This window comes from Aquirufa ecclesiirivi (assembly GCF_011250515.1).
Classification (GTDB): Bacteria; Bacteroidota; Bacteroidia; order Cytophagales; family Spirosomataceae; genus Aquirufa; species Aquirufa ecclesiirivi.
Window position 1 is genome coordinate 1 of sequence record NZ_JAANOP010000006.1, and the last position, 115,343, is coordinate 115,343.

Annotated in this window: 94 protein-coding genes and 2 tRNA genes (1 of these 96 running past the window's edge); 44 read left to right on the forward strand and 52 right to left on the reverse strand. The window is 38.2% G+C overall.

Translation table 11 applies throughout. The features are described from left to right. The first annotated feature begins 116 nt into the window (after positions 1 to 116). Together G9H65_RS13510 and G9H65_RS09215 are read left to right on the forward strand one after the other, a co-directional pair. Complete coding sequence (locus G9H65_RS13510; protein ID WP_205753291.1) at positions 117 to 10,097, forward strand: invasin domain 3-containing protein; 9,981 nt, start codon at positions 117 to 119, stop codon at positions 10,095 to 10,097. Between the two features lie 286 nt (positions 10,098 to 10,383). Next, entirely contained in the window at positions 10,384 to 14,430 is a 4,047-nt protein-coding gene (locus G9H65_RS09215) for a T9SS type B sorting domain-containing protein (RefSeq protein WP_166375052.1), read from the forward strand. Positions 14,431 to 14,674: 244 nt separating this feature from the next. Here the strand turns inward: G9H65_RS09215 and G9H65_RS09220 are convergent, their stop codons facing one another. Together G9H65_RS09220 and G9H65_RS09225 are read right to left on the reverse strand one after the other, a co-directional pair. Next, a complete protein-coding gene (locus G9H65_RS09220) occupies positions 14,675 to 15,514 on the reverse strand; it encodes a metallophosphoesterase family protein (protein ID WP_166375053.1) in 840 nt (279 codons plus the stop codon). A 110-nt stretch (positions 15,515 to 15,624) separates the two neighbouring features. Further along, positions 15,625 to 17,262, reverse strand: coding sequence for a DUF5060 domain-containing protein (locus G9H65_RS09225; RefSeq protein WP_235927487.1), 1,638 nt, complete (start codon positions 17,260 to 17,262; stop codon positions 15,625 to 15,627). Positions 17,263 to 17,356: 94 nt separating this feature from the next. On the opposite strand from G9H65_RS09225, the gene G9H65_RS09230 reads away from it, so the two are divergent. Further along, a tRNA-Arg gene (locus G9H65_RS09230) sits at positions 17,357 to 17,428 on the forward strand. Between the two features lie 956 nt (positions 17,429 to 18,384). Further along, the gene (locus tag G9H65_RS09235) at positions 18,385 to 20,757 is read left to right on the forward strand and encodes a heavy metal translocating P-type ATPase (RefSeq protein ID WP_166375054.1); all 2,373 of its coding nucleotides are present in this window, start codon (positions 18,385 to 18,387) and stop codon (positions 20,755 to 20,757) included. 169 nt (positions 20,758 to 20,926) lie between these two features. On the opposite strand, the gene hflX is transcribed toward G9H65_RS09235, so the two are convergent. The 4 genes from hflX to atpA are packed head-to-tail and all read right to left on the reverse strand — an operon-like array spanning position 20,927 to position 25,565. After that, the gene (hflX, locus tag G9H65_RS09240) at positions 20,927 to 22,198 is read right to left on the reverse strand and encodes a GTPase HflX (RefSeq protein WP_166375055.1); all 1,272 of its coding nucleotides are present in this window, start codon (positions 22,196 to 22,198) and stop codon (positions 20,927 to 20,929) included. A 60-nt stretch (positions 22,199 to 22,258) separates the two neighbouring features. Beyond that, positions 22,259 to 23,083, reverse strand: a complete 825-nt coding sequence (locus tag G9H65_RS09245; protein WP_166375056.1) for a DUF2911 domain-containing protein — start codon at positions 23,081 to 23,083, stop codon at positions 22,259 to 22,261. A 5-nt stretch (positions 23,084 to 23,088) separates the two neighbouring features. Continuing rightward, the gene (gene atpG, locus G9H65_RS09250; RefSeq protein ID WP_166375057.1) at positions 23,089 to 23,970 is read right to left on the reverse strand and encodes an ATP synthase F1 subunit gamma; all 882 of its coding nucleotides are present in this window, start codon (positions 23,968 to 23,970) and stop codon (positions 23,089 to 23,091) included. A gap of 14 nt (positions 23,971 to 23,984) precedes the next feature. Next, positions 23,985 to 25,565 carry a F0F1 ATP synthase subunit alpha gene (gene atpA / locus G9H65_RS09255; RefSeq protein ID WP_109323374.1) on the reverse strand — a complete coding sequence of 527 codons (1,581 nt, stop codon included), beginning with the start codon at positions 25,563 to 25,565 and terminating at the stop codon, positions 23,985 to 23,987. Positions 25,566 to 25,805: 240 nt separating this feature from the next. On the opposite strand from atpA, the gene G9H65_RS09260 reads away from it, so the two are divergent. The 9 genes from G9H65_RS09260 (at position 25,806) to G9H65_RS09300 (ending at position 34,774) form a co-directional block, all read left to right on the forward strand. After that, the gene (locus G9H65_RS09260; protein WP_166375058.1) at positions 25,806 to 26,582 is read left to right on the forward strand and encodes an FKBP-type peptidyl-prolyl cis-trans isomerase; all 777 of its coding nucleotides are present in this window, start codon (positions 25,806 to 25,808) and stop codon (positions 26,580 to 26,582) included. An 18-nt stretch (positions 26,583 to 26,600) separates the two neighbouring features. Beyond that, complete coding sequence (locus G9H65_RS09265) at positions 26,601 to 28,730, forward strand: carboxy terminal-processing peptidase (RefSeq protein WP_166375059.1); 2,130 nt, start codon at positions 26,601 to 26,603, stop codon at positions 28,728 to 28,730. After that, on the forward strand, positions 28,730 to 29,530 hold the full coding sequence (locus tag G9H65_RS09270; RefSeq protein WP_166375060.1) for an inositol monophosphatase family protein: 801 nt from the start codon (positions 28,730 to 28,732) through the stop codon (positions 29,528 to 29,530). Before G9H65_RS09265 ends, G9H65_RS09270 begins: the two co-directional genes overlap by 1 nt. 7 nt (positions 29,531 to 29,537) lie before the next feature. Beyond that, a complete protein-coding gene (locus G9H65_RS09275; protein ID WP_166375061.1) occupies positions 29,538 to 29,690 on the forward strand; it encodes a FeoB-associated Cys-rich membrane protein in 153 nt (50 codons plus the stop codon). Between the two features lie 3 nt (positions 29,691 to 29,693). After that, the gene (locus G9H65_RS09280; RefSeq protein WP_166375062.1) at positions 29,694 to 31,451 is read left to right on the forward strand and encodes an ABC transporter ATP-binding protein; all 1,758 of its coding nucleotides are present in this window, start codon (positions 29,694 to 29,696) and stop codon (positions 31,449 to 31,451) included. A 39-nt stretch (positions 31,452 to 31,490) separates the two neighbouring features. Beyond that, on the forward strand, positions 31,491 to 32,381 hold the full coding sequence (locus tag G9H65_RS09285) for an outer membrane protein assembly factor BamD (protein WP_166375063.1): 891 nt from the start codon (positions 31,491 to 31,493) through the stop codon (positions 32,379 to 32,381). Between the two features lie 56 nt (positions 32,382 to 32,437). Beyond that, positions 32,438 to 32,755 (forward strand): DNA-directed RNA polymerase subunit omega, encoded by a 318-nt coding sequence (locus G9H65_RS09290; RefSeq protein WP_109325079.1) that lies wholly within the window; start codon positions 32,438 to 32,440, stop codon positions 32,753 to 32,755. Positions 32,756 to 32,779: 24 nt separating this feature from the next. Continuing rightward, the gene (gene porD, locus G9H65_RS09295; protein WP_166375064.1) at positions 32,780 to 33,688 is read left to right on the forward strand and encodes a type IX secretion system protein PorD; all 909 of its coding nucleotides are present in this window, start codon (positions 32,780 to 32,782) and stop codon (positions 33,686 to 33,688) included. 291 nt (positions 33,689 to 33,979) lie between these two features. After that, the gene (locus G9H65_RS09300; RefSeq protein ID WP_166375065.1) at positions 33,980 to 34,774 is read left to right on the forward strand and encodes a Fic family protein; all 795 of its coding nucleotides are present in this window, start codon (positions 33,980 to 33,982) and stop codon (positions 34,772 to 34,774) included. 711 nt (positions 34,775 to 35,485) lie between these two features. Here G9H65_RS09300 and tilS read toward each other — a convergent pair. Next, positions 35,486 to 36,832 (reverse strand): tRNA lysidine(34) synthetase TilS, encoded by a 1,347-nt coding sequence (tilS, locus tag G9H65_RS09305; protein ID WP_166375066.1) that lies wholly within the window; start codon positions 36,830 to 36,832, stop codon positions 35,486 to 35,488. 52 nt (positions 36,833 to 36,884) lie between these two features. Between tilS and G9H65_RS09310 the strand changes: the two genes are divergently transcribed. Both G9H65_RS09310 and G9H65_RS09315 read left to right on the forward strand, forming a co-directional pair. Next, entirely contained in the window at positions 36,885 to 38,429 is a 1,545-nt protein-coding gene (locus G9H65_RS09310) for an OstA-like protein (RefSeq protein ID WP_166375067.1), read from the forward strand. Between the two features lie 96 nt (positions 38,430 to 38,525). Continuing rightward, positions 38,526 to 39,131: a T9SS type A sorting domain-containing protein gene (locus tag G9H65_RS09315; protein WP_166375068.1), complete on the forward strand. Its 606-nt coding sequence runs from the start codon at positions 38,526 to 38,528 to the stop codon at positions 39,129 to 39,131. A gap of 74 nt (positions 39,132 to 39,205) precedes the next feature. Here the strand turns inward: G9H65_RS09315 and htpG are convergent, their stop codons facing one another. After that, on the reverse strand, positions 39,206 to 41,023 hold the full coding sequence (htpG, locus tag G9H65_RS09320; protein WP_166375200.1) for a molecular chaperone HtpG: 1,818 nt from the start codon (positions 41,021 to 41,023) through the stop codon (positions 39,206 to 39,208). A gap of 94 nt (positions 41,024 to 41,117) precedes the next feature. Here htpG and G9H65_RS09325 point away from each other — a divergent pair, with 94 nt between their 5' ends. The 5 genes from G9H65_RS09325 to lpdA all read left to right on the forward strand — a co-directional run bounded on the left by G9H65_RS09325 (position 41,118) and on the right by lpdA (position 49,021). Continuing rightward, complete coding sequence (locus tag G9H65_RS09325) at positions 41,118 to 42,062, forward strand: DUF3667 domain-containing protein (protein WP_166375069.1); 945 nt, start codon at positions 41,118 to 41,120, stop codon at positions 42,060 to 42,062. A gap of 9 nt (positions 42,063 to 42,071) precedes the next feature. Further along, on the forward strand, positions 42,072 to 43,007 hold the full coding sequence (locus tag G9H65_RS09330) for a type IX secretion system membrane protein PorP/SprF (RefSeq protein WP_166375070.1): 936 nt from the start codon (positions 42,072 to 42,074) through the stop codon (positions 43,005 to 43,007). A gap of 245 nt (positions 43,008 to 43,252) precedes the next feature. Continuing rightward, positions 43,253 to 45,982 (forward strand): 2-oxoglutarate dehydrogenase E1 component, encoded by a 2,730-nt coding sequence (locus tag G9H65_RS09335; protein ID WP_166375071.1) that lies wholly within the window; start codon positions 43,253 to 43,255, stop codon positions 45,980 to 45,982. 22 nt (positions 45,983 to 46,004) lie between these two features. Next, a complete protein-coding gene (gene odhB / locus G9H65_RS09340) occupies positions 46,005 to 47,567 on the forward strand; it encodes a 2-oxoglutarate dehydrogenase complex dihydrolipoyllysine-residue succinyltransferase (protein ID WP_166375072.1) in 1,563 nt (520 codons plus the stop codon). Positions 47,568 to 47,614: 47 nt separating this feature from the next. Then, a complete protein-coding gene (gene lpdA / locus G9H65_RS09345) occupies positions 47,615 to 49,021 on the forward strand; it encodes a dihydrolipoyl dehydrogenase (protein ID WP_166375073.1) in 1,407 nt (468 codons plus the stop codon). A gap of 1 nt (position 49,022) precedes the next feature. On the opposite strand, the gene mscL is transcribed toward lpdA, so the two are convergent. Beyond that, entirely contained in the window at positions 49,023 to 49,376 is a 354-nt protein-coding gene (gene mscL, locus G9H65_RS09350) for a large conductance mechanosensitive channel protein MscL (protein WP_166375074.1), read from the reverse strand. 222 nt (positions 49,377 to 49,598) lie between these two features. Between mscL and G9H65_RS09355 the strand changes: the two genes are divergently transcribed. Beyond that, positions 49,599 to 50,759, forward strand: a complete 1,161-nt coding sequence (locus tag G9H65_RS09355) for a sialidase family protein (protein WP_166375075.1) — start codon at positions 49,599 to 49,601, stop codon at positions 50,757 to 50,759. Positions 50,760 to 50,918: 159 nt separating this feature from the next. Here G9H65_RS09355 and G9H65_RS09360 read toward each other — a convergent pair whose 3' ends face one another. From G9H65_RS09360 to asnS, 5 genes are read right to left on the reverse strand one after another with little or no spacing between them, the layout of a single operon-like run. Then, complete coding sequence (locus tag G9H65_RS09360) at positions 50,919 to 52,289, reverse strand: MATE family efflux transporter (protein WP_166375076.1); 1,371 nt, start codon at positions 52,287 to 52,289, stop codon at positions 50,919 to 50,921. Between the two features lie 3 nt (positions 52,290 to 52,292). Then, entirely contained in the window at positions 52,293 to 53,600 is a 1,308-nt protein-coding gene (gene murA / locus G9H65_RS09365; RefSeq protein ID WP_166375077.1) for a UDP-N-acetylglucosamine 1-carboxyvinyltransferase, read from the reverse strand. Positions 53,601 to 53,609: 9 nt separating this feature from the next. Further along, the gene (locus G9H65_RS09370) at positions 53,610 to 54,266 is read right to left on the reverse strand and encodes a DUF4290 domain-containing protein (protein ID WP_166375078.1); all 657 of its coding nucleotides are present in this window, start codon (positions 54,264 to 54,266) and stop codon (positions 53,610 to 53,612) included. A gap of 15 nt (positions 54,267 to 54,281) precedes the next feature. Then, complete coding sequence (locus tag G9H65_RS09375; protein ID WP_166375079.1) at positions 54,282 to 54,659, reverse strand: diacylglycerol kinase family protein; 378 nt, start codon at positions 54,657 to 54,659, stop codon at positions 54,282 to 54,284. 1 nt (position 54,660) lies between these two features. Further along, positions 54,661 to 56,091: an asparagine--tRNA ligase gene (asnS, locus tag G9H65_RS09380; protein WP_166375080.1), complete on the reverse strand. Its 1,431-nt coding sequence runs from the start codon at positions 56,089 to 56,091 to the stop codon at positions 54,661 to 54,663. 150 nt (positions 56,092 to 56,241) lie between these two features. On the opposite strand from asnS, the gene rpoN reads away from it, so the two are divergent. The 4 genes from rpoN (at position 56,242) to G9H65_RS09400 (ending at position 59,207) form a co-directional block, all read left to right on the forward strand. Continuing rightward, complete coding sequence (rpoN, locus tag G9H65_RS09385; protein WP_166375081.1) at positions 56,242 to 57,681, forward strand: RNA polymerase factor sigma-54; 1,440 nt, start codon at positions 56,242 to 56,244, stop codon at positions 57,679 to 57,681. A gap of 142 nt (positions 57,682 to 57,823) precedes the next feature. Next, positions 57,824 to 58,189: a four helix bundle protein gene (locus G9H65_RS09390; protein WP_166375082.1), complete on the forward strand. Its 366-nt coding sequence runs from the start codon at positions 57,824 to 57,826 to the stop codon at positions 58,187 to 58,189. Positions 58,190 to 58,268: 79 nt separating this feature from the next. Further along, positions 58,269 to 59,048, forward strand: coding sequence for an enoyl-CoA hydratase/isomerase family protein (locus tag G9H65_RS09395; RefSeq protein WP_166375083.1), 780 nt, complete (start codon positions 58,269 to 58,271; stop codon positions 59,046 to 59,048). A gap of 85 nt (positions 59,049 to 59,133) precedes the next feature. Continuing rightward, positions 59,134 to 59,207: transfer RNA gene (locus G9H65_RS09400), tRNA-Arg, on the forward strand. Positions 59,208 to 59,314: 107 nt separating this feature from the next. Here G9H65_RS09400 and G9H65_RS09405 read toward each other — a convergent pair. Together G9H65_RS09405 and G9H65_RS09410 are read right to left on the reverse strand one after the other, a co-directional pair. Continuing rightward, entirely contained in the window at positions 59,315 to 60,508 is a 1,194-nt protein-coding gene (locus G9H65_RS09405; protein ID WP_166375084.1) for a nucleotidyltransferase family protein, read from the reverse strand. Next, positions 60,508 to 62,271 carry an ABC transporter ATP-binding protein gene (locus G9H65_RS09410; protein WP_166375085.1) on the reverse strand — a complete coding sequence of 588 codons (1,764 nt, stop codon included), beginning with the start codon at positions 62,269 to 62,271 and terminating at the stop codon, positions 60,508 to 60,510. Before G9H65_RS09410 ends, G9H65_RS09405 begins: the two co-directional genes overlap by 1 nt. 126 nt (positions 62,272 to 62,397) lie before the next feature. On the opposite strand from G9H65_RS09410, the gene G9H65_RS09415 reads away from it, so the two are divergent. The 4 genes from G9H65_RS09415 to G9H65_RS09430 are packed head-to-tail and all read left to right on the forward strand — an operon-like array spanning position 62,398 to position 64,861. Beyond that, complete coding sequence (locus G9H65_RS09415; protein WP_166375086.1) at positions 62,398 to 63,315, forward strand: hypothetical protein; 918 nt, start codon at positions 62,398 to 62,400, stop codon at positions 63,313 to 63,315. After that, positions 63,305 to 64,156, forward strand: coding sequence for a sulfotransferase domain-containing protein (locus G9H65_RS09420; protein ID WP_166375087.1), 852 nt, complete (start codon positions 63,305 to 63,307; stop codon positions 64,154 to 64,156). Before G9H65_RS09415 ends, G9H65_RS09420 begins: the two co-directional genes overlap by 11 nt. A gap of 14 nt (positions 64,157 to 64,170) precedes the next feature. Beyond that, entirely contained in the window at positions 64,171 to 64,443 is a 273-nt protein-coding gene (locus G9H65_RS09425; RefSeq protein WP_166375088.1) for a PqqD family protein, read from the forward strand. Further along, the gene (locus G9H65_RS09430) at positions 64,436 to 64,861 is read left to right on the forward strand and encodes a lasso peptide biosynthesis B2 protein (protein WP_262887531.1); all 426 of its coding nucleotides are present in this window, start codon (positions 64,436 to 64,438) and stop codon (positions 64,859 to 64,861) included. The genes G9H65_RS09425 and G9H65_RS09430 overlap by 8 nt, the downstream gene beginning before the upstream one ends. Before the next feature lie 51 nt (positions 64,862 to 64,912). Here the strand turns inward: G9H65_RS09430 and G9H65_RS09435 are convergent, their stop codons facing one another. The 19 genes from G9H65_RS09435 to cysC all read right to left on the reverse strand — a co-directional run bounded on the left by G9H65_RS09435 (position 64,913) and on the right by cysC (position 73,906). Then, positions 64,913 to 65,065: a hypothetical protein gene (locus G9H65_RS09435; protein WP_166375090.1), complete on the reverse strand. Its 153-nt coding sequence runs from the start codon at positions 65,063 to 65,065 to the stop codon at positions 64,913 to 64,915. Between the two features lie 67 nt (positions 65,066 to 65,132). Next, positions 65,133 to 65,597, reverse strand: coding sequence for an SET domain-containing protein (locus G9H65_RS13515; protein ID WP_166375091.1), 465 nt, complete (start codon positions 65,595 to 65,597; stop codon positions 65,133 to 65,135). Positions 65,598 to 65,666: 69 nt separating this feature from the next. After that, the gene (locus tag G9H65_RS09445; protein WP_166375092.1) at positions 65,667 to 67,550 is read right to left on the reverse strand and encodes an asparagine synthase-related protein; all 1,884 of its coding nucleotides are present in this window, start codon (positions 67,548 to 67,550) and stop codon (positions 65,667 to 65,669) included. Positions 67,551 to 67,764: 214 nt separating this feature from the next. Further along, entirely contained in the window at positions 67,765 to 67,929 is a 165-nt protein-coding gene (locus tag G9H65_RS09450) for a hypothetical protein (RefSeq protein WP_166375093.1), read from the reverse strand. A 274-nt stretch (positions 67,930 to 68,203) separates the two neighbouring features. Next, on the reverse strand, positions 68,204 to 68,380 hold the full coding sequence (locus G9H65_RS09455) for a hypothetical protein (protein WP_166375094.1): 177 nt from the start codon (positions 68,378 to 68,380) through the stop codon (positions 68,204 to 68,206). 150 nt (positions 68,381 to 68,530) lie between these two features. Next, the gene (locus G9H65_RS09460; protein WP_166375095.1) at positions 68,531 to 68,701 is read right to left on the reverse strand and encodes a hypothetical protein; all 171 of its coding nucleotides are present in this window, start codon (positions 68,699 to 68,701) and stop codon (positions 68,531 to 68,533) included. Between the two features lie 376 nt (positions 68,702 to 69,077). Then, on the reverse strand, positions 69,078 to 69,245 hold the full coding sequence (locus G9H65_RS09465) for a hypothetical protein (RefSeq protein WP_166375096.1): 168 nt from the start codon (positions 69,243 to 69,245) through the stop codon (positions 69,078 to 69,080). A 447-nt stretch (positions 69,246 to 69,692) separates the two neighbouring features. Beyond that, positions 69,693 to 69,845 (reverse strand): hypothetical protein, encoded by a 153-nt coding sequence (locus tag G9H65_RS09470; RefSeq protein ID WP_166375097.1) that lies wholly within the window; start codon positions 69,843 to 69,845, stop codon positions 69,693 to 69,695. A gap of 81 nt (positions 69,846 to 69,926) precedes the next feature. Then, positions 69,927 to 70,085 carry a hypothetical protein gene (locus G9H65_RS09475; protein WP_166375098.1) on the reverse strand — a complete coding sequence of 53 codons (159 nt, stop codon included), beginning with the start codon at positions 70,083 to 70,085 and terminating at the stop codon, positions 69,927 to 69,929. 99 nt (positions 70,086 to 70,184) lie between these two features. Further along, a complete protein-coding gene (locus tag G9H65_RS09480; RefSeq protein ID WP_166375099.1) occupies positions 70,185 to 70,340 on the reverse strand; it encodes a hypothetical protein in 156 nt (51 codons plus the stop codon). Positions 70,341 to 70,916: 576 nt separating this feature from the next. Next, positions 70,917 to 71,045 carry a hypothetical protein gene (locus G9H65_RS13470; RefSeq protein WP_262887532.1) on the reverse strand — a complete coding sequence of 43 codons (129 nt, stop codon included), beginning with the start codon at positions 71,043 to 71,045 and terminating at the stop codon, positions 70,917 to 70,919. 84 nt (positions 71,046 to 71,129) lie between these two features. After that, positions 71,130 to 71,282 carry a hypothetical protein gene (locus G9H65_RS09485; RefSeq protein WP_166375100.1) on the reverse strand — a complete coding sequence of 51 codons (153 nt, stop codon included), beginning with the start codon at positions 71,280 to 71,282 and terminating at the stop codon, positions 71,130 to 71,132. 79 nt (positions 71,283 to 71,361) lie between these two features. Further along, on the reverse strand, positions 71,362 to 71,514 hold the full coding sequence (locus G9H65_RS09490) for a hypothetical protein (protein WP_166375101.1): 153 nt from the start codon (positions 71,512 to 71,514) through the stop codon (positions 71,362 to 71,364). A gap of 84 nt (positions 71,515 to 71,598) precedes the next feature. Beyond that, positions 71,599 to 71,751 carry a hypothetical protein gene (locus G9H65_RS09495; protein ID WP_166375102.1) on the reverse strand — a complete coding sequence of 51 codons (153 nt, stop codon included), beginning with the start codon at positions 71,749 to 71,751 and terminating at the stop codon, positions 71,599 to 71,601. 85 nt (positions 71,752 to 71,836) lie between these two features. Next, positions 71,837 to 71,992 carry a hypothetical protein gene (locus tag G9H65_RS09500; protein WP_166375103.1) on the reverse strand — a complete coding sequence of 52 codons (156 nt, stop codon included), beginning with the start codon at positions 71,990 to 71,992 and terminating at the stop codon, positions 71,837 to 71,839. 435 nt (positions 71,993 to 72,427) lie between these two features. Further along, positions 72,428 to 72,604 (reverse strand): hypothetical protein, encoded by a 177-nt coding sequence (locus G9H65_RS09505; RefSeq protein WP_166375104.1) that lies wholly within the window; start codon positions 72,602 to 72,604, stop codon positions 72,428 to 72,430. 90 nt (positions 72,605 to 72,694) lie between these two features. Further along, positions 72,695 to 72,838 carry an adenylyl-sulfate kinase gene (locus tag G9H65_RS13550; RefSeq protein WP_166375105.1) on the reverse strand — a complete coding sequence of 48 codons (144 nt, stop codon included), beginning with the start codon at positions 72,836 to 72,838 and terminating at the stop codon, positions 72,695 to 72,697. Positions 72,839 to 73,115: 277 nt separating this feature from the next. Continuing rightward, a complete protein-coding gene (locus G9H65_RS09515; RefSeq protein WP_166375106.1) occupies positions 73,116 to 73,271 on the reverse strand; it encodes a hypothetical protein in 156 nt (51 codons plus the stop codon). Positions 73,272 to 73,333: 62 nt separating this feature from the next. Beyond that, positions 73,334 to 73,906, reverse strand: a complete 573-nt coding sequence (gene cysC / locus G9H65_RS09520; RefSeq protein WP_262887533.1) for an adenylyl-sulfate kinase — start codon at positions 73,904 to 73,906, stop codon at positions 73,334 to 73,336. Positions 73,907 to 74,076: 170 nt separating this feature from the next. Here cysC and G9H65_RS09525 point away from each other — a divergent pair, with 170 nt between their 5' ends. From G9H65_RS09525 to G9H65_RS09545, 5 genes are all read left to right on the forward strand, one after another. Beyond that, positions 74,077 to 74,940, forward strand: a complete 864-nt coding sequence (locus G9H65_RS09525) for a bestrophin family protein (protein WP_166375108.1) — start codon at positions 74,077 to 74,079, stop codon at positions 74,938 to 74,940. Between the two features lie 445 nt (positions 74,941 to 75,385). Continuing rightward, positions 75,386 to 76,582, forward strand: coding sequence for a helix-turn-helix domain-containing protein (locus tag G9H65_RS09530; RefSeq protein ID WP_166375109.1), 1,197 nt, complete (start codon positions 75,386 to 75,388; stop codon positions 76,580 to 76,582). Positions 76,583 to 77,103: 521 nt separating this feature from the next. Further along, on the forward strand, positions 77,104 to 77,286 hold the full coding sequence (locus tag G9H65_RS09535) for a hypothetical protein (protein WP_166375110.1): 183 nt from the start codon (positions 77,104 to 77,106) through the stop codon (positions 77,284 to 77,286). Positions 77,287 to 77,814: 528 nt separating this feature from the next. Continuing rightward, entirely contained in the window at positions 77,815 to 78,363 is a 549-nt protein-coding gene (locus tag G9H65_RS09540) for an outer membrane protein (protein WP_166375111.1), read from the forward strand. 136 nt (positions 78,364 to 78,499) lie between these two features. Continuing rightward, complete coding sequence (locus G9H65_RS09545; protein WP_166375112.1) at positions 78,500 to 81,718, forward strand: PAS domain S-box protein; 3,219 nt, start codon at positions 78,500 to 78,502, stop codon at positions 81,716 to 81,718. Positions 81,719 to 81,747: 29 nt separating this feature from the next. Here G9H65_RS09545 and G9H65_RS13385 read toward each other — a convergent pair whose 3' ends face one another. The 9 genes from G9H65_RS13385 to G9H65_RS09590 all read right to left on the reverse strand — a co-directional run bounded on the left by G9H65_RS13385 (position 81,748) and on the right by G9H65_RS09590 (position 89,366). Continuing rightward, on the reverse strand, positions 81,748 to 82,089 hold the full coding sequence (locus G9H65_RS13385; protein ID WP_205753292.1) for a DUF6370 family protein: 342 nt from the start codon (positions 82,087 to 82,089) through the stop codon (positions 81,748 to 81,750). A 10-nt stretch (positions 82,090 to 82,099) separates the two neighbouring features. Further along, entirely contained in the window at positions 82,100 to 82,534 is a 435-nt protein-coding gene (locus tag G9H65_RS09555) for a CopD family protein (RefSeq protein ID WP_166375113.1), read from the reverse strand. After that, the gene (locus G9H65_RS09560; protein WP_166375114.1) at positions 82,534 to 83,301 is read right to left on the reverse strand and encodes an ABC transporter permease subunit; all 768 of its coding nucleotides are present in this window, start codon (positions 83,299 to 83,301) and stop codon (positions 82,534 to 82,536) included. The genes G9H65_RS09555 and G9H65_RS09560 overlap by 1 nt, the downstream gene beginning before the upstream one ends. Before the next feature lie 6 nt (positions 83,302 to 83,307). Then, complete coding sequence (locus G9H65_RS09565; RefSeq protein ID WP_130923506.1) at positions 83,308 to 84,006, reverse strand: ABC transporter ATP-binding protein; 699 nt, start codon at positions 84,004 to 84,006, stop codon at positions 83,308 to 83,310. Then, positions 84,003 to 85,250, reverse strand: coding sequence for a nitrous oxide reductase family maturation protein NosD (locus G9H65_RS09570; protein WP_166375115.1), 1,248 nt, complete (start codon positions 85,248 to 85,250; stop codon positions 84,003 to 84,005). The genes G9H65_RS09565 and G9H65_RS09570 overlap by 4 nt, the downstream gene beginning before the upstream one ends. After that, on the reverse strand, positions 85,247 to 86,245 hold the full coding sequence (locus G9H65_RS09575) for a nitrous oxide reductase accessory protein NosL (protein ID WP_166375116.1): 999 nt from the start codon (positions 86,243 to 86,245) through the stop codon (positions 85,247 to 85,249). The genes G9H65_RS09570 and G9H65_RS09575 overlap by 4 nt, the downstream gene beginning before the upstream one ends. A gap of 16 nt (positions 86,246 to 86,261) precedes the next feature. Beyond that, the gene (locus G9H65_RS09580) at positions 86,262 to 86,822 is read right to left on the reverse strand and encodes a fasciclin domain-containing protein (protein ID WP_166375117.1); all 561 of its coding nucleotides are present in this window, start codon (positions 86,820 to 86,822) and stop codon (positions 86,262 to 86,264) included. A 61-nt stretch (positions 86,823 to 86,883) separates the two neighbouring features. Next, positions 86,884 to 88,863: a Sec-dependent nitrous-oxide reductase gene (nosZ, locus tag G9H65_RS09585; protein WP_166375118.1), complete on the reverse strand. Its 1,980-nt coding sequence runs from the start codon at positions 88,861 to 88,863 to the stop codon at positions 86,884 to 86,886. Between the two features lie 23 nt (positions 88,864 to 88,886). After that, positions 88,887 to 89,366 carry a c-type cytochrome gene (locus G9H65_RS09590; RefSeq protein ID WP_166375119.1) on the reverse strand — a complete coding sequence of 160 codons (480 nt, stop codon included), beginning with the start codon at positions 89,364 to 89,366 and terminating at the stop codon, positions 88,887 to 88,889. Between the two features lie 241 nt (positions 89,367 to 89,607). On the opposite strand from G9H65_RS09590, the gene G9H65_RS09595 reads away from it, so the two are divergent. From G9H65_RS09595 to G9H65_RS09615, 5 genes are all read left to right on the forward strand, one after another. Next, positions 89,608 to 90,207, forward strand: a complete 600-nt coding sequence (locus G9H65_RS09595) for a Crp/Fnr family transcriptional regulator (RefSeq protein ID WP_166375120.1) — start codon at positions 89,608 to 89,610, stop codon at positions 90,205 to 90,207. Between the two features lie 9 nt (positions 90,208 to 90,216). Then, positions 90,217 to 91,443: a hypothetical protein gene (locus G9H65_RS09600; RefSeq protein WP_166375121.1), complete on the forward strand. Its 1,227-nt coding sequence runs from the start codon at positions 90,217 to 90,219 to the stop codon at positions 91,441 to 91,443. A 48-nt stretch (positions 91,444 to 91,491) separates the two neighbouring features. After that, positions 91,492 to 91,869: a hypothetical protein gene (locus tag G9H65_RS09605; protein ID WP_166375122.1), complete on the forward strand. Its 378-nt coding sequence runs from the start codon at positions 91,492 to 91,494 to the stop codon at positions 91,867 to 91,869. Positions 91,870 to 91,932: 63 nt separating this feature from the next. Beyond that, complete coding sequence (locus G9H65_RS09610; RefSeq protein WP_166375123.1) at positions 91,933 to 94,305, forward strand: TonB-dependent receptor; 2,373 nt, start codon at positions 91,933 to 91,935, stop codon at positions 94,303 to 94,305. A gap of 2 nt (positions 94,306 to 94,307) precedes the next feature. Beyond that, positions 94,308 to 95,462: a hypothetical protein gene (locus tag G9H65_RS09615; protein ID WP_166375124.1), complete on the forward strand. Its 1,155-nt coding sequence runs from the start codon at positions 94,308 to 94,310 to the stop codon at positions 95,460 to 95,462. A 68-nt stretch (positions 95,463 to 95,530) separates the two neighbouring features. Here G9H65_RS09615 and G9H65_RS09620 read toward each other — a convergent pair whose 3' ends face one another. From G9H65_RS09620 to G9H65_RS09635, 4 genes are all read right to left on the reverse strand, one after another. Further along, positions 95,531 to 98,098 (reverse strand): TonB-dependent receptor, encoded by a 2,568-nt coding sequence (locus G9H65_RS09620; protein ID WP_166375125.1) that lies wholly within the window; start codon positions 98,096 to 98,098, stop codon positions 95,531 to 95,533. 277 nt (positions 98,099 to 98,375) lie between these two features. Continuing rightward, entirely contained in the window at positions 98,376 to 99,728 is a 1,353-nt protein-coding gene (locus G9H65_RS09625; RefSeq protein ID WP_166375126.1) for a neutral/alkaline non-lysosomal ceramidase N-terminal domain-containing protein, read from the reverse strand. Further along, a complete protein-coding gene (locus G9H65_RS09630; protein WP_166375127.1) occupies positions 99,725 to 101,020 on the reverse strand; it encodes a hypothetical protein in 1,296 nt (431 codons plus the stop codon). The genes G9H65_RS09625 and G9H65_RS09630 overlap by 4 nt, the downstream gene beginning before the upstream one ends. 11 nt (positions 101,021 to 101,031) lie before the next feature. After that, complete coding sequence (locus G9H65_RS09635; protein WP_166375128.1) at positions 101,032 to 102,405, reverse strand: DegT/DnrJ/EryC1/StrS family aminotransferase; 1,374 nt, start codon at positions 102,403 to 102,405, stop codon at positions 101,032 to 101,034. A gap of 367 nt (positions 102,406 to 102,772) precedes the next feature. Between G9H65_RS09635 and G9H65_RS09640 the strand changes: the two genes are divergently transcribed. From G9H65_RS09640 to G9H65_RS09650, 3 genes are read left to right on the forward strand one after another with little or no spacing between them, the layout of a single operon-like run. After that, complete coding sequence (locus G9H65_RS09640) at positions 102,773 to 104,077, forward strand: sugar MFS transporter (RefSeq protein WP_166375129.1); 1,305 nt, start codon at positions 102,773 to 102,775, stop codon at positions 104,075 to 104,077. A gap of 21 nt (positions 104,078 to 104,098) precedes the next feature. Beyond that, complete coding sequence (locus G9H65_RS09645) at positions 104,099 to 105,124, forward strand: Gfo/Idh/MocA family protein (protein ID WP_166375130.1); 1,026 nt, start codon at positions 104,099 to 104,101, stop codon at positions 105,122 to 105,124. Positions 105,125 to 105,137: 13 nt separating this feature from the next. Continuing rightward, positions 105,138 to 105,854 carry a 3-keto-disaccharide hydrolase gene (locus G9H65_RS09650; RefSeq protein ID WP_166375131.1) on the forward strand — a complete coding sequence of 239 codons (717 nt, stop codon included), beginning with the start codon at positions 105,138 to 105,140 and terminating at the stop codon, positions 105,852 to 105,854. Here the strand turns inward: G9H65_RS09650 and nagA are convergent. From nagA to G9H65_RS09670, 4 genes are read right to left on the reverse strand one after another with little or no spacing between them, the layout of a single operon-like run. Continuing rightward, complete coding sequence (nagA, locus tag G9H65_RS09655; protein ID WP_166375132.1) at positions 105,849 to 107,042, reverse strand: N-acetylglucosamine-6-phosphate deacetylase; 1,194 nt, start codon at positions 107,040 to 107,042, stop codon at positions 105,849 to 105,851. The genes G9H65_RS09650 and nagA overlap by 6 nt on opposite strands. Continuing rightward, positions 107,042 to 107,806 carry a glucosamine-6-phosphate deaminase gene (locus tag G9H65_RS09660; RefSeq protein WP_205753293.1) on the reverse strand — a complete coding sequence of 255 codons (765 nt, stop codon included), beginning with the start codon at positions 107,804 to 107,806 and terminating at the stop codon, positions 107,042 to 107,044. Before G9H65_RS09660 ends, nagA begins: the two co-directional genes overlap by 1 nt. An 11-nt stretch (positions 107,807 to 107,817) precedes the next feature. Next, positions 107,818 to 108,930, reverse strand: a complete 1,113-nt coding sequence (locus tag G9H65_RS09665) for an acyltransferase family protein (RefSeq protein WP_166375134.1) — start codon at positions 108,928 to 108,930, stop codon at positions 107,818 to 107,820. A 4-nt stretch (positions 108,931 to 108,934) separates the two neighbouring features. Then, positions 108,935 to 110,278, reverse strand: a complete 1,344-nt coding sequence (locus G9H65_RS09670; RefSeq protein ID WP_166375135.1) for a Gfo/Idh/MocA family protein — start codon at positions 110,276 to 110,278, stop codon at positions 108,935 to 108,937. A gap of 2,718 nt (positions 110,279 to 112,996) precedes the next feature. Between G9H65_RS09670 and G9H65_RS09675 the strand changes: the two genes are divergently transcribed. Beyond that, positions 112,997 to 114,448 carry a Gfo/Idh/MocA family protein gene (locus G9H65_RS09675; RefSeq protein ID WP_166375136.1) on the forward strand — a complete coding sequence of 484 codons (1,452 nt, stop codon included), beginning with the start codon at positions 112,997 to 112,999 and terminating at the stop codon, positions 114,446 to 114,448. Between the two features lie 103 nt (positions 114,449 to 114,551). After that, positions 114,552 to 115,343: the beginning of a PVC-type heme-binding CxxCH protein gene (locus G9H65_RS09680; RefSeq protein WP_166375137.1), read on the forward strand. It continues 2,367 nt past the right edge of the window; the window shows 792 of its 3,159 coding nt (coding positions 1-792); the start codon lies at positions 114,552 to 114,554; its stop codon lies off the right edge, out of view.

Below are 115,343 nucleotides of genomic sequence, written 5' to 3' on the forward strand. Positions count from 1 at the left end.
ACACAGCAACAGGCTATACCGGCATTAAGTCGATCACGTTCAGTGGAGCGAATGCTTCAAGTAGCCCAGCTACCAACCCAACCGTAGCAGGCACGAACTTTGGTACAGCAACGAGTGTGACCTTCAGCAATGGAGTAGCGACAGCAAGCTTGAGCTTGTACCATGTCGAATCAGCAGTGGTAGCAGCAAGCGATGGAAGCATCACAGCAGCAGGATCTGACCGCTTAACTGTAGCTGTTTCTACAGGTAGCTTCTCGACCTTTGTTGTTACTATTAGTAGTCCACAACAAAGTGGAACAGGATTTACTTTCGGAGGTACCAATACCTTAACAGCGAAAGATGCTTATGGTAATACGGTAACCAACTTTGATGCTTCAACCAATAATATTTCAGTAACTAGTAGCTTGCTTGGAACAATTACTGGATTATCTGGAGTAAATAAGTTGTCAGGATCCGGTGACTTTGTGAGCGGTATAGCCAACATAAGCAATTTAACGTATACAGGTGTTGCTGGTATTGGAACCTTTACCTTTACTCCAGCTACAGGTATAGCCGTAACCAGTTCGAATGTAACAATAAGTGCAGGTTCTGCCAGTAAGTTCATTATTACAGGAACAGGCACCCAAACAGCAGGAGCTAGTCAAAACATAACGATTACAGCCAAAGATGCGAGTGGTAACACAGCAACAGGCTATACCGGAGCTAAGTCGATCACGTTCAGTGGAGCGAATGCTTCAAGCAGCCCAGCTACCAACCCAACCGTAGCAGGCACGAACTTCGGTACAGCCACGAGTGTGACCTTCAGCAATGGAGTAGCCACAGTGAGCATGAGCTTATACAAAGTAGAGTCGGCAGTGGTAGTAGCCACAGATGGCTCCGTGACAACCAGTGGATCTGATCGCTTGAGCGTAACAGTAAGCCCAGCGGCATTTAGCAAATTAGCTTTAAGCTTAGCAGGACCACAGATTAATGCCGTAGCGTTTACAGGTACAAATACCTTGACGGCTTTGGATGCTTATGGCAATACGGTAACGGGCTTTGATGCGAGTGCGAATAACATCACGGTAACAACGACAGGCTTAACAGGTAGCATAACTGGATTATCTGGAACGGATAAATTGAATAGTGCTGTTGACTTTAGCAGTGGAGTAGCGAACTTGACAAGCTTAGGCTTGAAGTACACAGGAACAGTAGGTTCTGGAACCTTCACGTTTACTCCTGCCACAGGAACGGCAGTAACGAGTGGAAGCATTACCATGAACGCTGGTTCTGCCAACCGTTTGGTTATCACTGGAACAGGTACGCAAACGGCAGGTACTACACAAACAATTACGATCACCGCGAAAGATGCGCAAGGAAATACCATCACATCTTATACAGGTGATAAGTCATTGACCTTCTCAGGAGCACTTAGCTCATTGAGTCCAGTGACTACTCCTAAAGTGACAGATAAAAATTCAAATCAAGTTAGTTTAGGAACCGCTGCTACTATCACATTTACAAATGGGGTAGCAACGACCAACTTAGGCTTGTATTTGGCTGAATCAGTTACGATCGAAGTAAGTGATGGAACATTGTCAGCTACTGGAGCAGATCGTTTGGCAATTACAGTAGGTGTAGGTTCATTCTCTAAATTAGGATTAACCTTGGCTGCTTCTCAATCAAGTGGCACCGCCTTTACAGGTACTAATACCCTGACTGCTTTGGATGCCTATGGCAATACCGTAACAGGCTTCAATGCAGCTACGAATAATGTAACAGTTACATCTAGCTTAACAGGAAGCATCACAGGATTATCGGGTACTAATAAGTTAAGCGCTGCCGGTGACTTTGTCAATGGTGTAGCGAACTTAACTAGCTTAGGCTTAACCTTTACAGGAACTACGGGTACTGGTACATTTACCTTTAGTCCAGCTACAGGATTGGGAGTGACAAGCTCTAATGTGAGCATAAGTTCAGGTTCGGCAACACGTTTAGTCATTACGGGAACTTCTGCTACACAAACAGCAGGTGCAACTCAGTCGATTACCATAACGGCCAAAGATGCCAATGGAAATACAGTGACAAGTTTCACAGGAGACAAAACACTCATATTCTCTGGTGCAAGCAATTCACCTAATGGAAACTTTATAGCAAGTGCCAATAATAAAACGGCTGTTGCAACCAATTTTGGAAGCAATACTATCCTAACATTTACCAATGGTGTGGCTAGTTCTAGCTTGGTTCTATATGCAGTTGAAACAGCAAATATTGCTGTAAGTACTACTGGAATCACAGCCTCAAGCGGATCTGATCGATTAACAGTATCGGTGAATGCCTCGACGTTTAATCAATTGACTTTGAGTTTAGCTGCGACTCAGTCAAATGGCATTGCTTGGACTGGAACCAATACCTTGACGGCAAAAGATGCTTATGGTAATACAGTAACAGGATTTAGTGCTGCTTCCAATAATATTACGGTTAGCTCTAGCTTAACAGGAAATATAACAGGATTGTCAGGAACCAATAAATTGAATGCAGCGGGGGACTTTGTGAATGGTGTAGCGAATTTAACTAGCCTAGGAATAGTTTACTCAGGTTTAGCAGGTTCAGTTAATTTTACTTTCACACCATCAACTGGAATAGCGACAACAGGAGGTCCTGTTACCATTAATCCAGGGGCATTAAATAAATTGATTATCACAGGAGCAGGAACCCAAGTAGCAGGTACAGCTCAAACCATTACTTTGACAGCCAAAGATTCTGGTGGAAATACCATCACAAGCTATACTGGTACCAAGAGTTTAACATTCTCTGGAGCTACAGCTTCAACACTTCCGGTGACAAGCCCAATTGCTGCCAATACAGCCTTTGGTACTGCTACAAGTGTCGTATTTACCAACGGTGTCGCTACAGTTAGTTTGAACTTATTTAAAGTTGAAACTGCCGATATTTCAGTAACAGATGGTACAATTACTTCTACAGGTACTGATCGTTTATCGGTCAATGTCAATCCAGCTGTCTTTAGTAAATTACAAGTAGCTTTAGCCAGCACACAAGCAAATACGCTAGCATTTACAGGTACCAATACCTTGACTGCTTTGGATGCCTATGGTAACGTGGTGACCAACTTCGATGCTTCTGTGAATAACATTACTGTTAGTAGCAGTTTAACAGGTAGTATCTCTGGATTATCTGGAACAAACAAATTAAGTAACTCAGGTGACTTTATTAATGGTGTAGCTAACTTAACCACCCTTGGATTAACATTTACAGGAACGGCTGGAACGGGTACATTTACTTTCACTCCTGCAACAGGTACCGCGGTAACAAGTACGAACGTAAGTATCACAAGTGGTAGTGCTATTAAATTCATTTTGACTGGTACAACAAGTCAAACAGCAGGTATTGCGCAAACCATCACCATTACGGCTAAGGATGAAAGTGGTAACACGGTTCCTTCTTATACAGGTGCTAAATTATTGACTTTCTCTGGAGCAAATCCATCGACAAGTCCAATAACGAAAGCAACTGTCGCTGCTACTGATTTTGAAACAGAAACAACCATTACATTCACGAATGGTGTCGCCACGGCTAATATGATTTTATATCATGTAGAAAGTGCAGTGGTTGCGGTGACAGATGGAAGCATTTCAGCTAGTGGAACTGATCGCTTAACCGTGGCAGTAACAGCGGGAAGCTTTAATAAATTAGCTGTAAGCTTAACTAGTCCTCAAAACAATGCAGAGACGTTCAAAGGTATTAATACCTTAACAGCGAAAGATGCTTATGGTAACACAGTAACAGGCTTTAATGCAGCTACGAACAACATTAGCGTAAGCACTAGCTTAACAGGTGCTATTAGTGGTCTATCAGGAACAAATAAATTGAGTGCTGCTGGCGACTTTGTCAATGGTGTGGCTAATTTAACTAGCCTAGGCATGATTTATACTGGAAATCCAGGAACGGGCACATTTACCTTTACCCCAGCAACAGGTACAGCCATTACAAGTGGAAATATCTTAATCAACGGAGGCGAGGCAACCAAATTAGTAATTACTGCAGCTGCTTCAACAGCTACTGCAGGTGTACCTCAAAGTATTACCATTACGGCAAAAGATAGTAACGGAAATACATCGACAATTTATTCAGGTACGAAGTCATTGATTTTCTCTGGAGCGAGCAACTCTTTAAGTCCAGTAACCACGCCTTTGGCAGGAAGTACCAACTTTGGTTCTGCTACTTCCATTAATTTTGTCAATGGTGTAGCAACCTTGAATGTCACGCTTTACAAAGCTGAAACCGCATTAATCTCGGTTACCGATGGAACCATCGTCAGTGCAGGAGCTGAGCGCTTAAGTTTAACAGTGAGTCCAAGCACCTTCTCTAAAATGTCAGTGAGCTTGGCATCTCCTCAAAATAGTGCCGTAGCATTTACTGGAACAAATACATTGACGGCTCTAGATGCTTATGGTAACACAGTAACAGGCTTTAATGCAGCTACGAACAACATCAGCGTAAGCACTAGCTTAGCAGGAACGATTACTGGTTTATCGGGTGTTAACAAATTAACTAGCGCTACCGATTTTGTGGCTGGTATTGCTACATTGACTGGATTCACTTATTCTGGTATTACAGGCTCTGGCACGTTTACCTTTACCCCAGCTAGTGGTACTGCTGTGACAAGCACGACAATTGTAATTAATGCCAATGTAGCTAGCGGAGCTACTTCTACCTTGACTCCAATCAGTGCGAGTTTAGTAGCAGGTGCTACTCCACAGACATTAACTGTAACCGCAAAAGATGCCTCAGGTAATGCCTTAACCACTGGCGGTGCTACTGTAGTAATTTCCAAATTGTCTGGAGTAGGCACAATTTCTGCCGTGACAGATAATGCCAATGGTACATATACTGCCACTGTCAGCTCATTAGAAGCAGGAACAGGCGTATTTGTTGCCACCATCAATGCTAGTCCAGTATTGAGCGGTGCAGCTACCCAAACGCAAGCAAGTATCACCTTCACTGTAGGGGCAGCCAATGCTACTGCATCCACATTAACTCCAACGACCGCTAATCTATTAGCAGATGGAAGTACACAAACATTGACTGTGACGGTTAAAGACCAGAATGGTAATTTGATTACAACTGGTGGAGCTACTGTATTAATTACCAAATCATCGGGTGTAGGTACAGTTTCTGCTGTGACAGATAATGGCAATGGAACTTATACGGCTACCGTTAGTTCTACGACCCCAGGAACGGGTGTATTTGTAGCAAGCTTAAATGCTAACCCTGTCTTGAGTGGAACAAGTAGTCAAACAACTGCTAGTATTACTTTCAACGCCGGTGCTGCTACGAAATTGATAATTACAGGTTCTGGTACTCAAACAGCCGGTGGGCAACAAATTGTCACCATAACAGCTAAAGATGCTAGTGGTAACACGGCCTTAGGATATACAGGATCTAAATTAGTAACCTTCAGTGGTGCTACTAGTTCAGCAAGTCCAGTGACAGCCCCAAGTATTGATGGGACTAATTTTGGTACAGCGACCAACTTAAACTTCACATCAGGGGTAGCTACTGCGGTCATGAGATTGTATAAAGCTGAAACAGCTACAATCACAGCTTCAGAAGGCACCATGACAACGAGCGGTTCAGATCGCTTAACTGTAGCCGTGAATGCAGCGAGCATGTCTAAGTTTGAGCTGAACTTAACTAGTCCACAAGTAGCTGGCCAAGTCTTCGTAGGTGTAAATACCCTAACTGCTCAAGATGCGTTTGGAAATGTCATTACGAATTTCAATGCAAGCTCGAACAACGTGACGGTCACTTCTAACCTAGTAGGAACTATCTCTGGTTTGTCTGGAGTTAATAAATTGAGTGCAGCCACTGACTTTGTCAATGGAGTTGCCAACTTAACAAGTCTTGGTTTAATTTATACAGGAGAAATTGGTTCAGGTACTTTTACTTTCACCGCTTCTACTGGAGTAACCATCACTAGTCCAAGCATTACCTTAAGTTCTGGTGAAGCAGCTAAAATTAAGTTGAGCACCATTGCCAATCATATGGCAGGTCTATCACAAACAGTAACGGCCACTTTGGTTGACGTGACCAATAATCCAGTAAAAGCTACATCTAATGGAGTGATTACCTTGACCGTTAAAACAGGTACAGGAACCTTAATAGGAACCGTATCAGCCACCTTATTGGCTGGTTCGAGCTCCGTGGATATTAGCGGTTGGAATTATACGAAGAGTGAAACAGGTGTTGTGTTAGTAGCTACTGGAAGTGGGTTGTCGAGCAGCAATGTAACAGGCAAAACAGGGGAGTCGAATGCCTTCAATGTTACAGCCGGTGCTCCTGCGAAATTTATTATAACCTCGAGTCAATCAACTGTTCAAGCTGGTAGTACCATTACTGTTACCGTAAAGGCAGTTGACCTATTTGATAACATTGTGACAAATTTCACAGGAGATCAATTGTTACAGTTCTTGGGAGCTTCACAGTCCCCTAATAGTTTATTTAACCCTCAAGCAGGTGTTACTCAAACCGCTCCTGCCTCTATACCAAGTGATGCCAAAACGCAATCAAGAGTAGAGACAAGCAAGAAAACGACTAGCTCGACTGTTAATATTTTGAGTAGTGCTACGGGTGGAGCAAGTTTAGGAACTGTTAATACAGGAAAAGCCAATGCTACAGCAAACCAAACATTGAATGGTATGACACCATTTGGTGCAAGCTTTACCGTGAAATTTGTGAATGGTGTAGCCACAGTACAATTAGTATTATTTGCAGCCGAGGTGGCTAATTTAGAGGCTAAAACTTCAACAGGTTCAATTGTCACGAAGCCAGAAGATAAATTGCCTGTAACGGTCGTGCCATCTACCTTCTCAACCTTAGCCGTAGAATTGGATCAACAGCAAGAAGCTGGTAAACCTATCACAGGTTCAATGACGGCAATCGATGATTACGGTAATACGGTTACTTCGTTTAATGCGGCTGTCAATCCAGTTAAAATTGTAGTAACCAATATTTCAGGATCAACGACAACAGAACAAAATACCTACATTTTGTCTAAAGCAACGGACTTTGTTAGTGGTATCGCTGATTTCTCTGTCTTAGGAATTACCTATAAACAAGGTACTTCGGGCTCGAGTAAATTCACGATTACGCCAACAGAAGGAGCTGCGGTTCAAACACCGGAAATTGTGGTTGTCTCAGCAGATACTGATGGAGATAGTGTCTCTGATGAGCAAGAATTAATAGATAAAACGGACATGAACGATGGCTGTTCTTATTTGATGAGCTCGTTTGTGATGTCGAAAACATCCGCAGGCTGGAAAGCCATGGATTGCGACGGCGACGGTTCTCCAAACGGAACAGACATTGAACCATCCAACGCTTGTTCAGGTGGTGTGGCAGGTTATATTCCTCCAAAAGGAAGTATTGGATATGCCAAATATTTTGCGGGCGACTGCGATAGTGACGGTATTTCAAATGAAATGGAATGTAATGGTGGATACTTAGGAACAGGTACTTGCCAAGACTTTGATTCAGATGGTATTCCAAACTTCTTGGACCCAGATTCGGATAATGACGGTATCCTAGACATGATTGAGAAGAACATGGATAGCGATGGAGACGGTGATGCCAACTATTTGGATTTAGATTCTGATAACGACGGTATTTTAGATACTCAAGAAAGATCGTTCGATACAGATGGTGATGGTGTTATGAACTTCTTAGATATTGATTCAGATAATGACGGAATCTTGGATGCTTGGGAAGGAACAGATAATAAGCGTGGAACCATCGATGATAACTACGATGGCCGTGTGGATAAAAATGGTTCAAGTCCAGATGTCAACGGAAACGGATTAGCTGACTTCTTAGAAGGTAACCCAACGCCAGTGCCAGATACGGATAAGGATGGAACACCAGATTACATCGACTTAGACTCGGATGGTGATGGAATCGTAGATAAGATTGAATTAACCAATGATGCAGATAAAGACGGAAGACCAAACTACCGTGATAAAGATTCTGATGGGGATTGGTTAGGTGATAGCGATGAGCGTGATACAGATAATGACGGAGACCGTATTCCAAATTACTTAGATGATGATTCGGATGGCGACGGAATTCCAGATGCATGGGAAGGAAAAGATAAGTGTAGAGAATGTGATAATTCGAACGATGACAATGACAATGGATGGGATGATCGTGGAGAATACAAAGCGGTGATTGATTCGGACAAGGATGGTTCGCCAGACTTCTTAGACTTAGATTCAGATAATGACTGCATCCGTGACGGAGTGGAAGGTGGAGCAGATTGGGATCAAGATAAATTGGCCAACTTCCGAGATACAGATTCAGACGGAGATGGAATTTTAGATATTGTTGAAGTAGGAGATTGTACTAAACCATGGGATACAGATGGAGATGGCTTGAAAAACTTTGAAGATACCGATTCGGATGGTGACGGTATTCCAGATGCTATTGAGGCAGGAAAAGATCTTTCTAAACCAGTAGATACGGATGGCGATGGCATTCCAGATATGTTAGAATTGGATGCGGATAATGACAGCATTCCAGACAAAGTGGAAGTAGGCAGCGACGTATGGAAACCTTTGGATACGGATAAGGATGGAAAATACGACTTCCGTGATACGGATTCAGATAATGATACAGTTTCCGATAAAATGGAAGTTGGTCCAAATCCAAACATGCCTAGAGATTCAGATAATGATGGTTTAGCCGATTTCCGTGATGTGGATTCTGATAATGACACCATGCCAGATGGCGTAGAAGTAGGTATCATTAACGGTGCTCCAGTGGATACCGATAAAGATGGTCTTGCGGATATGTTGGATACCGATTCGGATAATGACACGATTCCAGATAGCATCGAAGCAGGAAAAGTACCATTGGTACCTTTGGATTCTGATGGAGATTTATTGCCAGATTACCGCGACATAGACTCGGATAATGATGGTATGCTAGATCGTTTGGAGGTAGGTGCAGATGTTAACAATCCTTTGAATACGGATGGAGATGTACTGGCAGATGGTACTCCTAAATACGATTACCGTGATACAGATTCAGATAATGACGGTATCCCAGATTTCATGGAAGCAGGCGCTGACCCATTGAAACCACAGGATTCTGACGGTGATTTGGTACCTGATTACCGTGAATTAGATGCAGACAATGACGGCATCCCAGATAGTGTAGAAGCTGGCAAAGATCCGATGATTCCTGTCGATACAGATAAAGACGGTAGAGCGAACTATACCGATACAGATTCTGATAATGATACCATCTCGGATAAAATAGAGGCAGGAGATAATCCTAAAGTGCCAGTGGATACTGATAAAGATGGCTTGCCAGATTACTTGGATCTAGATACCGATGGGGATACTATTCCAGATAAGGTAGAGGTTGGATCTGATCCAAACAGACCAGTAGACACGGATAAAGACGGTATTTATGATTTCCGCGATTTAGATTCTGATGCCGATGGTATTCCAGATAAGATGGAAGCAGGATTAAATCCAAATATCCCAGATGATACCGATGGAGATGGTTTAGCCGATTATCGCGACGTAGATTCGGACAATAATGGTATCTCGGATAAAGAAGAAGTGGGTCCAGATCCATTGCGTCCTATTGACACCGATGGAGATGGTGTACCAGACTACAAAGATCCAGATGATGATGGAGATAGTATTCCTGATAAGTTGGAAGATGATTTGAACTATGGTGCATTACCAGATTGCGATAAAGATGGTATACCAAATAGCAAGGATAAGGATATTTGCGAACCGTTTGTGACGCAAGGCTTCTCTCCAAATGGGGATGGTATCAATGATAAGTTTGTGATTCCTGGTATCATGAGTATGCCAAGCCACCACTTAAGCATCTTTAACCGTTGGGGTAATATAGTTTACGAAACCGACAATTATAAAAATGATTGGGGTGGGGAGATACCAAAAGGCATAGGTGTTGTTCAAGGAGAAGGTACAATTACGGATGGTGTTTATTTCTACATCATCGACTTCAAGGGAGCAAAACCAAATATTCAATCATTCATTTATGTGAATAGATTGGATAAATAAAGAGATTGAATGGATGCCCTATACATCCATTCAATAAGAGGGAAACCTCAAAAACATTAGAACACGGATTGCAGAAAGTCGGGACTTTTTAAGTTTCGACTTTTTTATTGGGCTAAAATTGACCCAAAAATTCCTATAAAAACGAGAACAAATTTTTAACCATTTAATAAGTATTATTCTATCAATCTTTAGATATTTGTGGAGCAATGAATAATTGCAAATTCTAACCACTAATAGCCAGACTAAACACCCAAGCATTTGGGTATTAAGTTTGTGCACATAAAAAATGTGTTCTAATCATCCTACCCATCAAAAAGCCATAGGCTTTTTAGGCCATTCGCCTAAGACAAATTTTTCATTCTTCTTTTGTGTATGTATTCCATTGATTTTCTTAAGCCTTGGGGCTAAAGCAAAAAGGATTCATGATAATGGATCACATGCTTTAATTCCGCCAAAGGAATGGAAACAGAAAGTGGAATCCCCTAGAAATAATCTAAACACTGGCTTGTCTGCTAAATATGTAAGTACGGCTACCCGCTTAAAAATAACAGGAGAAGCTCAGCAAATTGCTGGAACTAGTCAAGACATCACCATTACCGCACTAGATGATGATGGGAATGTGGATGTGAGCTATACAGGTACAAAAAACCTTTTTTTTTCTGGAGCAAGTACCGTTTTTGAGTTAGATTCCAGTGAATTAATAAGGCCAGGTGGAAAGGTTATAGTATTAGCGGATCTAAAACCAACAGTGAATGAAGTGAATTTTGAATCAACGCTATTTAGCGTCTTTTTTGCAAATGGGATGGCTACTTTGTCTTTAACCTTATATAAAGCTGAAAATGCCATAATAACTGTTACAGATACAAATTCGGGAATAGTATCTTCAGGATCCGATCAACTTCAAGTCAATGTATCCCCTGATAATTTTAATAATTTTCGACTATATATTAGCCAAGAACAGTTTAATCGAATTCCCTTTTTGGGGAGAAATTTAGTGAAGGCTGTGGATAGGTATTATAATACCATTGTAGATTTTGATGCTAGTTTGGAACCTGTATTCATAAGACTTTCCAATTTACCAGGAATTTTTGTAAGAGCCTCTGGTTCAAATTTATTGAACTTGAAATCAGATTTTGTCCAAGGAGTTGCTGATTTAACAGCAATAGGAATGGTTTATTCTGGTAAAGCCAACGTTATTGGAAATTTAATTGTTGGATTACACAATAATCAAAATGTAAACAATGCTATTCCCATGTATTATAGAGGAGGAGATGGGGCAAGTTTAAAAGTACTCAGTACTTCTGGAAATTCTAATTTAATTCGTAATGCTGGAAGAGATTTTGATATGATAATTAGAGCTTTTGATTTGGATGGGAATATCGCTGATTATTATAGAGGTAATAAATCCATCACTTTTTCTGCTAGTGCAAGTCTAGCCAATACAGGCCAAATCCCTCAAATTAATGAACGCAACATAGGTGAAGTAAATACATTTTTTTTTGACAATGGCCAGACTCCCATTTCTGGTATACCCTCGATATTTTATAAAGTAGAAGAGTTTTACATTTCTGCCACAGATGGGACAATTTCTTCCTCTTCAATTTCTGATCAATTATTAGTTAAAATAAATCCTAATCCTACATTAGGAAGATTCAAAGCCCAATTATACAGTCCCCAAACCTCAGGAGAATCATTTATCGGAGAAAATACACTTACCGCTTTAGATATTTATGACAACGTTATCACTAATTATAATGCAGGAACCTCAGTAAATAATGTTCGAGTTACGACCAGTTTAAATGGAACCATCACGGGTTTATCAGGAGTCAATGTATTGAATCGAGCGGGTGATTTTGTCGGTGGTGTAGCCAATTTAACCCGATTGGGATTGAAGTTTACAGGTCGGGAAGGCGTAGGGACATTTACTTTTACCAGAAACCAAAATAATGTTTCTGGAACCAGCAATGCCATCACCATGTACTCCGGCGATCGGGACCAAGATGGCTTATTGGACACCTATGAAGTCGGGAATAATGCTGAATTACCTCATGATTCCGACCAAGATGGCTTAGTCGATTTCGTGGATAAAGATTCCGATAATGATTCTTTATTAGATGTACTTGAGGGTGGGGGAGATACGGATCATGACGGTATTCCCAATTTTCTAGATCTAGATTCAGACGGAGATTGGTTGGGTGACAGTGATGAACGAGATGGCGACAATGATCTAGATGGTAAGCCCAATTACGTAGATGACGATTCTGATAATGATGGTATACCCGATGCTTGGGAAGGTAAAAATAAATGTACTACTTGTCTATCCAAACAAGATGATCAAGGTGATGGATGGGATGATCGTGGACAGTTTGTCGCAATAATAGATACCGATAAAGACGGCCAGCCTGATTTCCTTGACCAAGATTCAGATAATGATCAAATACCCGATCGTGTGGAATTGGGAGCAGATATAGACGGAGATGCTACTCCAAATTTTAGAGATTTAGATTCCGACAATGACGGTATTCCTGATACATTAGAAGCGGGTAATTTCGAACATCCCCGTGATACTGATTTAGATGGATTAGCTGATTTTGAAGATGTGGATTCAGATAATGACGGCTTATCGGATCGAGTGGAGGTTGGCCCAAATCCTAACTCACCCTTGGATACAGATCAAGATGGGATTCCAAACTACCTAGATTTGGATGCAGATGGTGATGGCATTTCAGATGTCACAGAACTAAGTAAAAATCCATTGCATCCAGTGGATACAGATGCGGATGGACAGCCCGATTATTTGGATCAAGATGCAGACGGCGATGGTATTCCCGATGCAATTGAAAAAGGAGCCAAGGCAATTCCTCAAGACTCAGATCAGGATGGTGCAGCCGATTTTCAAGATACAGATTCTGATGGAGATAGTATTTCAGATAAGCTAGAAGCAGGAGCCAATCCCCTGATTCCTGTTGATACCGATACGGATGGTATAGCTGATATTTTGGATTTGGATTCAGATAATGATGCTATTACGGATCAAATCGAAGTGGGAGAAAACCCGCTTCTCCCACTCGATACAGATTTGGATGGAATCGCTAATTATCGGGATGTAGATTCTGATGCAGACAGTATTCCAGATCAAATAGAAGTAAGTCAAAACAATGCAATACCCCTAGATACCGATTCAGATGGGAAAGCAGATTACCTAGATGCGGATGCGGATAATGACGGAATCCCAGATCAAATTGAGGTGATTTACAAAGGGGATAAGCCCGTGGATACCGATGCGGATGGCAAGGCAGATTATATAGACTTAGACTCGGACGGGGATGGTATTGCTGACTTGTTGGAAGCTGGCGCTAATCCGCTCAAGCCTTTGGATACAGATCAGGATGGTTTGCCTAATTTCCAAGATATTGATTCAGATGCTGATAGTATTTCAGATACCCAAGAAGCAGGATTAAATCCAGAAATTCCAGCTGATTTTGATGCAGACGGTATTCCCAATTACATGGATGTAGATTCGGATAACGATACAATCCCCGACAAAGTTGAAGCAAAACCGGCTTTGGCTGGTCCAAAAGATACGGATCAAGATGGATTTGCTGATTATTTGGATCTAGATTCGGATAATGATAAAATTCTAGATCGTTTTGAAGTTGGGAAGGATGTGAATAATCCAATGGATAGCGATCAGGACGGAATTGCCGATTTTCGCGATGTAGATGCAGATGGAGATAAAATACCTGATGCAATTGAGGTGGGAAAGAATCCTTTAAGTCCAATAGATTCCGATGGAGACGGGAAACCTGACTACCTTGATATTGATTCCGATAATAATGGCATTATCGATACCGACGAGGTTGGTCCAGATCCTACGAATCCTCTAGATACAGATGGCGATGGAATATATAATTATTTGGATGCAGATGATGATGGAGATGGCTTAATAGATAAGCTAGAAGATGATGTCAACTTTGGGGCACTTCCAGATTGTGACCGTGACGGAATACCTAATTCATTAGATGCTGATGTATGTGATACTTACCTGACCAATGGCTTTTCTCCTAACGGCGATGGCGTAAATGATTACTTTGTCATACCGGGAATTAAGTCTTTGCCTGACCATCATTTGAGTATTTTTAATCGATGGGGTAATCTGGTATATGAAACAGATAATTACCAAAATAATTGGGATGGACAATCCACCAATTTGGATATTCCTATGCTAGTTGACGGTAAAATTGTGGACGGTATTTATTTTTATCTGATTGACTTCAAGGGTCTTCGGCCTACGATTTCTTCCTTTTTATATGTCAATCGATTAAAAAAATAAAATCTTAAGTGGTTTATTAAATGTAGAAAGTCGAGCGGTTTTACTGCTTGACTTTTTTTTATAAAGAATACCTATTTATAATTTTCATCAAATCGAATATCAATTTCTTGGACAATTTATATGAAATCTCATTCGTTAAACGGCTGATTAAACCTGCTTCCGCAACGCTGGCAGGGTTTGGAACCCTGACAGCGTTAGGAGTTTCGCTATTTTCCTGCGTGAAAACACGGTTTAATCCTGGCGTTTAGAAGCTTAATTCTTCCATTTTTACTTCAGGATTCATCATATAAGTGATTAATGTTCCATCATTCAATACTTCCCCCACACGGTAACCTTTATACGGAGTACCCCAGCTCCCTCCAATATGGGAATCAAATAAAAACGGAGTATTGTTCATCATTTTTACCCCATCTTGATCATGCTCATGTCCATGAAAGGCAGCCTTCACATTTGGGTAATTTTTCAACAAATCAAAAAACTCAGGATGGTCAATCCCATGCTTGGTCCATTTGGCCTGAGGGATATGCAAAAACACTAAAACCTGCTTGTACTTTTTATGCGCGTCTAATTGCTCTTTCAACCAAGTTAAATCGGGGCAAAGGTACTTGCCCTGCTCATTGGATGTGTCACCTAATAAAATCCCTACTTTTTTATGTACTACTTGGTGATTCAATGGTGTTCCCCAAATGTCTTTCCAGTATTCCGGACTCACTAAATCATGGTTACCTCGGGTAACATAATAAGGCATTTTTAATCCGTCTATCTTCAGTTTGGCTTTGGGCATCCAAGTCTTATCATCGTGAACGATATCCCCGTTCATGACACAAAAATCCAATGGATTTTCTGCATGGAACTGGTTGATTTGTGCAATGGCCTTATCCAACATTTCTTCAAAAGCGGTGTTTGGCTGGCCATAATGTATGTCAGAGGCTACGATAAAACGTAATTTTACTTTCTTACGATACGACTCGACTTCACTAGCACTTAATGCTTTGACTTGTCCAGAAAGGAGAAATATTGAAGCAAAAGAAACTTGTTGAATAAAATTTCTTCTGCTATGGGATAGCTGTTCTTTTTTTGACATAGAGGTTTAGATTGAAAACTCAATTTATCTTTTTTAAACTATAAACTTATCCTTGTCCAAGATTCTTAATACTTTCTTAATTAAAATATCCCAAGTAATTTTCGTTTTCTTTATTGTATTTCCCTAATCCTTACTGCCAAATAGGGTTTTTCTGGTAACCTGATTTTCTTGTAATCCTTATCGAAAAAGCGGTAATCTCTTTCTTTTCCAGTTTCAAAGATCTCGGGCAAAGTCCGAATCGTCATACCATAGGTATCAATAATATCTACCTTAAAACGAGTTCCAGCAGTCAATTTACCAAAGGCTCCGTTATTGATCGGTAAATTAAAAATCCAGTAATCTTGAATTTGTTTGCCAAAATAGACTAAATAATGACCCTTACCACCCGACGAAGTAACATTGTCACGAGATACATCCGACAAACTCATTGGGCCAGGACCTTCTTCCAAGATTTGCCTTAAAAAGCCCACTCTTTTCCAACTTTCTCCGATGAATCTTCCTCCTTTGGCCCAGAATATCGTATCTCGGTGGTCTTTGAACATAAAGGATTCTCCATGAGTTACATAGGTACCTCCTATGACACCGTTCCAAATCAAATGCGTCATCGTTTCAGGACTATAGCGACCCCAGCGTGATGTAAGATTGCCCTCATAGCCAACTTCATCCAAGACGATTGGCTTGTGATAAACATTTCGAAGCATAGCAGCGGAATTAGGACTTTGAACGGGCGACTCATCTTGAACGCTCACGTGGGTAAATTCAGGTTTCCAATAATCGTAATAAGTGGCTGTAGCTCCATGAATGGAACATAAATGACGGTAAGGGTCTGCTTTGACCACTGTTTTTGTTAATTCGTCCCAGTCCGCAATCGTTTTCGATTTGACATAATCCCACTCATTGGCCATGGACCACCAGACATTTCTAAAAGATGAGATTCGAGCCAACAGATATTGAATATAGCGAATATTGACTTCCTTGGGCATGGCATCAAATCCCCATCTTCCTTTGTCGTAGGGATGAAAAAGAATTAAATCCGCCTCGATTCCCATGTTTTGCAAAGCATCAATTTGTTTTTCCAATTGTTGAAAAAAAGCTGGATTAAACTGAGTGTAATCCCAAACTTTCACTTCATTTCCTTGGGCATCGCGTTTGGTTTCTTGTAGGACAAAGGGGTAAAGATTAGGTTCTTCTTTGACCAAATCATAGTTTTTAGGGAAAACACACATCCTGATTTTATTGAACCCTGATTTTTGTAGGGAATTTAATGTCAATTGTTGCAATTCAGCACCCATGTGATTCCAAGCATAGGCAGTCGTGCCTAATGGATAGTAATTTTTATCATCGGAATAGCTGAAATGAAGCCCTTTTGTTTTTACTGGCCCATGATTTTGTGCAGATGGAGTCACACATTCAAACGTCCCAGTCTTTTTATCCAGTCCTGGCACGTTGCTTATTGTCGTGTATTTCCATGATCCTAATCGAGTGGACATAAATCGTAGTTTGAAACGATTGTTGCCATCATAAAAACCAGAAACGGTTAGCGTTGTATCTTGGTGAACAAATATGGCTTTGAATTCCACATCTTGAAATCCATTTCCTTTAAATGCTGTTTGATAGGTTAATTCCACTCGATTCCAGCGTTCCAATTGCTCTTGAGCTAGTCCAAATGATAGGCTAAATAGGAAGCTAATACATAATAGATATGATTTTAAATATCGAAGGGGATTCATGTAAATATGTCTTTGCATTTTAAAGATGAATCAAAGCTACAAGTTTAAGCGTTTGCTCATCAAATATTATCGAGATTTTTGTTCTAAAATGATTAATTTGCAAGCCTATTTTGGCGCCATAGTTCAACGGATAGAATAGACGTTTCCTAAACGTTAGATGTGGGTTCGATTCCCGCTGGGGCCACTATGAAATGATAAGTTATAGGTTATAAATGGAGATTATTCAATTCTACATTCTACATTTTCCATTCTTCATTGAGGTTAACCGCATGGTCATGTCGAATGACAGATAATATGGATTTGTAATCTCATGTTAAATGTTGGCTTCGAGAGCCTCAGCCAACATCGAGAACTTCAGCCTACATTATTCACAAACGATAGCATTCTACATTGAACGGTTAATCCCAACGAAAGATAGGAACGTAGCATGAGCGAAGCAAAAGGAAATTATAAATGATGAATTATAAAGTATTAATGGTGGTGGCTAATTCTACATTCTACATTTTTCATTTTACATTCTAAACAGTCCTATGCTGAGTGACAATCGGTTCCGCGCAGCGGAATTCGTCTTAGGATTAACCGTATTTCTCTCGTTTTTTTTGTTTCTTTTTTTATGAAAAAAAAGAAAAACCATGAAAAGAATTGTTCCAATTAAGTTAATGATAAAATGAAAAAGAATAAGCCAGCCCTTTATCGTTTCATCATTTCATTAGGATTTTCTTTTTTTGAAAAAAAAGAAACAAAAAAACTTCTTTTTTTGTCGTGCAGCCAAGGCGAATTCCACTTTGCGGAACCGTGATTCACTTCGCTATCGCCTATATTTTTGACGCCGACGCACATCGCCTATGCTGAGGTCAAAACCTCGTCTACCGCTTCGTTCATCACATTTCGCAGGGCTGCACGACGGTGTTTTCTATCAAAAAATCTACATGCTACATTTTACATGCTACATTGAAAGGTTAATTCCAAAGATTGTAAGGAGCCTAGATTTTATTAATCATTTTACCGCAAAATTCTTGCCTATATTTGAATGCATTATACCTGAAATTTGTTTTAATGTTTTATGAAAATTTCTACATTTCCTCTGCTAATCCCTAAACCCTAATATCTTTAATTCTACATTCTACATTCTACATTGTCATGAAACACACATACCCCATATCTGGAATGACTTGCCAAGGCTGCCGTAGCCACGTGGAGAAAGCACTCAACTCAGTCGAAGGAGCTGTGGCAACTGTCAACCTTGAAAAAGCAGAAGCGACCATCGAGATGGAACATCATATTTCCACTGAGATCTTTGAAAAGGCACTGCAAGCCAGTGGTGGTAATTACCACATTGGGCAAAGTCCGCAGCCCATGATGGCTAAATCTAAACCTGTCGCCATTCAAGGGGCTTTGTATTATTGCCCCATGCATTGTGAAGGAGATAAAACCTACGATAAACCCGGTTCTTGCCCTGTTTGTGGTATGGACTTAGTCGCACAAGCGGGAAGCACAGAGGATGAAAATAGTACTTATAACAAGCTGCTGTTCAAACTAAAAATTGCCATTGCTTTCACCTTACCCATTTTCATCATTTCCATGACGGACATGATTCCTGGGAATCCTTTGTTCCAATGGGCTTCCATGACCACTTGGAATTGGGTGGAATTGGTCCTATCTATTCCAGTCGTCTTTTATGCCACTTGGATGTTCTTTGAACGTGCTTGGCAATCCTTGATGAGTCGACATTTTAACATGTTTACGCTGATTGGTATAGGAGCGGGTGCGGCCTGGTTATTTTCGGTAATTGCCCTGTTTTTTCCTTCCATTTTTCCACATCAATTCCATTCCCACCATGGAACAGTCTATGTGTATTTTGAAGCGGCTACCGTGATTTTAACTTTGGTACTTTTGGGGCAAGTCTTGGAAGCTCGAGCCCATGGAAAGACCAATGCAGCCATTCGTGAATTATTGAAATTGGTGCCCAATGAAGCCACTTTATTGCGTGATGGTAAAGAAATAATTGTGCCCATTGATCAAATACAAAAACTTGATTTAATTCGGGTAAAACCGGGGGAGAAGATTCCGGTCGACGGGCATATTCAGGAAGGACATGCCTCCATCGATGAATCCATGATTTCGGGGGAGCCAATACCGGTCGATAAGCAAGTGGGGGATATGGTACGGGCTGGTTCTATTAATGGGAATACCAGTTTTATCCTGCAAACGGATAAGGTGGGGGCTGAGACTTTATTGGCACAAATCATCGATTTGGTGCATCAGGCAAGTAGTTCCAAAGCACCTATCCAAAAAATGGCGGATACTATTTCTTCTTATTTTGTGCCTGCTGTGGTACTTTCTTCACTGCTTACTTTTATAGCTTGGGCTCTGTTGGCCGATGAAAATGCCTATACTTTTGCCTTTGTCAATGCCATTGCGGTCTTGATTATCGCTTGTCCTTGTGCGCTGGGACTGGCCACACCGATGTCGGTCATGGTTGGAGTAGGGAAGGGGGCTCAAAACGGTATTTTAATAAAGAATGCGGAGGCTTTGGAGAAATTGGCAGAGGTGAATGTGGTGATTATCGATAAGACAGGTACGGTGACAGAAGGGAAACCTTCCTTGGAGAAAATGTTGGTCAGTTCGGAAGAGATTATTGAAAAAGATGTTTGGCAAAAAATCCTTTCCTTGAATATTTTGAGCGAGCATCCATTGGCCAAAGCTAGTGTGGTTTTTGCCAAGAATTTAGGGATTAGTCCTGTTCAAGTAAACCAATTCGAAGCTATTTTGGGCAAAGGAGTTTTGGGGCAAATAGCAGGAAAGACCTATGCCATTGGTAATCAAAAACTGATGGAAGAGCGAGGTATCAATATACCTGTAGATTTGTTTAAGCAAGTGTTGGCGGAGCAAAAACAGGGCAAAACGATTTCCTATTTTGCAGATGAAAAAGAGGCACAAGTAGCTTTGGTGATAAGTGATAAAATCAAAGAATCGAGTCAACAAGCCATCCAAGACTTACAGGCGGAAGGTTTGCAAGTCATTATGCTAACGGGCGACAATCAAGAAACAGCAGATTTAGTAGGGAAGAAATTAGGTTTAGATGCTTGGAAAGCTCAGATGTTGCCTCAATCTAAACTGGATGAAATAGTACGTTTACAGACTGAAGGCAAAAAGGTAGCCATGGCAGGAGATGGAATCAATGACGCCCCGGCTTTATCTCAGGCAGATATTGGCATAGCTATGGGTACAGGCACCGACGTTGCCATAGAAAGTGCCGAAATAACCTTAATCAAGGGAGATTTACGGGATATTGCCAAAGCCAGAAAACTTAGCCAAATGGTCATCCGAAACATCAAAGAAAACTTATTCTTTGCCTTAGGTTACAATGTATTAGGTATCCCCATTGCCGCCGGAGTGCTTTACCCATTCTTTGGCACACTTTTATCCCCCATGCTCGCCGCACTTGCCATGAGCTTCAGTTCCGTATCAGTGATTTCGAATTCCTTGAGGTTGAGGGGGAAGGTGTTGTAATGTAGAATGTAGAATTAGGAATGTAGAATTTTATTGTACTTATGAATTAATTAGAAGATAAAAATTTAAGAATTTGATAATTTTCAATATCTATTATTCCCAATTCTACATTCCCAATTCTACATTCCCAATTCTACATTCCCAATTCTTCATTCTCCATTCCCACAACTTACTCTGGCACATACTCATCACTATGCCCCATCAAGTGATTACCGCTTAGCCAGTTCGGAAAGATTTGGTAGTGCTTATCTTTGATTAGGTTCATGACGGTTTCACGCAATTCGTTCAAATTGCTCTTTTGCTCGGCCGAGATAAAGACGGTTTTAGGTTGATTGGTTTGCCAGTGGGTTTGTTTCAAGAACTGAGTCACGCGATCCATCTTGCTCAATTCAGGTTCTCCATCCTCATTCAAGGCTGCGCCTTCAAAGAACACGTCTTCCACAGGGAATAAATCAATCTTGTTAAATACTAGGATGGTTGGCTTATCGCCCGCGCCCATTTCATTCAAAATCCCTTGAACAATCTCAATTTGTTCCTCAAAATTCGGATGGGAAATGTCAACGACGTGTAAAAGTATATCGGCCTCTCTCACCTCATCCAAAGTAGATTTAAAGGATTCAATCAGCAGGGTAGGGAGTTTACGAATAAAGCCTACGGTGTCTGTCAAAAGGAAAGGAATACCTTCCCAGCTTACTTTACGAACAGTAGAGTCTACTGTAGCAAATAATTTATTCTCAGCAAAGACATCAGCCTTAGCCAATTTTTGCATCAAAGTAGATTTACCTACGTTGGTATACCCCACCAAAGACACGCGCACCATGCGGTCGCGGTTCTTACGCTGAGTATAGGTTTGTCGGTCTATAGCCTCTAACTTTTCTTTCAAAAAGGCAATGCGGTCATTGGCAATACGACGGTCAGTTTCTAATTCCTTTTCACCTGGACCACGCATACCCACACCACCTCGTTGCTTGGAAAGGTGAGACCACATGCGGGTCAAACGAGGCAACATGTATTGGTACTGCGCCAATTCCACCTGGGTTTTAGCCTGTACCGTTTTAGCTCTTTGAGCAAATATGTTCAAGATCAACAAACTACGGTCCAAAACTTTCATTTCTTTACCGCACAATGATATCTCGTATTCAATGTTCCTAACCTGTGAGGGCGACAAATCATCGTCAAAGATGATCATATCCACATCTTTGTCAATCACATACCGAATTACATCATCCAATTTACCTTTACCCACATAGGTGCGGTTATCTGGCTTGGCTAGTTTTTGAGTAAAACTTTGCAAAGTCAAAACCCCTGAGGTAGAGGCCAAAAAAGCTAGCTCGGCCAGATACTCGGCCGTTTGCTGTGCATTTTGTTTTTGAGTAGTCACAGCCACTAAGACGGCGGTTTCTTGCTCTTTATCAGTACTATATCCCTTTTCTTCTCCCATATATAAGCTAAAAAAAGCCTTCCCGTTAAGAAAGGCTTTTTCAAATTAAGCAATTCTATTTTATAAGCCCTTAATTAATTTCTCATTAAGTGCTACGTAATCATCATTTTTAGCAGCTTTCGCCAATTCAATGGATTTCAAAGCCGTTGCTTTGGCACCCGTTTTATCTCCCATTTTCGCTTGAATCTTCGCTTTTAAATGGAATACCCAAAAAGCTGTAGGATTAGAATCCGTTGCTTTTGAAACCCATTCCAAAGCCTTGTTTAAATCACGTCCCGTCTCAAAATAGTAGGAAGCAGACTCAAAATAGGGTTTAGTATCAGCACTCATCACTTTTTCAATGGAAGCAGCAATCTTAGCATCAATCTCTGTTTCTACCGGAATAGACACGAAAGTCTTTTCCCAAGATATTTGTATGAACATCTTATTAGCAGCAACTAGTTCAAATTGGTATGCCAAAGATTCCACAGGATATTGCAAAGTAGCTGTTGGTACAGATACGGTCAATACATTTTCCTCCGGGTGGTAATTGAAAACTCCGTCTGTTCCTTTATTTAAGATAATTTCCCAAGATTTCTCCGTAGGATTAATCATCAATTGGTAAGAACCAGCTTTCAAGCTTTTGCCCATGATTTTAACATCTTCACCAAAAGTGATTTTGGTAGGAGCATTGGCACCCGCTCTCCATAATTTGCCGAAAGGAACAATATCACCAAAAATCTTACGGCCACGTAGGGCAGGACGAGAATAAGTGATCTCTACAGATGAAAGAGAAAACTCTTGTTTGATGGTTTGTGTCGGACTTGGAGTCGGAGTTTTGAATGATTGCGCTTGGGCATTCATTCCTAAAACTGACAAAACCAGAAGCAATATGATCTTTTTCATAGGATTTAAGCAGATAAGGCCTCAGCTCCACCTACGATCTCAAGGATCTCGTTGGTAATTGCGGCTTGACGTGAACGGTTATATTCTAATTTCAATGCTTTAATCAATTCACCGGCATTGTCTGTCGCCTTATCCATGGCTGTCATACGAGCACCATGCTCAGAAGCATTGGACTCTAATAAAGCACGGAAAATGGACAATTTGATGGATTTTGGAATCAATTCATTGATGATTTCTGCCTCAGATGGTTCAAAAATATAATCCACTGCTGAAGGTTTTACATCACCTGTATTGCTTTCTTGCAAAGGCAATAATTGCTCCGTGCGAATGATTTGAGTCGCTACGTTTTTGAATTCGTTGAAAACGATTTCTACGACGTCGTATTGTTTTTCAGCAAAGCCATTCAATACTTCTTCTCCTATCAAACGCGCATTGCCAAAATTCAATTTGGTATAAATATCTTGGTAATCAGCGTTCAGCTTGTAGCCTCTACGACCTAAATATTCACCCCCTTTTTTACCTAATGGCATCACGGTTACTTGACCCGCTTGGTTCAAAGCCGCGTATTTTTGTTGAATTAAAGCAATGGTTGCTTTACCAATGTTCGCATTAAAAGCACCACACAAACCACGGTCAGATGTTACCACCAAAATTAATACGTTTTTGATTTCACGTACTTCAGTGAATGGATTCTCTTTTCCTGCATCCGTACGTCCTGATACTGTCGCAATCATTTCTGATAACTTCTTAGAATAAGGGCGCATTTGGACAATGGCATCAGTGGCACGACGCAACTTCGCTGCCGAAACCATTTTCATGGCCTTGGTGATTTGTTGCGTCGAATTAACTGAAACAATTCTATTTCTTACTTCTTTTAAGGAAGCCATACGATTCTAATTTTTTAAACTGCGTATTTAGCTGCTACTTCATTTCCTACACGCTTCAGTGTAGCTGTCAAGGTATCATCAAATTTACCTGCTCCTAAAGCATCCAATGTTGCTTTTTCAGTGGCACGTAATACTTGGATGAAATCTTTTTCAAATTCACGTACTTTCTCTACGGGTACCTTATCCAAGTTACCTGTTGTAGCCAAGTAAATCATAGCTACTTGATCTTCTACGCGTTGTGGAGAGAATTGAGGTTGTTTCAACATCTCTAAGTTACGACGACCACGGTCGATCGTTAATTTGGTAGAAGCATCCAAATCAGATCCGAACTTAGCAAAAGCTTCCAATTCACGGAATTGAGCTTGATCTAATTTCAAGGTACCTGCTACTTTCTTCATTGACTTAATCTGTGCGTTACCACCTACACGAGATACCGAAATACCTACGTTGATCGCTGGACGAATACCGGCGTTGAATAAGTTAGACTCTAAGAAAATCTGACCGTCCGTAATCGAAATTACGTTGGTAGGGATATAAGCAGAAACGTCACCCGCTTGTGTTTCAATGATCGGAAGAGCAGTTAAACTACCACCACCTTTAACCAAATGCTTAATTGAATCTGGTAAATCATTCATCGACTGAGCAATAGCATCCGAAGCATTTACTTTAGCTGCACGCTCCAATAAACGAGAGTGAAGGTAGAAAACGTCACCAGGATATGCTTCACGTCCTGGTGGGCGACGAAGTAATAAGGACACTTCACGGTAGGCTACAGCTTGCTTAGAAAGGTCATCATAAACAACCAAAGCAGCACGACCAGTATCACGGAAGAATTCACCAATCGCTGCACCTGTAAATGGAGCGTAGAATTGCATGGGAGCTGGATCTGCCGCACTCGCCGAAACGATTACGGTATACTCCATAGCACCTGCTTTACGCAATGTTTGCTCTACTTGTTTGATGGTAGATGCTTTCTGACCGATGGCTACATAAATACAAAAAACAGGCTCCCCTTTATCGTAAAATTCTTTTTGATTAATAATCGTATCAATACAAACAGCTGTTTTTCCTGTTTGACGGTCACCAATAACTAACTCACGCTGACCACGTCCTACTGGGATCATAGCATCGATCGCTTTGATACCTGTTTGAAGAGGTTCTGTTACGGGTTGACGGAAAATTACCCCTGGTGCTTTACGCTCCAATGGCATTTCGTATAAATCTCCCGTGATAGGACCATTTCCGTCGATAGGCTCACCTAAGGTGTTTACTACACGACCTAAAATGCCATCACCCACTTTAACCGAAGCAATTAACTTGGTTCTCTTTACGGTATCGCCCTCTTTCACCAAGGTGGATTCGCCTAATAATACGGCTCCCACATTGTCTTCTTCTAGGTTCAATGCCAAGGCTTTCAATCCGTTTTCAAAAACGATCAACTCACCTGCTTGTACATTGGATAACCCGTAAATACGAGCTACACCATCACCCACTTGGAGTACGGTACCTACTTCTTCTAATTCTGCTTGGGTCTTAGCCTGAGATAATTGCTCCCTAAGGATGGCTGAAACTTCGTCTGGTCTTACTGATGCCATGTTAAAATGGAGTTTTCTGGGATGTTAAATACTTATTTTGAACTAAATTTTCGGGTGCAAAATTAGTTATGAAATTTCAATATTCCCATAACTATTGCAAAAAATGTATGAATTCATAAGACTTTTTTTAGATACATGCCGTTAGGTCAATAGAGGCTCTGTTAAATGCCGTTAAAATAATTGAGAAAGAGCCATTTTTCTGTATCTTAGAGGCTTTGTTTGACTATATTAATAAAATCTATGAAATTTCCATTGACACGATTAACGACTATTCTTACACTATCTGTACTATCTTTTTCCACTTTTGCTCAGACAAAACCTGCCGCTAAAACTAAAGTAGCCGCTAAACCTGCTGCTTCAGATCCTAAAGCGAAAGCCGCTCCTCATGCTGGTGCTCATTTTGCTAGTACGCTGGATTCTGTTTCTTATGCCGTAGGTGTTTTGGTCGCTCAAAATTTCAAATCTCAAAATGTTGTCTTGAAACCTGAAACCGTTGCCAAAGGTTTTGCTGCAGCCACACAAGGTAGCACTTTAAGCCTCAGCGAACAAGATTGCCAAAAAATAGTGAATAACTTCATGATGCGTAATCAGGAAAGACAAATGGCGGAAGGAGCCAAGCAGTTTTTGCCTAATAAAGAGGCTGGCGAAAAGTTTTTAGCCGAAAACAAAAAGAAAGCTGGTGTGTTAGTTACACTGAGCGGTTTACAATATGAAATCATCAAAGCAGGGGATGGTCTTAAGCCAACCTCTTCTGACAAGGTTAAAACCCATTATCATGGAACTCTGATTGACGGTACCGTGTTTGATTCTTCTGTGGACCGTGGAGAGCCAATCTCTTTCCCAGTTACAGGTGTAATCCCAGGTTGGGTAGAGGCTTTACAGATGATGCCAGTAGGTTCTAAATGGAAATTGTACATTCCTCAAGAACTAGCCTATGGCATCCGCGGCGGTGGAGCAGCCATTAAACCTTATTCTGCCTTGATTTTTGAAGTTGAATTGATTGCCATCGAAAAATAACAAAACGTATTCAGGTATATGAAAAAGATACTGCCTATTTTAATCCCATTGTCACTTTTAGTGGTTTTGTTTTTACACGGCAAAAACCAAACTACTTTTCCTTCTACCAAATCCGTGGTGTATCAGGAAGGTGATTTACAACCCACCGATACTCAGCGCAAGGTGGAGCGATTGGTCTTTGGTATCTTGAGTAATTACCATTACCGTAAAATTCCGGTGAACGACTCGCTGTCGTCCAAAATCTACGATGCCTATTTGAAAGAGTTAGATCCCAATAAAGTTTTTTTCTTAGCTTCTGATGTGGAGGAATTGGAGAAATACAGGTTAACCATCGACAATCAATTGAACGATGGTGATTTGACTTCGGCTTTTGCTATTTATAATCGTTACCAGCAACGCATGAAAGAGCGTTATGCCTACATCGATCAAATCTTGCAAAAAATACCAGATTTTACGGTCGAAGAGACCTATCAACCAGGCAGAGAAAAAGCTCAATATGCGGCATCTAAAGAAGAGCTAAACGACTTTTGGCGTAAAGACGTGAAAAGACAATTGCTGGATTGGAGAATATCTGGAAAAGCGGACACCACAGCATTACGTGAGTTAAAAGATCGTTACAAGCGTTCCGAAAAATACATGGCACGTACTCGATCAGAAGATGTGTTTCAGGTTTTCATGAATGCCTACACTGAAAGTATTGACCCGCACACTTCTTATATGATTCCTCGTACGGCTCAAGCTTTCAATACCGATATGGCGCAGAGCTTTGAGGGAATTGGAGCTACACTTCGTTTGGAAGGAGATTATGTGACCATTCAGGATTTGATTCCAGGCGGTCCCGCATTTAGAAGTAAGCAAATCAATCCCAAAGACCGCATTATCGGTGTGGCTCAAGGAGATGATGGTACTTATGTGGATGTGATAGGCTGGTTCACTGATGACGCCGTCAAGCTGATTCGTGGACCTAAAAGCACCGTGGTTCGTTTGAAATTATTGCCAGCAGGAGCTGGTGCAGGTTCTCCAGGTACGGAAGTTCGTTTGGTTCGTGAGAAAATTAAGTTGGAAGAACAAACAGCCAAAAAAGAGATTTTAACCTACAACCAAGGAGATAAGAAAATTAAATTAGGTTTAATCACCATTCCCATGTTTTACCGCGATTTTGAAGGGGCGCGCAAAAGAGAATCGGATTTCAAATCTACTTCAGCTGATGTGAAGAAATTCTTAACGGAGTTTAAAACAGAAGGTGTCGATGGATTAATCATTGACCTAAGAAATAATGGAGGTGGTTCATTGATTGAAGCAGTGGATTTAACGGGTTTATTCATTCCAAAAGGCCCTGTGGTGCAAAGAAAACAATCCGATGGCAAGATTACTCAGGAAGTAGACAAAGATCCAGAGCAATTCTACGATGGCCCTATGGCGGTATTGATTAATCGTTTCTCGGCTTCAGCTTCGGAGATTTTTGCAGCGGCTATTCAAGATTATAAGCGCGGCATTATTGTAGGAGAACAATCCTACGGTAAAGGCACGGTGCAGTCGGTGGTGGACTTGGATAATTACATGAACAACGAGAAAGAGCCTGTAGGTCAATTGAAAATTACCTTGGAGAAATTCTATCGTATCAATGGTAGCTCCACACAGCATAAAGGAGTAAGTCCAGATTTTGCACTACCTTCCGCATTTTCTGCCGAGGAGTTCGGAGAAAGCTCACAGCCTAGTGCTTTGCCTTGGGATATGATTCCAGCGACCAATTATCAAATCACATCCAACATCAATCCAGGGTTAATCAATAAGATGCAATCTAGCTTCCAAGCACGTTTGAAATCGAAACCTGATTTAATCAAGTTGAAAGATGATTTTGAACGTTGGAAAAAGATTAAGGAATTGAATTCTATTTCCTTGCAAATCGACAAGCGTAAGAAGGAGTTGGATGAGCAAAAGAAAAAGCCAGATGAGTCGCAAGCGGTCATGGATAACATTGCAAGTTCTGCAGCAGAAACACCAGATGGTGATAAGGATAAAAAAGCATCAACGGCGGATAAGCATGCAAAAGATGTCTATTTAAAGGAAACGCAACAATTATTGGCAGACTGGGTCTTAGGTCCACTACCCACTAAAGTAGCGTCTAAGCCTTCGGCAAAGAAATAATGGCTGATTTAGAGAAAATATTAGATCAATCTTTACCTCTGGTTCGAGAAGTTGGCCAATGGATACAATCCATGGTGAATCAGATTGCCATTGAACACATTCAATACAAAGGCAAAAACGATTTAGTTTCTTTTGTGGATCAGACGGCTGAAGTCCGTTTGAAAGAAGGACTTGCATCCATTTTTCCTGAGGCAGGTTTTATTGCTGAGGAATCAGCATCCGATTTTTCAGAAGTAGGAGATGGTTATTATTGGGTAATAGATCCTTTGGACGGAACGACTAATTTCTTGCATCAATTACCTATTTATGCAGTTTCCGTTGGTTTGATTTATCAGAAACAACCCGTCTTAGGTATGATTTATGAGCCCAATCGGGATGAATTATTTTATGCGGTAAAAGGAGCTGGGGCACATTTGAATGGTTTACCTATTCGGGTTTCTTCGCAGCCTACATTAGAAAAGAGTTTGTTAGCAACGGGTTTTCCTTACCATGATTTCTCTTACCAAGACAAATATTTAACACTCTTGAAGGAACTCATGCAAAAAAGTCATGGTTTACGAAGAATGGGCGCTGCCGCCATTGATTTAGCTTATACTGCTTGTGGTAGATTTGAAGGTTTTTTTGAAGCTAATCTAAAACCTTGGGATGTAGCAGCAGGTAAAATCATCATTGAAGAAGCAGGAGGGAAGGTGACTAACTTCTCAGGTGGTTCGGATGTGATTTTTACGGGTCAAATTATTGGAGCAGGGGCTATTTTTGAAGAATTTTTAGGAACTTTACAAACGCATTGGGAAAACTAATATGCTTATGGAAAAGATCATTATCAGTCTCGTATTTGTTGGAGCAGTAGTTTATTTAGGGAGAATGGTCTATCGGATGTTTTTTTCCAAACAAGTGGGTTGTGCCAAAGGTTGCGGAACTTGTTCGGCAATGCCCACGGAAACCAACAATCCCGTTTAAGCTTTGAAAGAGACGTCCAGCGGTAAAATAGTCGACTTACACATCATTCGCAGAATTTATGGGTTTATACAGCCATATAAATTCCGTTTTTGGTTATTGGTATTTTTGATTCTTTGCATGGCAGGTGTTTCTCCTGTAGTCCCCTTACTCATTCGTTATACCCTTGATCATGATGTGGATATAACTCATATACAAGATCTCTTGCGTATGTTTTTCATTATGCTTGGGGTATTATTTTTGCAAACAGGTTTACAATTTTCTACTAGTTATTTAGCAGGTTATTTAGGTCAAACAGTAATCCGAGACATTCGAGTTACCTTATACCAAAAAATCATTAACCTACGATTGGCCTTCTTTGATGCCACACCCATTGGTCGCTTGGTCACTAGGACCGTTTCTGATATAGAAACCTTGAACGATGTTTTTTCAGAGGGTTTAGCTTCCATTGCGGGGGATTTATTGCAGTTGTTTTTGATCGTGGGCGTCATGTTTTATACCGATTGGCGGTTGACCTTGATCATTTTAGCTACGGTACCCTTCATGGTTTTATCGACCTACATTTTCAAAGAACACATCAAAAAATCCTTCAATGAGGTTCGTTTGGCAGTAGCCAATCTGAATTCCTTTGTGCAAGAGCATATTTCTGGAATGATGATTGTGCAATTGTTTCATGCCGAAAAAAGAGAATTAGTCAAGTTTCAAGAAATCAATAAGGATCATCGTGATGCCAATATCAAGAGTATTTGGGCTTATTCGGTGTATTTTCCTGTGGCTGATGTGATTGCTGCTGTGGGTACGGGTTTGGTGGTGTGGATGGCTTCGACTTACATTTTGAAAGAACAACAAAGTGTGGGGACATTGACGGCTTTCATCATGTTCATCAACTTGTTCTTTAGGCCTATTAGAATGTTGGCCGACCGTTTCAATACCTTGCAAATGGGGATTGTTTCTACGGAAAGGATTTTGACACTCTTGGATTCAACGGATTATATTCAAAATAATGGGACACATTTGGCCGACAAATTGGAAGGAAATGTGGAATTTAAAGACGTGACTTTTGCCTATAATGAGCCAGAATGGGTGGTTCGAAATGTGAGTTTTGAGGTGGAGGCAGGTAAAACCTTGGCCATTGTAGGGGCAACAGGGGCAGGTAAATCTTCCATCATTGGTTTATTAAGTAGAATGTACGATTGTCAATCTGGAAATATACTGATTGATGGTATTGCTTTGACCGATTATGAAATAGGAAGTTTAAGAAAAAATATTGCGGTAGTATTGCAGGATGTGTTTTTGTTCAGTTCTACAATTGCATATAACATTAATTTAGGAGATGAATCCATCAGTCAAGAAAAGATGGAGGAGGCCGCCAAAGCCGTTGGGGTGCATGATTTCATTATGTCCTTGCCGGGAGGCTATCAGTATCAAGTTATGGAAAGAGGGGCAACCTTGAGTGTAGGTCAGCGACAATTGATTTCCTTTGTAAGGGCATTGGTACATGATCCTAAGATTATCATTTTGGATGAGGCTACTTCTTCGGTGGATACTGAAACAGAATTGATGATTCAAGAGGCCATCGCCACTTTAATGAAGGGGCGTACTGCTGTGGTGATTGCTCACCGATTATCGACGATTCGTCATGCACACCAGATATTAGTGATGGACAAAGGATTGATTAAGGAACGAGGAAATCACGATAATTTGATTAAAAAAGACGGTTTATACGCTCAATTATACCATTTGCAATTTAGTAAAGCAGTTTAATTCGGACGTACGCACAATTATGATTATCTTTGCGCTCTTATGAAATTGAAAAATTTAGTACTGATTCTTTTTGTAGCCGTAATTGGCTTAAGTTCTTGTGGGAAATTTGAGAAATTCCGTAAGAGTGCTAGTGTGCCGCTCAAATACAAGGCTGCGGTAGATTATTATAAAAAGAAGGATTTTGCCAAGGCTGGGATACTTTTTGATGAGATTCTACCTTTGTTAAAAGGTGATTCTACTCAAGAATTAGCCACTTTTTACCAAGCTTATTGTGATTTCAATACAGGTAATTATACCTTAGCCAATTCGCATTTTAAGAAATTTGCGGAAGTATTTTCTCGCAGTGAATATGCGGAAGAAGCGATATACATGTCGGCATTTGCTTTGTACAAAGACTCTCCTAATTACAATTTGGATCAAACAGGGACTTTGTCGGCTATCAACGAGATTCAGAGTTATTTAAATAATTACCCAGATACCAAGTTTAAGGAAGAGTGCAGTAATATCATTCGGGAATTGCGTAAGAAATTAGAACGTAAAGCTTATGAAAAAGCGCGTTTGTACTATAAGACATCGCCTTTCAATATTGCTACCTTGAAATCTTCCGTAATTGAAATTACCAATTTTCAGCGTGATTTCCCTGATTCAGATTACAACGAAGAAATGGCATATTTGAAGGTCTTATCACAATTTGAGTTGGCGAATAGCACCATTGAGATAAAACAAAAAGAACGTTATACAGATGCTTCCAAGTTTTATTTGGAGCTAGTAGATAAATATCCAAACAGCAATTATTTGAAATTAGCTGAGAAGATGTACACGAAAAGTGTTGAAGAGGTAGCTCGTATTACTAGATTGGAAGACGAGTATAAGGCAGCTGTGGAAAAGGAGAAGGCGAAAACCTCCAAATTGGCCACCAGTCCTCAATAGTTTTTACCAAAAATTTAGTCTAAATTTGCAATCTTAAATTTATAGAGATGTCTAAGATCCAAACAAACCCATCGATCATCACCCGTGATGTTGATAAAATTGCCGAAAAGACGGGAAATGTGTACGAATCAATTTCCATTATTTCGCAAAGAGCGCGTCAAATCTCTAGTAAGATGAAGGAAGAATTATCGGGTAAACTTTCTGAGTTTGCATCTTCAGTAGATAATTTAGAAGAGATATTTGAGAACCGCGAGCAAATTGAAATTTCCAAATATTACGAGCGTATGCCTAAGCCTTCGGCTTTAGCTATCGACGACTTTATGGCAGATAAAGTTGATTTTCGTATCCGTGAAGAAGGTACAGACGAAAAATAATTTTATTTCGTTTGATTTCTAACCATGAAATCTACTCCCTTTTTTCTGAGCTTAATCTTGTTGCTAACTTCCTGGGGACTTTGTGCCCAGGAGTTACAAGCAACAGTGACCATCAATACCGAGCAATTACAGCTCGATCAGCAGCGCGGAAGCAATCAAATCTATCCAGAATTACAAAGAACGATGCAAGACTTCCTGAATGGAAGACGCTGGTCCAATGATAATTTTGCTCCTGAAGAAAAAATCAAAGTTAATATCAATTTACTTTTGACTAAAGCCACCTCGCAGGGCGACTTTGAGGCCAATGCTCGATTACAAGTATTGCGACCAGTATTTGGGACATCCTATGAAACGATAGTTTTGAACATCATTGATAAAAACTTCAATTTCAAGTATTTACTGGGCATGCCCCTGACTTATAACGACAATTCTTTTATTGATAATTTGAGTGCCATGTTGGCTTATTATGCCTATTTAGCTTGTGCTTATCAATATGATTCCTTTGGTAAAATGGGAGGGGATGTGTTCACTCAGAAGTTATTTAACTTGACCAATTTGGCTCAAACTTCTGGCACTGGTTGGGGCGTAGTGAATGATGTTCGCAGTCGGGTTGCCATCTCGGAAAGCTTAATGAATCAGCAATTGCAGGGTATCCGAGAAGTAAATTATACGTATCACCGATTATTATTGGATACTTATAAAGATCAGCCAGATGAAACCCGAAAAGGAATCTTAGAGTTGTTGAATCAAATTCGTCAAATCAATCAAATTCGTCCAGGTGCGGCTAACATTCGTATTTTCTTTGATGCCAAGGCTGATGAAATCTTCTCCATCATGGATGAAGCTAGTCCTAGCGAGCGCCAGCAAGCTTTTGCTTACCTCAGTTTATTGGACCCTATCCGCACAGAGACGTATAGGAAGTTAATTAGATAGATATTCGTGATTTTGTTGGGGTAGATTTATCTTGACAGCTTTGTTGTGACAGGGTTTATTGGAGCAGGGCTTGTTGGGAGAGATTTGTTGGGAGAGATTTATTTGCGCAGGATTGTTTGGAGAGATTTGTCAAATCTTCAAGATTTGACAAATCTAAGCGGAACGCAGATCATTTTCAATCTAGAGAATCTAATCCGTAATTTTTATCAAGTACCTTATTTAAGGTTGAACATTTACTTATTTTGTTGGTTACATGGCATAGATTGTTTTGTACTTAAATATTACACTCTAATGGAACTACTGCCTGTTGAAAAGATTCAAATTAATGCGCGTAAAATCGCCGAAATAGATAGCGTAGTAAAATCTATTTATCGTTTAATTATTTATAGCCGTTACCATTTAGATGATGATTTATTGGATATATATGTGACAGGCGTCAATGATTTGAAAGAACAATTAAGCATTAAAAATGCTCAAATGGAAGCTCAAAATGAGGAGGAAGCAATAGAGTACGTCAAGAATTTGAAAGTTTCACTTGATTTCGTCATCTCTGAAATAGTGTTTCATCAAAATTTAAGCAAGGAGATTCAATTGTTCCAATTACTCCGCCTAGTCTCTCCGGAAACAAATGCTTTGCATCCTAATCGTTATCGACATACCATGGTACAAATTGGTGCACATATTTGTCCCGACCCAATGATGGTGCCAAGTTTGGTAGCTGAGCTTTTTTATCGAATTCAACACATTTCTAACCCCATCATTCGAGCAATTTACTTCCATCATGAGTTAATTCGTATTCATCCATTTGCGGATGGTAATGGAAGAGTTACTCGAATTGCTAAAAATTGGATGCTCATGTATGAATTATATCCCCCTATTTTTATTAATGATGCTCCACAAAAAAAGGATTACATATCTACCTTAGCCAACAGTTTTAGAGAGTTAGAGAAATCACCCAACCAATGGAATCGTTATACCGAATTGTTTTTTGAACAAGAATTAGACCGACTTTTAATCAATTCTAATTTACTTTATGAAAGTATTAATTTGAAAGGGTTATCTAGGGAATGTCAAGGTGTAATTTAATGCAATTAAATTAAGAAATCCTTTTTAAGTGGCTGAGGTTCTCGAACCCACAATGCTCAATTATTCAGGTGGCTGAGGCTCTCGAAGCCACGATGCTCATTTACTCTGGTGACTGAGGCTCTCGAACCCACGATGCTCATTTACTCTGGTGACTGAGGCTCTCGAAGCCACAATGCCCATTTACTCTGGTGGCTGAGGCTCTCGAAGCCACAAAGATTGCTGAGTGACATCAGAAATAAATTATATCCACAGGTAAGTTGGCTTCGAGAGCCTCAGCCAACTCTATTTCTAGGGGAAATTCACCCATGTGCCATATTGCTCTTAACAGGTTAAAGCGAATTTTAATCTTAAATATTATCTAATGAATTCGTTCAATTGTTACCTTAAAATTTGATGTATCAACGATATAATTGCAATACGTGTTGCAAAAACTCTCGAACCCACAATGCCCATTCACTTTGGTGGCTGAGGCTCTCGAAGCCACCACATGAGGCTCTCAAAGCCACAATGCTCAATTATTCAGGTGGCTGAGGTTCTCGAAACCACGATGCTCATTTACTCAGGTGGCTGAGGTTCTCGAACCCACGATGCCCATTCACTTTGGTGGCTGAGGTTCTCGAAGCCACCACATGAGGTTCTCAAAGCCACAATGCTCAATTATTCAGGTGGCTGAGGTTCTCGAAGCCACCATATGAGGTTCTCGAAGCCACTCTATGAAGCCACATGCTTATTTTCTAAAGTCAAAATGCACAGCCCCTCCGTCTTATCTGTCACCTTGTTGCGGTTATCAATCCGATGCCCCATCACCCAAACCACAGAACCTTTACTCAAGACCAATTGAACATTTTTCTTCAAATTCAACGGCACTTTTTTATCGGTTAAAAAATCAGAAATTAATTTCTTTTGATTCATACCCAAAGGACAAAACCAATCTCCTTCCTGGTATTTTCTGATTTCTAGTGGGAAATGCAAGGTCTCTGCATCTAAACAGGCCACGTGGGAACCTGTAGGAGGAGTGAATCCTTTTTCATTTTCTCCAAAATCAATGTGCAAAATCTGATGTCCTAAATCTACTTCCTCTGCTTCCTCATCCACTAGGATAGGTTTAAATTCAGATTGATCCTTTGGACTAATTACCCATTGTTGCCGATCAATATTCAAGATATGACTAGGTGATTCAAAAATTTTACCAATTTGTAGATCACCAGCTGCTAAAATATGCCCCATGGCATCTGCCGTAAAATGATAAGCCAATAAAAGCTGCTGGCGCATCACTATCTCTTTCTCAACTAAACTCTGTTCACTTAATTGTATAAATAGGTTTCCTTGTGCGTCAGATTTACAACGTTCTTGTTTCCATATTTGAAATTCAGCTTGCATCCATTTTTCAATGGAAGCGATGTTGGCACTACTTTGAGCCACACTTTGCTCAAAATGGGGGTTTAATTCGATGAACTTTGGAATAATCTCATGCCGAATAAAATTCCTTTGATATTTCGTAGAAACATTAGAAGAATCTTCTCGCCAAGCCAATTTGTGACTAACTACAAAATCAAATATTTGCTCCTGATTTGCAAAAGCCATCGGGCGAATGATGTACCCATTTTTAACAGGTATCCCATGAAAGCCAGCTAGACCACTCCCTCTACTCAAATTCATTAATACAGTTTCTGCACTATCCATCTGATGATGTGCAGTAGCTATAAAATCATAGCCCTCCCTTTGTCGAATCTCCTCAAACCAATCATATCTCAATATTCTGGCAGCCATCTGTGTAGAAAGTTTCTCTTTCTCAGCAAAAGCTTTTGTATCAAAACAAATAGTATAGTAAGGAACTTTTAAGGTCTTGGCCATTTTTTTGACAAATACCTCATCCGCCAACGATTCTTCACCCCGCAAACTGAAGTTGACATGCGCTATCCCAAAATTAAATTTGGCCAACGAAAATAGTTTGGACATGATCATGGAGTCTATCCCGCCACTGACAGCCAACAATATTTTTTGATCGGCTTGGAATAAATTCTCTTTTCGGACAAATTGGATGAAATCTTCCAGCATAAAAATGGTAAATTGCGTGATAAAGCCACGAAATTAACGATTCGCTTTCAAGATGCGCTATAAATCGCCTATTTTCCTATTTATTCTACTTCTTTTACCTGTCTTAGCTTGGAGCCAAAGTCAAGTTCAAGTCATTTACGCGGATAGCCTTAACGGTATACAAGTAGAATCTTCCATAATTAAAAAATTGATTGGGAAGGTGGTTCTTAGACAAGGTACAACGACCCTAACTTGTGATCAAGCCATTCTTAACAGTACCACCAATAATGTAGAGGCATACGGTCACGTGAAAATTATCCAAGCAGATACGGTGACCATCACAGGTGATTCAGCCTTGTATAATGGTGACCTCCGACAAGCCTATATGTTGGGACGCGTGAAATTAGATGACCATACCATTATTCTGAATACCAATAAGTTGGATTATGACATGAATACCAAAATGGCCGTCTATCATACTGGAGCCAGAATTTTGGATAAGAAAACCACGCTTACCAGTAAAGAAGGGTTTTATAATACGGTGACCAAAAACTTTTTGTTCAAAGAAAAAGTACGTGTGCTTGATAAAGAGGGTGGAGCCCTTAAAGCAGATTCCTTGCGCTATAATACAGCTTCCAAAGAGGCTTTTTTCATTTGTCCAACGGAAATTATCAATAAGAAAGATACCGTTTACACCAAATCTGGCTTTTATAATACGCAAACCAAAGTCTCCAATTTTACAGGCCGATCAACGGCCAAAATGGAAGATTATACCTTAACAGCAGATACATTGTTTTACGATAGCCCTACCAAGATTGGCGTGGCCAAGGGTAATGTAGAATTTTTAAGCCAGAAGGATAAAGTTGTTTTAACGGGTAAGAATGGACGATACAACGGTAAAACAGGAATTACTCGAGTCTATGGAAATGCGTTGATGCGAAACATCATGGAAAAGGATACCTTGTATTTAACAGCCGATACCCTGGTTTCTTTTGATAATAAACAAGATTCTGTGCGCAAGTTATATGCCTACAAGCATGTGCTGATTTATAAGTCGGATTTATCCGGTCGATGCGACTCCTTGGGATATGATATGCGAGATTCCGTGATACATTTTTATCAAAAGCCCATTATTTGGACCAATGATTCCCAATCTACCGCTGATTCAATATCCTTATTTATGGTGAATCAAAAGCTCAAGGAAATGCGCCTACGCGGTCATTCTTTTGTGATTTCAGCAGATTCTGCTTCACATTTTAATCAGATTAAAGGTCGAAAGGTCTGGGTCTTCTTCAAGGACGATTCTAAACTTCGACGAGTCAATGTGGAAGGTAATGGTGAAAGTATTTATTATGTCATGGACGACAAAAAAGTAACCACAGGTTTGAACCGTGTGGAGTGCAGCCGTATGAACCTGTTTTTTGATGAAAATAAAGTCAAGCGTATTACGTTTATCACCAAGCCAGAAGCGAAGTTTGTTCCACCTAAAGAATGGAATGAAGATTTACAAGTTTTAGACGGCTATCGATGGCGAATCAATGAAAAGGTTACCTATAAAAAGTTAATGGAGGCGGTGAATGCACCGGAATTGTCCATTCCAATTGTTAAAAATCCTTAAAATTGGGCCTTTGGTCATTCAAAATGTACCATTTGACCTATTTCCATTTTTCTAACACAATAACTGTCTTATTTTTGTTTCACCTTTGTTGAAATAATGAACCGTTTTTTACCTCTATTGATTTCTTGTGTACTTTTTTTACTCTTCGTAGAGAGTTCATGGAATGTTAGTGCTCAAGGTGAAAGTAAATCTCGCTCTCGTTTAGAAATGAAATCAAAGCCATATCCGGTTAGATTACCTATTTTATTAGCTAAGAGAAGTTTCAAGATTAATCCCCAGTTACAAACCAATTTAAATATTCAGGAGAATACCTACATCAGTCAGTTTTTGAAAAATACCTACGCTCAAGCTAGCACAACCAAGTCTGCTGAACCGATGGGTATGGATCGTAAAGTTTATGAAGAGACAGGGACCAATGATAACTATTTGTTCCAGTCGGACCGCCTAGTAGTTTCCAATTTATACCCCAATCCGGCCAGTGATTATGCCGACATTGATTTTCAAATGCTGACATCTAACCAAGAGGTGAAAATTGTGATGTACAACATTTTAGGTCAAGAAATCAAGGAGTTGATTTTAGATAAAGATCAACGAAATGCGCGTATTTCCTTACGCGACTTCAATAGTGGGATGTATATGTATCAACTGATGATTGATGGTCGATCCATTGTTACCAAGAAGTTGATTGTCAGAAAGCAATAAATTCAATTTGAAATTCGTTCGTTTAAACAACGTCGGCAAGGTTTCAAACCTTGACGACGTTGTTCAGAACATAATTAAAATCCACTCACCGTTCTCTTAATGAAAGCTGTTAAATCAGCTCCCGTAAGTAGATTTTGAGATAATAAGGCTAAATCAGCAATTTGCTTCGCTAAATTTTTCTTTTCATCTTCAGAAGGTAAATCGATCAATTTATTGATCAGTGGGTGGTTGGCATTGATGGTTATTTGATAGGTCATTGGCATATTACCAAACATACCCATTCCTCCGCCACCAGTTTTTGACATATCACTCATACGACGCATAAATTCGTTTTGCGTTACGATAGCAGGTAATTCCTCGGGCGACATGGCTTCTACCACAACTTGTTTTTGCTTGTCATTTAACGTTTCTTCGAAAATAGCTTTCACCGCGGTCTTTTGATCATCCGTCAAAATAGCCTCTAGTTGAATACCTGTATCAATCAATTTATCAATGGAATCCGCATCCACGCGTTTCCATTGCGTCTTTTCTATTTTTGATTCCATTTGATTGATAAAGTGAGCATCAATCATCGAATCCATTTTTAATACGGAGTAACCTTTTTGTATGGCAGATTGAATAAAGGCATCTTGTTGCTGTACGTCTGTCGTATATAAATAGACTTTTTGTCCATCTTTATCCGTTTGTAAAGCTTGTACTTCCTCAGCATATTCATCTAGTGTATAGAGCTTGTTGGTAGTCGTTTCTACTAAACAAAAATCTTTTGCCTTCTCAAAGAATTTTTCATCGGAAATCATACCATATTTGATGAATAGGCCAATATTGGCAAATTTTTCCTCGAATCCTGGTCGATCAGATTTGAATAATTCTTGCAATTTATCCGCTACTTTTTTGGTGATGTAGCTATTGATTTTCTTGACATTCGAGTCCGCTTGTAAGAAACTGCGTGATACGTTCAATGGAATATCAGGTGAATCAATAACCCCATGTAAGAGCATTAAAAACTCCGGAACAATGTCTTTGACTTCGTCGGTAATGAAAACCTGGCGACTGTACAACTGGATTTTTTCTCTTTGTAATTGGAATTCATTTTTTACTTTTGGGAAGTACAGAATACCTGTCAAATTAAATGGATAATCCACATTTAAGTGTATCCAAAACAAGGGTTTCTCTTGGAATGGATATAATTCCTCATAAAAAGAGAGGTAGTCTTCGTCGGTTAATTCGGAAGGCGATTTAGTCCAAAGTGGAGAAGGATTGTTGATGATTTTATCTTGAAATTCAATCGGGATTGGCAAGAATTTACCATATTTTTCCAAGATGCTTTTTAAACGGAATTCGTCTAAAAACTCTTCCGAATCTTCTGCAATGTGCATGATAATGTCGGTACCTCTTTCTGCTTTTTCCGCTGAATTGATGGTATATTCAGTTGATCCATCGCAAATCCATTGAGCAGCTTCTGCGCCTTCTTGGAAAGATTTTGAGATGATTTCTACTTCAGATGCAACCATAAATGCAGAATAGAAACCTAATCCAAAATGGCCAATAATGCCTTTGTCATCCCCTTTGTCTTTGTATTTTTCGACAAATTCTGTGGCTCCAGAGAAGGCAATTTGATTGATGTATTTTTTTATTTCCTCAGCCGTCATACCAATACCATTATCTGAAATGGTGATGGTTTTGGCTTCTTTGTCAAAACTTACTTTGACTTTCAATTCTCCTAATTCGCCATTGAATTCACCAATGGAGCTTAATCTCTTAATTTTCTGACTAGCATCTACGGCATTGGAGACTAATTCACGAAGAAAAATTTCGTGATCCGAATAAAGGAATTTTTTGATGATCGGAAAAATGTTCTCGGTGTGAATGGAGATATTACCTGATTCTTTCATAATGTTCATGAGGAGTGATTAAAAATCTTTAATTTGTTGCAGAAATAACAATTTCAAGTCCAATTATAGTTGAGGTGTCATATTGTCAGGAATTATGTCGAAAATAAACTTACGAAGTGAAACAGATTGTCTCAATTGTGGAAATGAGGTGACGGAACGTTACTGTTCACATTGTGGACAAGAAAATCGAGAACCCTATGAATCTTTTTGGTCATTGCTGGTACATTTCGTCGAAGATATCACCCATTTTGATGGAGCCTTTTTTCGGACCTGCAAGACGTTATTTTTTTCACCTGGGGCATTAACGCAGGCATATTTGGCAGGGAAAAGAAGCTCATTTATCCATCCCATACGTTTTTACTTATTTACTTCTGCCTTTTTCTTCTTGACTTTGTTTTATGTATTTCAACCATTACAGTTTAAACTGAACAAAGATTTAAAATCCATAGAAGTGGCTTCATTTCAAGTGAAAGTGGATAAACGTGATGCCTATTTGAATTCAAGCGAAATTCAATCCTACAAAAAAACTCAATTGGCTAAGCCTGAATCTGAACGAGATTCTCCTTTGTTGCAAAACATCATTGTTCATTTTTTTGAGCTTCAAAAAAAGTATCCAGAAAGCAAGCAATTTTATGAAGCATTATATGATGGGGTCACCCATAAAATGTCGCAGGTCTTGTTTTTGACAATACCTATTTTAGCATTGATTTTACAATTAGTATTCATTCGCAGGAAGCATTTTTACTTCATGCACCATGGGATATTTGTATTACATGTAGCCACTAGTTGGTTTATTGTATTGTTCATAAGAAACATATTAGATATAGTACAATTATCGTTATCATGGGAATTCCTTGATGTAATAAAAAGTTTCTTAATGCTTGCATGGATTTATTTTTATTATCAAAGCTTCAAAAACTTTTATCAATTGAAAGCAGTTAAATCTGTCGGATTGTTTTTGACTTCATTCATTGCTCAATTAATTTTAGTTTTGATCGTTTTTGTGTCTTTGGTTTTATTCTCATTTTTTAGCCTCTAATTATCTATCATGCGTAGCATTTTGCTTGGAGTTTTGTGTATTTGTACGGTTTCATTGTGGGCACAGCAAGAATCTTTACGAATGGTCTACCCTTTTATTCCTTTGTCCATTAATCCAGCAGAAGCAGGTGGCAAAGGAGTGGCCTCTGTGACCGGTATTTTTAGAAGAAAGCCCTTATTTCAGCAAACAGGTGGGGCTTCTTCTTCCCAACAGTACTTCAGTTTTGATATGCCGATTCAACAAGAGAAATGGGGTATTGGTTTTTTGGCATATAATACGGATCAATCCTATGGTCCAATAGGAGGGGGAATAGCGGCAAATTTGGGATTTGCAGGACTGTTGGCCAAGCGATTTGTCATAGGAAAAGGGCAGGGACTACAATTGGGACTTAATCTAGGTTTGAATCAATATCCTGTTTTAGGTAGGAATGGTACTTCCGAATTTGGTGGTAGTATAGGTTTTGGTATATCCTATCAATACGATAAATTAGAATTGGGGCTGAGTCGACCAACCCAAAGTTTAAGGACTTTGGAATGGATCAATCCTAATCCTATTTATGCTAAAATAGGCTATCAACTAGTTCCTGGGCAAGGGAATTTATTGAAATTAGGGGCCTTGATGCGACTACAATATTCGGAAACACGCTTTGATTTGAATGCGGTATTTTGGTGGCAAGAAAAATTTGGTATTGGTATTTGGTGGCAAAACACAGGTTCTGAATTTTCGAATGAGGCTCTCTTAGGAAGTGTGGAAGTACCTTTAGGTAGAAATTTTCGAGTGGGTTATGCTTATGATTTTTTAGGAAAAAACTCAGTGTATTTAAGTCCTGGAATGACCAATACGGGAACAAGTACAACACAAACAGCGGTCTCCGCTTACCATCAGATTTTTATGCGATATGAAATTGATTTAGGGAATGGAAAAATTGCGAATTTTAGACCCTAGGTATTCTGCTAAATAATTTGATTATCTATAGATATAATGATAAATTTTAAAGATTTTTTTCGGGGAATACTAAACAGTGCGAAATCCTTGGAAATTTGTGCTCCAAACGGGAAAAAACCCCAATTTTTTTGGGGATAATTATAATCCCCTTTGTAAATTGCGAAGATTTTTTAGACTAGAATAAATAAATTTTAACCAATCAATAACGTTTGAAACTTTTCTGGATTTAGGCCAGATTTTACATTATGGATTCATTTTCCTACGTTGCCAATGCTGATACACAAGTTATTTCTGACTTGTTTGATGCGTATAGAGTTGACCCCAATTCAGTAGACAGTTCTTGGAGAGATTTTTTCAAGGGATTTGAGTTTGCTCAAACTTGGCAAGGAGAAGGCGTTTCGCCTTCAGGTGCCGTCTTGGACCAATCTCATATTCAGAAAGAAATGTCGGTCATCAGTTTGATCAAAGCATTCCGTTCTAGAGGACACCTCCTATCCAAAACCAATCCTGTACGTGATCGTAAAGATCGTCAACCTCGCTTAGAGATCAAGGATTATTCCTTATCTGAGGCAGACTTGGATACCGTATTTCAAGCGGGAAGTTTTTTAGGTATTGGACCGGCTTCTTTACGGAAGATTTGTGAAGTATTAGAAAAAGTCTATGCTGGTTCCATTGGTTTTGAGTATTCATATATTCGTGAGGTTCGCGTTAAAGAATGGTTAAGAAATAAAATAGAAAAAGAGGCATTATCATTTACGCCTTCTATTGATGAGAAAAAACAGATTTTACAAAAGCTGAATGAAGCGGTCGTATTCGAAAATTTCTTAGGTACAAAATATTTAGGTCAGAAGCGTTTTGGTTTGGAAGGTGGGGAAAGCACGATAGCTGGTTTAGATGCTATTATTAATAGAGCAGCTGATTTTGGTGTGAAGCAAGCGATGATTGGAATGGCTCACCGTGGTCGTTTAAACGTGTTGGCGAACATCATGCACAAGTCATACGAGGCGATCTTTGATGGTTTTGAAGGAAATGTGCCAGATCAAATTCATGGCGATGGCGATGTAAAATATCACTTAGGTTATTCAAGCCAACATACTAGTCCTAATGGAAGCGAGATTACGTTGAAATTAGCACCTAATCCTTCTCACTTAGAGGCCGTTAATCCATTAGTTGAAGGGTTTTGTCGGGCTAGTGCCGATGCGCATTATGATGGAGATTATTCCCAAGTATTGCCCATTTTAATTCATGGTGATGCTGCTTTAGCGGGTCAGGGTATTGTTTACGAAGTGACTCAAATGGCCAAATTGAAAGGTTATTCTACTGGAGGAACCATTCACTTTGTGATTAATAATCAGGTTGGTTTTACGACCGACTTTGAGGATGCTCGTTCAGCTATATATTGTACCGATGTAGCTAAAATCATTGATGCCCCTGTATTTCACGTGAATGGAGATGATCCAGAGGCAGTGGTATTTGTGTCAAGAATGGCAGCTGAGTTCCGTCAGGAGTTTGGTCGTGATGTCTTTGTGGACATGGTTTGCTACCGTAGAAATGGTCATAATGAGTCGGATGAGCCTCGTTTTACGCAACCTACTTTATATGCAAACATTACCAATCACCCTAATCCAAGAGAGATTTACACGCAAACCTTAATTAAGCGTGGTGATATAGATGCCAAATTGGCGAGTCAAATGGATTCTGAATTTAAAGCGGAATTACAGGCTCGTTTGGACATGGTAAAACAAAAAGTTAAACCGCCTTATGTCCCATTGAAATTGGATAATAAGTGGTCAAACTTACGGTTCTCGAAGGCAGAGGATTTTGCTTCTTCGCCGAATACAGCCATTAGTAAAGCTGCGATTGATATGGTAGCTAAGGCTATTACTTCATTACCAACAGGCTTTGTGGCATTGAAGCAAATTGAGAAAGTAATTTCAGATCGTAAAGGCTATTTTGAAAAAGGCGAATTGAATTGGGCTACTGCTGAGTTATTAGCATATGGCTCAATTTTGGCTGAAGGGAAAATGGTTCGTTTGTCAGGGCAAGATGTACAAAGAGGTACTTTTTCTCACCGTCACGCGGTTTTGCATGATGCCAATACCAATAATAATTATTGTAATTTAGATCATATCAAAGAAGGACAAGAGAAGATGCAAATCTTTAACTCGTTGCTTTCTGAATATGGTGTTTTAGGATTTGAGTTTGGTTACGCATTAGCTAATCCAGATGCATTGGTGATCTGGGAAGCTCAATTTGGCGACTTTGCCAATGGGGCTCAAACCATGATTGATCAGTTTGTGAGTTCTCATGAATCGAAGTGGGGAACACAAAATGGATTAGTGATGCTTTTGCCACATGGATACGAAGGTCAAGGTCCAGAACACTCCAATGCTCGTCCGGAACGTTTCTTGCAATTAGCTTCAGAGAACAATATGGTAGTCGCTAATTTGACTACTCCAGCTAATATTTTCCATGCATTGCGCCGCCAGTTGACTTGGGAATTCCGTAAGCCCTTGGTTGTGATGTCTCCAAAATCTATTTTCCGTCATCCCAAAGTGGTTTCACCGATTGAAGCATTTACCAAGGGTAAATTCCAAGAAGTGATTGGAGATGCTTATGTTGAAAAAGCAAAGGTTAAAAAAGTATTGTTGTGTAGTGGTAAGGTATATTTTGACTTGCTAGAAAAACAAGAAAAGGATGCTCGTAAAGATGTAGCGATTATTCGTATCGAGCAATTACATCCACTGCCTACGGCTCAAATAGAAAAGGAATTAGCTCAATACAAGAACGCAGATGTTTATTTTGTCCAAGAAGAACCTGAAAATATGGGTTATTGGTCATACATCATCCGTGAATTTGGTTGGTCTAAATTTAAGGGATTGGTTGCACGTAAGAAGAGTGCATCTCCTGCTACAGGATTCTTAAAGGTGCATGCCGAAGAGCAGGCTGCCTTGGTTAATAAAGCATTTGAATAATTAAAATAAAAGCCGAACAACAATGGCCATAGAAATGAAAGTGCCCGCTGTGGGTGAATCGATTACGGAAGTTACCGTTGCTACTTGGAATAAGAAAGAGGGTGATGTGGTGAAGTTAGACGAAGTTCTTTGTGAATTGGAGTCGGATAAAGCAACTTTTGAATTGCCAGCAGAAGCAGAAGGGATTTTACACATTGTAGCAAAGGAGGGTGATGTTTTACCCATTGGGGCTGTAATTTGTACGATTGAGGTAGTTGGTGCTCAAGCCGCTGCCCCAGCTCCTGCAGTCGTAGTGGCTGATAGTCCAGCGCCCGCGCCAATAGCAGCAGCGCCAGTGGCTCCTGCAGCAGAAAGCAAAGTATTAGAAGTTAAGGTTCCTCCAGTAGGAGAATCTATTACCGAGGTAACCGTTTCTGTTTGGAATAAAAAATCGGGCGATATTGTTACCTTAGATGAGGTTTTGTGTGAATTAGAATCAGATAAAGCGACGTTTGAATTACCAGCTGAATCAGCGGGTGTATTACAAATCGTAGCGGAATCGGGTGCTGTGGTTCCTATTGGTGGTGTTTTGGCTACTATTACTGTAGGAGCTGGTTCAAGCACCGTTGTAGCACCTGCAAATACAGTTCTTCCACCTGCAAGTACAGCCGTTGCACCTGCAACGACTCACCAACCTACGGAATCCTATGCAGCAGGACATCCATCACCAGCAGCAGCAAAAATTTTAGATGAAAAGGGAATTGCCGCTTCGCAAGTACCTGGAACGGGTGTTGGTGGAAGAATTACCAAAGACGATGCTCAAAATGCGCAGCCAGCAGCGCCTGCACCAGCAGCGCCTGCTCCAGCAGCTTCGGCAGTTGCAACAGCAACCATTGCTTCAGATGCACGTGGTTCTCGCCGTGAAAAAATGAGTTCATTGCGTAAAACAGTAGCTCGTCGATTGGTCGCTGTGAAAAATGAAACAGCCATGTTGACCACCTTCAATGAGGTTGATATGAAGCCAGTGATGGATTTAAGATCTAAATACAAAGATAAGTTTAAAGAAAAGCATGGGGTAGGATTAGGCTTTATGTCGTTCTTCACCAAGGCGGTTTGCGTAGCTTTGAAAGAGTTCCCTTCGGTGAATGCTAAGATTGATGGAGATGAAATGGTTTTCCATGATTTCTGTGATATTTCTATTGCAGTTTCTGCACCCAAAGGTTTAGTGGTTCCTGTTATTCGTAATGCAGAAAATCTAAGCTTGGCTGGAATTGAATCAGAGGTGGTTCGTTTAGCAGTGAAGGCACGTGATAATAAATTAAGTTTGGAAGAAATGACAGGAGGAACCTTTACGATCACCAATGGTGGTGTATTTGGGTCTATGATGTCAACTCCAATTATCAATGCCCCTCAAGTAGCTATTTTAGGTATGCATAATATTGTGGAGCGCCCTGTAGTAGTGGATGGTCAAATTGTGATTAGACCGATGATGTACTTAGCTTTATCTTACGATCACCGTATTATAGACGGTCGTGAGTCAGTAAGCTTCTTAGTACGTGTGAAGCAGTTGTTGGAAGATCCTGCTCGTTTATTATTAGATATTTAACAACGTGAATAGGCCTTTAGGGGCCTATTCCTTTTTTCCATTACCTTATGTTAGAATTTGATGTTGTCGTTATTGGTTCAGGTCCTGGTGGTTATGTTGCAGCTATTCGTGCATCCCAATTAGGATTCAAAACTGCCATTATTGAAAAATATGCTGTGATGGGTGGAACCTGCTTAAATGTAGGTTGTATTCCTTCAAAAGCACTTTTAGATTCTTCGGAACATTATTACAATGCAATTCATCATTTTGAAGAACATGGAATAATAGGAGGAAAGCCAAAAGTTGATTTAGAAAAAATGATTGCTCGTAAGGCAGGTGTGGTGGAAAAAATGAATGGCGGCATATCCTTTTTAATGAAAAAAAATAAAGTGACTGTTTTTCATGGTTTGGGCTCATTCGAAAGCGCAAAAGTAGTGAAAGTCACTCAAGCTGATGGAAAAGAGGAATTGCTAAGTGCAAAAAATATTATTATAGCTACAGGCTCTAAGCCAACGAATTTACCATTCATTCCAATTGATAAAACACGAATCATTACTTCCACGGAAGCATTGAAGATGAAGGAAATCCCTAAACATTTAATTGTAATAGGGGCAGGAGTGATTGGCGCTGAATTAGGTTCTGTATATGCACGTTTGGGCTCAAAAGTTAGTTTTGTTGAATATGCCGATGGCATGATTCCAACCATGGATAGAACCATGGGAAAGGAATTACAAAAATCGATTGCTAAGTTAGGAGCTGATTTTTATTTCTCTCACCAAGTTACAGGAGCTGAAAATAAGGGAAAAGAAGTAGTCGTTAAAGCGAAAAATGCTGCTGGGGAAGAAGTAGAAATAAAAGGAGATTATTGTTTGGTATGTATTGGACGTAAGCCATATACAGAAGGTTTAAACTTAGCGGCCGCAGGTTTACAGGTGGATGAGCGCGGAAGAATAGCCGTAGATGAACATACTTTACAAACTTCTGTGCCAGGAATATATGCCATTGGAGATTTGATTCGTGGAGCTATGTTAGCTCATAAGGCAGAGGAAGAAGGAGTTTTTGTAGCCGAAGTAATCGCAGGTCAAAAGCCGCACATTAATTATAATTTAATTCCAGGTGTAGTTTATACATGGCCAGAGGTAGCTTCTGTTGGTAAAACTGAACAAGAGCTCAAGTCAGCGGGAATAGCCTATAAAGATGGGTCTTTCCCATTTAAAGCACTTGGACGTGCCGTTGCTTCGATGGATGTTGATGGCTTGGTAAAAGTTTTAGCAGATGCAAAAACGGATGAAATCTTAGGTGTTCATATCATTGGTGCTCGTGCAGCCGACATGATAGCGGAAGCAGTGGTAGCTATGGAATTTAGAGCCAGTGCAGAAGATGTGGCACGTATGTCACATGCCCATCCTACCTACACCGAAGCCATGAAAGAAGCTTGTTTAGCTGCTACCAGCAAAAGAGCTATTCACGCCTAATTTATTCGCTCGCTTTTTCTTCGGAAGATTTAAAGCGGTTGGTCATTTTGATCAGTAAAAACATCACAAATGCGACTAAAATAAAGTCGATAAAAATGGTGATGAAGTTACCGTATTGAATGGCATTTTCTGGTGAAAGAATTTTGCCTGAAGCATCATATTGCGCTTCACTCAAGACATATTTCATGGCTTTGAAATCTACTCCTGTGGTAAGTGCTCCTACAATAGGCATGATGACACCATCAATGAATGCGGTTGTAACTTTACCAAATGCAGCTCCCATAATAAAGGCCACCGAAATTTCGATTAGACTGCCTTTCATGGCAAATTCTTTGAACTCTTTGATCATACTCATAGTAATAAGGGTTTAATGGATTAAGGAATGGTATACAAGATGGTAGAAACATTTCATTGATTATGAACTCGACAAGGTTAAAAAACTTGTCAAACACATAGTCGTACAAAATTCGACTCCAAGAACTTGATTTTTTTTTAAATTTCCATCAAAGACCGAGAATTGTTTCAAAACATATTCTTAGTCAATAATTGAGTAAATTTGATTTTATCGATCTTCGTCATGAAAACATACCTCATTTTTTCGTCTTTATTTTTATTTTCCTGTGGACTTTTCGCGCAAAAGTCGGAGAAAGTAAGCGTTTTTACTTCTGGTCAGGATTCCTATGCCAGTTTTCGTATTCCTGCTATCATTAAACTTCCTCATGGTGAATTATTGGCTTTTGCAGAAGGAAGAAAGAAGAATGCGGAGGATTTTGGTAATATCGATATCGTTTCTAAAATCAGTAAAGATGGGGGTAAAACCTGGTCTACCATTCAGAAGGTGGTGGATGTGGATTCATTGCAAGCTGGAAATCCAGCACCCGTGGTGGACTATTGGGATCCAGAATATCCACAAGGAAGGATTTTCTTATTTTATAATACAGGTAACAATCATGAAAATTTAGTTCGACAAGGTAAAGGGCTAAGAGAGGTTTGGTACATTACCTCCACCGATGATGGTAAGACTTGGTCAACGCCTGTCAATATAACCAAATCCGTTCATCGTCCATCCCAGGAGCCATATAAGTATACAGAAGATTGGCGCTCCTATGCCAATACACCTGGCCATGCCATGCAAATTAGTTCTGGAAGATACCGTGGTAGAATATATGTAGCAGCGAATCATTCATCTGGTGCTCCTAAATCAGATTTCACAGATTATGTTTCACATGGTTTTTTTACAGATAATCATGGTCAAAGCTTTCAATTAAGTCAATCATTAGGGCTGCTTGGAAGCAATGAAGCTACAGCCGCTGAGTTATCGGATAATCGATTGTTATTGAATGCCAGAAATCAAAAAGGAGATGTTAGGACTCGTATTGCGGCTATTAGCTCAGATGGAGGAAATTCATGGGATAAAACGTATTATGAGACATCATTGCCTGATCCGGTTTGTGAAGGCTCATTACTATCTATAGGATACAGACAAGGAAAAAGTGTATTAGCATTTTCCAATGCCGCTGACCAAGAAAATCGGAATCATTTGACCTTACGTATTAGCTTTGATGAAGGTTTAACTTGGCCAATCAGCCATGAAATAGAGGGCACGAATGATCCTGTCAAGTATCCAGATTTTACTGCGTATTCTGATATAGTGAAATTGGATGAAGATCGAATAGGTGTTTTATATGAACGAAATGATTATGCTGAAATCGCTTTTGTCAGCATCAAATGGGAGTAAAATTACATTTTTTTGGCTAAGTCCAGCCAACGCTGTCAAGGTTTGGAACCTTGCCAGCGTTAGCGATTTAGCTCAAGAAATTTCTTGGAAGGCCTTCCTTAGCCAAACGAATTAAAACTCAAAAAATGTATACTAAGATGAAGACTATCAAGTTCTTGATTAATCTTCCACTTGAAGTGAATCGAAATCAATCACTTTAGTACGGGCATAAAAACGCCAAGATAGCAGTGCCGCGGAACAAATCAGGCTACACGTTAATCCAATCCAGATTCCAACAGCCCCTAAGTCACCATAAATACCTAAGTAATAACTTAAAGGTATCCCAACACCCCAATAAGAAATAACGGTTATTGCGGTGGGGATTTTGACATCTTGTAGACCTCTTAGTAAGCCTAAAGAAACAGCTTGAATGCCATCAAATAGTTGAAATATGGCCCCCCAAGTAACTAATGAAACAGCAATGACGATCACATCGGCTTCTTGCGTGTATCCACGTACTAACCAGGGTTTGAAAGTATACATAATGATGGCACAAATACCCATAAACATGATGGATAGAAGCAAGGCGGCATTTCCTGAAACAAAAATCCCAGCTCGATTTTTTTCCCCAATATCTGTACCTACGTGAATTCCTCCAGCTGCTGCTATACCCGTGGCCATCATATACGTTAATGATGCCATATTGATGGCTACGATATGTGCAGCTTGAGCAGTTGAGGAAATCCACCCCATCATGACCACAGCCATACCAAAGGTAGCTATTTCAAAAAATCCTTGGAAACCGGCAGGAATACCTACTTTTAAAATGGTCTTTTCCAGTACCCAAGTATGATGCTCAGAACCCATATGAGCAAAATATTTAGTAAAAGAGCTAGATCGGAAGATGTATAAGCCCAGAGTAAGGGCCATAAATATGCGACAAAGCAAAGTAGAAATACCTGCACCAAATAAACCCATAGCTGGAATAGGTCCCAAGCCATTGATGCAAATATGATTGCCAATCACGTTCAAAACCAAGGCTATGATGGTGATATTCATCGCTATACTTGTTCTTTTTAGCCCGTCCGTAAAACTCTTAAATGCCGCAAATAAAAAGGTTGGGATGACCGAAATAGCAATCAACACCAAATAGGGCAGGGTCAATTCTTTGTTAATAGCACTTTGTTGGAAAAGGTCATAATTCCAACCAATTAGGGCAATGATAAAAATAGTTATTACTGAAAGGATTAAAGCTACTCGAATTCCTGCCCGCATTAAATTCCCACACTCTGCGTCATTGTTTTCCGCCACTGTTTTAGAAATCATGGGTGAAATGATTTGTAAACAGATTAATCCAATAATGGCAATGGTAAAAAATATGGAGCCAGCCATACCAGAGGCTCCTAGACTTTCAGCTACTTGAGACTTCATTTGACCCACTTGGATGGTATCAGCTAATCCCATGAGCATCACACCTAATTGCCCGATAACGATGGGAAGAGCTAATTTGATTGTATGGATGATTTTTCCACCAAGTGTAACTTCCTGCATGATTTAAATACGAACGATTTCTGCCCCTAAAGCATTTAATCGAGTATCAATGTTTTGATATCCTCGGTCAATTTGCTCAATATTATCAATGATGGAAGTGCCTGTAGCCGACATCGCTGCAATTAATAAGGATACACCGGCACGAATATCGGGAGACGACATGCGTATTCCTTTTAAGTTTTGCTTTCTGTCGAAACCAACCACGGTCGCTCGGTGAGGATCACAAAGAATGATTTGAGCCCCCATTTCAATTAATCGGTCAACAAAGAAAAGTCGACTTTCAAACATTTTTTGGTGTATCAATACCGTTCCCTTAGCCTGAATGGCTGTCACTAAAATAATCGATAGTAGATCTGGCGTAAAACCTGGCCATGGATGATCTGAAATGGTCAACATAGAACCATCAATGAAGTTTTCTAATTCATAATGTTCTTGTGCTGGAACAAATATATCATCCCCACGAAACTCTAGTTTGATTCCTAGTTTGCGGAAAACATCTGGGATGATTCCTAATTCTGGAATTTTACAATTTTTGATGGTGATTTCTGACTGAGTCATCGCTGCCATTCCAATGAATGAACCAATTTCGATCATGTCAGGTAACATGGTATGATCGGTACCACCAAGAATTTCAACACCTTCTATGGTCAATAAGTTGGAGCCAATACCTGAAATTTTAGCACCCATACGATTCAACATCTTACATAATTGCTGAATGTAAGGTTCGCAGGCGGCATGGTAAATGGTTGTGGTACCTTTCGCTAGAACGGCTGCCATCAGAATATTGGCTGTTCCAGTAACGGAAGCTTCATCCAATAGCATGTAAGCACCTGTTAAATGAGACGCATCTACTTCATAAAACCCACCATCTTCGGCACTATAATTGAATTTAGCACCTAATTTCATGAATCCCATAAAGTGCGTATCCAATCTTCTACGACCAATTTTATCGCCACCTGGTGAAGGAATGCGGCCTTTTTTGAAACGGGCCAAGGTGGGTCCTAATAACATCACAGATCCACGAAGGGCTGCTGCTTTAGCTTTATATGTTTCAGATTCTAAGTAGTCAATATTGACCTGAGAGGCATCAAATTCAACGCTAGATTCACTTAAACGACGAATTTTTACACCCATGTCGCCCAATAAATCAATTAATTGATTGACATCACGGATGTTGGGTATATTATGTATGGTGACAGGTTCAGCGGTTAATACAACGGCACAAAGAATTTGTAATGCTTCGTTTTTTGCACCTTGAGGAGTAATTTCTCCTGATAATTTTCTACCACCTGTTACTTTAAATGAGGCCATAAGGGTCAATTATTTTTTATGATTTCTTGGATTGAAATTCCGATTGTTTCTGAAGTTTTTTCTGTAATTATTACCACCACGGTTATTACTTGGGCCGTTTGGATATTCGGGTGCATTGTATGCATTCCGGGCATTATTGGCTACTTTGGCATGGCCTAAACCTTCTTGAGACAATTCATCAACAATAGATCCTAATAGGTTTTCAGACATTTCTTTGATGTTTTGCCAAATGACCTGATCGTCTACCGTATCTTTATTCCAAGTAACATAAAAACCTTTCATTAAACGAGCAATATAAGCAACTAGGATTTTTTTGTCCTCCACTTTTTGTTCGGCAATGGCCCGTAGAATTAACAATTCTACGTTACGACCATAATGTTTGAACTTCAAATGGTGTTGGTTGTAATTGACTTTTTTCGGTGCTTTACCTACTGATTCAGGTGAGGGAGGTGGATAAGGTCCTTGTACATCCAATTGGAAGTTGGACATAATGTACAAGTCATCCCAAAGTTTTTTGGAATAGTCTTGGCTATTATCCTTCATTCCTGGATGTATCTGTTTCATGAGTTCAATCATGAGGAAAGCATATTTGGTTCTTTTCTCTCGATCTTGAATCGTCAGAATGTAGTTGACCAATTTTTGTACACTAGACCCGTATTCTTTCATAATGTTGTGTCAATCTTAATTACTAAATACCAATCGCATCCAAAGATGCGGAAAGGAAATAAGGCAAAAAACAAAGGCTGCCCAAATTGCCATGACTAAAACGGCACCAGCAGCGAAATCTTTTGCTTTTTTAGCCAAAGGATGATGTTCAGGTGCTACTATATCTGTGATGTTCTCCAGAGCCGAATTAATTAATTCGGCCATCCAAACGCCCGCAATAGCTAAACTAATCCACAGCCATTCAATGGCCATAAAGCCTATGTTTATCCCTACTACTACGACTAAGATTGTAGCAGCGAGGTGAATTTTAGCATTATTTTCTTCCTTAATCAAAGTAATGATACCTGACCAAGCAATGGAAATACTGCGAAAAGCTTTAGCTAAATTGAACATATTAAAATTCTGCCGATTTAGGTGTTCTAGGGAATGGAATAACGTCGCGAATGTTGCTCATACCTGTTACAAATAATACTAAACGCTCAAAACCTAAGCCGAAGCCAGCATGTGGCGCAGAACCAAACTGCCTAGTTTGCAAGTACCACCAAATGGAATCTTCTTCGATACCCACGTCTTTGGTGCGTTGAAGCAGTTTTTCGTAATCATCTTCCCTTTGTGATCCTCCAATAATTTCACCAATACCCGGAAACAAAACGTCCATCGCACGAACCGTTTTGCCGTCATCTTCTAACTTCATATAGAAGGCTTTGATTTCTTTTGGGTAATGAGTTAATATAACCGGCTTTTTGAAATGTTTTTCTACCAAATAACGCTCATGCTCACTTTGTAAGTCGATCCCCCATTCCACAGGATAATTGAATTTCCCCTGTTTGTGAGCTTTTGATTGCAATAAAATGTCAATGGCTTCGGTATATGTTAATCTTTCAAACGTATTTTCAGATACAAATCTCAATTTCTCAGAAAGAGTCATCTCCGATTGCTCTTCTTTTTTCTTCATTTTTTCCTCTTCCAACAAGCGTTTTTCTAGGAAAGCAATATCATCAGCACAATTTTCTAAGGCATAACGAATCAAACTTTTGGTGAAGTCTTCAGCCAAATTCATGTTGTCAATCAATTCAAAAAATGCCATTTCTGGCTCCACCATCCAGAACTCTGCAAGGTGACGTGTTGTATTGGAGTTTTCAGCCCGGAAAGTGGGTCCAAACGTGTAAATTTTCGAAAGCGCTAGGGCTCCTAATTCTCCCTCTAATTGTCCAGAAACCGTCAAATTGGTTTCTTTTCCAAAAAAGTCTTCCTTGTAATCAATTTTACCTTCTTCTGTCAAAGGAGGATTGATGGCCGGTAAAGTAGTTACTCGGAACATTTCTCCAGCTCCTTCTGCATCAGAGCCAGTGATAATAGGCGTATGCAAATAAAAGAAACCATGATCATTGAAATATTGATGTATGGCAAAGGCTAAAGCATGACGAATACGTAAAATCGCCGAAAAGGTATTGGTTCTAGGACGAAGATGTGCAATCTCACGTAAAAATTCCAAGGAGTGTTTTTTCGGCTGTAAAGGGTATTTTTCAGGATCAGCAGTTCCGTAAACTTGAATAGAAATCACTTGAACTTCTACGGATTGGCCTTGTCCTTGCGAAGGAATCAACATGCCTGTTACTGCAATGCATGAACCGGTAGTTACTAATTTCAAGGTCTCTTCTGAAACAACACCGTCAGAAACTACAGCTTGTATATTATGAATGGTAGATCCATCGTTCATCGCGATGAATGCTACAGATGAAGATACACGTTTGGTACGAACCCAACCTTTTACCGTAACCAATTGTTGGTTCGGAGATTGAAGTAGTAATTCTTTAATTTGCATATAAATAAATGGTCAAATGGCCCCCAATTGGGGCAAACTAGTCTCAAAATTACGTACAAAAAACGGAATAATTTTATTTATTTATGAATTACAAGTATTTTTAAAAACAGGCCATCAAATCGGCGTATATTTGTTTAATAGATTATAGATATGCAGGGATTATCACTCAAAATTTCTCAGCAACAACGGCTTTCTCCACAACAAATTCAGTTTGTTAAATTACTTCAAATACCTACTGCAGAATTGGCAGCTAGGATTGAGGAGGAATTGGAGGAGAATCCCGCTTTGGAAGAAGGTGTAGAAATTCGAGATTCGGATGAATTCGATGAAAAGGAAAGAGAGACTGTCGAGGACTTAGAGCGGGAGGAATTGGAGATCGGTGATTATCTACAAGATGATTATGCGGGCTATAAAATGGCTGGTGATTCATATGATTCCCATGAGGAGTCTAAGGAAAGACCGATGGCCACTGTGGCTAGTGCAGAGGAATATTTGTTGATGCAAATTGGTTTTGTGTTAAAAGATGAGCGAGAAGAAATGATTGCCCATCAATTGATAGGTTCCCTGGAGGAGGATGGTTATTTGAGAAGGAATATTGAAAGTATTGTCAATGATTTAGCTTTCACCCAAGGATTTAATACGGATTTTGTAGAGGTTGAAAATGTATTGAAAAAAATTCAGGCATTAGATCCAGCAGGGATAGGGGCGAGAGATTTGCAAGAATGTTTATCCATTCAATTGCATCGCCGAGAGTCAGATCACCCAACTTGTTTATTGGCTATTCGCTTGATTGATGAGTACTTTGACGAGTTTTCAAAAAAGCATTTTGTTCAGTTGCAGCAAAAATTAGGTATTGATGAAAGTGAATTAAAAAAGGCCATTAACCTAATCAAACGATTAAACCCTAAACCTGGGGGGGCAGAAGGAGGGAATTTAGCGCCTTATTTACAACCTGATTTCGTAGTGACTAATCAACATGGGAAATTGGATATTAAGTTGAATGGAAAAAATGCCCCTGAACTACGCGTTAGTAAATCATTTCAGGAGATGTTACAAACCTATGATCAAGGAAATAAACAGCAAAAAGAGATTAAAGAGGCTGTCACCTTTATCAAACACAAATTAGATGCTGCTTCCTGGTTTATTCAAGCCATTCAACAGCGACAAGGGACATTGCTGAAAACGATGCATAGTATTGTGGCTCAACAATACGATTTCTTTCTGACGGGAGATGATTCAAGTTTAAAGCCGATGAAGATGAAGGAAATAGCAGCATTGATCGAGATGGATGTTTCTACGGTTTCTAGGGTTGTTTCTGCGAAATCGGTACAAACAGATTTTGGTATATACCCTTTAAAATATTTCTTTTCCGAAGGAATTACTCATGAATCTGGGGAGGATGTTTCTACCAGAGAAGTGAAAAATATATTGAGGGATATCATTGAACAAGAACCAGCACATGAGCCTTATCCAGATGAAACCTTAGAGTTGCTTTTAGCTGAGAAGGGTTTTGTGGTCAAACGCCGTACCGTTGCTAAATACCGAGAGCAACTGGGTATACCGGTAGCGAGACTTAGGAAAAAATTATAATTTAATGGTGAATGGTAAGTGGTAAATTGTAAATGTAAAGGATATTTATCGATGGAGGATTTAATCATTTATTTGATAATTTGACTGAAAGCATTTAGATTGTATTGTTTCAAATGTAGATTTGGTAATTAAAATTTATCATTTGAAACATAAGAATGTCATAAAATCAAAATCGTTTTTTTTCGCAATTCAGATTTGGCATTTGTATCATTATCTTGTTTATGAGAAAAAAGAATTTGTTCTTTCAAAGCAAATTTTACGAAGCGGAACAGCAGTTGGAGCAATTATTAGAGAAGCAGAACATGCCGAATCTAAATTAGATTTTAAACACAAAATGTCAATTGCTCAAAAGGAAATAAATGAAACTATATATTGGTTGGAATTATTAAACGAAATTAGTTACATAGAGGATGTTCGTTTTGTTAAATTAATGTCAGATAGTGATGAAATCTTAAGAATAATTTCAAAAATCATAATAACAGTAAAACATAACTTATCGATTAAGTAGCAAAGAATTTACCATTCACAATTTACCGTTCACAGTTTACCATTTACAATTTACCATTCACAATTTATAATTCATTCCCATGTCTTCCTACCACTTTCTCAGCCTTAGTCAATTGAATGGAGTTTGGACAATCCATTTAAAACGTCCAGAAGTGTACAATGCATTAAATGCAGGTTTGATACATGAGATCAGGGATGTAGCCGAAAAAGCCAAGGCTTCCGAATCTGCTCGGGTTTTGGTGATAACAGGTGAGGGGAAGGCATTTTGTTCTGGGGCTGATTTAAAATCGGGAACCAGTGATTCAGATTTAGGAGCGGTATTACGGTCGACATATAATCCGATGATTTTGGCATTACGAGGATTGGATAAGCCGGTCATTGGGGCAATCAATGGTCCTGCAGCTGGAGCGGGATGTTCTTTGGCATTAGCTTGTGACTACATCATAGCGAAGGAAGGAGCATATTTTGCGGAGTTATTTGTGCAGATTGGTTTGACTTTAGATGCGGGGAGTACAGCCTTTTTAATGCAGTCATTAGGTTATCATAAAGCATTTGAGTTGGCAGCAACGGCAAAAAAAATCTCTGCAGAAGAAGCCAAAGTATGGGGATTAGTGGCAGAAGTGGTTTCAGAAGAAAATTGGGAGAATCGTGTCCAAGCAATTGGTGAAGAATTTGCTCAACGGCCAACCTTGGCATTAGCGCTGATAAAAAGAGAATTGCAAAGGGCTCATCATCAGGATTTAGCCACTGTTTTAGAAATGGAAGCAGAAGCACAGCGACATGCCGGGTATTCCAAAGATTTCCAAGAAGGTGTTACTTCATTTCTTGAAAAACGTGCTCCCAAATTTGTAGGTAAGTGAAAAATGGAATAAAATTGATTTTTTTTCGACAAGGTCTTTTCATATTCCCAAAGAAATTCTACCTTTGCAGTCCCGAATGGGAATTGGTTGCGTAGCTCAATTGGATAGAGCATCTCACTACGGATGAGAAGGTTTGGGGTTCGAATCCCTACGCGACCACACTAACTAAATATATAAGCCTGTAAATCATTGATTTACAGGCTATTTTGATTTTAGGGTAACCTAGGATTTTAAGGTATTAAAGTTTCTTCATTCTAAAGAAAATCTTATTCTTTTATAATTAATCGTTTTATTAACAAAAAACTAGATTTTAAAAAACCTTTGAATGAATAAGTATTTGGATAATGATCCATTCGTTTTAATGATTTAAAATATTTTAGATAGACTATTATATGTTTGATATAAGCGAAATCTTTATCTTGAAATTGGGTTGTTAAATATAAATGTCTTAACGTTAGAGCTCTATTCTTACCCCAGTAGGAGGCTTTTTCCCATTCTTTAACGATTAAATCAATTTTAGAGCAATCAAAGTTATCCAAGTAATTATCTAAAATGGAAGGTAATTTGTAATCTAAATAAGATTTCAAGATTGATAAAGCATTTTTGAATGCTGCTGTTAATCTAAAATCATCAACTTGTAATATAATTAATTCCCAATTGATTTTTTTATCATATTGATACATGAATGCATGAAAGTCTTGAATGTGCCTTAGTCTAAACCAAGATTCTTTTCCTCCATGGTGTGCTAATAACATCCAAAATAAGCCTTCTGAATTAAGCTGTTGAGTTTCAATGCCGTTAAATTTCAATTTTTCGGTTAAATCAAATACTCGATTTATTAATGGTTTTTTTTCTTGATACTTTTGATAAAAAAAGTGCTGAAATAAATCCCAATGAAAATCTAGATTTATGATTCCTTTTTGTAAATGAATTTCATTGTGTAAACTTTGATAGACAATTAACTCTTTTAAATCTTCAGGAAGATTATGAAGATGGCTAAGATTAGGTGAATTGATTCTGTAACCATCTTGAAGTAAAATTTCTAATCCTTGGATAAGATGTTTTTTTTCAATTAGTACATCTAAATCTGAGGTAGTTCGTACTTGTTTGTTTTGATAAATCCCTTGAATCAAAATATTTCCCTTTAATACCAATAAGGGAATCTGATGTTCGGAAAATAGTTTTAAAAGTCGAGTTGTCTCCGCGGCATATTGCAAATTTTTAACTACTTGCTGAGCCATAAATGATTTCACCTCAGTTCGGATGCTCTCAGCCATGAATTTTTCCTTCCTTTCATAGGAAAATAAAAGCGCTTGAATTCCGTGATAACGATATAATTTTGATAATCTATCCGTATTGTAGGGTAAATTAGGAAAAATAGGGGCGAATCCTTCCTGTTCAAACTGATTTGTGATTGCTTGGATAAGTATGTCTAATTCGGGGGAAAACTCTTTTTTCATCACACCATTTGTTGATCATATAATTGTTTAAATAGACCATTTTTGTTTTTCAACTCATCAAAGCTTCCCTTTTCTACAATTTTGCCTTCATCCATGACATAGATATAATCACCTAATTTTAGGTTGTAAAGTCGGTGTGTAATAATAATGGTCGCTCTATTTGCTGCTAATTGTTTAAAATTTTGAAAAATGGTTGCTTCCGAGATGGCATCTAATGCACTGGTTGGTTCATCTAATACGACAAGATGACTAGGACGATAAAATGCCCTGGCAATAGCTAATTTTTGCCATTGACCTCCGCTAATCTGATGTCCACCTTCAAAAATTTTGCCTAATCTGGTATTATAGGATTGAGGAAGTTGTTGAATGAATTCTTCTGCGTCCGCTAATCGTGCAGCTTGTTGGACAGCCTCCATGTTAATTGGCTGATCTAAATTGCCCATGGCAATAATTTCTTTGATTTGTAAAAAGTACTTTTCAAAATCTTGAAAGACAAATAGGCTGTTTTGCTTAAAATGGTCAGCATTTAATTCCTGATAGCGATGTCCATTCCAAGTGATTTCACCTTGACTTGGACTATATAAACCAGCTAATAGTTTGATTAAAGTCGTTTTTCCTGCGCCATTCATCCCCACGATGGCAATTGTTTGACCAATTTGACAAGTCAAATTAATCTGTTCTAATGTATTTTGTGTTGATCCTGGATATTGAAAATCGACATGCTTGATTTCTAAGCCTTTACCTTCCACATCCATGGAAATATTGCCATGAATGGGTTTTTCTCTATCTAATGCCAGAAACAGGTTAAAATCTTGAATAAATCTACGTTGTTGAAATAATTGAAGTAAGGAGTTTAATAGGGATTTTAATGTGCTTTGAATTCGCTGAATACCTTGAATATAGACAATGAATAAACTGATACCAATCGATTGAGCGAAAGCCATTTGAGCTAATCCGTATAGAATATAAAACAAGATGGTCAATTCAAGTAGTTCTGTCAAAAAACCTAGACTAATTAACTTTTGTTGAAGAAGGTTCTTTTTAAAGAAAATGAATGCTTTAATCTCCTTTAAACGGTTTAGAATATACGTTCCAAAATTGAGTGTACGTAATTCTTTAGCATAGGCACTGCCAGTCAACAAATGGATTAAATAAAAAGACTCTCTTTCTTTACTAACTAGTAGTTTGTCAAGACGATGTAGTGCAAATCCTGAATACCATTTAATGATGCTTAGTGGAGCAGCAACAAATAATATTAACCAGGCATATGTTTTAATTAGTGTAAAGAAATAGACCATTAGTATAGTAAAAGTCAACAATTGCGTCAAAAATGACTTGAAGTTTTGGTAAATCAAAGGCAGATTTTGTTGTGATTGTTGCTGCGCTATATGTAAGGAGTCTTGATATTGGGCTTCTTCGTAATACGTATAGGGTATTGCGATTGCCTTGTTTAAAATTTTATAGACGATTTCATTCGTTATTTTTTGTTCTTGAATAAATGAAATATAGTTATCTACGTTAATTAATAATGATTGAAAAATTTGTAAACTAATTAGTATCGCAATCCATGTAATAACAGAGTTGATATTCGTCTGAGAGAGGTGGTTAAATTGATCAAATATATTTTTAGTTACAAATAAGAGTGCCGTTGGAATCAAAGCTAAAATCACAGCTATTAGAAGCTGGAATAGTGTATTCTTCTTATTTAATCCAAATAAGAGTTTATAAATCAGTACGAAATCTCGAATGATGCTGAATTTCAATGTTGAACGGATTTGTTTGTATTTACAAAGCTATCCTATGTCGTTGATTTATCTCTAATCAGGATAGATATTCATTCATATATTTGATATTATCATTAGTTTTGTAAAATAAATTTAACCTATTCCATGTATAAATACGTTGCATTGGGAATGCAAATTCAATCTGAAATTGAAATTCCAGGCTTATTTCCTTTTGACTTCCAAGAAAGTGGGGGTACGGTCATGGTCAAAATGGGTACTGTACCAGAGACACTTCAAAATGAAATATTAGAAGTAAAGCCTTTTTCTTTCTTCAACGAGCGTGAGTTTATATATCATATTCCAGATGCAGCAAAATTTTATATTACGAATGGGGATAAAATACTAATAGAGCCATTAACGGATAATTTGGATGAAGTGTTTTTTTATCTATACACTGGTGTATTGGCTACTGTATTATTTCAAAAAAATATACTTCCTTTTCATGTTTCAGGTGTAGTTCTTAAAAACAACACAGTTTTGCTTTTTGCAGGACACCAGAGAGCAGGGAAGTCTTCTACTTCTATCATGCTTCAAAATAGAGGATATTTGCCATTTACAGATGATACGGCTGTATTACAAGTTAAAAATGGACTTTGTTATGCAACTTCCTCATACCCGATTATTCGGGCAATGGAACGAACTTTAGAGAAGCAATCGGTCTATTCAGATGACGAAATAACGCCGAAAATTAAAGAAGGCTTTAAGTTTGGAATAAATTTTCATAAAAAGTTTACTCCTGAGCAGTTACCCGTTAGTGGTATCGTTTTTTTAAGTGAAGATGGGGATGAGGTAGAGATTTCGCCAATGAAATCAACAGAAGCCATAAAATGGTTAAAGTTTAATATTTATAGAAAACAGTGGGTCAATGGAATGAAAAAAGAACTTCTTGAATTTCAGACGATTTCACAAATTGCTCAGAGTAAATTACATTTTTTTTCAGTTAAGCGCCCTTGGGAATCCGATAGTTTTGAGATTTTAGCGCAAGCCATAGAAGATCAAGTCATTCATCAAATTGGAAAATAAAAAGAATATAGTTTGGCTTGCTTCTTATCCTAAATCTGGGAATACTTGGTTTAGGAGCTTTATTTCAGCTCTTAGAAATAAAGGTGAAGTTGATATCAATGCTATTTCTACTGAAGGGATATTTTCTCAAAAAAGAGGGTTAGAAGAATGTTTGGATTTGGATGCAGATGAAATACCTGTGTCTAAAATGGATCAATTTAAACGCATATCTTTTGAGCACCAATCAAATACTTCTGCCATGAAGTGTTTTGTGAAAATCCATGATTTGTATTCCATGTCAAAAATTGACCATCAACCTATTGTACCACAAGAGTCAACATTGGCAGCTATCTACTTTGTGAGAAATCCGCTGGATGTAACTATTTCAATGGCAAATCATAATGGACAAACATTGGATGAGGCCATTGCCAAAGTAGTGTGTAATGAACATGCACATTTGGTTCATTCAGAAAAACATGCGCAAGATCAGTTTCAGCAATATTTAGGCACATGGAATATGCATGTGGAAAGTTGGAAAAATGTCTCAGCTTTTCCCGTAATTTTTATTCGATATGAAGACATGAAAATGAATCCCCAAGACTCATTTTCACAAGTTTTGAAACAGATTGAATATGAGGCAACTGAAGAAGAAATACAATTAGCTTTAGAAGCTTCCCAATTTGAAAAATTGAAAAATCAAGAAGTTGAGTTTGGATTTAGAGAAAAACCAAAAGCCTGTAAGTCATTTTTTAATAAAGGAGAGGTTGGTCAATGGAAAGAGCATTTAAATCAAGTACAAATCAATAAAATAAGACAATTTAACGAACCCATGATGCGAGAATTCGGATATTGGGAAGAATAATAAAAATGGAAAATATGACATACGTTTTTAATGAAGAAAGAGTATTATTAACCCAATTAGGAGAAGAAGGAGTTTTATATGATATTCAATCCAATGAATATTTTACGTTAAATGAAACCTTGTTTTATATCGTAGATGGGATTAAAAAAGGACTAACTTTGGTAGAAATTGGCGAAATATTAATGAGCAAATACGATATCGATGAGAATTTGTGTTATCAAGAAATAGCCAAAGCTATCCAACAATTGGTAGAAAAAAATATCCTCTTAGAACAAAATAATGCTTAGGGTTCTTAGTCTTTTTTTTAAATTAAGTTTTCGTAACCAGAGTCTTATTTTGGGGACCATCTTCCTATCTGTTTATTGTTACTTTTTATTTAAAATAAAGCCGACCTGGATTAGATTTGGCCGAATACACCAAGTTAAATTGGAATCGGAAAAAATTGATTGGGGACTAGTTAAGGATATTCGGGAGTCAATTCGGTTAGTAAGTAAAAGATTACCTCTTCATTTAGTTTGTCGCCATGAAGCTTACATGGCTAAAATATGGTTGAATTATTATAAAATCCCCTACAAGATTTATATTGGATTCAAATATGGGGATGATAAAAGCATTATAGGACATGCTTGGACAGAGGTGCAAGGCAGACAAATTACGGGGTTTTGTGATCCCAAGGATTATGTGATTCAGGCTATATATACTTGAAATAGGAGTTTAGAGATTGAACATTGATTTCAATAATAAATCAATGATTCATTAGTAACCCAACATATGATCAGAATCAAGTAAGAATTTAAGTGGATTCAAATTGATTATTTCTTCGGTATTCCACTTTTCTAATTTAGGACTTTCCCATTTTTTGAGATCGGGAGAATTCGTGTCATCATTCAATAATACTTTCTTCTTCATTTTTCAATTGTTAGAGCTACATGGGGAAATGAAAGAATAATTTATCTCACTTCTATATAATGTGTATTTATTTGTATTTCAATGGACTTATTTTTTTCATTAGATTTCTGTAAAGCCAATAGTTTTCTCCATAAGAAACAAAAATTTCTTCATTAGCGGGGATATCATCTCTTGCAATAATGGTTATAGTTTCTAGGCGAAAATCAAGCTTTTGTATCGTGTTGGGTTTATTAGCATGGTTGTACAATGAACCATTCCCCAATGCTAAATAAACTTTGTTACCATGTGTATTACATACTTCGCACGTGCAACTTTGATTAGCCCAAATGTAATCTAACATAGTAGGTTCCGATAAATAGAATGAGCGCCATTTTAAGGCCAATAGTCTGGCTTCTTCGATTAACTCCCCTTGTTTGATTAGGTCATTTGAAAAAACACCAAATCCATGAATTGAAGATTGACTTAATCGAAGTTTAGGTGATATACCTGCTATATCATATTTAGGTTCAGAAATTTCACAAGGATTTAACACGGTTAATATTTTTTAATTGATTAATAAATATACAAAAAATGAACTTTCTTTATTCAATACAAAAATCACCTAAACAAATTTGTTTGGGTGGGATTGGATAAATAGCGCACAACTTATTGACCTTGTTAGATAAATGGAGTTATTGTATGCATTTTTGTTTCTAGGATCTTTAATGATGCTAGCAAGGCTATCTTTCATTTTTTGAATATCCAGATAATAGGTAATCGCCTTATTTTGATCGAAAGACTCTAATAATTGTTCAAACTCTTTTGCTTCATTAGCGATTCTAAGCGAAAGATCAGTAGCCTGTCTACCTTTCTTTTTTTGGTGAATTAAATCATCTAACAATCTACCTTTCATGGCTGTTTTTATTAACCACTTTGGTGTGTCATATCGGTAATAGTATTCGTTGGGAACAGATAGGCAAAATTCTACTAAATTTTTATCGGCACTCGGATCAAAGGTTTTGATATCAAAATAGTAGGAAAGGTCATGCCATACGGCTCCAATTTTACTGAATTGAGGATTAATAAATTGAATTTGTTTTTTTTCATTTGGAACTAATTGACGAAAATAGGGATCATGGCCAGATTCCAACATCCTTTTTTCTAAATCAATATCTTCAGCAAATTTGGAGTTTATGTGAGAATAAGAATCCCAAATTTTGGATTGATCAATACCTATGTATTTTTTAAATTTTTGGGACATGAGCCTAATGTAAGAGGATATTGTCAACTTTTCATTGCTATCAAAGCCAATAAGTTGTTTGATTTTTTCTTTGACGGAATTTTTTTCTGTATAACCCGTCCAAGAAATAGTTGAGTTTCCAAATTGACCTATCAACATGGTGTCAATTCCCTCTTTTCCGGCATTTCGATAAATTTCATAGATCCAAAATAGATTTCCTGCTGCATGCAATGGGCTATGATGCAGATCAATCATCTCTTTGAGATTTTGAACAATGGAAACCTGCTCACTCCGAATTAATTGTAAATCTACATTACCTAAAAATTGAGCAGTTGGTATGGTTAGGTATGATTCATTGGTGGCAGTTAGTGGAGTAAATAAATCAGAAGTATCCTCTTTTGGAATGGATGTAAATGCTGTTAAAGACTTTCCTTCTTTTTTTAAGATTTCAGATGCTACCGTGGTGATGGTACTGGAATCAAATCCTGAACTTAATTGGCTTCCGATTTTATTTGCTCCTTGTATTCTATTTCTTACCGACTGTTCCAATTTTGCATTAAAGCGAGCTACATATTCCATTTCAGTATTCAACTGTAGCACAGGAGTATTTTCAGCTATCCAATATCGTTTGAGCTCAGTTTTGCCATTACTAATTTTTAAGTAATGCGCAGGAAGTAAAAAATGAATGTCTTCAAAGGCTGTTTCATCATTTAATCTATCCCAAACTGTCAAAATGCCAGCTAAATAGCTTTCATTAATTTGTAGATGGCTTTTGTCAAAATCAAGAAGTCCTTTAAGTAAAGAAGAGAAAGCTAAATAATCATGTCCTTTTCTATAATAGATCGTACCAATTCCAAATGGATCTCTGGCAAGGAATAATTCTTTAGAATTACTATTCCAAATCACTAAAGTCCATTCACCGTCAATTTTTTTTACAAAATCATCACCTAGCAATAAATATAATTTTAGGAGAAGTATGTTGTTCGGAATAGACTCATCTATTTTCATTGACAAAAGGGCAAATAAGTCCTTTCGGTTGTCAATTCGACCAGTGGAAATAAGCTGGCAGTTATTTTCTGAGTATAGTAATTCTTGAGCTTGAAATTCAGTATGGAGAGATCTGGTTTGTACACCAATGTGACAACCATGGCCTATTGAATCTGATTTTAGGCTAGGGGCAAATTCGCTTAAGGAATTTTGGATAATGGGAAATAGATCAGAATTAGTATCTGGGTCAAATGATACTAAACCGTACAAAATATTCATTGTGGAAATCGGTTATGGATAAAAAATATCATGTATGTGTTTGCATGATTCAATACTTGTATCTAGGCATATTTATAAACAATTTACAAGTATTTAATACTACTAAATTGTTGCTATTTAATATAATTGAGTACAGATTTGATGTTCTTATGAATGAAACTAATACTATTTACCTCGATTCAAATGGAGCTAATGGGGGATAAAACTCCCTTTTTTATTGATTATATGTTTTTACGCCACCGTCTACACCAACACCATATTTTAATCCCAAATTGACATATTCCCAAATGATGATTTGAGGTTCTATCCAATTCTTTTTATCATAGGATAATGGAGAGTCTATTTTATTTGACTGTAGGGTAGCATGTACATTTTCCATTTTGTATTAGATTTATTGGAATTTTGGTCAAACTTCTTTAAGCTATATTTCTAAATTTTGATTTTTTTTTTGCATGACTTAATTGTCATCTTCAAGACCTATTGGGTCAAATTCCATATTTATTAATTCCAAACACTGAAAATCAGTAAAAATCAAATTTCTTTATTGGTGGAAAGGAATAGACTTTATTTAAATTTTCAGAATAATGGTTGAGTTATTTTTTTTAATATTAGGTAGTTTGGAGGTGAAATTTTAGTATTTCCCAAGAATAGAATTAACCATTATTTAGATATGATTGAGCTCCGGCATCTACAAATTTTCCAGCTGCATTTTCTATTTGATCGGTAAGCCAACTAACTAATTGAGGACTAATCCAAATTTTTCGATTATCAGTTAAGTTTAAATGGTCTAAATAATTCACTCGGGATTCATTTAGCTTGTTTTTCATCATGACTTTCATTGGTTTAGAAATAAGTTATATAAAAACTATGAATTAATATCAGCAAATTATGATAAATAAGTCTGTCTTTTTACCCTTGCTTAGGAAAAACAACTATATCAAATGAGAAGTAAACCTCCTTGCTGTCTTAATAGTCTAATTTTAGACATCTCCATAAGTTTTAGCACCACCATCGGCTCCTACACCTTTAGCATTTTCTAATTGATCTGTAATCCAATGAACCAGCTGAGGACTAATCCAAATTTTTCGATTTTCTGTTGAAATAAATGTATCTAAATTATTTGTTTGGGATTCATTGAAGTTGTTTTTCATGATTATATTCGATTTAGGAATTAGGCTTTTTGTAAATTTGATTTTAAATCATTTACATTTTTAATGTGTGTTAGTCTGTAGTTTTTTTAATTACAAATCTAATATTTAGTCAACTTAGGATTTTACTCCAACAATCTCCAAGTAATCCAAAGGAATTTTTTAAATGGCCTCTTTCTCATGTTTAGAGAAGGGGCTCTTTGCAATTCTTTTATGTAATATTATATGATTTCACGCCACCGTCTGCACCAGCACCAAATGTTAAGCCCAAATTGACATTTTCCCAAATGATGATTTGAGGTTCTATCTAATTCTTTCCCTTACTAAATTAAGGTCTTACTATATTTCAAATTAGTTCTGAATAAGTTGGGGTAATATATTAAACAACATATGCTTGTCCAGAACCATCTCCAGCTTTCCCTCCAAAAAGCTCGATGTTTTCAGTAGTCCATATTTGTATTTCTGGCTTTATCCAATCTTTTTTAACATCATAATATTCCAAGTTGTCAATTTTTTTTTGAGATAATTCGTTATAGTTGTCTTTCATAATGTAGTTAATGAATTAGTTAATTTGAATTTAAAATTATTGATTGAATACTTGAATTAATTAATACCTTAAACTGATTGTTTTTTTTTTCTAAAATCCAATTATTTGCAAGTGAAATATATTGAATTATACATGTTTAATAGGGTATTCATTCTTTAAGGTGATTAAATAATTGATTGTTTCTTTCTTTTTTGAAATATTTGTTATTTACATCCATGCTTAATTTAAATAAAGAGATAGTAACTCCTGCCATCTGAACTATACTCTCTTGCAAGTTCAATTTTATCAGCACTCCAATCAGGTATTTTAAGAGAGACTTAATTTCTTTTTTCTAAAATCTTATTCGATTTCTATCTATTTATAATCAATACTTTAATTATATTGTTTACAAGTTCTACATCAGTTTGAAATCAACCTTATTTTACATTTATGAAATAAATTGGGAATTTAGTTATATCCCTTAGATCCACCGTCGGCTCCTACACCTCCTAGAGCGTTTTTTATCATATCATTTTCCCAATTTGATATTTCTGGGGATACCCAATTCCTTTTTTCTGGAGTTTCATTTAATTTTTCTGTTTTTGATTTCTGTGTATCCATGATTCTGAATTTCTCTAAATATTATAATAATTTTATCACAGTTTGATAACCTTATTTTATGTTTTGATTGATCTTTGGGATTTAGGTAGCATATGCCTTAGATCCACCATCTGCTCCTATACCTCCAGCATTTTCTAAGTTATCGTTTTCCCAATTTTTAATTTCTGGTGAAATCCAAGCTCTTTTTTGCATTGGCTCATTTGTTTTTTCTACTGTTGAATCATACTTGCTCTTTTTCATGAAGTAAGATTATTATTTGAAATTATATTTTCAGAAATTTTTGGTTTATTTTTTTTAAAAGAAATAGTCAAATACTTTTTCAGGTTTCTAGTTTGACTATTATGCATAACTAGCGTGCAAACCTCCATCTACACCTTTACCCCCAGCGAGTTCTATATTAACAGATTCCCAAGCTTTTAGATTAGGACTTATCCAATTTTTTTTAACAGTTTCATTTGTATTTTCTAAAGGAATTTTTTGATCGTTCTTATTCATGATTTTATTTTTAATAGGGGAGAATGATTATAGAAAATGTAATTTTCTAGTATTTGTAGCTTGATGTGATTTTAATAGATGATATTTCAAATTTAATATACTTTTCAATTAACTGTTATTTATAGGAAGAAAAGACATGCACTAACACCCCCAGCGAGTTCTATATTGTCAGATTCTCAATGAACCATTAATAGAACTTACCCAATTTCTTTTTTCAGAGTGTTTGTTAGAAGTATCTTCACCATGGCTTGTAGATCCCAATGTTTTATTTTTGAAGTGTTTTTAATGATTGAGGAACGATGCTTTTAAACGAAAAGTAATAGTAGTTAGTAATGAAATTCCTATTCAGAATTCTTTTTATGACTTTTAGCTTTAAATAATTTTCTCCAAATAAATATTGTTTTCATTTTCCCAATTTGATATTTCTGGGGATACCCAATTCCTTTTTTCTGGAGTTTCAATCAATTTTTCTGTTTTTGATTTCTATTTATTCAAAACCCTGAATTTTTACCAATAGTATAATACTTTTATCACAGTTTGATAACCTTATTTTATGTTTTGATTGATCTTTGGGATTTAGGTAGCATATGCCTTAGATCCACCATCTGCTCCTATACCTCCAGCATTTTCTAAGTTATCGTTTTCCCAATTTCTTTTTTCTGGAGTTTCATTCAATTTTTCTGTTTCTGATTTTTGTGTATTCATAACCCTGAATTTTTCTAAATTTTGCACTACTTATATGATTGTTTGAACTCAACCTTATTTTATGTTTTGATTGATCTTTGGGATTTAAGCAACATATGCCTTAGTACCTCCATCTGCTCCTATACCTCCAGCAAATTCTATGTTATCATTTTCCCAATTTGATATTTCCGGTGAAACCCAATTTCTTTTTTCTGGAGATTCATTTATTTTTTCTGTTTTTGATTTCTGTGTATCCATGATTCTGTTTTTTCAAATTTTGCAAGACTTTTTTGACAGATTGATAACCTTTTTTACGTTTTTGAATGATATTGGGAATTTAATCACCATATGCCTTAGTACCCCCATCAGCTCCCACACCTATTGCATTTTCTAAGTTTTCATTTTCCCAGTTTATAATTTCTGGAGAAACCCAATTCTTTTTAACTAAATTATCATTTAACTTTTCTGATTTCATCTCCTGAGGATTCATGGCTATAATTTTTATATAGATTTAATTGTTGAATAAATATTTGAATCCAACATGATCTTACATTTTTTGAAAGATGTATTGAAATTAACCAACATATGCCTTGCTTCCACCATCGGCTCCTAGTCCACCTCCATTTTCTATGTTATTATTTTCCCAGTTTGTAATTTCTGGAGAAACCCAATTCTTTTTATCTAAATTATTATATAATTTTTCTGATTTCAACTCTTGTGTATTCATACCATTTTTTTATTTATATGTGTAAATCGTTGAATAAAAATTTGAATCCTACATGTTCTTACATTTTTTGAAGGATGTTTTGAAATTAACTCACATATGCCTTGCTTCCACCATCAGCTCCCAAGCCAACAGAATTTTCTATGTTTTCATTTTCCCAAAATGCTATTTTGGGTGAAACCCAATTCTTTTTTTCATGTGTCACATTTGAATTACCTAAGTTGTCATTTTGAGTATCTTTCATGGAATTAAAGAGATTTAAAGGATAGATATGTATGATTAACGTCAGGAATTTACTAAAATAATTGGTCATTGTTAACCTGATTGAAAATTAAATTAGATGATTCTACAATGGATAAATATGAGGTATTAATGGTCACTTCGACTAATTTACAATGAATAGTTATCCCTTGTAAATTACTATATAGTAGATTTTTCACTGTTTGTTGTAAACTATTTGAATGATTTTTTCGCTGTCCTTCTTTTGATTTTACTATTTATAAAATACAATTTTTTGGAAATATGTATAAGTGATTTATTAAGTAAAATATGATGACAATATTGACACTTTAATTGCTCCTCTATTACAAATATTTAACCCTCTTAAAAATTATCAACCAACGAAAAGCTTACATTTCTTGATAATCTCTTTACTAAGGGTATGAGTGATAAATTATATTTATAAATAAGTCTGTGCTCCTCCATCAGCGCCCGCACCTCCAGTATTTTCTATGTTTTCATTTTCCCAATTAACTATTTCTGGTGAAATCCAAGTTCTTTTTTCACTGAAATTCGCAATAGAATCTACAACAAGAGAAGGAGATTCCGTCAGTCTGTTTTTGGGAGTATTAGTCATGATTTAGAATTTTATAGGTTGTACTAATTATCCTGAAATTAATAAAATGCATGTATTTTCCAAATTTCCCAATCGACTCTTTTACCGAATCTAATCTTCTATCAATGACAAAATGAGTATGTTGGGGTCATCAAAATGGGAATCGATCCCCTTGAAATTTTTAATTTGTTTTTCTTTTACTTGTTGATACAAACCCAAATGAACTCTTTCTATACAAACTTTAATTGGGGTCAATAAAGACTTACATTTGATGGTCTTTAAAAATTTGGCGAGAAATTTGCCTCATGGCTTACATTGGTGTAATCATAGCTACAATATTTCAATGTCAAATAATGGTAGTTCATTCTATTTGACTTTATGTATCATAAGTAGTTGTAATATACTTCTTTCTATTTTCAAAATTCCCTTATTTATTGTTTACTAAGCTCCTATTTAAATATAGCTAAGGCTATTTGGGTATTAGTTCAAAAGGTCAATAATAAGTAGTTAACAGTTAAACTGTAGGGTATATTTATGCATTATAAGTTTTGGCTACACCATCTGGACCTGCTCCTGGTCCGTTTTCTATAAGGGTAGCATTCCAACTTTCTAATTCCGGTGAAACCCAATTCTTTTTTTCTTGTGTCAACTTTGAATTAACTAAGGTGACATTTTGAGATTCTTTCATAGTATTTTAAAAGGTCTAATGGATCGATATGTAAAATTAACATTAAAAAGTTACTAAAATTATCAGTTTTCAATAACCTGATTGAAAATTAATTTAGCGGATTCTTCAATAGAAAAATAGGCTGTTTCAATACTTAAATGAGCATGCTGGGGTATTTCAAAAGGGGAATCTATCCCGGTGAAATTCTTAATTTGCTTTTCTTTTACTTGTTGATATAAGCCCTTAGGATCTCTTTCCATACAAACTTCAATGGGGGTGTCTATAAAGACTTCCACGTATTGATTTTGTAATATCTGGCGCGAGTTTTTTCTCATTTCTTCCATAGGAGTAATCATCGCCACAATGACACAATAGCCCTCTTCCAGGAATAATTTGGCAATTTCAGCTGCCCGTCGGATATTTTCAAAACGATCCGCTTCCGTAAAACCCAAATTGGAATTAATTCCTTTTCTTAAGATGTCACCATCTAAAACAAGGCATTTTAGGCCTTTGGAAATGAACAATTCCTTTAGTTCTAAGGAAATGCTACTTTTCCCAGCACCCGACAATCCTAGTAGCCAAATACATTTATTCATACGTTTTTCAATACTCCTGAATCTTTGTTTAGGTGAAATAAAGCAAATTAAATTATTCATGCATCATTCAATATAGGGTTTTAGGGTATTTTTTTTTCGTATTTTCATTTTGCCAAATAGTAGTAGGTCAAATGCTTGAACGAATTAGCTAACGCTATTGGATATACTATTTCGTTTAGTCTACATTTGAGTTTTATTTGCTGACTTTTATTTTATTAATTTCCCATTCCATGGTACAATACAACACAAAAGACTGGATCATTTTTATATTCAGATTTCATAAATCTGATACCTTCAGGCAGCTATTGCCTTTGATGATTTTTATTGGAATCTATTGTGCCATCATTCGATTTTTGGAAATCGAGTATTGGAAACTAGGTGAGGAAAGCTTGGTGAGGAATGTTTCGCTGATGCACGGGATGTTGGGTTTCGTTATTTCCTTGTTATTGGCCTATCGAACCAATACTGCTTACGATCGCTGGTGGGAGGGAAGGAAATTGTGGGGGGCATTGGTCAATAACTCAAGAAATTTGGCTATGAAATTGTCCGTCATGTTGGAGCATGAGTCCGACAAGCATTTTTTTCAGAAAGTGATTCCTGCCTATGCTTCCATTCTGTCCAAGCATTTGAGCAATGAAGAATCTGCGCTTGTATTGTTTGAAGGTCTGGATTTACATATTGATCATCAAAAACATAAGCCTAATCAAGTCGCTAAAATGTTGTTTAGCAAAGTGAATGATTTATACCAAAGTAAAAAACTGACCGGCGATCAACTGATCGTGATAAATAGTGAATTACAGTCTTTTACAGATATTTGTGGTGCTTGCGAACGAATCAAAAACACCCCAATTCCTTATTCCTATAGTGCCTTTATCAAGAAGTTTATTTTCTTCTACATCATGACGCTACCCTTCGGTTATGTATTTAGCTTGGGCTATTTAGCTATTCCTGTTGTGGTATTTACATTTTATGTCTTAGCCAGTTTAGAGTTGATTGCGGAAGAAATTGAAGATCCGTTTGGACTTGATGCCAATGATTTACCCACAGCTAAAATGGCAGCGAATATCAAAAAACAAGTGGAAGATTTAATGTAACTGATTCAATTGTAAAGCTTTACAAATTCTAACGAAATAATTGCTTAGGTCCACTATTTCAGAATAATATTTTGTTAAAGTATATTTAACATCAATAATACATCGACATTGTAGGGTAAACCTTTATTTTGTTTGTGTAAAAATTTATGTAAATCGAATATTATTGACAAAAATCACCCTTTAAAATTAGTCTAAGAAAGAATTGTCAACTAATTTCGAGCACTATTTAAATTGGTAATTTGAATTGGGGTATTTTACTCCGTGTTCTTTATAAGGTTGAAAATGATTCTCCTGATGGTGGAATCTGACTATATCGAATGAGGTGCCAATTTCTCCTGTTGTTCTAGCAAATTTTTTTGAAATAAATTAGATGATTTTTCATCATCAGTAAGCTGCTTATACCAAGTGGGATATCATTGATGTTAAAAAATAATAGCCCTAAAATTTGAATCACGCTATGGATGGCATGTTGATCTTCTTGGTCTTATTTAAACTTGTGGTTTCCCTAGTTTTAGCGGTCTTCAATTTTAGAGTCAATCGTAATACCATTTACTTGTCTGGGGTTCTGGTGGTTATCGCACTTTTCGGTTTGCTTCATTACAGTCTTTTTGCCAGTGATTCTCCCACTATGCTAGTTTTTATGGGTATTTACAGTATACCCACTTACTATTTAGTGGGCCCTTTTTTATATTTCTATTTCCGAAGTACCCTATTGGATAACTCCAAAATCTACCGCAGCGATTATTTGCATTATTTACCCTTTCTAATTGCTTTAATCAACGTTTTTCCAAGTTTTTTACATCCTTGGAAAGAAACTTTGGAACTGGCTAATCAGATTTTGGCAGATCCCAATTATCTTAAAACACTGAATTTAGGTTGGATTTATCCAAGTACTTTCAATATGATTGGTCGGCCTATCTTTATGTTAATTTACATTGGATTGATTTTCAAAATGTACCGAGAGCATAGTAATGAACTTTACCGAAATGCGCTTCCGGACAGTCACCGCATATTAATGAAGAAGTGGTTAATCCTACTTCTTATCGTTGTGACCTTTGCTGCTTTAAGTTATTTGGCGGGAGCTTTAGTATTCATGAACACGCCTCATGTTCCTAAGCAAACGGTGATGCATTCGCCGCTTACGTTGATTGTTATGATTTCCTTTTTGATGATACCATTACTCATTGTGATTTTTCCACAGGTATTGTATGGTATCCCGATTGTCAAAAAGAAGCGAAAATCATTTGACCATTTTTTAAATGCATCTGAAATTTATAAATACGTGAATAAGTCGGACGATCCACTTAGAGAAGACGCCCTACGGATTTTAGATAGCATTCATGAAGAGAAATGGTATTTAGATCCAGAATTTAATGTGGATATTTTAGCTTCTAAATTAGACCTTCCTAAGCACCACATTTACTATTGCTTCAACTACATCATTAAATCGAAGTTTACCACCTTACGAAGTCAACTCAGGATTGAGTATGCCAAAAACTTATTGAAGTCGGAGGAGGAATTGGATATCGAATTAATCGCCCTGCAATCAGGTTATAGTTCTGTACAGAGCTTTAACCGTGCATTTGTGGAAGATGAGGGGCTTAATGTATTCGAGTATATCAATAAAATAAAAAGGAAATAGTGTCAGGCTTTTTATATTCTTAGTTTGAAATTTGTATTTCAAATGTTTGATGCTATACCTCCTAATTTGTAATGGATAAAGATGTGAAAAATTCATAGGACTTACATTTTTTACTTCTTGAACACATCAGAATTTGGATTACCATGCATCAATAAGTTCCGAGAGACAAACCACTAGTAAATTCCTTATTTGGCTCATCGTCATCGGCATGTCCTATGTTGGATTTGCCCAAGAAACCAATCCTTTGTATCAACATTCCATTGGTTACAAACACTACCTTATGCCAAGTGGTCTCTTTTCGGATGAAAATTGAGCGTTCGGATCTAGTTGAAGCATTTGCTGGTCCCATCGAAAATGATCCCAATAAACTAAACTGTATTGGGCGTACGCTATTTACCTACATATCTACAAGAACGTGACTTTCCATTAACCCCCTACATTTTTGTAGGATTTGGCTACGCTTTGAGTGAAATAAGGTATGTCAATCGTAAAATGAATGTTCCTAGCGTAAAAATAAGCTGGTGGGATGCAGTGCTGGGGTAGTTTTGGACTTGTATTTGACAGAAAGGATTTCATGGAATGCTGAAGCTTCTCGGATGAATTTGTTTAGTACACAAGAAAAAGGCCCCAATTTGGATGGGATATCCCTTAGTTTTGGAATCAATGATTCCTTTGGCGATATGGATAAATACTCCCTAAAATGAAGAAAATAGGCTTAAAAGCATCGGAAATAGAAAACCTGACGAAAGTCATATTTTTTTTCGAAAGCTCAAAAATTGAACTATTCAAGCTGTTCTTCTCCTATTTCAATGACATGATAAAGCCCATTTGGGAGGAATGAATGCAGATGTTGTATGTCATTTGCTCGATAATTTGTAAAGCAAAATATACTTTAGGCTATTTTTTATTGATTTAAAGGCGTGTTTTAGCAGTCTTTGTAAAGCAAAATTCATCTGAGAGCTATTTTTGTTTAATTGGCGACTCCCATAATAGAAATTTCAAGGTTGATATGTCATATAATTTAACTCGTTAAATTTTGTATTATTTTAATTTGAATATAATATTTCAAATTTTATTCAAGGGCTTATAGGTACACAAATCATGATTTTGTAGTTTTTTCTGTTTTACTTTTGGGCTCACAAGTGAAAATGAATCGCTTGTGAAATTTCCTTTCGGTTATGTGTTGATCTACTCTCCGATTGGGTTTTTGTTAACCTATAAATTATAAACTTATGAAAATTCTAGGAATGACCGCCTTGGCGAAGGCGACGATGTTGGCTTGCGCCCTAGTTTCACATGTACCATTATCCGCCTCCGCTTTTTCGGAACCTTTTGTGAATGGAAAGGAAGCTCCCAAAAACAGTTTTGGAATTCGTTATTCTTATTCTTGTATGGGTTTGACCTGGCGACATGCTTTTAATCAGTTGAACCAATTTGAAGCCTTTATTCAACCTGTATCAACAGATGCAGTTAAGGAGTTTAATTTTTATGGAGGAAGGTTTCTACATCATTTTCCACAAACAGAATTTCCTTTTACACCTTATGTATTTTTAGGAGTAGGAATGGCAACTTATCAAAATAATATTCCTAACCCCGCTTTGAAAGAAAGCAACAAATCGAGTAAATGTTTGGGTTATGCTTTAGGGCAGGGAGTAGAAACAAAAATATCAAGTAATTTAAGTTTAACAGGTGATGTGGCCATCACACGATTGAATGATGAACCCGACCAAATGTTAGGAATCATTCGGCTAGGCATGGGAATGCATTATACACTCAAATAGCTCTCACAATAGAGCTATTGATTTCTATCCATACCATTTTGATAGAAGCTTTTTTCCATTTTTATAGTGGTAAAACTAGTTTAATGGTTAGATTAGGATATCCTTTCTCAATGTGTGTCATGAATCCACTCTTGTTATGAAAAAACAATCATTTCCAATACCCGAAAATGAAGAGAACAGGCTAAGTGCTCTTTATGAATATCAAATATTAGATACGTTTGCTGAGAAGGAATTTGATAAAATTACCTCTTTGGCATCTTACATTTGCCAAGTACCCATTGCTATTATTTCATTAGTAGATAAAGACCGACAATGGTTTAAATCAGAAGTTGGATTAGGTGCCAAAGAAACAACTCGCGAAGTCTCTTTTTGTCAATACACCATCATGGGAGACCAAATCTTCGAAGTGCCCAATGCATTAGAGGATAGTCGATTTGTAGATAGCCCTTTGGTAACAGGAAATCCACACATACGCTTTTATGCTGGCGCACCATTGACTACTCCAGATGGATTTCAGATAGGTTCATTATGTGTTATTGATCAAGTTCCTAGAGAATTGACCAAAGATCAGCGAGATGCATTAACAACGCTCTCTGAGCATGTTATCCAAACCTTGGAGCTTCGGATTAAGAATCGAGCATTGAAGGAGCAAGTTAATCGCTTGACAGAGGAAAAAGTGGCCCGAGTTACCTTGGAACTAGGACGATATAAAGAAGCATTGGATGAGGTTCTAGCAGTATTCATCATGGATGCGAATGGCATCATCACTTATGCCAATGAAGCAATTTGTACCTTAAGTCAATATCCTCGAGAAGAGTTAATTGGACAACATAAACGAATTTTACATCCAGAGTTTAGTTCTTCTTCTGAATCGGATGCATTTTGGGGCACCATTCAATCGGGTGAAGTATGGAAAGGGGAGATTCAGAATCGGGCTAAGGACGGATCCGTTTATTGGTTGAATATCACATTTGTCCCTTTTAAGGGAAAGAATGGAAAAGTCACACAGTATTTGGCCATTAGTAGCGATATCACGGAACAAAAAATAAAGTCGATAGACCTCGAATTGTTTTTTGAGTTATCTCAAGATTATTTGACGGTTGCCAATATGAGTGGATTTTATGAAAAGGTAAGTCCTTCATTTTATAAGAGTTTAGGTTATACTGAATCAGAAATGTTACACCATTCAGGAGCGCATTTTGTGATTGAAGAGGATTTGCCACTTAGGGATATCCTTCGAGCTAAGATGTTGAAGGGAGAGGGTGTCAGGGATTATGAATTGCGATACAAATGCAAGGATGGAAGTGTCAAAGTATTAAGTTGGAATTCTTCTCCAAATGAGCAGACAGGAAAATTGTATGGAATAGCCCGAGATATAACAGAGAGTAAAAAAATAATCGAGGAAAATAAAAGATTATCCTGGGTCGCAAGAGGAACGGATAATATTGTCGTGATAGCTAATGCTAAAGGTCAAATAGAGTGGGTGAATCATCCATTTGAAAAATTGACAGAGTATACATTAAATGAAGTTATTGGTAAAACGCCTGGTAGTTTTTTACAATATGAAGGCTCGGATCCGATGACGGTACAAGCGATGAAAGAAGCTATTGCTGAACGTAAAACGTTTAGAGGTGAGATTAGGAATCGCTCAAAATCAGGAAGAGAATATTGGTTAGAAATATTCTTGAATCCTATATTTAATGAGCAGCAAGAGCTTATCAACTTTATTGCGATAGAATCCGATATTACGGAAAAAAAGGAAAAAGATTTAGAGATTTCGGATTTGTTAGCTACCCAAATAGCCATATTCAATGGTGTCAGTTTGGCCATCATTTTTACCGATGTACATGGGTATGTGAAAAAGGTGAACCAAGCTACATTGGAGATTTTTGAATATGAGTCCAATGATATAGTAGGCCAACTTTTAAGTCAGATTCCCTGTTTTGACATGGATGAAATCATTCAGTATAACAAGGAGTTGAGCGAGGAATATGGGGTAGATTTCGTTCCGAGTTTTGAAACTTTTGTGATGCGGACTAAATCCTCAGGAAAACCGGAACGCAGGGAGTGGACCCTTATTTCTAAATCGGGAAAGCGAATTCCTATTTGGCTGGGTGTTACTTGTGTGAATAATGAACGTGGTGAGATCATTGGTTATTTGGGTGTGGCGGAAGACTATACGGAGCACAAGCAAGCTCAGAATGAGTTAATTCAGGCCAAAGACGATGCTGAAATGGCTGTGAGGGCTAAAGATAGCTTTTTGACCAATATGAGCCATGAGATTCGCACACCTTTAAATGCAATCATCGGATTCACTGAATTATTACAAGGTAGTCAATTGCCAGATCCTGATTGTGAATATGTCGATAATATTCAAAAGGCGGGAGATCATTTGCTTCTATTAATCAATGATATACTTGACCTATCAAAAATAGATTCAGGAAAAATTGAACTGGAAGTACAGCCTTTCCAATTGAAAGAATCGCTCAAACATGTGCATGATTTACTTAAAGTAAAGGCTACTAAAAAAGCTATTGATTTCAGTTTGTTTTTAGATGCGGAATTGCCTGAAGTGATTATCGGAGATAATGGACGCTTAAATCAAGTGCTGATTAATTTAGCGGGAAATGCTATAAAATTCACGGAAGAAGGAGAGGTGAGCATTTCTGTTAAAAAAGTACAGGAAACGGAATCGACAATTAGTTTGCGTTTTTCCGTAAAGGATACGGGTATTGGTATTTCTGAGGAAAAAATTCAAACCATCTTCGATCGATTTATCCAAGCTGAGGCTAGTACTACGCGTAAATTTGGTGGTTCTGGTTTAGGTTTAAATATTGCCAAGCAACTGGTGGAATTACAGGGAGGGAAGATTGAATTGAAAAGTAAGTTAGGTCGAGGGTCTGAGTTCTTTTTTGTATTGGAATTTGAAAAGGCCAAACAGCTGGAAGAGAAACTTAGTAAAAAGGAAAATATAGGATTACGTTTAGACCACTCCGTTTCCATATTAATGTGTGAAGATAATGAAATGAATCAGCGATTGGCAAAGACGGTCATTCATAATTTTGGCTTTCAATTAGACATTGCCAATAACGGAAAAGAGGGTATAGAGCTCTTGCAGAAAAAAGACTATGATTTAGTCTTAATGGATCTTCAAATGCCTGAAATGGACGGTTATCAAGCTACCATGTACATTCGTAATGAAATGAAATCGGATATTCCTATCATTGCTATGACGGCACATTCTTTAGTTGGAGAACAGCAAAAGTGCTTTGATATTGGAATGAATGGTTATGTCTCCAAGCCTTATAAACAGCAGGAATTGCTACAAAAAATACAAGAATTTATTCGTGAATAGTAGTTTAGGCTATTCACGAATAAATAAAATTATGGGAGTAATTTGAAATAGCTCGCCACAAATTTGTCATCGACAATTTTACCTTGTACTTGGGCTTTTCTTACTACTTTACAAAATCCGTTTTTGGAGTGACTACCGCCATAATCATTGATGTTGGGGCCCTCTACATAGTATTTTTTGTCTTCAAGTTTGATGGCCAGTTGGCATACATCACCTGGCATATCAAAATTGCAGGAACCACAACTTGCTTCTACCGTGTACCGTGTTTGTTTTTTGTCTAGCTGCAGGTATTTAGGCTTGGTGTTGGATACAAAGCCTAAACTAAGACCGATCAAGGTCCATGACATCAAAAAATAAATGATCTTTTTCATATGTTTATGTTTAAAGTCCTCCAAATCTAAATTGTAAGCCGAAAAACACCATCAGGAGGGCAACAAGGGTGATAAGTCGGATGTGGAATACCATCAAAGGAAGTTTCTCTATACTTAGATTAGGAATGATGAAAATACGGGCGTGAAGGGCCAGTACTAGGCTAAGTACGAGTAGACTTAATTTGATGATGATATTTCTTTGTATGGCATTATCCCAATTAAATTGAATGCCATATTGAAATATGGCCATCCAAACTCCAGTGATAATCTGTATGATTAAACTCGGTATTCCGATAGGTTCAAATGTTTTTTCAAATTGCTGAATAAGCAGAATGTCTTTTTTGAAAAGGGCTTTGGGTACAATTTGTAAACTCAACATGAGGTGTCCCCCTACCCAGACACAGGCACCTACTAGGTGTAACAAGAGTAAAGTGTGGTATAACATTATAGATCTTTCTTTTTAAAATAACGTAAGGAGCACATAAAGGGAATCATTACCCATAAAATCAAGGTGGTAAATGAGATGGCAATTCCACCTGTAGTACCAAAGAAATCTTTGAAAATAGCCCCTGTATATCCCATCAAAGCCGAAACGTCCATTTGCATCAGAATTAAGATGCGGGCTAAATCGATGGGATTCAACATACTTATGAATATCATGAATTTTTCAATGGGGTAGTCGGCCCACTGAAACAACATAAATAAGACGATTCCATCAAAAATAATGGCATAAAATAGCCATAGAATAATGGAAAGGCCGATTCCCTTGGCTTTGTCTTTGGTTAAAACGGCAGCCAACAAGGCTATAGCCGTAAAAATAAAAGTTAGCAAGAGTCCACAAATCACGAGCATTAAACCGAGAAAACTGGGTTCAAAAATAAGGATGACGATACCCGCCCCAACAAAAAAAGCGAGTCCAAGGGATGTCATTAATCCAATAAATAAGCTCCACCAAATGGCATTTCTTTGTAAGGGTTGGCTGAGTAAAAGTTCAATGAATTCCGTGCTATTGTACATATAAATGGTGGAGAATATCAAACAGACCAAAGGAACAATCATGAGTATGATATTCAGCATGCTCAACAGGCCTTTAGAAGAAGTATCTTCTAGACTAAAAACACTCAAAGAGGCTAGCAATAAGATGAGGGTGTAAAATAGTACAATTCTATTTCGGATAATGTCAGCAATGACATGTTTATATATCTTGTTCATGGGCTTCTAAGCAATGATTTTGGAGATCATTTTGGATAATTTCACTTCCTGGGTCTCTTGTTTTAAATCCTCTAGCGTTTTTTGAAATAAGACCTGGCCGTCTTGCATATAAATTACTTCGGTGATCATTTCATCCAATTCACTTAATACGTGGGATGAAATGATGGTGGATTTACCACGAGCTTTTTCTTTTAAAATTTTTTGTTTCAATATTTCAGAAGAAAGAGGGTCTAATCCTGCAGTGGGTTCATCCAAAATCAATATATCCGGTTGAAATAAAAAAGCTAGACAAGCCCCTACTTTTTGGCGCATTCCACCGGATAGTGTCCCCATTCTTTTATGGTAAATTTCTTTTAAGTGGTATTGTTCAATCAATTCCTCGTCCAAGTTTTTTTGATCTTTTCGGATATCAATCATCATGGATATGACCTCCCCGATACACATGTTTTCTGGATAACGGGTCATTTGTGGCATAAATCCGATTTTTGCTCGATAGGCCCATTGCCCAGTGATATCCTCTCCTTGAAAAATGACTTTCCCTGAATCAGGAATAACCATTTGTAAAATACTTTTAATCAAGGTAGTTTTTCCACTTCCATTGGGACCAATCAAGGCGATGCAAGCACCAGGACGGCATGTAATATGTATGTCTCGAAGTACCTGCTGATTTCCAAAGCGTTTGCTGATATGTTCGGTAATGATCATAATTTGACCGGTTTAATGAGTGGAAATTGATCTTTTAATTGTTCCGGAGTTAAGCTTGGGATTAATTTTTCCGTCTTATCCATTAAGGCAGAAATGAAACTTCGGAACATGATAAGTGTGGTTGGATTTTTTTCTAAAATGACGGAAAATAAACTAACAGGTCTAAAAGGAATATCCCCAACCTGATCTCGGTTTAGATCATAGCTATCGTATTTATCCCAATAATTTCCATTGAAATTGTTTAGGACTAGCGTGCCATTGGTACTCACATCAAAAGTATTGTTCAGGAAATTATTATGATGGATGGTCATGTCTTGGCAACTGGCTTGAATTTTTAGCCCCCAGCCATTATTGGAAAAGGTATTTCGGTTCATTTTTACCCGACTAACCCCTTCTAGGTAAATGCCCGTGGTGTTTTTTGTAAAGTGATTTCCTTGTATGATACCATCTGAAATTTCTTTGAGTAAGATTCCATAGGAGGCATCCCCCCAATTTTGGTGGAAGGTATTGTGAAACATGTTGACATGGTTGGAAAACATGACGGCTACACCAGCACCATTGTTGGTGAAAACATTGGAAATGTAGGTGTCATTATTAGAAAACATGAAGTGTAAACCATAACGTAGGTTACGGAAGGAGCGGTTGTTCTTGATGATGGAATGAGTGACAAATTCAAAATAGATCCCGTCACGGTGACCCTTTATTACATTATTTTGAATCTGTAAGAAGCTACTATTCCAGCAGTGAATTCCATTTCCACTTTGTTGTTCTTCAATACCATAGGCGATAATGCGGTTGTTTTTAATGGTACAATGTTTTCCATATTGAACATATATGCCAAAGAAGGAATTGGTTAGTAGGTTATTGAGAATCTGTACGTGATGAGCATCATATATTTTGATGCCGGCCAAATCTTTTAAACTGGAAATACCGGAGTTACGAATATGAAAGCCCTGAATCGTCACTTGAGAGGCTTTGATGGAAAGGACTTCGTATTTACCCTCACCGTCCAAAACCGGTAATCCTTGGCCTATGATGCATAAGGATTTATCTACGATGAGGTTGTGTTCATGATATACCCCTTTTTTAACCAAGATGCTATCCCCAGATTGGGCATGTTGGATGGCATGGGCTAAGGTTGTAAACCTTTCATTTTTTCCTACCTTCCAAGTACTTGCTTGGGCTGAGGGAAGAAACCAAGTGGTTAATAGGGCTACTATCAAGTAAGTTTTATGGGTAATCATTGGCGAATACTTTCCCAAGTTTTTTCTTCTCCAGCTAAAGCTTGGTTGTTTTTTGTTAATTCATTTTTATCGACAAAAGCAGCAAAATTACCTGCCATAGGGCTTCCCAAGGAAGGACTTGTCATGAAATAGGCTTGGGTGGCAAGGACTAACTCATGTTTCCCCGTATAAGTACTGACATAAATATCTTTGACCTGAATATCCTTGTTGATTTGTGTATAACTCAATAAGCATTTCAAATCATCAAAAGGTAAGGTCTTTCCTTGCTGGGTTAGTATGGCAGTGGCGAATCGCAAATCGCTAATGCCCATTTTACAAAAATGACAATGATCTCGACCTAATTGAATGGGTTTCACTTCAATCGTGCAAGCTTGAAAAAAGAATAGCACGGGTAGGAAGAATAAAACTGATCTGGGGCCTTTGGAGATTCTCCATTCCAAAATAACCCCAGTCAGTAACATCAAACCAATACCAATAAATATCCAACCACCCACATCAGGAATGGAATATGCTCCAAAATTTAAAAGTTGTTTAAAACCAATAAGTGGAGGCTGATAAGCCATTCCTGGTACTTGAATGGCGGCATTTGGATCTAAATCATGTCCATAATCGTATTCCCATTTCCAGAAGTCTACCATGGCAATAATGCCAAACATAACAAAAGCTGAAAATAAAAAATAGAGTATTTTTTTACGGTTGATCCAAGCCCCAATGAAAAACAAAATGGAAAACCCCACGATAATATATGGCAATACGGTAAATTCGACGAAGTCCTCTTTGTGCATGGTCTTCATTCCTATGTAGTGGTTGAGCCCATTAATGATGTCCACGTTTCCACGGATATCATTGGCATGAATTTGAAGGCTCAATCCTTCCGGATATTGAGGAGCATCTAATTCAATTCTCCAAATGGGCAAATAAACGACAAAGGGTAATAGTATGGAGGAGAGGAACAGCAGCATACGTGCTGGTTTTCCCATTGGTTGCGTATTCATATAAAGGCAATTTAAACTATTTACTTGGAGGCAATAAGACACCATCAATCACGTGAATGATGCCATTAGAAGCAGGAACAGATGCGATGATGGTCGCTGAATTATTTAACATGATTTTACCATTTTTGATGCTCACGGTGACATTGTCGCCATTGACCATGCCCAGCACTTGCCCATCTTGTAAGTAATCCGCTTTTAATGCAGAAACCGTAACATGGTATTGAAGTATATTCTGTAAATCAGCCTTTTTTTCATCTGTCATTAAGGCGGTTAAAGTAGCTTTATCTACTTGATCAAAAGCGGCATTGGTGGGGGCAAAGACAGTAAATGGTCCTGCATTGGATAATGATGTAACTAATTCTGCTTGTTTTAATGCGGCTACTAAGGTGCTATGGTCCTTAGAACCCACGGCTACTTTCACTACATCTTGTTGAGAATCATCGTCTTTGACATTTTCTTGGCCACCTGAAGTGGCCGTGGTTTCAGTCGTTTGGGCAGAAGTGTCTGCTTCCGAGCTTGAACAGGCAGCAGTCAACATAAACATGGCCGCCAAAATGGTGATGGATAAAATTTTCATAATGCTTCAAATTTTGATGAAAGAAAAGGAGAGCATGGAAAGCCATACTCTCCCTTGTTGATTAGTTTTTAGCAATAGGTTTAGTTTTACCTAAACTATAGCTGAGTGGAACACTGCTTCCTTTAGGAGATACTCGGATGTAGCCCGACATTTCTTGGTGCAAAGCACTACAGAAGTCAGTACAGTACATAGGGAAGATGCCTACCTTATCAGGCTCCCATTTCATGGTTTGGGTTTCACCTGGCATAATTAACAATTCAGCATTGGTGGCACCTTTGATGGCAAATCCATGAGGAACATCCCAATCTTGCTCTAGGTTAGTCACGTGGAAATACACCACATCACCCATTTTAATGCCTTCTATGTTGTCCGGAGCAAAGTGAGAACGAATGGACGTCATGTACACATGAACGACATTTCCTTCCCTGACTACTTTGGCTTGGCCTTCACCTTTGGTTACATACTTGTTCTCATTCTCATTAATCTTGTAGAACTTAATGGAACGGTCTCTCACTAAATCTGCTGAAATAGCTTGGGCATAGTGAGGTTCTCCAATGGTAGGAAAATCCAGAATCATTTCCATTTTATCACCACTGATGTCGTATAGTTGCGCACTTTGAGTCAACTCAGGGCCAGTAGGCAAGTAGCGATCTTTAGTGATTTTATTATAGGCGATTAGGTATTTTGCGTTTGGTTTCTTGCTGTCTCCTCCTGGGATACATAAGTGACCTACAGAATAGTAAGTTGGCGCACGATCAAGTACTTTCAAATCCTTGATGTTCCACTTAACCACTTCACTAGAAACGAAGAAGGTGGTATAGGCATTCCCTTTTCCATCAAATTCAGTGTGCAAAGGTCCTAGACCTGGTTTTTTCACTTCGCCATACAATGCGGCTTCATATTTAATCACTGGTATACCTTCAAAGCTGCCGTCGAACTGTTTTCCTTCAATGGCTTTCAACATTTTGTCAAAGCTAAATACAGGAATCAAAGCCGCTAATTTTCCAGAACCTACAATGTACTCACCAGTTGGGTCTACGTCACAGCCGTGAGGAGATTTAGGGCAAGGGATGAAATAGCAGATGTCTTTCAACGCTTTAGCATCCAATACTAGGACCTCTTTTTTCATTTCAGAAGTAGCTGTATGCGTTTTTTCGTTGTACTTATTGTGCGCATATTTGGCAGGAATACGTTTCGCTTTTCCAGCTTTGATATATTCTTCTGCTTTTTTCCAATTGACAGCCATGATAAAGTCCTTATCACGTTGTGAAGCATTAACTTCTAACAAAGTATTGGCTTGTTCTGTATTGTAGCAACTGAAGAAAAACCAACCATTGGATTTGCCTTTTCCTGCATGGCTCAAGTCAAAGTTGACCCCTGGGCATTCAATTTGGAAGGCCAAATCCATTTCACCACTTTCTTTTTTCACCGAGATGAAACTGATATATCCTTTGAAGTTTTCTTTGTAGGTGTCAATCGGGATATCGCCATTGGCATTATCTGGTGGTACAGAGAAACGTGTACCTGCCACCACATATTCGGTATTTTCTGTGATGAAAGGAGAGGAGTGATTCCCTGCGCTATTCGGTAATTCAATGATTTCAGCTGTTTTAAAACTAGCTAGATCAATACGTGCCACACGTGGGGTGTTATTGGCATTACCGAAAATCCACCGACCGTCAACTTCTCCATTGGTTTGAGAAAGCTCGGTATGGTGAAGGTCATCCCAAGGCACAAAACCATGGGAGGTGTTCAGCATAGGTTTTGTTTCTTCACTGTAGCCATAACCTTTTTCTGGATCAACAGAAAAAACGGGTATTACGCGAAATAAACGGCCACTGGGCAGTCCATAGACACTCATTTGTCCGGAGAAACCACCGGAAACTAGGTTGTAAAATTCATCATATTTACCTGGGGCAACATAGGCTTTTTCCGCAGAACCAGAGGAAGAAGCATTTCCTGCGTTTTTAGGTTTACAAGATTGGAATACCAATCCAGTAATCAGCAAGAGCGCTAGGATTTTGGTTAAATTAGTCTTCATGTGCTTAATTATTTGGTTGAAATTTATTTGACGCCGTCATTTTGACGCATGTACTCATACAGGGATTTGGCTTCATCATCACTTAAGTTTTGATTGGGCATTCTTACTAGGCATATTTCAAGCTGGGCTTGAGCCACTGGATCTTTGTTGATCATTTCATCGGTATTCGTCATGAAATTCAAGATCCATGCAGGTGTATGTCGACTAGTCACGCCTTTCCAACCGGGACCAACTAATTTTTCATCGGTTAATTTGTGACAACTGCCACATTTTACGTCGGATGTCGCTTTTCCTTTTTCAGCTAAAGCTTTGTCGAGGGTTGGACTGATGACCACATCGGTGAATTTTCCTGTTCCACGTTTAGGATCATAATCTGGGTTTCCTCCTGCGCTTTCAGAGGAGGCAGCTTGGGCACTTGAATCCGCGGAAGCATTGGATCCATCATTACTTCCACAGGATGTTAGCCAAAGGCTCAGGGCAAGCATCATTGTTACTGTTTTCATTGTATGATTTTTTTGTTGGGACAATGTTATAGCCCAGATATTTTGAACTTTATGCGTGCAGTCATAAAGCAAGCTTTCTCGCCTATACGTATATATAATAGGTGCGATAAATTCCTGAAAATCAACGTATTGTGCTGATTTTAAGCCTATTTGGCCAAATGTGATTTTAATCATAAATTGGCATGATTTCGCTCATATTTGAACTCGACAGAATGCACTTGTTTCGCTTAAATTTTTAATCATGATCGACGAAAAATTATTGGTTTCTTGGGGAGGTACATACCGTACTTTAGAAAAAAATGAGGTCCTATTTTCCGAGGGAACAGAGTGCCTGTTTTATTACCAAGTAGTAGACGGTCAATTGAAATGGGTGAATATATCGGTGGATGGAAAAGAGTATTTACAACGATTGATTAATCCGGGTGAAAGCTTGGGTGAGATGCCCTTGTTTGATGATGGGCCATTTGCTGCCTCGTCTTTTGCTTTGGTCAAGTCAACCGTCATTAGGTTGCCCAAGGCGGCTTTTCACGACTTATTGCGAAATCATCCAGACATCCATTTTGAAATTTCTCGGCGTTTATCCCAGCACCTACGATTCAAGTTTTTTATGTTAAAAGAGGTGACCAGTAATGAGCCAGAAAAATTAGTCGTAGCTGTCTTGAATTATTTGAAAAACTCGAATCAATATGTTTCCTTGGATGATCATTTAGTGCATTTGACTCGTCAGCAAATTGCTGATTTAACGGGTTTGAGGGTAGAAACGGTCATTCGAGTTATCCGAAATTTACATTTGGAAGGCAAATTGAAAATTGAAAATCGAAAAGTTTTTTTGTTTGAATAAGGGAAAAGTATGAAAGGGAAGGGAGCCAATTTTTGGGTACAAATAGCTTTATTTAATCTAGTGGTAGTAGCCATATTGGGTGTGATGCTTCGTTATAAAATTGCATTTTCATTTCCTCTCATTCATCAGAAACATCTCTTACATGGTCACTCACATTTTGCTTTTTCTGCCTGGGTGGGTCAAATGATCATGACTTTGCTTGCCTTTATTTTAAGAGAAAGAAATTCGAGTAAAGAACCTTTTGAATTTAGAACTTTACTTGCTGGGAACACCTTGCTGGCATTTTTCATGCTTTTTGCCTTTGTTTATCAAGGTTATGGCCCAATTTCCATCTTTTTTTCCACGGTAAGCACAGCCGTCAACTTCTTTTTTTGCTTTCGGGTATGGGCCTTTTTACGTAAGACTAAAGTAGTTTCTACCGGTGATTATTACATCCAAGCAAGTATCATTTTTAATGTTTTATCGTCCATAGGTACCATGTATTTGGCCTACCTAATGTCCAATAAAATCAATCATCCTGAGAAATACCTAGCCTCTGTTTATTACTATTTGCACTTTCAATACAATGGCTATTTTATCTTTTCTTGTCTAGGGCTTTTTGCCTATTTTTTAGATCATTTGGGTATTAGCTTGACCCATTCCAGACGCGTTTTTTGGTTATTAGCAGGAAGCTTAGCTCCAGCATATTTACTTTCCATCATGTGGGTTAAATTGCCCTTGTTTTGGTATGTGATTTTAGTTTTAGCGGCCATCATACAGTTTGGAGCTTGGTTTTATTGGTTATATCAAGTGAAAAAGAAGCAATCTGAAATATACCTTGGTGTCCCTGTGATGGTTCGCTTCTTATGGATTTTGGTAGCCTTGGCAACCAGCTTAAAATTTGGTCTGCAATTACTCTCTATCATTCCTAGTCTGAGCGAGTATGCCTTTGGTTTTAGACCTGTGGTGATTGCCTATTTACATTTAGTCCTTTTGGGCGTAGTGAGTTTGTTTCTAATGGGCTTTGCCATCTGGAAGGGATATATTCAATTGAATAGCATGTTAAATTGGGCTTTTGGATTATTTGTAGGTGGTATATTTTTCAATGAATGTATATTGATGTTGCAAGGAATGAGTTTTTTAAATTTAGTTCAAATTCCGTTTAGTAATGAAATCTTGTTTGGAGTGGCTGTATTGATGTTTTTAGGAGCTCTTGGGATTTTTGTAAGTCAAAAACTCAAACAAAATTTAATTTAGATTGGACTATGATTATATAATCATAATAGTATAATTTTACGAATCACCATGAAACGAATCATTGCCATCCTTTTACTGATTGCCATTCAATTGCCTCTGATGAGTCAATGGGCATCGGTGGCATACTATCAGGTGAACAGGAATTACATTGCTAAAAATCTGTGTGAAAATCGGGATAAACCGAAGTTGAATTGTAATGGTCAATGTTATTTGGCCAAAAAATTAAAGGCCGCCGAAGACAAAGAGCAAAAAACGAATTCAGAGCGTTTAGAAAAAATGCCTCAAATTCAATTGGCGTGTCAAACAAATACTCGTTTAGCTTTTTCATTCTCATTTTCTGATTTTTCAGAGGATCATTTTCCTGCTGCCTCCATGGCAGCACAATCCACCCTTCTTTTGCCTTTTCATCCTCCACGGTGGAGCTAATTTCTTGGTTCTAGGGCTTGATTTAATACATCAGGCTTATTTTCTCATGTAAATTAGTTTAAAATGAAAGCTTTATTTTTAGCGTTCTTTTGCTTGCTGGTATTGGCAAGTAATGCGCAACAACATACTTTTAAAATTCTGAACACCATTACTCAAGAGCCCATTATAGGTGCCTCATTAAGTCATTCCAATAAAATCATCGCCTTAACTAATGAACGAGGCGAGTTTATACTGAGTTCGATACAGGCTACTGATGATTATCAAATTTCTTCTTTAGGCTTTCAATCCTTGAAAATGAAGGGTTCTGACCTAAAATCCGTTATCCATCTTGAAGAAGCATCGTTGGATTTGGCTACCGTGGTGGTAACAGCTTCCCGACAAGCCGCAGTTCGAACAGAGACTCCCGTGGCCATTCATAAAATTAGCGCTTCTTTGATGCAAGATACCAAAGCCATTCAGCTGACGGAAATCATCAATAAAGTGCCAGGAGTGGTGATGTTGAACTACAATAATGAACAACATGCCATGGGAATTCGCCAGCCTTTTGGGACTTCCCCCTATTTTTTATACATGGAAGATGGCCTTCCTTTGCGGCCATTGGGCGTATTTAACCACAATGCCCTCATTGAAGCCAATTTACAAGGCCTAAATTCAGTAGAAGTAATCAAAGGGCCAGCCTCCTCCTTGTATGGACCAGAAGCTGTGGGTGGAGCCATTAATTTGATTAGTAAAATGGCACCTGGGATTCCCACGGTTTCCATAGGTTTTCAAGCCGATGAGTGGGGATATCTGAGAACTCAATTTACAGCAGGAGGTCAATTCAGTAAAAAATGGTCATTGATGACGGGAGGGTATATAGCCCGACAAAAAAACGCTTGGGCTTCGAATACCGATTTTGATAAATCGTCCATCAATTTCCGTGTGGATTATCAACTTTCTCCCCATACTAAATTATGGTCTTCATTTGCCTATAACGACTATTTTTCACAAACGGGAGGTAATATTGATAGTGTGGGTTATTATTCAAGAACTTATAAAAGTCCAGCCAATTTTACCTACCGTAGTTCATTTTCATCTCGCTCAAGAATTACGCTGGAGCATAAAGGACCCAATAATTCCTTCTCTAGTTTGACTGCTTTTTATCGGGATAATTCACTCGGACAAAATCCTGCCTATAGCATTGCATGGACAGCCCCATCAACAACGGCTTCTGGTCAAATCAACTCGAATAGTTTTACCAGTCTAGGCATCATGGGGCAACATAGTCGACAGTTCTCTTGGCTTGATTCTAAAATCATTGTTGGTTTTTTACTCGATCGGTCACCTAATACCTATTGGGCCTATAAAATTAATTTGACTGCGACCCTTCGTCCTGATAAAAAATCAGTTGAGAAATATGACATCGCACAAGTGTTACCCAATGTATTTTTATCTAATTACCAGGCGATCATTTGGAATAAAGCTCTCTATGCTCAATGGGACATTCATCCCTTGGAACGCTTACGGATTTCTTTAGGAGGGAGATTTGACAATATGTCTTTTGATTATAGTAATTATATGGATCAAAGTATAGGAAATAAGTCCTATGCCCAGTTTTCACCCAAAATTGGTATGACTTATGAGGCGAACCAACATGTGGGTTTTTATGCCAATTATTCCAAAGGTTTTTCTCCCCCAGCCTTATCCGCTGTATTTAGAGCTCGCCCTGCTGCTCAAGCCATTGCAACCGGAGAAAAGTTTTATTTGAGCATTGATCCAGCTGTTTTTAATAATTACGAAGTTGGAGGCTGGGCTTCTTTATTCCAATCTAAACTGTTCTTGGATTATTCCATTTATCGTTTGAATGGTCAAAATGAATTGTTGGGTATTCGTCAACCTGATAATTCCACCGATTATCAAAGTGCAGGCAAAACCTTGCATGAAGGTATCGAATATGCCATTTCCTACCGACCAGATAATCAATGGAATTTCCGATTAGGAGCTACTAATGCCCGACACATGTTTGTGGATTTTGTTTTAAGTCAAAAAGCGTCTGATGTCTTAAAAAATGTCAATAATAAAGAAATGCCTCAAGCTCCACATTTTATTGCCAATGCAGAAATCACCTACAAACCGAATTGGATAAAAGGAGCTCGAGTGGCTTTAGAATGGCAAAGAATTAGTTCATGGTATCAAAATCAAGTAAATACTGTGTCTTATGCCGATCCAGGTTTTGGTGGACTCCCAGGTGTTTCTGTATTGAATTTACGCTTTGGTTATCAGTGGAAAGCCTACCAGATTTTCATGAATGTGATGAATTTGAGTAATGAATTATATGCCAATTCCGCTAGTCGAGGTAATAATGCGAATGATAAAAGCACCTATACTCCTGCTGCACCCAGAACCATTAATTTAGGATTGCAAGTAGATGTATTTCAACTATTTAAGTCGAAATGATAATGAAATTTTCTTTGATATTATCCCTAGTTTTGATGTCCTACTTAGGTCTAGGCCAAGTCATCTCTGATTCAAAGCGCATCGCCATGGATCCATCTTTTACAAGAAAATCAGATGGAAGTGTAGTGCTTTCTTGGGTTGAAAAACAAGGTGATACGACCTTGTTTTTTCGAAAAGTGTGGAATGAAACACTTCAAGTTTGGTCCAACAATGAAGCTATTCCCATCCACCCAAGGGCCTCTACGCATGCAGAGGGTATGCCCAAGCTGGCTTATAAAGCTGATGGTACCTGTATTTTGCTGTTTGAAGTAAATAAGCCCAGTGAGAAATCTCGCTTTAGTGGAGATTTGTACATTAGCATGGAAGCGAAGGGTATTTGGACTAAAGCTCAGACCATTCATCGAGACAGCACAGCAGGTTTGAGTCATTCTTTTGGAAAAATATTTCCATTAGCTAATGGCCAAGTGGGAGCACTTTGGTTGGATATTAAACTCGGTCCCAAAGGTAGAACTTTGGTGTATGCTGAGACTTCAGAAGCTAAGGGATTTGGTGATATGCGGGTTTTGGACAAACAAACCTGTGAATGTTGTCGGATAGATGCTTTGGCAGATCAGCAAGGCAATGTCGACCTTATTTATCGTGATTTGAATGATCAAGGAGAACGGGATATGGCCTACATTCATTCCAGTGATTTTGGTAAAACATTTACTCAGCCAGTTACTTGGATGGCGGATCATTGGCAAGTGAATGCTTGTCCACATGCTGGCCCCAGTTTGGTCAGAGGGCCGCATGGTCTGGAAGCTACTTGGTATACGGGAGCTAGTAGTGGTTCAGGCATTAAATGGGCATATCAAGGTAAAAAAGAATTGATTTTACATTTGAAAGGAGATAAATACCGACAAGCCCAATTAGCCACGAATCCGAAAGGAGATGTAGCCTTGGTCTATGCACAAATCAAACAAGAAGGTGAGCGTTATTTTAAGCAGATTGGTATGTATGTTAAGGATAAACAAGGGAAAATGCGCCATCTGATGGTATCAAATACGGACTCTGATTGTTCATATCCCGTCATTCAATGGACAGGTAAGTCATGGCTATTGGCCTATGAATCTTGGAAAGGAGAGGAGAGGGTGATTCAATTGAAAGAAGTAAACTAGTGAATTATTTCCAATGAAAGCCCCAGCAACTAGCATTTGCTGGGGCTTTTGTTTACTAGTCTTGAAAATTAATATGTAAAGCGAAGCGTGACTCCATACGTAGCAGGGTCACCTAATACGGCGGCATAATGACCGGCACTACCAGCAGCAGGTAATAATTGCTCAAAGTAATCACGATCTAAGATGTTTCTCCCCCAAAGTAATACAGAGAAGCCATTGGAAGCTCGGAAACCGATTCTTCCATTAAGCAGGTTATATCCTGTGATAGTTAGGTATTGAGAAGGAGAAGCGCTCGAAGAGAAAGTAGAACGCGCGTAGGTATCAAGACCGATGAAATAATTGCCTTTTAAATCTAAGAATTTACCTGAGTGAATGTATTCACCACTCAATGAACCAGCCCATTTAGAAATACCCGGTAATTCAGCACCTGATATATCTTTGAATGCAGAGGTTCCACCAGTTTCTTCCAAAGGCACCGGTGCATTTTTGAAGGATACGTAAATGCCATCAGTATAGGAAATAGCACCTGTCAATGAGAAATGACTAGTTAATCGAATACTTCCATCTACTTCAAGCCCTCTTACACGTACTCTTTCAGCATTGGCTAAATATCCTCTATTTACACCAACTTCAGCCGTTTGAACTTGCGTTTGGTAGTCTTTGATGTCTGTATTATATAAGGTTACATTTAAAGTGGATAGAGGACTTGGTTTGGTTTTTAGTCCTAATTCATAATGAGTGACATACTCTGGATTCACTCTAGCTAAGTCTAAAAGTACGACACCATTGGCTGTTGGTAATCCCCCTAAATTGACACCCACTGGCTTGTAACTATTCGAATATGTTCCAAACAAGTTGAATGATTTGTTGGGTTTATAGGCTAATGTAATTTGACCTGAAATGTTGTTTTCATTCACACTGAAATGGAAGGCTTGATTGGTATACAAACCATTTTTTAAAGCAATTAGCGCAGGATCGGTAGTTTGTAAACCACCATAGGTTTCACGTTTATAATCCACATCTTTTTTGTCGTAGTTGAAACGAATACCCGGTAAAACGTGTAATTTATCTGAAACCTTCCAATCCACTTGACTAAAGATGGCTGCCCCCAAGGTATGCAGTCTAGAAGTAGTTTTTGTGCCAAAACCATCAAATAAACCTGGCGTTTTCCATAAAGTTGAGGTAGAGTTCTGGGCAAATCGCCATTGAGCAGAACCTGATTCTTCAGTTTGTACAGGATTGGAAGTTAAGATTTGGTCAATTAAGAACACACCCAATACACCACTTAATCTTTCCGAGAACTGTCCAGCATAACGAACTTCTTGCGTCCATTGGTCATGTCTTGAATTCCCTTGCGACTTCGTTAAAACGGGTAAACCGATGAAGTCGCGGTCATTGGAAGGATCCCAAATCCAATAACGCCAAGCTGATGTAGAGGTTAATGTTCCTTTGCCAATTTTGGCATCCACATTCATGGAAGCACCACCAAAATCATTATTGACTCTCCAGGGCGAATCCGCATCGGTCATTCGATCAAAAGGATTTGTTGTGGGTAGTTTATATCCTAAATCGGCAATGATGGCATTGAATTGACGATAAGCAGCACGTTTTGTTGGAACTACTCCTGCTACTACGGTAGCATTTCCATCTGGTCTTTGACGGGCATTATCTCCTGCAAAAGTGATGTTCACATTTTCAGAAGGTGTATAAAGTACTTGTGCTCTGAATCCTAAATTATTTAGCGTATTAGTCGGTTTTAAGGTTGTAGTGTTGAAAATGGTACCATTTCTTTGTGTTCCAGAAAAAGATACTCTGGCAGCTAATTTTTTACTAATTGGGCCCGTTACGGAAGTCTTTACTTGGATGTAGTTTAAGTTACCATAGCTAGCTTCAAAGGTAGCACCTGGGCTAAAACTTGGCGTTCTAGTCGTGATATTGAAGGCTCCAGCCGTTGTATTTTTTCCGAAAAGTGTCCCTTGTGGGCCACGTAACACTTCGATGCGGTCTACATCCACAAAGTCGATGGCCGTAGCTGCTGGACGTGCGTAATATACCCCATCCACATAAAAACCTACTCCTGGGTCGATACCATCATTGGTTAAGCCAAAGGATGACCCTAATCCACGGATATTTAAGGTGGTATTTCGACCGTTGGAAGAATATAATTGAACGGAGGGAATTAATTCCTTTAAACGATTGGGGTTAAAAGCCCCAGCATCTTCTGCCACAGCACCACGTATTACGGAAATGGGAATTGGAATATCCTGAATGGATTCTTGACGTCTTCTGGAAGTGACCACCACATCAGTCAATTCGTTATTGCTTTCTTCGATGGCAATTTCTACTTTATTGCTGTGAATGACGACCTCTTTCTTTTGGTATCCCACATAGGTTACCACTAAGGTAAAGGGTAATTTTTGCGCTGTAATGATGGAAAATTCGCCATTAACATCCGTGGATGAACCATTGGTTATACCTTTAATGTATACGGAGGCTCCAATGATGAATTCATTCGTTTTGGCATCAACAACTTTACCAGATATTTTGGCGTTGATGATCGGTTTGTCTTGTGCGGAGGCTAGGAGCGGAATAAGCAAGGCGAAAAGAATACTAATGGATGTCGAAATTTTTTTCATGGGTTCTTAGGAGGTTTTTTTATTAAGTAATTTAATCCATATACTTTATAGACTAATTGTATTTTAAAAAACTCAGCGTTTAGGTCTGAGTCATGATCTTTGATGAACTTGAGTGCAAATGTAATAGATTACTCTATTTAATATACCTTTTTTATATAGTAAATGAAAAGAATCTTTAAACTTTTAAAATAAACCATCGAAAAGTTTAATTGGAGATTCTTGGTAGCCTTTTATCTATCGAAAAGGAAGGAAAAATAGCACAGGGTATGGCTTAAAGTTAGCGTCGAATGCCGACATTTTTCATGAGTTTATAAACTCCTTGCATAATTTTTTCTTCCACCGTATCTGCAAAGGGCCCTGGCCATCCATAATAGATCATACTGGATTCCGCTTCATAACCACCTTCTTGTAGTACATTCTTGGATGGGATATAACACATGACTTCTTGGCTATATCCTGCTACAAAAATATCTTGTTGGGCAAATTCTCGTTTGATTCTTAGCGAATAATCCACCACTACTTCTCCCGCTAATGCCACCAAGGTGAATTCCTTCCCAATGCGTAAAGCTTGAATGGGATATTGATATTGGCTAATATTCCAACCTTTATTAATGGCTTCTAACATCAATTTGGCCCTTCTTTGTTTGAAAATATCCTCCCCGACCAATTCTTTTTGGTAGGAATTGATATCTGTTTTTTGAAAATCGAGTGTGACTATTTGCGCATCATAACGTAAAGAATTCCCTAGGGATTTTAATGGATTTTGAAGGACCTGATGCACGGTCTCAGCCAGTTTTTTACCATGTTTTTCGGCTAAGGCTACACTTCCTCTCGGTTCAGGATTTTGATCTCCAGCACATCCCAGAATGAACATGGCAATTGCTTGGGGGTATTTTTTTTCAATTTCAATTTGAGCAAAACCTGCATAATCGCCATTGACTAAATAATTATCTCCTTGCACGGTCGTATTGTGGCAAGCATAACCCACTAAAATACCTTTCACTTGCCCTTGCCTATTTTTCACTTGTATGATAGGCACATCATGATCAATGGGTCCTGCTAATACTTTCCCAATTTTAGAGGCGGCCAATTGTCGACGATTGATCGCAAAATCTACTTGTCCATGCCCAAGAGATAAAGTCATTTTCTCTTTGTTGTGGATGGATTCACCAGCTAATTCAACCAACTTATTGATTAAACCTAGTGTATAAGTAGAAACAGCCCTTTGATCTTCCAAATGATAATCAGCTATTCCGCTTAATGCAGGCCAAATCATAGGTCCAGAGTGGGTATGGGATGAATTAATGATGATTTGTTTTTCACTTAAGCCATAGGTTGATGCCAATTGCTGGACTATTCCTTGATGAACCTCTCTGCTTAATCCCAATAAATCAGTACTTATGATGATGGCTTTTTCCTGGGGAGAACTTTCTAAATAGATAGCTTTAGCCCAAAGGTCATGAACTACTCCTGTGGCTGGAGTTGTTCTACTAGCATATCCTGTTAACCAAATAGGAGGACTAGGCGTAATGCTTTTTTTTGCCAATCCAATGAACATATCTTGACCGTTTACATCCATTCTAAGTGTAAAAAGTAAAAACAGAAATAGTAAATTCAAGGTAGTTCTCATGTTCGATTCAAGGATAGGGGAGCATTAATCTGAATCAGGTCACAACGTACCTGATGATTTCTTGGGATTCTAGCCAAGGCATATACTTTTCCCTCCAAATCAATGGCAATGGAGTTAACATATTGGGGCCAATTTCCATCTTCATAAAAGATGGGCCCATGGTCCTGGTAGTGATGACTTGGAATATGATAAGTAATTAAATGTAAGTATTCAAGACCTTTGGCTGCTCCTTTTGCAATCTGCTTTTCTCCTTCCAGTCGTTTCCCATCTTGATAAATGGGACCACCTGTTAAATAATACAATGTTTCTTGGTCTGGCCCTAGTTGAAAACCCAAATAGCCATAACTAAATTGATCAAACATGCCCGACTTTTTTGATGGTATTGAAGTAAGTCTTTCCAGAACTTCCATCTGCTCCGTAGAGGGGTCAAATCGAAATAAATAACCTGAATTTCCATGTACGCCATAGGCAACTTGTTCTGGTTCATACCAAATGATTTGTCGCCAATTATAGCCCATACTCCCTGGATAGGTAGGTGTATATTGGCCAAAATAATCCAAACGTAAATGAGCTTTTTCTAGTCGAGATACACTTATAGAATACGGGTTAATTTGATAAATGTCTCCTTCTGCAGTAGAAAAATATGCGATTCCTGTGTTGGGGTTGACAAATAGTGAGCGACAAAGGGATCTAAAATCTTCTCCTGGGGTTCCGGCTTCTCCACTTCCTGAAACAGCTGGAAATAGCTGAAGTTGACCACTTTTTACATCTAGGTAAAATAGCTTGCCTGTTGGCCAAGTAATTCCAAATATATGCCCTCTTTGCGTATCCATCAACATAGAAACACATCCTTCTCCCTCTGGAAGTATCGCTAAATCTTCAAATTTTCCGTTATTGATATCATAGCTAAGGATATGACCACCAGGGTATAAGGCATACCCATCAGGTGCCTGAACCGGCAAACGGTCCATGCCATCAATCAATTGATAATATCCAACATGCGTGGCAAAATAGAGTTTCTGTTGGTATTCATAGAAACTCACATGGCTTTTTCCTTGTGGAATATGTGTTTGATGGCCTTCTCCACAAATGTCATTTAAGTCGGCCAAATGAGTAATTCGATTTGTTTTTGGGTCAAATTCAAACATTTGTCCAGCTGCTTCCAATTGATCTGATGACAATACGTAATAAATACGACCATTGGATGCCAATGAAATAGCATTATAACTATCATGAGCCAAGGAGAAACCAGAATCAAATGGGGTGGCCAGCAATGAATGGGGTAGAGGCATGAAGATTTGTATTAAGGCTGCAATTTCTTTTTAATGACTTCGGCTTCTCGTTGTATTTTTTGAATACTATGAAAAATCAGCTCCATATCTTCCTTGGAACCTAATAACAGATTTTGGGTAAACCAAACGGCTTCTTGGCATAATTGATCATTCAAAGGGCATTGATTTTGCTCCATGTAGGTGGAATATTTCAATTCGCTACTGGAATAGAGTTTTTTGAAGTGTTTAGATTCAAAAGTCTCTTGAATAAAAGCTTGTGTATTTAAGGCCGTATATCCACCGGAGCAAGGAACACCCTCTGCTTGTAAGGCTTGCAAGAAATGAGCCCGTCTTAATCCTTTAAATTCAGCGGGATTATATCGGAAAGGGTATAAATGGAATGCAGCTCGGGTAACGGAAGGATAGAGTTGATAAGGTTGAATGCCCTTCACCGTTTTTAACATGGAGGATAAATAAGCCGCTCGTTCATTTCGTGTTTGAGTTTGTGACTCCAATCGAGTTAATTGTGCCAAACCTATAGCGGCTTGATATTCAGTGAATCGAACCTTAGTTCCTTGCATAAAACTCCCTGAATTAATGGAGCCTGTGGCTATTCCAAAAGGTAAACCTAAATTATGAAATGAGTAACAGCGATCCATAAAATCATGGTCATTGCTGACAATAGCTCCACCTTCACCAATGGCAATGTTTTTTGAATTTTGAAAACTAAAACATCCTGCTAATCCAAAACTACCTACTTTTTGATGATTGATTTCGGCTAAAGGAGCTTGGCAGGTATCCTCTATAACGATGAGTTGATGTTTGTTTGCGATGGACATGATAGGAATCATGTCGCAGGGCAATCCTAAAATGTGAACAGGTAATATGGCTTTGGTACGCTTACTAATCTTGGCCTCGATCTTGTGGGTATCCATTTGAAAGGTTTCTGGGTTTACATCCACAAAAACAGGTATACATCCATTGGCCAAAATGGCTTGAATACTGGCGACAAAAGTATAAGGAGTAACTAAAATTTCATCCCCTGGTCCTAGCTTGGCTTGGTTGATTGCTACAATCAACGCCTGAGTACCATTGACCGAAGTTAAACATCGTTTGGTCCCAATGGTATCAGCCCAAGCTTTCTCAAATTGATTCACCACCTGAGCTCTTGACCAAACGCCACTGCGCATAACCTCTAATAAAAGCTTTTCATCCTTTTCCGCATCCCAGATGGGCCATTTTACCCAATTATTGGCTTGAATAGTGGATTTGCCTCCTAAAATGGCTGGAATTTGTTGGTTCGAGGACTTGCTTGGGAATCCTTTTTTTTGCCAGGAAGGAATCACCGCAGCAGCACTCAATATGCCTGATTGCATCAGAAATTGACGTCTTTTAGCAGATTTCATCGTATTAAATAGGTTGTTGTCAGCAAGATAAATGAATATTAATAAATATGATACGATATGCAGAAAAATGGATGAATAATCAGGGCAAGGCAGCTTGTGATCCATGTGAGAAATCTTAATCAGGTAAATGAACAGAAGAAATTAGAAGAATGATTCATGTGGCCATTTTTCTAGTTGAATTTCAAATCGTAATCAATATACCTAAAGCCTAAAAATCCTTTTTTCAATAGGCTGATCACCTATGCCCATTACACAGGTTTGTTTTTCATGGGAATTCATTTAATTTAGGACAAATAAAAACCTATTTAAATCTACGATGCTATTCTTTTCGCAATCGAAAATTTAGCCATCTACATCCTTCGAAATTATGAATAAAGCGGTTTCCGTTTCTGCTTTGAGTAGGAGAGATACCCAAATCTCCATCCTGATAATAGGATTCATGTTTTTTATCTTTGGTTTTGTTTCCTGGGTAAATGCCATCCTGATTCCTTATTTTAAAATAGGTTGCGAATTGAGCAATTTTCAGGCCTATTTCGTCACGTTTGCCTTTTACATTTCTTATTTCGTGATGTCCGTTCCTGCTTCATTTTTATTAAAGAAAGTTGGTTTCAAACGCGGAATGATGTTAGGTTTTTGGTTGATGTCCTTGGGTGCATTCATCTTTTTGCCCGCATCCATGACTCGGACTTATCCCGTGTTCTTACTAGGTTTATTTACGTTGGGTGCAGGATTGGCCATATTACAAACTGCCGCGAATCCATACATCACCGTATTGGGTCCACAAGAAAGTGCCGCTCAGCGCATCTCCATCATGGGGATATTCAATAAAGGCGCAGGTGTTTTAGCTCCCTTGGTGTTTGCTGCCGTGGTCTTAAAAGCTACGGACAGTGATTTGTTTAAAAACTTGGCATCTATGTCTGGGGAAGCCCGAAGTGCAGCCTTGGATGAATTAGTAGGACGAGTAACTATTCCGTATGCGATCGTGGGTTCGGTCTTGTTTTTATTGGGTTTATTGGTACGTTATTCGCCTTTACCCGAGATTGATACCGACTCGGAGTCGGATGAGCAAGCTCTATCCAATTCAGGAAAAACCAGTATTTTTCAATTCCCTCATTTGATTTTGGGGGCTATTGCTATCTTTTTGCATGTAGGCACGCAAGTAATTGCCATAGATACCATCATTGGTTATGCTGGCTCCATGAATATCGCTTTGTTAGAAGCAAAGCTATTCCCTTCCTATACCTTATTAGCTACTATTGCAGGTTATATCTTGGGGATTATTTTCATCCCAAAATTCATTTCACAAGTGAACGCCTTTCGAATATGTACACTTTTGGGTACTATTTTCACGTTGGGAATTATTTTTGGTCATGGAGAAGTTCAGTTTCTCGGACATCAAGTCGATATGTCCATTTGCTTTGTCATCTTATTAGGACTTTCCAATTCTTTAATTTGGGCGGGTATTTGGCCTTTGGCACTGGATGGTCTTGGTAAATTCACCAAATTAGGTGCTTCTATTTTGATTATGGGTTTATGTGGAAATGCCATCATGCCTCTGTTTTATGGTTATTTGGCTGATATCTATGACTTGAGATCAGCTTATTGGGTTTTATTCCCTTGTTATTTATACCTCGTTTTTTACGCTGTTTACGGTCATAAAATCAGAAAATAAATTTTCTGAATCACCCATTATATGAAAAAATCTAACAACTCTCGAAGACAATTTTTACAACAAAGTTCCATGGCTGGAATTGCGCTAGTAAGTGCTAGTTCCTGGTCGACCTCATTTTCCTCTTCACAAGTAACACAAGCAGAGCTTGGAAAAAGAATTGGTATCATCGGTCTTGATACCTCCCATGTTACGGCATTTACCAAAGCTTTAAACGCCCCAGATGCTAGTCAGTATAACGGATATAAAATAGTGGCGGCTTATCCACGGGGGAGTAAAGATATTCTTTCCAGTACAGAGAGGATTCCAGCTTATACGGCTGAAGTGCAAAAATATGGGGTGGAAATTGTAAGTTCCATTCAAGACTTATTGACCAAAGTGGATGTAGTCATGTTGGAAACCAATGATGGAAGGTTACATTTAGAACAAGCTTTAGAAGTGTTGAAAGCTGGAAAGAGGATGTTCATTGATAAGCCCATTGCCGCTTCTTTGAAAGATGCCGAAGCCATATTTGCCGCCTCAGAAAAATATAAAGTTCCGGTATTTTCCGCTTCTTCTTTGCGCTTTTCTCCTAGTGCTCAAGAAATTAGATCAGGAAAAGTAGGAAAGGTGATCGGAGCAGATGCTTATAGTCCCATGAAAATAGAAAAAACGCATCCTGATTTATTTTGGTATGGAATACATGGGGTGGAAACGCTATTTACCATGATGGGAACTGGATGTAAACAGGTAAATCGCTACATCAATGAAGAGCATGAAGTAGTGGTAGGTGTATGGAATGATGGGCGTATTGGGACATTTAGGGGATTGAAAAATGGGAAACAAGAATACGGTGGCACGGCTTTCGGTTCTAATTCAGTAGCACATTTAGGCCCTTATGGTGGCTATGACCCATTATTGATTAAAATTATTGAGTTTTTTCAAACAGGGATTCCTCCCGTTTCCAAAGAAGAAACCTTGGAAATATTTGCCTTCATGGAGGCAGCTGATGCAAGTAAAAACCAACAAGGTGCTAAGGTCAACTTAGCGGATATGTATTCAAAAAAATAAACCTCTTTAAACAATGAAAATTTTATTTAGTTTGTTGATTATTAGTGCCTTATGTTCTTGTTCTCGCGATAATTCATTAACAAAAGGTGAAAAATCAGCTGGTTTTAGCCTCATGTTTGATGGTAAAACTACGCATGGATGGAGGGGCGCATTCATGAATGAATTTCCCAAAAAAGGTTGGGTAATTCGGGATGGTGCTTTATTTGGTGAGCTAAGTGATGGGGGAGAGGCGGCCGACGGTGGGGATATTGTCAGTTTGAAAAAATACAAAAACTTTGATTTACGTTTTGATTGGAAATTAGGTAAACTAGGTAATTCTGGAGTTAAGTATTTGGTAGAGGAAAAATTACCAAAAGCTTCAGGAGGCTCTCAACCGGGCTATGAATACCAATTGATCGATGATGCAGATTTTATCTACAATGATAAGCACCTACCTGCTGAAATTAAAACGGGTTCTTTGTACCAAATTGCAGCGGCTCAGAAAGCAGATGTTGATATTGCAATTTGGCACACTTCTAGAATCGTATTTAAAAATGATCAGATCGAACATTATTTAGATGGTAAATTGATTGTATCCATCAACCGAAAATCCAAAGCATTTTTAGATGGTTTTCAACAAAGTAAGTTTAAGGCATTTCCTAATTACCCGACCATTCAAGAAGGCCATATCTTATTGCAAGATCATGGACATAACGTAGCCTTCAAAAATATTAAGATTAAGGAATTATAAGCTATAAACGATTCGGCCATGGACCATGGTCATTTGGATGTTGATATCCTGATCAAAAATGAGGATATCAGCATCTTTACCTTTGGTTAAACTTCCTTTTTGTGCATCAATTTTCATGATTCTTGCAGGAACATCCGAGATCATTTGAATAATTTCCAATAAGGGTGCATCCGTCATTTGAAGCATGGTTCTTACCAATCGGTCGGCTGTAGCGACACTTCCTGCAAAAGCACTACGATCGGGTAATTTCGCAACGCCATCTTCTACAATGACAGCTAAGCCTTTATCCTTATGACCCAAAATTGAATTACCTGGAGTTAAACCTGCTGCCCGCATGGCATCGGTGATCAAAGCTGTTTTTTTAGTTCCTTTGATTTTATAAATGAGTTTCAAAAGCGGGGAAGGAAGATGAACTCCATCCGCAATGATTTCCACATCCATATCATCAATCAAATATCCTGCTTCCACCGCTCCGGCAAAACGGAAGGCATTTTTTCTGGTAACGCCCGACATGGCAGAATAAAAGTGAGTCGCTAAACGATAGCCATGAGCAAATGCTTTTTCAACTTCCTCATATATGGCATCTGTATGTGCCAAAGCAACCAAAACCCCTTTGGAACTTACATAATCGCCAAATTCAATGGCGCCAGGTAATTCGGGTGCTGCTGACCAACGTTTGATGCAATCGTAATTTTCTAAGATAAATTGATATTCTTTAGGATCAGGATTTCGAATGTATTTTGGGTCTTGTGCCCCTCGTTGGCTTAACGCAAAATAGGGACCTTCCAAGTGCATGCCTATAAAACTAGCCCCCTCCGTATTCACTTGATGGGCTTGTTGGTAGGCCTCCAAAGTCAAAATCAAATCCTCTTTTTCACTGGTTAATGTGGTTGGCAACATGGCTGTTGTTCCATGTCGAGCATGTGTTTTGGCAATTTCTAAAAAAGCCTCCACAGTACCATCCATAAAATCATGACCACCACCTCCGTGAATATGAATATCAATGAAGCCTGGAGAGATATAGCGCCCTTTTGCATCTATTTCGATGGCCCCTGGAAAATCAATATTTCCAGCTGCTACATCTACAATTTTCCCGTTTTCAACCAAGACTGTTCCATTAGGTAAAATTTCATCTTGTAAGATGACAGCACCTCCATGGATTTTGTATCGGGTTATATTCGGTTCCATTAGGCGTTAAAGGCTTGTTTTCTATATTCAGCAGAAAGTAATTCGGCCGAATGTTGATCTAAATACATGGAACAATCAGGGTGTTTTTGGAGTATACTGGCTGGAAACCAAGGGCTTACTTCGTTTTCCAGACAATTTTTAACGGCCTCTGCCTTTCTGAAATCGGGTACCGAGCAAATGATTTTTTTGGAGGCCATGATATGCTGAATCGACATGCTAATGGCTTGTTGGGGTACATCCTCCAAACTTGGAAACCAACCTTCACCCATTTGTTGCTTGCGACAAGCCTCATCCAATTGTACCACGATGTAGGGATCTTTGGTTTCAAAATTTGCCGGTGGATCATTAAATGCTAAATGTCCATTTTCACCAATACCAACCAATGCTACATCAATGGGGTGCTGAAGAATGATTTTATTCAATCGTTGGCATTCTGCTTGAGCATCTTGTTCTCCATTAATCAGATTGACCGCTTGTAAATCCGGAACCAATTGAATGAATCTTTCCGTTAAGTATTTTCTAAAACTAGCTGGATGCGAAATGGATAGACCAATGTATTCATCCAAATGAAATAAGACCACCTTGCTCCAATCGATGTCTTTTTCTTGAATCAATTGATTTAAAGTTTCGAATTGACTGGTACCGGTTGCTAAAATGATATTCGCTTGACCTTTGGATTGAATGGCGTGTTTGATGTGTTCAGCAGCCAAGCTGCCAGATGCTTGTCCTATATTTTTAGGATCGGAAAAAATATGTAGTTTCAATGTAATAGGCTTTAGACGCGTAAAAAGACCTTTTTTTCGTAAAGGAATCTTAAAAATACCCATTTAATTAAGATCACACAAACCACCGAGAGAATTATTGAATAGCTTTCTCCGCAAATTTGAAATAACCAAGTAAATAAGGCATTGTTGGTATAATCCCAATCGATAAAATGACCTGATAAATAAATAAGAATGGAGTTCATTCCAATGACTTGAAAGAAAAAGGCCCATTTTTGATACCCTTTTACATCCATGATATAATAGAAAAGAGCTAATAAAAGTAAGCTCAGGCCAGTGGTTTGCATCACAAACGAACTGGACCACATATTCTTATTGATTGGGAAATCAAGATTCCAGATTTGGGCTATGATGAGGGAAGCAATTCCAGCATAGACCATCCATTTAACTTTTTCTATGCCCTGATAGGTCTGTTTTTTGAGGAATATACCCGTAATGATACCTGCTAATGCGGTGCTAATAGCAGGTATATTGTTGAAAAAGCCCACGGTATCATGGATTCCTCGGGATAATCTACCCGGTAAAATACTGCGGTCCACATAAGAAGCAAAATTCCCAGCTTCTGTTAAGTCGCCCATCGGAAAACCAGGTGCGGAAGTAAATTTGAGTATGAGCCAATAGCCAATGAGCAAACTGGCAAACCAAATGATTTGAACGCTTTCTTTGGTGTATAAATAAATGATGTTTGCCAACATATAAGCAATACCAATTCTTCCTAATACACTAGAAAATCGAATTTCAGCCATGGGTTTTATTTCTAAACCTTCATTGTATATAATGCCTAAAACGACAAGGGTTAATCCTCTTTGAACCACCTTTTTCAGTACATCCGATTTACTTTTGCCTTGATCTAAGGCTCGACCAATGGAAAAAGGGGTAGAAACTCCTGCTAGAAATAAGAATAGTGGGAATATTAAATCGTAGACTCGAAAACCATCCCATTTCACATGCTTGAATTGATGAGCAAATCCCTGCCAAAAGGGCGATTGGGTATGCTCCGCCAATTTATGGAGTAATTCATCCGCTCCCATGATCCAAAACATGTCAAAGCCCCTAAGCGCATCCAATGAATGTAAACGCTGGCTTATAAACCTGTCAGTTGTCATCGGCTTAGATTTTAGGCTCCCAACCTTTTTCGTAAGTTCTGCTCCAGAACTTCATGGCCTCCTTATCATGTAGAATATGACCATTTTGTGGATCAATTTGAAGGCTTCTTCCCATGCGCTGAGAAATATTACCTAACTGAACCAATAAGGTACTTTGATGTCCGCTCAAAATATCGGAATTAACGGCTACACCTTTTTTAATACCATCAAATAGATTTTGAATATGTAAGGCATCTAAATTGGATGCTGGATCCGCCAAATTGCGTGCATCTACTACAAAATCGTTTTTTACTTCTTTAACAAGGTTATTTTTGAGGTCAAAGATTTTATAGGAATTTCCGCTTTCAATTAACATGGAACCTTGTTCGGCATAGAATATAACTCCTACACTTTGACTTTCTATGGATTTACCATTGCAACTGCGACCTTCCCAAGTAATGAGGGATTTGTTTTCAAATTCCAAATTAATCATTTGTGTATCAGGTGTTTCCCAATCATCTTGGTAGCGGTATCTACCTCCGTTGGAACTAACCTTGGTAGGATAATGTACATTCAACCCCCAACGAGCCAAATCAACCATGTGAGTTCCATTATTTAAGGCTTCACCTGTTCCCCAATGCCAAAACCAATGCCAATTGTAGTGGATTAGATTGTCTTTGAATGCTTTTCTTGGAGCGGGACCTTGCCATAAATCATAGTTTAACCACGAGGGTACGGCTGTTTCTTTTCCTACTCCAATGGAAGCACGATTATTGGTATACCAAGTTTTGGCATAATAAGGTTTACCGATAACTCCTGCATGTAATTCGGCTATGGCGGCAGCTACATTGGGCCAAGATCTACGCTGATTACCCATTTGCAAGATACGCTTGTGTTTCGCAGCAGCTTTCACGAGTAGTTCCCCTTCATTGGGATTATGGGAACAAGGTTTTTCTAAATACACATGCTTACCTGCCGAACAGGCTAGAATTGCAGCTGGGGCATGCCAATGGTCAGGTGCAGTTACAATTAATACATCGACATCCTTATCTTCCAATGCATTTCGGAAGTCGGGCGTAGCTTTCGGACGTTTATGTTGAATTTTCTCAATGGCATTGATACAAATATCTGCAGCACGGGAATCTACATCACTAACATGTAAAACTTCACAATTTTTTTGTGCTGCGAAATTCTTACCTACGGCTAGTCCACGACTGTTCACACCCATACAGGCCACGGTAATTTTTTCGTTGGCACCTATAATATGTCCGTAGCTTTTAGCTGAGAAGCTAGGAAGAATTCCCCCGATAGATAAAACGGCTGCTCCTGTGGAAGCCTTTTTAATGAAGTTTCTGCGCGAATTTTTCATTATTTTGAGTTAAAATAGGTTTATATGCTGAACATAGTTTGCTTAAGCATTTTCAAAGATATTCATTGCTTTCATTTTTGCAAGCCTGATTTGAGAGGAAATATGGTAGAATGAAGAATGTAGAATTTTTGATAAGAAATACCGTCTTGCAGCCCTGCGAAATGTGATGTATGCAGCGGTAATATTAGTTATTATGGTTTAGTTTTTAGTGTTTAGCATGTAGAATGCTATCGTTTGTGAATAATGTAGGTTGAAGTTCTCGATGTTGGCTGAGGTTCTCGAAGCCAACATTTAACATGAGATTGCAAATCCATATGATCTGTCATTCGACATACCCCTACGGTTAACCTCTCAATGTAAAATGAAGAATGTAGAATGTAGAATGAACCATAACCATTTACACTTTATAATTCATCATTTACAATTTCCTTTCCGCCTGCCGCTTCGCTCATGCAACGTTCCCATCTTTCGTTGGGATTAACTGTTTAATGTAGAATGCTATCGTTTGTGAATAATGTAGGTTGAAGTTCTCGATGTTGGCTGAGGTTCTCGAATCCAACATTTAACATGAGATTTCAAATCCATATGATCTGTCATTCGACATACCCCTTCGGTTAACCTCTCAATGCAGTATGTAAAATGAAGAATGTAGAATTCAAAATTGATAAAACGCTCAACCTATTTTAGGTATTCACAATTCATATTTTATGATTTATCATTCATCATTTACAATTTCCTTTCCGCCTGCCGCTTCGCTCATGCTGCGTTCCAATCTTTCGTTGGGATTAACCGTTTAATGTAGAATGTCGAATTATAATAGAAAACTACGTAGTGCAGCCCTGCGAAAGGTGATGAACGCAGCGGTAGACGAGGTTTTGACCTCAGCATAGGCGATGTGCGTCGGCGTCAAAAATATAGGCGAGAGCGAAGTGAATCACGGTTCCGCAAAGCGGAATTCGCCTTGGCTGAACGACAAAAAAAGAAGTTTTTTGTTTCTTTTTTTCAAAAAAAGAAAATCCATGTGAAATAATGAAACGCTAAGTGCCTGATTTTAAATGAAAAGCACTTTAAAGTCTTTTGAATTCATCAATTTTCAGATGCTTAACTTTCTTTGGCATTTCTTTTTTTTCATAAAAAAAGAAACAAAAAAAACAGAAGAAATACGGTTAATCCAAAGACGAATTCCGCTGCGCGGAACCGATTGTCACTCCGCATACGGCTTTAATCTTTGACGCTTAGCTTTAGCCTACGCACGAGGTCAAAGATGCGCCTGCCGCTTCGCTCATGCAACGTTCCCATCTTTCGTTGGGATTAACTGTTTAATGTAGAATGCTATCGTTTGTGAATAATGTAGGTTGAAGTTCTCGATGTTGGCTGAGGTTCTCGAAGCCAACATTTAACATGAGATTGCAAATCCATATTATCAGTCATTCGACATGACCATGCGGCTAACCTCTCAATGTAGCATGTAAAATGAAGAATGTAGAATTCAAAATTGATAAAACGCTTAACCTATTTTAGGTATTCACATTTTATAATTTATCATTCATCATTTACAATTTCCTTTCCGCCTTCCGCTTCGCTCATGCTGCGTTCCTATCTTTCGATGGGATTAACCTCACCATGTAGAATGTAAAATGAAGCATATAGAATTTTTGATAGAAAACACCGTCGTGCAGCCCTGCGAAAGGTGATGAACGCAGCGGTAGACGAGGTTTTGACCTCGGCATAGGCGATGTGCGTCGGCGTCAAAAATATAGGCGATAGCGAAGTGAATCACGGTTCCGCAAAGCGGAATTCGCCTTGGCTGAACGACAAAAAAAGAAGTTTTTTGTTTCTTTTTTTCAAAAAAAGAAAATCCATGTGAAACAATGAAACGCTAAGTGCCTGATTTTAAATGAAAAGCACTTTAAAGTCTTTTGAATTCATCAATTTTCAGATGCTTAACTTTCTTTGGCATTTCTTTTTTTTTATAAAAAAAGAAACAAAAAAAACAGAAGAAATACGGTTAATCCTAAGACGAATTCCGCTACGCGGAACCGATTGTCACTCAGCATACGGCTGTTAAAATGAAGAATGTAGAATGTAGAATGAACCATAACCATTTACACTTTATAATTCATCATTTACAATTTCCTTTCCGCCTGCCGCTTCGCTCATGCTGCGTTCCTATCTTTCGTTGGGATTAACCGTTTAATGTAGAATGCTATCGTTTGTGAATAATGTAGGTTGAAGTTCTCGATGTTGGCTGAGGTTCTCGAAGCCAACATTTAACATGAGATTTCAAATCCATATTATCTGTCATTCGACATGCCCTTTCGGTTAACCTCTCAATGTAAAATGTAGAATGTAAAATGTAGAATGTAAAATGTAGAATGAGCCACTACCATTTATACTTTATAATTTATCATTTACAATTTCCTTTCCGCCTGCCGCTTCGCTCATGCTGCGTTCCTATCTTTCGATGGGATTAACCGTTTAATGTAGAATTCAAAAATTGATAAAACGGTCAACGTCATTCAGGCATTCACATTCAGGCATTCACAATCTATAACCTATAACTTATAATCTATCATTTAAAATTACCTTAAGCCTATAAGTCAAGGTAGGATTAAAAATAGTTTAAATTGAATTGTTCAAATGCAAAATTGTTATAGCTTTGAAGATTGAATGGGTATACAAGATTTATCCATTCGAAAGACCTTTAAAATTAGACCTATGAAACTAAAAAATTCCGATGCTTCCAGAAGGGAGTTTATTAAGTCTGCCAGTTTAGCCTCTGCTGGTTTTATGATTGTACCTCGCCATGTATTAGGCGGAAAAGGCTTTACAGCTCCCAGTGATAAAATTGTAGTTGCCGGTATCGGTGTAGGCGGAAAAGGAAAGTCTGATTTACGTTATTTTGCCCAAAGTGGTAAGGCGGATATCGGTTTTCTTTGTGATGTTGATGATCGTCAGGCGAAAGATTCAGTAGCAGCTTATCCAAAAGCAAAATATTACAAGGATTGGCGTGTGATGTTAGAAAAGGAATCAAAGAACTTTGATGCCGTATCTGTTTCCACTCCTGACCATAACCACGCAATTCAGGCTATGGCCGCCATGCAATTAGGCAAGCACGTGTACGTTCAAAAGCCTATGACGCATGATATTTACGAAGCAAGAGCCTTAACTCAGGCAGCAAAAAAATACAAAGTAGTAACTCAAATGGGTAACCAAGGTTCTTCTGGTGACGGGGTTCGTCAGTTGGTAGAATGGTTTGATGCTGGTATTATTGGTGATGTTCACACCGTACAAATTTGGACCAATCGTCCTATCTGGCCACAAGGTATCCCATGGCCAAGCACTAAGCCTGCTGTTCCACAAGGTTTGGATTGGGATTTATGGTTAGGAACTGCTCCTTATAAAGATTACGTAGATAATTTAATTCCAGGAAGCTGGAGAGGTTGGTGGGATTACGGTACAGGTGCTTTAGGTGATTTAGGTTGCCACTTAATGGAAGCCCCTTTCCGCGTATTGAATTTAAAATATGCATCGGATGTACAAGCTTCCGTAAGTAGTGTATTTACGGCTTTTGGTAAGCGTGGATTCTTCCCAGATAGTTGTCCTCCATCAAGTCATGCTACCTTAACATTCCCCAAAACAGATCGCACCCAAGGACCAATCACGATGCACTGGATGGACGGTGGTATTAAGCCGGAAAGACCAGAAGAATTAGGACCAGATGAAATGTTTGGTGATGGTAATTCAGGTATCTTATTTATTGGTACCAAAGGAAAAATGATGGCGAGTGAATATGCAGCTAATCCTCGTTTATTGCCTTTGTCTAGAAATGAAGAAGTAAAAGTTCCACGTAAATTAGAACGTGTACCTGGAAGTGCTGATGGTCACTACGCTCAGTGGGTAGAAGGCTGTATTGCTGGATATGGTAAAAAAGAATTGAGTTCACCATTTGAAATGGCAGGTCCTTTGACAGAAGCTATTTTGATGGCGAATTTAGCTATACGTGTTGCTGATATTCCTGTACCAAGAAAAACTGGAAATGGTATGCATTATCCTGGATCTAACACCAAGTTGCTTTGGGATAATCAAAACATGCGCGTAACCAATTACGATGCTGCCAATGCCTTTGTCAAGAGAACTTACCGCGAAGGCTGGACATTAGGAAACTAAAACCTAACAAGATGGATCCTGCCTCAGGGTCCATCTTTTTTTTACTCTTTTTTCATTATCATTCGTTTTACCCTCTCCTACAAAGAACAAAAACATTTAGATCATGTCCTTTAAAATCAAATTCGGGATAGTAGGTATTGTTTTAGCTATTATTGCATTTAGCTCTTTTCAACCATCCTCTTCTCCTTATTTATCCATCAAAAAGAATTGTCATATTTCTTTGATTGGTAATAACCTGGGTTCGAGAATGATCAATTTCGATCATTTTGAAACAGAATTACTTTTGAGATATCCAGATAGCTTACTGACTGTCAGAAATCTTTGTGATGGAGGAGATACCCCCGGATTTAGACCTCATTCTTCAAGAAATGACCCTTGGGCTTTTCCGGGTGCCGAAAAATTTCAATTAGAATTTGCTAAGAATTCAGGAAGTGAAGGCCATTTGGAAAAACATGATGTTTGGCTAAGTCGCTTGAAAACAGATATTATTATTGCATTTTTTGGATACCCAGAATCAACAGAAGGCGCTGCCAGATTAGATAATTATAAAGCGGAATTGACCGCCTTCATACAAAATACTCAAAAACAAAAGTACAATGGCTCGCAAGCGCCTCAATTAGCGTTGGTTTCCCCTATCGCTTTTGAGGACATCAGTTCATTACGAGATTTGCCCAATGGCAAGAAGGAAAATGAGCGCTTGGCGATGTATACCAAAGCCATGAAAGAAGTGGCAGATCAAAATAATGTATTGTTTATCGATGTTTTTCAAGTATCTCAAAAATGGTATGAGGAAAGTCAAGCACCTTTGACCATCGATGGATTACAACTGAATAATGCGGGATACCAGCGTTTGTCTTTATTTTTAGCCGATCAAATATTTGGGAAAAAAGCTACT

Coding starts and splice junctions, on each gene's coding strand:
- G9H65_RS09220 (WP_166375053.1), bottom strand. CDS start 15,514: ATGTCAAAAAAAGAACAGCTATCCCATAGCAGAAGAAATTTTATTCAA.
- G9H65_RS09415 (WP_166375086.1), top strand. CDS start 62,398: ATGTATAAATACGTTGCATTGGGAATGCAAATTCAATCTGAAATTGAA.
- G9H65_RS09285 (WP_166375063.1), top strand. CDS start 31,491: ATGAAATTGAAAAATTTAGTACTGATTCTTTTTGTAGCCGTAATTGGC.
- G9H65_RS09300 (WP_166375065.1), top strand. CDS start 33,980: ATGGAACTACTGCCTGTTGAAAAGATTCAAATTAATGCGCGTAAAATC.
- cysC (WP_262887533.1), bottom strand. CDS start 73,906: ATGAATAATTTAATTTGCTTTATTTCACCTAAACAAAGATTCAGGAGT.
- G9H65_RS09325 (WP_166375069.1), top strand. CDS start 41,118: ATGTCGAAAATAAACTTACGAAGTGAAACAGATTGTCTCAATTGTGGA.
- G9H65_RS09480 (WP_166375099.1), bottom strand. CDS start 70,340: ATGAATAAGAACGATCAAAAAATTCCTTTAGAAAATACAAATGAAACT.
- G9H65_RS09470 (WP_166375097.1), bottom strand. CDS start 69,845: ATGGATACACAGAAATCAAAAACAGAAAAATTAAATGAAACTCCAGAA.
- G9H65_RS09615 (WP_166375124.1), top strand. CDS start 94,308: ATGAAATTTTCTTTGATATTATCCCTAGTTTTGATGTCCTACTTAGGT.
- G9H65_RS09490 (WP_166375101.1), bottom strand. CDS start 71,514: ATGAATCCTCAGGAGATGAAATCAGAAAAGTTAAATGATAATTTAGTT.
- G9H65_RS09475 (WP_166375098.1), bottom strand. CDS start 70,085: ATGAAAAAGAGCAAGTATGATTCAACAGTAGAAAAAACAAATGAGCCA.
- G9H65_RS09430 (WP_262887531.1), top strand. CDS start 64,436: ATGCTTAGGGTTCTTAGTCTTTTTTTTAAATTAAGTTTTCGTAACCAG.
- G9H65_RS09395 (WP_166375083.1), top strand. CDS start 58,269: ATGTCTTCCTACCACTTTCTCAGCCTTAGTCAATTGAATGGAGTTTGG.
- G9H65_RS09560 (WP_166375114.1), bottom strand. CDS start 83,301: ATGAACAAGATATATAAACATGTCATTGCTGACATTATCCGAAATAGA.
- htpG (WP_166375200.1), bottom strand. CDS start 41,023: ATGAAAGAATCAGGTAATATCTCCATTCACACCGAGAACATTTTTCCG.
- G9H65_RS09275 (WP_166375061.1), top strand. CDS start 29,538: ATGGAAAAGATCATTATCAGTCTCGTATTTGTTGGAGCAGTAGTTTAT.
- G9H65_RS09600 (WP_166375121.1), top strand. CDS start 90,217: ATGAAAGGGAAGGGAGCCAATTTTTGGGTACAAATAGCTTTATTTAAT.
- lpdA (WP_166375073.1), top strand. CDS start 47,615: ATGTTAGAATTTGATGTTGTCGTTATTGGTTCAGGTCCTGGTGGTTAT.
- murA (WP_166375077.1), bottom strand. CDS start 53,600: ATGGCCTCATTTAAAGTAACAGGTGGTAGAAAATTATCAGGAGAAATT.
- G9H65_RS09460 (WP_166375095.1), bottom strand. CDS start 68,701: ATGAAAAACAACTTCAATGAATCCCAAACAAATAATTTAGATACATTT.
- G9H65_RS09500 (WP_166375103.1), bottom strand. CDS start 71,992: ATGAAAGATACTCAAAATGACAACTTAGGTAATTCAAATGTGACACAT.
- G9H65_RS09650 (WP_166375131.1), top strand. CDS start 105,138: ATGAAAATTTTATTTAGTTTGTTGATTATTAGTGCCTTATGTTCTTGT.
- G9H65_RS09625 (WP_166375126.1), bottom strand. CDS start 99,728: ATGAGAACTACCTTGAATTTACTATTTCTGTTTTTACTTTTTACACTT.
- G9H65_RS09620 (WP_166375125.1), bottom strand. CDS start 98,098: ATGAAAAAAATTTCGACATCCATTAGTATTCTTTTCGCCTTGCTTATT.
- G9H65_RS09515 (WP_166375106.1), bottom strand. CDS start 73,271: ATGAAAGAATCTCAAAATGTCACCTTAGTTAATTCAAAGTTGACACAA.
- G9H65_RS09635 (WP_166375128.1), bottom strand. CDS start 102,405: ATGAAATCTGCTAAAAGACGTCAATTTCTGATGCAATCAGGCATATTG.
- nosZ (WP_166375118.1), bottom strand. CDS start 88,863: ATGAAGACTAATTTAACCAAAATCCTAGCGCTCTTGCTGATTACTGGA.
- G9H65_RS09525 (WP_166375108.1), top strand. CDS start 74,077: ATGGTACAATACAACACAAAAGACTGGATCATTTTTATATTCAGATTT.
- G9H65_RS09245 (WP_166375056.1), bottom strand. CDS start 23,083: ATGAAAAAGATCATATTGCTTCTGGTTTTGTCAGTTTTAGGAATGAAT.
- G9H65_RS09445 (WP_166375092.1), bottom strand. CDS start 67,550: ATGAATATTTTGTACGGTTTAGTATCATTTGACCCAGATACTAATTCT.
- G9H65_RS09610 (WP_166375123.1), top strand. CDS start 91,933: ATGAAAGCTTTATTTTTAGCGTTCTTTTGCTTGCTGGTATTGGCAAGT.
- G9H65_RS09265 (WP_166375059.1), top strand. CDS start 26,601: ATGAAAAAGATACTGCCTATTTTAATCCCATTGTCACTTTTAGTGGTT.
- G9H65_RS09540 (WP_166375111.1), top strand. CDS start 77,815: ATGAAAATTCTAGGAATGACCGCCTTGGCGAAGGCGACGATGTTGGCT.
- G9H65_RS13470 (WP_262887532.1), bottom strand. CDS start 71,045: ATGAATACACAAAAATCAGAAACAGAAAAATTGAATGAAACTCCAGAA.
- G9H65_RS09330 (WP_166375070.1), top strand. CDS start 42,072: ATGCGTAGCATTTTGCTTGGAGTTTTGTGTATTTGTACGGTTTCATTG.
- rpoN (WP_166375081.1), top strand. CDS start 56,242: ATGCAGGGATTATCACTCAAAATTTCTCAGCAACAACGGCTTTCTCCA.
- G9H65_RS09545 (WP_166375112.1), top strand. CDS start 78,500: ATGAAAAAACAATCATTTCCAATACCCGAAAATGAAGAGAACAGGCTA.
- G9H65_RS09640 (WP_166375129.1), top strand. CDS start 102,773: ATGAATAAAGCGGTTTCCGTTTCTGCTTTGAGTAGGAGAGATACCCAA.
- G9H65_RS09670 (WP_166375135.1), bottom strand. CDS start 110,278: ATGAAAAATTCGCGCAGAAACTTCATTAAAAAGGCTTCCACAGGAGCA.
- asnS (WP_166375080.1), bottom strand. CDS start 56,091: ATGCAAATTAAAGAATTACTACTTCAATCTCCGAACCAACAATTGGTT.
- G9H65_RS09370 (WP_166375078.1), bottom strand. CDS start 54,266: ATGAAAGAATACGGGTCTAGTGTACAAAAATTGGTCAACTACATTCTG.
- G9H65_RS09590 (WP_166375119.1), bottom strand. CDS start 89,366: ATGAAAACAGTAACAATGATGCTTGCCCTGAGCCTTTGGCTAACATCC.
- G9H65_RS09215 (WP_166375052.1), top strand. CDS start 10,384: ATGTGTTCTAATCATCCTACCCATCAAAAAGCCATAGGCTTTTTAGGC.
- G9H65_RS13385 (WP_205753292.1), bottom strand. CDS start 82,089: ATGAAAAAGATCATTTATTTTTTGATGTCATGGACCTTGATCGGTCTT.
- G9H65_RS09575 (WP_166375116.1), bottom strand. CDS start 86,245: ATGAATACGCAACCAATGGGAAAACCAGCACGTATGCTGCTGTTCCTC.
- nagA (WP_166375132.1), bottom strand. CDS start 107,042: ATGGAACCGAATATAACCCGATACAAAATCCATGGAGGTGCTGTCATC.
- atpG (WP_166375057.1), bottom strand. CDS start 23,970: ATGGCTTCCTTAAAAGAAGTAAGAAATAGAATTGTTTCAGTTAATTCG.
- G9H65_RS09630 (WP_166375127.1), bottom strand. CDS start 101,020: ATGCCTCTACCCCATTCATTGCTGGCCACCCCATTTGATTCTGGTTTC.
- G9H65_RS09335 (WP_166375071.1), top strand. CDS start 43,253: ATGGATTCATTTTCCTACGTTGCCAATGCTGATACACAAGTTATTTCT.
- G9H65_RS09315 (WP_166375068.1), top strand. CDS start 38,526: ATGAACCGTTTTTTACCTCTATTGATTTCTTGTGTACTTTTTTTACTC.
- G9H65_RS09605 (WP_166375122.1), top strand. CDS start 91,492: ATGAAACGAATCATTGCCATCCTTTTACTGATTGCCATTCAATTGCCT.
- G9H65_RS09505 (WP_166375104.1), bottom strand. CDS start 72,604: ATGACTAATACTCCCAAAAACAGACTGACGGAATCTCCTTCTCTTGTT.
- porD (WP_166375064.1), top strand. CDS start 32,780: ATGAAATCTACTCCCTTTTTTCTGAGCTTAATCTTGTTGCTAACTTCC.
- odhB (WP_166375072.1), top strand. CDS start 46,005: ATGGCCATAGAAATGAAAGTGCCCGCTGTGGGTGAATCGATTACGGAA.
- G9H65_RS09425 (WP_166375088.1), top strand. CDS start 64,171: ATGACATACGTTTTTAATGAAGAAAGAGTATTATTAACCCAATTAGGA.
- G9H65_RS09580 (WP_166375117.1), bottom strand. CDS start 86,822: ATGAAAATTTTATCCATCACCATTTTGGCGGCCATGTTTATGTTGACT.
- G9H65_RS09570 (WP_166375115.1), bottom strand. CDS start 85,250: ATGATTACCCATAAAACTTACTTGATAGTAGCCCTATTAACCACTTGG.
- G9H65_RS09675 (WP_166375136.1), top strand. CDS start 112,997: ATGAAACTAAAAAATTCCGATGCTTCCAGAAGGGAGTTTATTAAGTCT.
- G9H65_RS09665 (WP_166375134.1), bottom strand. CDS start 108,930: ATGACAACTGACAGGTTTATAAGCCAGCGTTTACATTCATTGGATGCG.
- tilS (WP_166375066.1), bottom strand. CDS start 36,832: ATGCTGGAAGATTTCATCCAATTTGTCCGAAAAGAGAATTTATTCCAA.
- G9H65_RS09310 (WP_166375067.1), top strand. CDS start 36,885: ATGCGCTATAAATCGCCTATTTTCCTATTTATTCTACTTCTTTTACCT.
- G9H65_RS09450 (WP_166375093.1), bottom strand. CDS start 67,929: ATGGAAAATGTACATGCTACCCTACAGTCAAATAAAATAGACTCTCCA.
- G9H65_RS09645 (WP_166375130.1), top strand. CDS start 104,099: ATGAAAAAATCTAACAACTCTCGAAGACAATTTTTACAACAAAGTTCC.
- G9H65_RS09260 (WP_166375058.1), top strand. CDS start 25,806: ATGAAATTTCCATTGACACGATTAACGACTATTCTTACACTATCTGTA.
- G9H65_RS09360 (WP_166375076.1), bottom strand. CDS start 52,289: ATGCAGGAAGTTACACTTGGTGGAAAAATCATCCATACAATCAAATTA.
- G9H65_RS09225 (WP_235927487.1), bottom strand. CDS start 17,262: ATGCAAAGACATATTTACATGAATCCCCTTCGATATTTAAAATCATAT.
- atpA (WP_109323374.1), bottom strand. CDS start 25,565: ATGGCATCAGTAAGACCAGACGAAGTTTCAGCCATCCTTAGGGAGCAA.
- G9H65_RS09465 (WP_166375096.1), bottom strand. CDS start 69,245: ATGAAAGACAACTATAACGAATTATCTCAAAAAAAAATTGACAACTTG.
- G9H65_RS09270 (WP_166375060.1), top strand. CDS start 28,730: ATGGCTGATTTAGAGAAAATATTAGATCAATCTTTACCTCTGGTTCGA.
- G9H65_RS09455 (WP_166375094.1), bottom strand. CDS start 68,380: ATGATGAAAAACAAGCTAAATGAATCCCGAGTGAATTATTTAGACCAT.
- G9H65_RS09405 (WP_166375084.1), bottom strand. CDS start 60,508: ATGAAAAAAGAGTTTTCCCCCGAATTAGACATACTTATCCAAGCAATC.
- G9H65_RS09235 (WP_166375054.1), top strand. CDS start 18,385: ATGAAACACACATACCCCATATCTGGAATGACTTGCCAAGGCTGCCGT.
- G9H65_RS09375 (WP_166375079.1), bottom strand. CDS start 54,659: ATGTTCAATTTAGCTAAAGCTTTTCGCAGTATTTCCATTGCTTGGTCA.
- G9H65_RS09595 (WP_166375120.1), top strand. CDS start 89,608: ATGATCGACGAAAAATTATTGGTTTCTTGGGGAGGTACATACCGTACT.
- G9H65_RS09435 (WP_166375090.1), bottom strand. CDS start 65,065: ATGAAGAAGAAAGTATTATTGAATGATGACACGAATTCTCCCGATCTC.
- G9H65_RS09565 (WP_130923506.1), bottom strand. CDS start 84,006: ATGATCATTACCGAACATATCAGCAAACGCTTTGGAAATCAGCAGGTA.
- G9H65_RS09355 (WP_166375075.1), top strand. CDS start 49,599: ATGAAAACATACCTCATTTTTTCGTCTTTATTTTTATTTTCCTGTGGA.
- G9H65_RS09485 (WP_166375100.1), bottom strand. CDS start 71,282: ATGGATACACAGAAATCAAAAACAGAAAAAATAAATGAATCTCCAGAA.
- mscL (WP_166375074.1), bottom strand. CDS start 49,376: ATGAGTATGATCAAAGAGTTCAAAGAATTTGCCATGAAAGGCAGTCTA.
- G9H65_RS09555 (WP_166375113.1), bottom strand. CDS start 82,534: ATGTTATACCACACTTTACTCTTGTTACACCTAGTAGGTGCCTGTGTC.
- hflX (WP_166375055.1), bottom strand. CDS start 22,198: ATGGGAGAAGAAAAGGGATATAGTACTGATAAAGAGCAAGAAACCGCC.
- G9H65_RS09495 (WP_166375102.1), bottom strand. CDS start 71,751: ATGAATACACAAGAGTTGAAATCAGAAAAATTATATAATAATTTAGAT.